This window comes from Streptomyces sp. TLI_053 (assembly GCF_900105395.1).
Taxonomy (GTDB): Bacteria; Actinomycetota; Actinomycetes; order Streptomycetales; family Streptomycetaceae; genus Kitasatospora.
The window spans coordinates 9,450,790-9,565,694 of sequence record NZ_LT629775.1 but is presented as its reverse complement, the minus strand read 5'-3'; the positions used below and the strand labels follow the sequence as shown (position 1 = coordinate 9,565,694).

Below are 114,905 nucleotides of genomic sequence, written 5' to 3'. Positions count from 1 at the left end.
CACCGAGGACGAGGACGCGTGGTGGGCCCCGTGCGCGCCACGGCTGCCCGGAGTGCCGCCTCCCTCGCCGCGGGATCCGGCCCGTTCGGATCCGTCACCAGGAAACCGTGCAGCTCGATGGCATCCACGTCCACGTCATCGGGATCCGGACGGCCTCCACGACGAAGCCGCAGAGCGCGCGCAGCGCGTCCTCTCCCATCGCCAAGGGGTGGAACGGGAGAGCGTAAGGCGTTTCCTCCTCGTCCGGCCACCGGATGGCGTCGGTCGGTTCGGCGGCGGCTGGAAGGTCAACGCCGAACTTCCCGGCCCGGCCGCCTTCGACGCCGCGCGCCGGTTCGTCCGTCCCGACGACGTCGCGCGGTCCATCCCCTGCGGCGACGACGTGGACGCTTTCGTCGAGGCGGTGCGCGCCTGTGCCGAGGCGGGGTTCACCGAGGTCGCCCTGGTCCAGATCGGCGGCGACGCGCAGCCGCCCTTCCTCGACTGGGCCGAATCGGCTCTGCTGCCCGCCCTGCGGAACCTCTGACGCCGAACCGCCGGCACCCGTGGGTGACACGGTCCGGGAGTTGCCCGCTGCGATCCGATCGGACATCCCGCTCGGTCCCGTCGAGGCATCCGAGTCGAGGCACCCGAGTCACGGGGCCCGAGTCGCGGTGCCCGGGTCGAGGTGCCGGGAACGGGAATCACCGGAACCCGGCGCGTGCCACGGCAAAAAAGCCCACATGATGTCCGGCCTTCCGGGCACACGCGAGCGCGAGAAGGCAGACGACCGAGCAGGAGGGCACCCATGGGCATGGACGAGACCAAGGCGGGCGTGAGGCATGCTGTCTCTGCCACGGCGCACGGCGCCGGCGCGGGAGTCGCGCGGGCGACCCGCGCGGCGGAGCACGCCGCCGCGCCCGCGCTGGCGGCGCTGACGTCCGGCGTCGAACACACCCGCACCGCAGGCCGGCAGGCAGCGCACGCGGTGTCCGGCGTGGCCGAGCGCTCCAGCGACGCGGTCGGCGAAGCGGCGCGCCGCGGTGGTCGGCTGGCTCGGCGCCGCCTCCACCCGACGCCACCCGCGTCCCGTCGCCGCGGCGGCCGGGCGGGCGCGGCCGTGGGACTGCTCGTGGCGGTGGGCGCGGTCGTGGGGCTCGGACGGTGGGCCGTGCGGCGCCGGCACGACGACCTTCCGCCATGGCTCCGGGCCGAGTCGCCCACCGTCACCGAAACGGAAGAGCAGCCCGGTGAACGAGTCCGGCCGTGAGCGTGCCCACCGCGAAGCCGAGGACCTGTCCCGTCCCGAGGGCGAGGTCGACGAGAAGAACGCAGGCCTCGTGGCACCCGACAACCGGGGCCCGCGGCCGCTGGTAGCGCGACCGGTCGGGCCCGGCGCGGGCGCCACAGCCGGTTCGGCCGGTCCGTAGCAGCCACGACCGTGAGAGGAACATGTTCGTGACAGTGACAGAGCGCCTTCCAGGACCTGTCGATCACGAGTGGGACTGGCAGTCGAGTGCGGCCTGCCGGGAGGAGGACGAGACCCTGTTCTTCCACCCGTCCGGCGAGCGCGGCCGGGCGCACGACGAACGGGAGGCGGCGGCCAAACGGATCTGTGCCGGGTGTCCGGTCCGCCAGCGGTGCCTCGACCACTCGCTCGCCGTGCGCGAGCGGTACGGCGTCTGGGGCGGCCTCGGCGAGGACGAACGGCTCGCCCTCCTCCGCCCCGTCGCCCACCACGGCAGGTAGCCGGCCGCGCGGCCCAGCACCCCGGCCCCGGGCCCCGCCTCAACAGCAAGCGGCAAGCGGCAACTGTCCGAGCTCACCACGGCCGCGCTGTACGAGCACGCCGGCGACCCCGACATCCCCCGCCGCTCCACCATGACCCGCGACCGACGCCAGAAAGCCCGCGAGACGACCGCCCGCAGTACCAGGGCCCGCGCCGCCCCATGAACCGGCGCGGGGAAAAAGACCCGGATGAGCAGCAGCGGACCGAACAAGAGCCGAGAAGCCCCGGCCACGGCGGCCGAACGCGTCCGGCGCCGCGAATCGGGCGACCGCTCGTTCGGGGACCGCGCCGCGCGGGCGCCCCGCAAACCGGGCCCCGGCACGGCGGACGACCAGGACGTCGTGGTCCGCGAGACCTACGACGCCACCACCGAAGCGTCCCGCACGAGTACACCGCCCCGGAAACCGCGGAACACCGACCAGCACGACGACGCACCCGGCCAGGAACGGCCGGACGCCGGAAGCACGCCCCGCCGTCGACGGTGATCGCCGCACCGGGCGGGTCCGGCCGGCCGGACCGTGAGGAGAGGCCGTAGGAGGCCCGTCGTGCGACCACGCCCGAAAGGGACTCGTCGTCACCGACCGCCGAGCACCACGGCACCAGGCGGCGCACCCGCAGTCGCGGGCACGGTCCAGGCCCGGCCGGGCACGCGGCAGACGTCCACCTCCACCTGGAAGGCACCGACAGCCATGGCCCTGGTCCAGTTGCTCGTCCCGCCCGCCGTCGCGGTGATCCTGACCACCACCGCTCCCTGCCTCCCGCAACGCCGTGGCCGCCCGCAGGCGGCCGTAGTGCGCAGCGACCGCACCCTCTACCGCCCCCGCCACGCCCGGCCGCGCCGCACAACCGCACCGGCGGACCCCGGCCGCCCCTCACGGAGAGTGGCGCGCACGGTTCGGCTCTTCCCGGGCTCGCCGGGACTCCAGCCGCCGACCGCGGCGACCGGGCGGCGCTTCGGCCCGCTCTGAGGGACGGCGGGAGTTTCTGACCGCCCGCCTGCGCGAGGACCGACGAGGGAAATCAGCGGGCGTCGGTTTCGTCGATCAGGTACTGGAGCTCGTCGAAGATCTGGAGGACGACGACGACCAGGACGTGGTCGGCGACCATGAACTCCACCACGACGCCGGGGGCGGCGTAGGCCTTGCGCAGGTGCTCGTCGGGGCCGATGGGTGCCGTCGCGGTCTTGTGGTACGGGTCGCGGGCGAGCACGCCCAGGGCGCGCTCCAGAAGGTCGCGACGCTCGGCGGGCAGGGCGTCAATGGTCGCCTTGGCCTCGACGGTGAACTGCACGCGGTACGTCATGCCCGCCACCATAGCCGGGGCCGGGAGCGGACCGGAATGCCCCTCGAGCTCGAGCACGGGCCCGGCCACGCCGACGACCACGCGGACGACGCGCACCGTCCCCGGTCGACCCTTCGGCCGAGGATCGTGGCAGCACGCGGGTCCGGCACCGCGAGGGCGGCCCGACCGGGAGAGGGCCTCGAGCCCGGGCGACGGTCCGTCACCCCGCCGGGTCGGGCTCCGAGGCGGCGATCACTCGGTGGAAGGCGCGGACGTGCGCCTCGACCAGGTCGCCGGCCCGCTCCGCGTCCCCGGCGGCGACGGCCTCGTAGATGGCGTGGTGCTCGGCACGCAGCTTCGCCGCCTCGGCCTCCCAGTCCGGCAGCCGGCGGGAGGCGGCGAGGATGGTGTGCCGCACGGCGTTGCGGACGGCCACGGTGAGGTCGGCGACCAGCCGGTTGCCCGCCGCTTCGGCGAGTGCGACGTGGAAGGCGGTGTCGTGCTCGTTGAACCGTTCGAGCTCGACACCCGGCTCGTCCATGCGGAGCAGCGGCTCGCGCAGGCGGGCGAGGTCGTCGGCACCGGCGCAGGCGGCCGCGAGGCGGGCGCTGGAGCGCTCCAGGCTCGCCCGGAGCTCGAAGACGTCGGCGAGCGGGAAGTTGGCCAGGGCGAGGTGCAGGCGCAGGAGCTGGCTGAGGCCCTCGCCCGGGACGGCGGCGATCACGGTGCCGGAGTCCGGCCCGGTGCCGACCCGGGAGCGGACGGCTCCCTGGGCCTCCAGCACGCGCAGGGCCTCACGGATGGCGGCCCGGCTGACCCCGAGGAGCTCGACCAGCTCCCGCTCCGGGGGCAGGCGGTCGCCCACGCGCAGCTTCCCGGCGAGGATCTGCTCCTCGATGCGGGCGAGCACCAGCTCGTACGTGCGTGTGCGCGGGACCGGTTCCCAGCCCGCCGTTTCCGCCATGTGCCCTCCTCCGAACGATCCGGGGTCATCGTAGCCCGATCCCCGACCTTGGTCTGACCATATGCCGGGCGGTTCTGTACATCGCCCTTCCCCACCATCTATGGTCAGACCAAAGCCCAGAACCGCCGCCCTTGGAGCCGCGATGCGTGTTGCCCTCTTCGTCACCTGCGTCAACGACGCGGTGTACCCGGAAACCGGGCGGGCGGTGGTGAGCCTGCTGGAGCGCCTCGGCGTCGAGGTCGACTTCCCCGCCGCCCAGACCTGCTGCGGCCAGCCGCAGTTCAACACCGGCTACCGACGCGAGACCGAGCCCCTGGTCCGGCGCACCGCCACCGCGTTCGCCGACCACGACTACGTGGTCACCCCGTCCGGCTCCTGTGCGGCGATGATCCGTGACAACTACCCGCGGATCGGCGCCGCCGCCCGCGCCGAGGGCCGCGGCGGCGGACTGGCCGACGCCGCCGCGACGCTCGCCCCGAAGGTGTACGAGCTGACCGAGTTCCTGGTCGACGTCCTGCGCGTCACCGACGTCGGCGCGTACTACCCGCACACCGTCACCTACCACCCGTCCTGCCACGGCCTGCGGATGCTCGGGCTCGACGACCGCCCGCAGGCCCTGCTGCGCGCCGTGAAGGGGCTGACCCTGGTGGAGCTGCCGGGCGCGGAGGAGTGCTGCGGCTTCGGCGGCACTTTCTCGGTCAAGAACCCGGCCGTCTCCGCCGCGATGGGCGCGGACAAGGTGCGCAACGCGCTCTCCACCGGGGCCGAGGTGCTCTGCGGCGCGGACAACTCCTGCCTGATGCACCTCGGCGGCACGCTCCGGCGGCAGGACGCCCCGCTGCGCACGGTCCACCTGGCCGAGATCCTGGCCAGCACCGAGAAGGAGACGGCGGCATGAGCGGCACCTACCTCGGCATGCCCGCCTTCCCGAAGGCCGCGGCCGTCAGCACCCGGGACACCCGCCTGCGCGCCAACCTCACCCGCGCCACCCGCACGATCCGCGACAAGCGCGCCAAGGCGGTCACCGAGCTCTCCGACTGGGCACAGCTGCGCCAGGCCGGCAAGGAGATCAAGGACCGGACGCTGCACCGGCTGGACCACTACCTGCTCCGGGCGGAGGCGGCCGTCACCGCGGCCGGCGGCACCGTCCACTGGGCGGCGGACGCCGCCGAGGCCAACCGGATCGTGGCCGGACTGGTGAAGGCCAAGGGCGAGCGCGAGGTCGTCAAGGTCAAGTCGATGGCCACCCAGGAGATCGGCCTCAACGAGGCCCTGGCCGCCGAGGGCATCACCGCGTACGAGACGGACCTGGCCGAACTCATCGTGCAGCTGGGCGACGACCTGCCCTCGCACATCCTGGTCCCGGCGATCCACCGCAACCGGGGCGAGATCCGCGACATCTTCCGGGAGGCGATGGGCCGTTGGGGGCGGCCCGCGCCCGACGGGCTGTCCGACTCCCCCGCCGAACTGGCCGAGGCCGCCCGCCTCCACCTGCGGGAGAAGTTCCTCCGGGCCAAGGTCGCCGTGTCCGGGGCCAACTTCCTCGTCGCGGAGACCGGAAGCCTGGTGGTCGTCGAGTCCGAGGGCAACGGCCGGATGTGTCTGACCCTGCCCGAGACGCTGATCTCGGTGGTCGGCATCGAGAAGGTGGTCCCGACCTGGCGCGACCTGGAGGTGTTCCTGCAACTGCTGCCGCGCTCCTCCACGGCCGAGCGGATGAACCCCTACACCTCGATCTGGACCGGCACCACCGAGGGCGACGGCCCGCGCGAGTTCCACCTCGTGCTGCTGGACAACGGCCGCACCGAGACCCTGGCCGACGAGGTCGGCCGGCAGGCGCTGCGGTGCATCCGCTGCTCGGCCTGCCTCAACGTCTGCCCGGTGTACGAGCGGGCGGGCGGACACGCCTACGGCTCGCCGTACCCGGGACCCATCGGCGCCATCCTCACCCCCCAGCTGCGGGGACTGCGGAGCGAGGTGGACGCCTCGCTGCCGTACGCCTCCTCGCTCTGCGGGGCCTGCTACGAGGTGTGCCCGGTCGCCATCGACATCCCCGAGGTCCTGGTCCACCTGCGCGAGCAGGTCGCGGAGAAGGCCGGCGGCCACCGCGCCGAACGCGCCGTGATCAAGGCCGCGACCTGGCTGCTGGACCACCCGGCGGCCTACGGGGCGGCCGCCCGGACCGCCGCGAGGACCCGCCGGCTGCACCCGCGCCGACTGCCGCTGCCCGGTCCGGCCAAGGCCTGGAGCGACACCCGGGATCTGCCCGAGCTGCCCGACCGGACCTTCCGCGACTGGTGGAAGGCCGACCGGGCGGGCGGGGACGGCACGGCCGCGAAGCGCACGGTCGAGAACCCCACAGAGAACGAGAACCGCACGGAGGGGAACGATCCCGAATGAGCGACTCCCGCGAGCAGGTGCTCGCCAGGATCCGTACCGCGCTCGCCGACCGACCGGCCGGGGCGGCGGACGCGGACCCCGACGACGAGGTACGGCGCGACTACCTCGTGTCCCACCTGGCGGAGGATCCGGCCACCCTGATCGCCGTGCTCGCCGAGAACCTCGCCGAGTACCGGGCGGTCGTCCACCGCTCCACCGACCGCGAACTGCCGGAGCTGATCGCCCGGCTGCTGGCGGAGCGGGGCGCCGGCTCGCTGGCCGTCCCGGCCGATCTGCCCGCGACGTGGCTGGCCGCCGTCGAGGACGTGCGACTGGTCACCGACGGCGCCGACCTCACGGCGGCGCAGCTGGACCGGGTCGACAGCGCGCTCACCGGCTGCGCCCTGGCCGTCGCTGAGACCGGCACCATCGTGCTGGACGCGGGGGCCGCCCAGGGCCGGCGCGTGCTCACTCTCGTACCGGACCACCACATCTGCGTGGTGCGCGCCGACCAGGTGGTGGCCTCGCTGCCGCGCGCGCTGCCCCGGCTCGACCCCGCCCGCCCGCAGACCTGGATCTCGGGGCCGTCCGCGACCAGCGACATCGAGCTCGACCGGGTGGAGGGCGTGCACGGCCCGCGGCGGCTGGACGTCGTCCTGGTGGAGGACCGGACCGGCTGACGGCGGAGCGGACCGCCCGGGTGCGGCGGACCCCGGTTGTGCGGCGGCCGGCGGTCAGCCGGCCGTCGCCGCCAGCCAGTCCCGGTAGCGGGTGGGGGCCAGCCGGGCACCGGCACCCGGTGTGAGCACGTCGCCGGGGACGGCGGCGAACAGGCCCGCCCGGTCGTCGACGAGCACGGGGCGGCGGTCGCCGCGGGCGGCCAGGGTGAGGCGGCCGATCTCGTCGAGCGTGAACCGGTCGGGGCCCGCGACGTCCAGGGTGCCGCCGAGCGGCGCCCCGGTGGCCACGTCGGCGAGCGCGGTGACGACGTCGGCGCTGGCGATCGGCTGGATCGGCGTCGCGGGCAGGCGCACGGCGTCCTCGTCCGAGGTCCAGGACATCGTCGGTTCGACGAACTCGAAGAACTGGGTGGCGCGCACGATCGACCAGGGCGTCGGGCCGCCGCGCAGCAGCTCCTCCTGGAGCGTCTTGGCGCGGTAGTAGGCGAGGTCCGGGACCAGGTCGACGCCGACGATGGAGAGCGCGACCTGGTGGCGCACGCCGGCCCGCTCGCCCGCGGCCAGCAGGTTGCCGACCGTGGTGCGGAAGAACGCGATCGACTGCTCGTCGAAGGTGGGCGAGTTGGTGACGTTGACGGCCACCTCCGCGCCGGCGAGCGCCCCGTCGAGACCGGATCCGGTCAGCAGGTCGACGCCGGAGGAGAGCGAGGCGGTCGTCACCTCGTGGCCCCGGGCGGCGAGTTCGGCGGCGAGCTGGGATCCGATCAGGCCGGTACCGATGACGGTGATCTTCATGGGAGTGCCTTCCTTCACCGGCCGGGCGCGACCGCCCGACCAAAACTCGGACAAGTTCTATCCGAGATACTACTCGGATATCCTTTGTCCGAGTCAAACGCGAGCCAGAGGGAGGCGGAATGAAGCTGTCGGGTGGCGTGGAGTGGGCGCTGCACTGCTGCGTGGTGCTGACCGCGGCCGCGGAGCCGGTGCCGGCCGCCCGGCTGGCCGCGCTGCACGACGTGTCGCCCAGCTACCTGGCCAAACAGCTCCAGGCCCTGTCCCGCGCGGGCCTGGTGCACTCGGTGCAGGGCAAGACCGGCGGCTACGTCCTCACCCGGGAACCCGCCGGGATATCCGTGCTGGACGTGGTGCAGGCCGTCGACGGGGCGGACCCCGCCTTCGTCTGCACCGAGATCCGCCAACGCGGCCCACTGGGCACCCCGCCCGAGCAGTGCACCGGGCCGTGCCCCATCGCCCGGGTGATGGGCGCCGCCGACGCGGCCTGGCGCGCCTCACTGGCCGCCGTCACGATCGCCGACCTCGCCGCGTCCGTCGCCGCCGGCAGCGGATCCGAGGCACTGCCCACCGTCGGCGCCTGGCTGGCCCGCGACCCCGACTGATCCGCGGGCGCGGCCCGGTCCAGGGCCGCCGGGGGCACCGCTGCGCCCTCGCACCGGCCGCGCGACGACGCCACGATCGTGCTGGTGGAGTGGCACCACCCGGACCGCACCGGCGGCTGACCCTACGGGCGTGCCCGGAGCGGGATCCCGGTCCGGGCACGGCTCGCAGCCGGGGCTACGGCTCCAACAACCGGTCGAGCACCCGCCCGAAGACCAACCGGGCGGCGGACGCGACGAACGGGTCGGTAAAGCCGGGCAGCCCGGTGATCCGCAGCTCCTCCGACCAGGAAACCGCACTGCCGCCGCCCGCAGCACGGACCCGCAGCACGGCCCCGCCGCGCACCGGGCGGCCGCGTTTGGCGAGCCGGCAGAGCCCGTCGCGGCCCGGTCCGGGCGGTACCAGCTCGACGATCTCCATCGGGTCGTCGAAGCCCAGCGGCCCGAGGGAGGTGCGCGCGAGGACGAGGTCACCGACCTCCCGGCCGGTACCGCGGGCGACACCGACCCGGGTGAACGGCACCCGCTCCCCGTGCCGGGGCCAGGCGGTCAGCCGCTCCCAGCAGTCGGCCGGAGGCAGCGGCGAGCGGCGGTTCAGCACGAAACGGGCCATGCGGACCACCGTAGCGCCGCCCGGCCCCGAAGGGCCGGGCCGCCGTACTCGTCGGGCGGCACCACCACCGCCTCCCGGCCGGGATGCCGGTTGGAACGGTCTCGTACACCGCGACGTCGAACCCAGGTCGGGGCGACCAGGACAGTCGGCGTGCCGTCCCCGAGCGGGCACGGCATCCCGAGAATCCTGCAGCCGGGCTGTCGTGCGCAAGCCCTGCCACGACGGGCCCCGGCGGCTCTCCGGCAACCCACTGCCGGATTGCCGCAGGCCCGACCGCTCGGTTTCCCGGGAGCCAGTGTCGCCGTCCGTGCTCGGGGCACCAAGGTACGGGTGAACTCGGCCGACGCCTCCAAGGTCTTCGACAGGAACGGCTGCCTCGTGCCGTGCGGGCATCAGCGCCCCGCCGATCCGGGACATCGACCCGTCCCGGTGCTCGTCAGGACCGCAGCGAGCTGACGAAACAACAAAATCTTCGGCCCACCCCCGGGGAGCGAGAGCTATTCTTCGGCTTATGGGCCGTAAGATCTCCTGCCCCCACCCCGAAACGCACCACCTCGCCAGGCCCGGGACAGCCGCCCCCGACGACGGCCGGTGGCGGGGCTCAACCGCCCTCGGGCAGTGGGCCGAGGGCCCGCGAGCACTCGAGGGAGACCAGGACGTCGGGTCAGCGGTCGGCCGGACGCGGGCGCGCGGCCCCGCTGGGCGATTGCACGGCGGCGCCGCCGGTGGCGGCCGGGGCGGCACCGGCACCCATGCCGGCCCCGCCGCCGGGAAGGGTCCGGTCCAGCCACCTCGGCAGCCACCAGTTGGCGCGGCCGAGGAGGGTCATGGTCGCCGGGACCAGCACCATGCGGACGAGCGTGGCGTCGACGAGGATCGCGGTGGCCAGGCCGAGCCCGAACATCTTGGTGGAGGGGTCGTCGGTGACGGCGAAGGACAGGAACACCGCCACCATGATGAGGGCGGCCGAGGTGATGGTGCGGGCGGTACCCGAGACGCCCTCGACGACCGCCTTGCCGTTGTCGCCGGTGCCCAGGTACTCCTCGCGCACCCGGGAGAGGAGGAACACCTCGTAGTCCATCGACAGGCCAAACAGGATGGCGAAGAGGAACATCGGGATGAACGAGACGATCGGAACCGTCGCTTCCAGCCCGATGAGCGCGCCTCCCCAACCCCACTGGAACACCGCGACCATGACGCCGTAGGCCGCGCCGATGCTCAGCAGGTTCAGCAGGACGGCCTTGAGCGGGACGAGGACCGAGCGGAAGACCAGCATCAGCAGCAGGAACGACATCGCCAGCACGGCGGCGACGAACACCGGCAGGCGTTCACTGGTGCGCCGGCCCACGTCGGACAGGCTCGCGGCGGCGCCGCCGACATGGGCCCTGGCCGGGCCGGGCCCGATCGCCGTGGGCAGCACCTCGGTGCGCAGCCGGGCGATGGTGTCGGCCGTGGCCCTCTCCTGCGGGCCGGTGGTCGGGAACACCACGAGGGTCGCGATGCCGGTGGCCGGGTCGACGTGCGTCGGCGCGACGGAGGCGATGCCCGGATCGGCCGCGAGCGTCGCGGTGAGGCGGTCCAGCACGGCCGGATCACCGGCGGGGTCCGCGGCGACGACGAGGGGTCCGTTGGTGCCCGGGCCGAAGCCCTCGGCCACGAGGTCGTACGCGCGGCGCTCGGTGCGGCTCGGGGGCAGGGACCCGTCGTCGGGCAGGCCGACGCGCAGGGCGAGCACGGGCAGCGTCGCCGTCAGCAGCAGGCCCGCCGCGCCGACCGCGTAGGGCACGGGGTACCGGGCGACGTGCGCGATCCAGCGCCGCCACCCGGCGGCGGGGGCGACGCCCGTCCCGGCGTACCGCCGTCGGCCGGAGGGGCCCGGTCGAATCGCCCCAAGCGCCCCGGCGATCCGGCCGGCCCGGCCCAGCCGCGGGCCGGCCGCGCCGAGGAAGGCCGGCAGCAGCGTCACCGACGCCAGCACCATGGTCAGCACGACGATCGAGACGGCCACGCCGCCCACGGTCATGAACGGCACGTTCGCGACCGCCATGCCGAGGATCGACACGACGACGGTGCCGCCGGCGAAGACCACGGGCCGCCCCGCCGTGGCCACCGCCCGTCCGGCCGCCTCGCGCGGGTCGAGCCCGCGCGCCAGGTACTCACGGTGCCTGGCGAGCACGAACAGCGCGTAGTCGATGCCCACCCCGAGCCCGACCATGCTGCCCAGGACCGGTGCGAAGGCGGGGACGTCCGTCACCCCCGCCAGGACCGTCATCGTGGCGACCCCGACGGTCAGCCCGAACACCGCCATGCCGATCGGCAGCGCGGCCGCGACGAGCGAACCGAACGCCAGGAACAGGATCGTGGCCGCGGCGAGAAGGCCGATCAGTTCGCTCGCACCGCCGTCGGGGGCGGAGAACGCGTAGAAGAGGTTGCCGCCCATCTCGACGCGCAGGGGCAGTTCGGCGCGCAGCCGGTCACCGAGGCCGACCAGGGCGTCGAGGTCCTCGGCGGACAGCCGGCTCTGGTCGGGGTACTGCACCCGGACGACCGCGGTCCGCCCGTCGGCCGAGACGAGGCCGCCGCGCACGGCGGTGTCCCCGCCCGCGTCGAGGGCTCCCACCGGGTCGCTCGCGCCGAGCACGTGCGGCAGCCGCGTCACCTCGGCCCGCAGCCGGGTCAGAGCGGAACGCGCGCCGACGTCGTCGAGGAACGTCGCACCGTCCGCGAGGGGGGTGACGACCACCTGGGCGGTCATGCCCTCCTGGCCGGTGCCGGCCCGCTCGATCAGTTCCGCGGCCCGCTGGGAGTCCAGCCCCGGCGCGGTCATCGAGTCCGCGGTCCGCCCGCCGAGGGCGACGGCGGCGAGCACGGCGAGCGCGGCGACGGCCAGCCATGCCGCGATCACCCGCCAGGGACGGCGGGCGGCGCTTGTGCCCAGGCGCAACAGGGCTTTCGAGAGCATCGGGTCCTCCAACCACGTCGTCGGCCGTCCTTGTGGGCCGACGATGCCGAGGTTCGTCGCCACGGCGCTCCGAGGCATCGGCCCGCGGGCCGCGGTTCCGTCGGCCCCGGGTCGGGGTGACGACCCGTCCTTTCGGCCGATGCGCCGCGCGCCGCGGTCCCTAGGCTGGGAACCGTGCTCCGAGACGACCTGCGAACCCTGTGGACCGAACCCCGGCCGCCCGACCCTCCCGCCCGGGTGCGGCGGGACTGGGCGCTGCTTGCCGCGAGCCTCGCCGCTGTGGCGCTCGAGGCCGTGCTGCGCGAGGACGTCGTGTGGCGGCCGGTGGCGGTGGCGGTCGCCGTCTGGCTGTGCCTGCTGTCCCTGTGGCGCCGGACCCACCCGCTGACGGTGGTGACGCTGGCGTTCGGCTCGGTGGCCCTGCTTCCGGTGGCCTCGCTCGTCGCCGCACGGGGCGAGCCCGTCGGCCTGAACACCGGCGCCGTCGTGCTGGTGCTGGTGTACGCGCTGCCCCGGTGGGGATCGGGACGCGAGATCGTGCTGGGCGGCGCGGTGACCCTCGCGGTCGGCTCGCTGTGTGTCCTCGCGGACCCGGCGCCGGTCGCCGAGAGGATCATGGGCTTCGTCTTCCTTCTGCTGCCCGGCGCGGTCGGGTCCGCCGTGCGGTTCCGGGTGACCGCGCGCGAGCGGCAGTCGGAGCAGGTGCGCTCCCGCGAGCGCGAGCGGCTCGCCCGGGAACTGCACGACACGGTGGCCCACCACGTGTCGGCCATGGTGATCATCGCCCAGGCGGGCCGGGTGCTCGCGGGCACCGACCCGTCCGCCGCGGTCGCGGCCCTGGAGGGGGTCGAGGAGGAAGGGGCGCGCACGCTCGAGGAGATGCGCGCCATGGTCGCCGCGCTGCGCGACCGCGGGGTCGGCGCCGAGCTGGCGCCCCCTGCCGGGGTCACCGACCTGGAACGCCTGGTGCGCACACCGGGTGGCCGCCTCAGGGTCGACCTCGGGCTCGACGGTGAACTCGACGCGCTGCCACCGGCCGTGGACGCGGCCGTCTACCGGATCGTGCAGGAGTCGGTGACCAACACGCTGCGCCACGCGGTCGACGCGACCGAGCTCGTCGTCCGGGTCGCCGCGCAAGGGCACACCGTACGGGTGAGCGTGCGCGACGACGGCAGGCGCACCGGCCGGGGCCGTGACGGGTACGGACTCACCGGACTGCGGGAGCGCGCGACCCTGCTCGGCGGCACGCTACGGGCCGGCCCGGGGACCGACCGGGGCTGGCACGTCGAGGCCGAACTGCCGAGCGCGAGGAGCGAGCGCGGTGCCCATTCGCGTCCTCGTCGCTGACGACCAGACGATCATCCGCACCGGGCTGCGGATCATACTCAACGCCCAGCCCGGCATCGAGGTGGTCGGCGAGGCGGCCGACGGACGCGAGGCGGTCCGGCTGGCCCGCGAACTGCGCCCCGACGTCTGCCTGTTCGACATCCGCATGCCCGCGCTCGACGGGCTCGAGGCCACCCGGCTGATCGCCGGTCCGGGTATCGTCAACCCGCTGGCCGTGGTCGTCATCACCACCTTCGACCTCGACGAGTACGTCTACGGCGCACTGCGGGCCGGTGCCCGCGGCTTCCTCCTCAAGGACACCGGACCGGACCTCCTCGCGCAGGCCGTACGGTCGGCGTCCGACGGTGAGGCGCTCATCGCGCCCAGCGTCACCGTCCGGCTGCTCCGGGCGTTCGCGGACCTGCCCGCCGGCCGGCCCGCGGCCCAGCCGGTCTCCCCCGTCACCGCCCGCGAGGAGCAGGTGCTGCTCGCCGTCGCCCGCGGGCTGACCAACACCGAGATCGCCGACGCGCTGCGCATCAGCCTCAGCACGGTGAAGACGCATCTGGCCAGCCTGATGGCCAAGCTCGGCGCCCGCAACCGGGTCGAGATCGCGATGTGGGCCTACGAGACGCGCCGTATCCTCCCCGGGGCCTGAGCCGGAACCGGACCCGGAACCGGAGCCGGGGCCCGAGCCCGAGCGGGCAGGTGCGCCGGCGTCAGGAAACCGCAGGTCACGGACAGGAAACGGGTGGGAGAACGTCAGTCCCGGCAGCTACCATGCTCACCTGCCGAACACACGTTCAGCACCAGATCCCTCCCGCGCCGCCACCGTCCCGTGGCGCGCTCCCCGACGAAGGAACCCGCATGGGCGCGTCCCAGCCTGCCGTCGGCAGGCCCTCCTCCGGCATGACCTCCTCCGGCATGAGCACCTCCGTCAGGGCCCTGACGGCAGTCGCCATGCTCGCCGGCTTCTACCTGCTCGCCCTCGGCATCGTCGCCGCACTGGTCGCCCTCGACGTCAGCCTCTACCTGGCCTCCGGCGAGCTGCGCCCGGCCCTGCTGAAGATCTGGGCCGTCAGCGCCGTCATCGCCTACCCGGTCGTCCGGGTCGTCTTCCTCACCCGCAACCGCCAGGACGACCGCGAGCTGCCCGGACTGCCGGTCACCCGCGAGGAACAGCCCCGGCTGTGGGCCGCGGTCGACCGGATCTCCGAGCGCACCGGCATCCGCGGTCCGGCCGAGATCCGACTCGTCCCTGAGGTCAACGCGGGCGTCCGGGAGGAGACCAGGTTCCTCGGCCTGGTGCCCGGCAAGCGCCACCTGGTGATCGGCGTCCCCCTGCTGCTCGGCCTCACCGAGGCGGAGCTGGAGGCCGTCCTGGCGCACGAGTTCGGGCACTACAGCAACCAGGACGTCCGCCTGGCCGGGCTGACCCTGGCCGGCCGCACAGCCCTCCTGCGCACCGTCGGCGGTCTGCACGAGCGTGCCGACGCCCACCAGGCCAAGGAGGCCGCCAAGCTCCAGGCCAAGGCCGACAAGCGGCTCGCCCAGGGCCGCAAGGTCTCCGCCGAGGAGGCCACCGGCGGCGTCGACCGGGTGCTCGCCAAGCTCTTCACCCAGTACGGCAAGCTCTACTTCCGGGTCTCCGAGGCGGTCGGCCGCCGCCAGGAGTACGCCGCCGACCTGGTCGCCGCCAGGCTCTCCGGACGCGACGCCACCGCCTCCGCGCTGCGCCGGATCCCCGCACTCGACGCGGCCCAGGACTTCTACCTCGGCCACTACGCCACCCTCGGCTGGGAGGCCGGTCTCCTGCCGCCCGCCGGGCAGTTCTACGGCGGCCTCGCCCACCTGCTCACCGACCCCGAGCGCCGCGCCGAACTCGACGCCATGGCCCTCGAACTGCCCGGGAGCGAGCCCGACCCCTACGACTCGCACCCGCCGATCGAACTCCGGGTCGCCGCCGTCGAGGCCCTGCCCGACGACGGCCGCGGTGCCAGCAGCACCGCCCCCGCCCTCGGCCTGCTGCACGACGCCGAGCAGGTCCTCGCCGCGCTGGAGGTCGTCAGCCTGGTCCCCGAGGCCGCCCGCAAGGAGCGCGTCGACTGGCCTGCGCTGGTGCACCGCTCGCTGCTCGCCGACTGCCGCGAGTCCACCCGCCCGCTGCGCGACGCGCTGGCCGCCCTCGGTCTGGCGCCCACCGTCGGCGCCGCGCTGGACGCCATCGACGCCGGACGCGCCCAGGAACTCGTCGAGCGGCTGCCGCTCGGTCCGGAGGCCCGTGCGGCGACCGGCCGGGCCGCCCGTGAACTGGCCCGCCCGGTCCTGCGCGGCGCCCTCTCCGGACTCACCGTGCTCGCCCTGGTCGACGCCGGGCTGACCGGCTGGGAGCTGTCCTGGTCCGGACCGGCCCGGCTGCGGCTGCCCGACGGCCTGGGCGAGCGGCTCACCACCGCCCTCGACGCGGCCTGCGCCGACACCCCGGACACCACCGCCCTCCGCGCCGTGCTCACCGAGGCCGGACTCCCCGCCGCCCCGGCGACCGTCACCGTCCCCTGATCGGGCGCCGCACCGGCCCCTGACCCGGCCTCCGACCCCGCCCCTTCCGAAATCCACGATCCACAAGGTTCACCATGCCAGTCCCCGTCGTCGTCATCCTCGTCAGCGTCGTCTCCGTCGGCGCACTCAAGCTCCTCACCTGGGCGCTCAACCGCTACACCGCCCGCAAACAGGCCGAAATCGACTCCTGGCACGAGCGCGTCGTCACCGAGTACGGCCTGCTGCCCGAGGAGCAGCAGAACACCGAGCGGGCCTGCGCCGCCCCCGAACTCGACGCCCTGCGCGCCGCCGCCGACCGCGGCGACTGGCGCGCCTGTGCCGAACAGCTCGCCGCGGCCGGGCCCGACGCGGACCGGCGCTACCGCTTCGTCGAGGAACTGGCCGACGCGGGCGCCGAGCAGGACGACTGGCTCCGGGCCTGGCGGGCCGAACGGCCCGGGGACCGGGACGCCGCCGTCGTCCACGCCGAGGCCCTGGTGAAGCTCGCCTGGCGCCTGCGCGGCGCGGCGTACGCCGAGGACACCAGCGACGAGCGGGCCGCAGGCTTCCACCGGCTGCTCACCGAGGCCCGGACCGCCGCCCGCGAGGCACAGGAGATCGCCCCGCAGGACCCGCTGCCGTGGACCACCGAGCTCTGGATCGCCCTCGGCCTCAACTACCCGCCGGCCGAGTTCGACCGGGTCTGGGCCGGGCTGACCGCCCGTGACCCGCACCTGTACCCGGCGCACTACGCCGCCGTGCAGTACTGGTCCGCCAAGTGGCACGGCTCCGAGGAGGAGGCCAACGCCTTCGCCGACCGCGCCGCCACCGACGCCCCCGAGGGCAGCCTGCTCGCGGGCATGCGCCTGGTCGCGCTCTTCGAGCACGAGCCCGACGACAACGAGGGCGCCTACTGGTCCACCCCGTACGCGCGGTCGGCCGTGGACGCGGCCCGCCGCGCCGTGGACGCCGCCCCGGCCGGGCACCCCCGGGCCGCAGAGATCCGCCACCTGCTCGGCTGGTGCTACACCATGACGGACCGGCCGGCCGAGGCCCTGGCCCAGTTCCGGCTCGTCGACGGTTACGTCGACGCACTGCCCTGGCGCTACGCCGAGGACCCGGCCGCCTACTACTGCCACATCCGGGCCGTCGCGGCCCGCTTCGCCGCGAAGGAGCCGCAGCCGGCCGCCTGACCCGACGTGCCGGCGGCCCCGGGCAGCGGGGTCGCCGGGACGCCAGGTCGCCGGCACGCCCGGCCACCGGTGCGCTGTCGTCACGGCGGCCGGGCTCCGAACGCGGTGGGCCGGACCGGACGGCGAAGAGGGGGTGTCCGCCCTCCGGACCGCTCGCCCACCGCACCCTCTTCTCACCCCGATCCGCCACCGCAAACCACCCTCTTTCGGCACCGGGCCCGGAGGGTCCGACGAGCCACCCCGGGCGCGGCCGAGGCGAGGGCGCAGTACGTCCACGAGCCGGGCGGCCCGCTCGCGAACCGGTCCACTGCGCTCGCCGTCGTCGCCGCCGCCTGCACCGGCCACGGCCACCGGGATCCCGCCTGCCCCCTCCGGGACGGTGGACGGCCGGGATCGCGAGCACGATGATCGTCGTACCGCGCAGGGCGCGGTCCCACGGCGAGGCCGCTCGGATCCCGCACGCAGGGCGGCCGGGGGCGCTGCACGGCCGAAGACCCTTCCGGGGCGTGTGCGGCCGGGTCCGGGCAGTGGGCGCAGGTCACACGGCGAGGCGCTGCTTGAGCTGGGCGAACAGCTCCGCGTCCGCGGCGTCCGCGGCCGGGGAGAGCGCGAACAGGCCGAGGAAGGTGTGGGTCAGGCCGTCGTAGACGCGGGCGAAGACCTCGACACCGGCCGCGCGCAGGGCCTCGGCGTAGGCCATCACCTCGTCGCGCAGCGGGTCGTACTGACCGACGCCGAGCACGGCGGGGGCCAGGCCCCGGTGGCTCGCGGCGCGCAGCGGGGAGAGGCGACTGTCGGAGCGTGCGGCGGGGTCGTCCCCGGCATAGAGGTGCTTGAAGTCGTCGAGCGCCTCCAGGGTCAGCAGGTAACCCTCGCCGTACTCGGCGCGGGAGGGATAGGAGCCCTCGAAGTCGGTGGCCGGGTAGGCGAGCAGCTGGGCGGCAAGGGGGCGGTGCTGGTCGCGGAAGGCCAGCGCGACGACCGCGGCCAGGTTGGCACCGGCACTGTCGCCGGCGACGGCGAGCCGGTCGCGGTCGCCGCCGTACGCGTCGATGTGGTCGGCGACATGGGTGGCGACGGTCAGGCAGTCGTCGTAGGCGGCCGGGAACGGGTCCTCCGGAGCACGGCGGTAGTGCACGGCGACCACCACGGCCTCGACGTCGCGGCAGAGCCGGCGGGTGACGAGGTCGTGGCTGTCCAGGTCGCCGATGGTCCAGCCGCCGCCGTGGAAGTAGGCGACCGTGGGGTGGAGGCCGGCACCGGCGGGCCGGTAGACCCGCACCGGGATGTCGCCGGCGGGTCCGGCCACGACGGTGTCCTGGACGGACCCGACCTCGATCGGCGCCGGCGCGGGCCCCAGCGTGCGCAGCCGGCGGTCGGCCTCGCGCAGGAACTCGGGATCGGCCTCGCGGACGGAAACGGCGGCCAGGGCGTTGATCTGTTCGAGCATGACGGCGATGGCGGGGTCGACGGGCATGGTGTTCGCTCCTGGTTCGTGCCGTCGTGGACGGCCGGTGGTGCGGAGGACAGGGCGGCCGTCCGCCCCGACGAGGGTGTCGGGGGGACGACCGCCCGGCGGTGAGGCCGACCCGTACGGGCCGTCGACGGGACGGCGGGCGTGGGAGGTCGAGCGGTCGTGGAGACCGGCGACGCGGTGGCGTCGGTGACCCTTCGGGAGGGGGCGGCACGGCTGTCGCTGCCCCGGGCCGGGTCGTGTCCTCGGGCCTCCTCACCGCTCGATGGACACTGCTTCCAGCCTCGCCCCGCGCCGACGGGCTCGCCATGGAGCGCGGCACAACACGTACGCGGCGGGATTTGTCGCCGTGGACAGGAACGCCGCCCGGGTGGCAGGCCGGTCCTGGGTGCTCGCAGCCTTCGTCTCGCGCAGGTGGCCGTGCACGGCGCCGCCGCGGTGTCGGAACGAACGCGTCCCGCGGCCAACGCAGCCGGGGTCGTGCCAGCGCGGTCCGTACGGCCGGGTGGCAGGTCCAGGACCCGGCGGACGGCGGGTCGGGCTGCGGGTGGTGGACAGTTCAGCCCGGCGATGTACGTCGACGGCTTCCCCGCGATCCCCAGCGACCGGGGGGTCGACCCCGGTTCTCACTCCTGACTCCTGTCCCCTGCTGCCCGACCAGGCCCGCCGGACACACCGCAGGGATCGTCGCCCGCGACTCCTCGCCGCGGCCATCGTGTTCGAGGACGCGGCCACGCCCCCCGGTGGCCGGCCGCAACCGTCAGCGTGTGCCCGGTCGCGCTACGCGATTCCCCGCGTACCGGCCGACAGGGACAGGCCCGGGGGTGACGTACCCGACGTCGCAGCCCCCGCGGGACTCAGGCCCCGCGCACGTCCTACGGGCGCGGTGCGGGGCAGTCGGTGTCCTGGGCGGGCATGACGCCGTCGAGGAGGTAGCGGTCGACGGCCGCGTCCATGCAGGCGTCCCGGGGGGCGAACATGCCCGCGTAGACGGTGTGGCGGAACGCCCCGCGCAGGGTCACCAGCCGGGAACCGGTCAGGGCGCGGTGGGCGGAGAGCTGGCCGGGGTAGGTGGCGGCCGGGTCTCCGTCGGCACCGACCAGCAGCACCGGAACGGCGTTGCGCACCCGGGTGGGCGCCTCGGCGGGTCCGGCGGGCCAGAAGGTGCAGGGGGTGAGGTTGCGGGTGAGCGGGCCGAACAGGGGCTCGTCGGCGCGGTGGGCCTCGATGTCGCGGTAGTAGCCGAGCGGGTCGCGCGGCACGGCGCGGTCCGCGCACATGATCGCGGTCTGCACGGCCGCGGAGCCCCCGGTGTCGGGCGACGCCAGGCCGGTCAGCACCGCCTCCAGCAACTCGGTCGGCCGGGCGGGCCGGCCCTCGGCGGCGTCGAGCAGGACGCGTGCCAGGGCGGAGAACTCCTCGTAGGCGTTGGCGTCGTCGCCGCCCGACACCGTCCACAGCACCTGCGGCAGCGCCCGCGCGTCGACGCGGTGGGCTCCCACCGCGAGCGGGGCGCGTTCGGCGGCCAGGCGCACCCGCTCGACCGAGGCCAGGACCTCGGCGGTGGTCGTCCCCAGGTGGTGGCGGTCGTCGTGGCCGGCCGCCCAGGCGGCCCAGGCGGTGAGCGCGGCCGCCATCGCCGGGCCCTGGGTGGCCGTCAGGTCGGGGCCGAAGCGGTCCGGGTCCATGGCGGCGTCGAACACCGCCCGCCCCAGCCGGTCGGGGAACAGCTGGAGGTAGACCTCACCGAGGTAACTCCCGTAGGACGAACCGAGGTAGGCGATCGTCGGCTCGCCGAGCACGGCGCGCACCAGGTCCAGGTCCCGGGCGGTGTTGCGGGTGGAGGCGTGCGGCAGCAGGGACCGGTACGGGGCGCAGCGGGCCGCGAGGTCCTTGGCGATCTCGGCGGAGCGGTCGAAGCCGAGGCGGTCGGGGCCGGCCGCGCCCGGGCCGGACGTCGGCCAGCCGCAGTCGAGGGGGCTGCTGGCGCCGACGAAGCGCGGGTCCATGGCGACGATGTCGTAGCGAGCGCCGAGGTCGGGCGCCGCCCGGCGCAGCGCGAGGGAGAGCGCGCGGGCGGGGACGCCGGGGCCGCCGGGGTTGTAGAACAGGGTGCCCAGCCGGTGGGCGGGGTCGGTGGCGGGCAGCCGGGAGACGGCGATGCTCAGCGTGCGTCCGCCGGGGTGGCGGTAGTCGAGGGGGACGGTGATCCCGGTGCAGCGGGCGCCGGCGGCGTCGAGGTCGGCGCCGTCGGCGTCGTCCGGGCCGCTCGCGCAGGGGTGCCAGGGCGGTTGTTGGCCGCGGAGGGTGGCGAGCGGATCGGCGGTCGCGGCGGCCGGCGGATCGGCGGTGGTCGCGGCGGCGGTCGGTGCAGCGGCGCCGAGGGCCGGTGCGGCCGACGCGGTGAGGAGGGTCATGGCAACCGCCGCCACAGCGGCGGCCGACCTGGCGGCGCGGATCACAATCTCTCCCCCGGGGTTCTCGGCGAGCCGTCGGGGCGAGCGTAGGCGCCCGCGACGGCCGGGCACGTCCACCGCCGGTACCGGCCACCCCCGCCGAAATACCGCTGCGGGCCTGCTACTTCGGGACCACCCGGTCCCGTGCCGCCGGGCACCGCTCCCGGGCCCCGGGGCGGCGACGATCAGCGGGAACCCGTTCGTGCATGATGACCGGATGAACAGCAGCGAGCAGCGCTTCCACGTCATCGTGCTGTCGAACTTCGCGAAGGGCTTCGACAAGTACGCATTCGCCTACGGCAAGGCGGGGATCCCGGAGAGCACCTTTCCCGACCGGTTCCATCTGCTGACCCGCGCGGAGCTGGGCATCGGCATCGGCAAGGCACGACGCCTGCTGGAACGTCTGGCCGTTCCGGGTGACCGGTTGCTGGTCCTGGAGACCACGGTGGACCCGGAACGGCTGGTACCCAACGTGTCGACCGGTCTCGGCACGGAACTGCACGAGGACCGCATCCGGCTGTCGGCCGTCCACGAGCTCGGCCGGGCGGACGACGAGTACGCGCTGCACCCGACGACCGTCGAGGACGCCATGGCGGCCTCCCTGCACCTGCAGGCATCGGCCCGGCGCGGCTACGCCGACCTGCGACCCCGCTCGGTCTCGGTCCTGCCGGTCGCCTCCGCCTGCCAGGCCCGCTGCTCGTTCTGCTTCTCCGCGGCCTCGATCTCCAGCGACCAGCCGCCGGCCCGGGTCCCGTGGGGCGCGGTCGGCCACTGGCTGGAGCGCGCCCGCGCGGCGGGCGCCGAACGGGCCGTGATCACGGGCGGCGGGGAGCCCACGCTCATACCGTTCGAACAGCAGCTGCGGCTGGTGTCCGCCTGCTCGGCGGCCTTCCCGAAGGTCGTCCTGATCACCAACGCGCACACCCTGGCGAAGGGCCGGCACGCCGACCGGGCCGACCGGCTGGCGGCCCTGGGCGACGCGGGCCTGAGCGTGCTGGCGGTCTCCAGGCACCATCAGGACGACGCCGTCAGCGAGCGGCTGATGGCACTCCGCACGCCCGTGGGCTCCGTGATCGACACCTGGCGCCTGGAGCGCGACCGCTGGCCGGGGCTGCGGACGAGGCTGATCTGCGTGCTCCAGCGCGGCGGCGTGGCCGACGCGAGCGGCGTCGCCGACTACCTCTCGTGGGCCGCCGCCCTCGGTGTCGAGGAGGTCTGCTTCAAGGAGCTCTACGTCTCCACCAGCACCGAATCGCTCTACTTCGAGCGCTCCGCCAACGTCTGGAGCCGGGAACACCAGGTCTCGCTGTCCGTCGTCACCCGGTTCGCCGCGCAGCACGGTTTCGAAGCGGCGAGCCGCCTGCCCTGGGGCGCGCCGGTCTTCCGCGGCACCTGGGACGGCCGACCGATGCGGATCGCCGCCTACACCGAGCCCAGTCTGCTCTGGGAACGCACCAACGGGATCGCGCGCAGCTGGAACGTCATGGCCGACGGACGCTGCTACGCCTCCCTCGAGGACCGGGCCAGCGAGATCGTGGCGGAGGGCGCAGCGGTATGAGGTTCGACGAGTTCCAGGCATTCCGGCAGCGGCAGCTCGGTGCTTCACCCTCGCTCGTGGACGCCGCCGAGACGAACGTGTACCGGGCGCTCGCCCCCGTGCGGCCGGAACCGCCGACCGGCACGGGCAGGGTGCACCGCTGCGATCTCGCCCGGGCCTGGCTGCGGAGGTTCGAACTGCCGCAGGAGTGGTCCCGCCGCGCCATGGTCTGCCGAGGGGTCCGCCACGGGCTCGGTGTGGTGTTCCAGCAGCTGCACGCCGTGCGGGCACGGCTGTGGTTGCCCGGCGACGTGTACCCGGTCTACTTCGAGCTGGCCCGCGCCGCCGGCCTGGTGCCCGGGTCCTACCCGACGCTGCCCGCGCCGGCCCTGCCGAGGTCCCCGGCGGGCGACCGGCCCGAGTACCTGCTGCTCACCAACCCCAGCAAGCCGCTCGGCCGGTACCTGTCCGATGCGGAGGTCACCGCCGTGATCGCCTGGCTGGAGGAGTCGCCGCACCGCCGACTGCTGATCGACACCGTCTACGACCTGGGTGCGCCGTTCGCTCCCGGTACGCAACGTCTGCTGGACACCGACCGCGCGGTCCTGCTGCACTCGGTCACCAAGGGATGGCTGTGGCCGCGCACGTTCGGCGTCGTCCTGCTGGGTCCCGCGGAGGCCGACCTGGCCGAGGCCTTCCGGGCGGACCCGCCGACGCCGGCGCAGCTGAGGCTCGCCGACCACCTGCTGACCGTGCACGGCGACACGCCCCGGCAGGTCGTCGACGAACTGGCGGCACGCGCCGAGCGGTTGTTCGCACGGTTGCCGGACGAGGTGCTGGCGGCGATCCCCATGCCGAGCCGGACGTGTCCCGGCAACTACTTCTTCCCGGTCGAGATGGCCGCAGAGACTCTCCGGCGCGAGTACGGCCTGCTCGCCCTGCCGGCCGGCGTGTTCGGGGACGGCGGCTGGTCCGGCTCCGTCCTGACCAGCCTGGCCGACGCCTTCGGCCCGACGCCGGTGGCGCCTCCGGTCCCGACTCCCCCCGCGCCCCGTCCGCACGACGAGCTCAGGGGGGGCGAGCCCGAACCCGACCGTTGACGGCCAGTGACGGCCGTTGACGGCCGTTGACGGCCGTTGACGGCCGTTGACGGCCGTTGACACTCCCTGCGGTCGCCACGGAGGACCCCCGGCCGGCGGACGGGGGCCGAGGCTCCCCTCGAGCCCTCTCTGCCGCCGGTCGCCCGACGGCGCGCGCATTGCGCGGTGGGCGCCCCTGCCGCGCCTCCACGCGCGGGCCTCCGCGGGACGTCGAGCCAAGACCGTCTGCGGCCGATGGGTAGGCGGGGGGCATGCGAGACCTTGCAGAGCCCTCCTTCCCCCGGATCGAGCCGTCCCCACCGTCACCTCCGTGCCCGTCGGCCCCGGCACGGCGCAATCCCCGGGCCGAATCCGTCCGCACGGAGCACCGACGCTGGACGTCCGCGCACGGGCTGACGCCCGCCGACGGCCTGGAGCGGGCCGCGTGGTGCCACCCCGATGTTCCGGCTGCCGAACTGGCGTTGCTCGCCGCCTGGTACACCTGGGCCGGCCAACCGGCGCACACCCCGGACGCCGTCCGGAACCATGCCCGGTGCAGCCTGTGGGCCAGGACCGTGGCCCGGAGTCCCGACGACTGGTCCCGGCGCTTCGCCGAACGCGTGGCCGAACTCCGGGATCCGGGAGCGGCACCCGTCGAGCTCGTGGAGGCCGACCTGATGGCCCACCTCCGGGCCCGGCGCCCGTTCCGCCACTGGGCGGCCCTGCTGGTGGAGCGAACGAGCCGTCAGTTCGCCTCCTCCCCGGTGACGAACGCGTTCGCGGACGTGTCCGCACTGTCGGAGGACCTGGCCCATCCGAGCGTTCGACCGGACGCGCTCGGCGCCCTCGCCCGCCTGCTCCGGTGCTCCAGGTCCCGGGCGGTCCCGGTCGGCCGGCGGCTGCGGGCGGCGCGCCTGGCGGAGTTCGAGCGCGGCCGGCCCGACCAGGGGCTGCGGGACTGGCTGGCCGGTGACGCCGAGATCCGGCGCCGGCACGTCGCGGGCCAGGGCCGTCACGGCGTCCTGCCGACCGGACCCACCGGGCCGGGCACCTCGGCCGTGCGGTTGGTGAGCCCACGCGCACCGCACCAGGATCCCCCCGAACGGCACAACCGCGCCGACCTCCCGGGCCCGACCACGCCCGGGTACCCTTTCCGCCTGCCGCCCTTCGGCCTGCCCTGGCCCGCCCGCACCAACCCGCACCTGGAGCAGGCGCGACGGGAGGCCAAGGACTGGGCCCGCTCGGTCGCACTGCTCGCGCCGGTACTGCTTCCGCCCGGACCGGCCGTCTGGACCGAGCAAAGCTTCGACAGCGACGACTGGCCGCTGTTCGCCGCCCTCACGCACCCGGACGCCCCCGCCGACCGGCTGACGACGATCGCCCGGTGGGACGTGTGCCTGCTCGCCCTGGACGACTACTTCGTCACGGCCTACAAACTGCCCCGCGACCCCGCCGGAGCGCGGGCGTTCGTCGAACGGCTGCCGTCGTTCATGCCCCTGCGCGGCGAACCGGTGCCGCCGCCGGCCAACCAGGTCGAGCACGCCCTCACGGACCTGTGGGCCCACACCGCTCCCACGATGACCGCCGGCCACCGCGAACGGTTCGCCGGGTACGTGTCCGACTTCGTGGCGGCCAACCTGGAGGAACTCGACGCGGCGATGCACGGCCGCGTCCCCGACCCGGTCCACTACCTGGAGTTCCGGCGGGCCAGCGCCGGCACGGACCTGTCCATCGGCCTCACCGGCACCCGCCCCGCCACGACCCCGGCTCTGCGACGCCTGGAGGCCGCCTTCGCCGACACCGTCGGCCTGCGCAACGACATCCACTCCTACCGCAAGGAGATCGACGAGGAGCGGGAGGTCTGCAACGCCGTCCACACGTTCCACCATCTGCTCGGCGGAAGCCTGCAACAGGCGGTGGACGTGACCTACCGGCTCTTCGAGGCGCGGGTCCAGGAGTTCACCCGGGTCGCCGGACGGGAGCTCGGCGGCGAGCACACCGCGTACCTCGCCGCGCTGCGGGACTGGATGGCCGGCGACAACCAGTGGTACCGCCGCACCGGCCGGTACCGGCAGGGCACGAGCCGGGACCTCGGTCTCCCCGACCCCCGCCGGAGAGAGCTCCTCGTTGCTCCTCCCGGACGCGCCGATCCGCCCCCCGCGTCACCGCAGCACCCGGCCGCCCTGCGGGAACCCGGCAGCTCCGTGTTCGTCCTGCCGCGCTGAAACCGTCCGGGGATCCCGCTCCGAAGAACCGGGCCGCCGGCTCACGGGAACGCCCGACGACGGAGGAGCGGGAGCGTCACGGCGCTCAGCCGCCGGGCAGTGCGGCGATCTGCCGCGCGAGTTCGGCGGCCTGCGCGTCGCGCTCGGCCTTGAGTGCAGCGAACGCCTGGGGCTGCTGGGCGATCGCGGCCTTCTGGTAGTCGGATTCGACGGCGAACCAGATCCCGATCAGGTCGGTGCGTGCCTTGCACTCCACATCGGTCTGCGCCATGCGGATCTCCGCGGCGTCCGGCTCCGGCTGCTTCACGGACGGCAGGTCCGCCCCGGCCTCGACCGGGTTCGCCGCGCTGAATCCGTCGGCGCGCAGGCACTCCGACCAGCGTCCGAAGACCTCCTTCACCCGCGGATCGGCCATCGAGCGGGAGAAGCTCTCGGACTTGGTCTGCGCCGCGAGTTGGGACGCGCCTCCGCCGGTGCCCTGTCCGCCGGGCTGCAGCGACCGGAGTTCGGTGTTCGCCCTGCCCTGGCAGCCTCCGGCGGGCACCGCCCGGCCGTTCGACCTGGTCACCGGCTTGCCCGTGGCGTCCCGGCCGAGCAACAGGGCGTTCTCCGCCGGGGAGAGCGTGGCCCTCGGAGTCGCGGTGTCACGTCTGGGCAGGTGGTAGCCCCAGGTGCCGACGCTCTCCGGATCGACCAGGCCGTAGCGACGGAACAGGAGGGAGTCGGAGGCCGAGACGACCGGACCGGGCGCGATCGGCAGGTCGAAGCCGTACTCCTTCATGCAGAGAGCGGCCTTTTTGGTGTTCAGCCACTTCAGCTCGGCCGACTGCTGGGGCGTCAGCATGTAGTCCGCGATCGGGAGCCGGAGTCCGGCGACCTGCGAGGGTTCGGGCACGGGAGTCGCCACCGCAGCGGGCGGAGGCACCGGGACGGACGGCGGCACCCGGGCGGACGTCGGCGCGACCTGCCCCGCGGAGCAGCCGGCCACCGCCAGAGCGAGCAGCGCCGGTGCCAGGAGCCGCCCTCGGCGGAGTCTCGCTGCGCCAGTCACGACCGTTCTCCTTCGGGTTCGCGGGACGGCCTGCCCGCCGGTGTTCGTACCGACGGGCAGGCCCTGGTTCACGGGCGGATCGTCAGACGGTGGGGCAGAACGCGCGCGTGGCGTCGTCCAGGGCCATCGACGCCTCGTTGTTCCTGAGCCACGGCGTGAGGTTGCCGCCCCGGTTGGGACTCAGCCAGTTCTCGTCGCCCATGTAGTTGGGGTACACCCAGATGCCGACGTCGCAGGCGCTCGCGTTCTCGGCGGAGGCGGCGTTGTTCCGGACGGGGTTGCCGTCGCTGAAGTTCCCGCTGATGGTGGGGGTGGCGACGACGTTGCTGCTCCAAACGCCGCCGCCGCGGTTGGGGCCGTACCAGAGGCAGTAGTAACCGCCCTTGGAAGCGCAGGTGTACGAGCCCCAGCTGTCGATGTTCTCGACGCTGGCGTTGGCCTGGCCGCCCAGGCCGCCGAACGCGAGCGTGACGGTCGCGCCGATGAGGGCGAGGCGGGATGCTGTCTTCTTCACGGACATGTCGAGTTCTCCTCCGTAGGGCAGATCGAGTGGTGCGGAATCCGGTCCCCGAACTCGAGAGGGCAGCTGGAAGCGGCCCCCTCGGCGGAGAACGGTAGATCCCCTTCCGCATCGCTGTATGCACGGTTTGCAGCCAATCCGTGGCCGATCCACCGCCCCCCGTTCCCGCCACACCCCTCGGCCCCGCAGTGCCGTCGTGGATTCACCGGACGTTCGCGCTGCTCACCGGAGCCGACGCCTCCCGGAGGCTCGCGCCGAAGCCGGCCCGCTCGCGGGGCACAACCGGGGACGGACACCCGGCACCGGGGCAGGAGACCGGGGCGGCCGGAGCGGTCGCCACGTACGGCCGCCGGCCGCACCGCGACACGACCCCGCGGCGCCGTCGAGCACCGGCGAGCGCGGCTGCCCCTCATCACCGGCCGGGCAGTTGACCTCGTCCCTCAGCAGTGGGGCGGGCCACCGCGGTCGGCCCCGCGGACGCGGCGAACAGCTGACCCCCCTCCTGGAGAACCCGCCCCAGGCCGAAGCTCATGACGTATTCGAGGTGCTGCCGCAACGGCAGCAGCCCGGTGCGGTTGGCGACCTTGGTGTTGCCGGCCACCGCGCCGACGGACGGGTCGGCGAAGGCGGCCGCCAGGCGTGCCGCGGCCCCCGGGTTCCCCGGATCCGTTCCCCGGGTCAGTTCCCCGGGTCAGTCCCCCGGGTCAGTCCCCCGGGTCGACGACCACCCCGGCCCCCGGTCACCCGGTGGGGCCCGAACGGCGCACACCCGGTGGGCCGGCCGCGGAGATCACCCCCACCGACCACCCCGCCCCCGGCGTGGCGGCCACTGCCGCGCGGCGGCCGGAACTCCACCCGTTCGGGTAGGTCCGCCCGTCCCGCCGTTTCGATGCCGACACCCTGGTCCATGATCCGCCTGTACAGCGCCCTCCGGGGCGTCCCTGCCTTACCAGCAAAGGACAGTTCGTATGACAACACATGACGGAGAGCCGATCCCGTCGGTCACCGACGCGACACTCGCCGACATCGCCGCCAACGGCATCTGGCGCGGCGCCGGTCTCGACATCAACCCGGCGGTGCTCGCCGTCGCGCAGGCGCTGCTCGCCGCCCTCCAGGGCACCGCCGCGGCCGCCGAGCTCCCTGAGGAGCTGCGGGAGCTCGTGGGCGGTGTCCGCGGCCGCGCCGCGACCGCCGTGCGGCGCGTTCGCGTCGCGGAGGGCACCGACCTGTCCGTGTTCGAGATCCGGCAGAACTCCGCCGAACCCCGGCCGGTGGTGATCGTTCCCGCCGGCTGGAACCCCTACGGCTGGCTGCCGTTCATGGTCGGCTACCTCTCACTGGCCGCGCGCGGCTACCACGTGCTGGCGTACACGCCGCGGGGCATGGGCCAGCCGGGCAAGTTCTACTCCTCCGACGGGTTCATCGGCGTCGCCGGGCCGGACGACTGGTCGGACGGGTCGAAGATGATCGACCACGCCCAGGAGCAGTTCGCCCCGGGAAAGATCGGGTTCATGGGCCTGTCCTACGGATCCGGGATCAGCCAGCTGGTCGCCGCGCACGACCCGGGGGACCGGGTCGCCACCGTCGCGGCGCTCAGCACCTGGGGCAACCTCGCCACCAGCCTCTACGACCACGGGACCCGGCACGAGAAGGCCGCAGAGCTGCTGATCGGCTTCACCGGGGCCGAGGAGGGCCAGGAGGCGGAGAAGTTCGACGAGGAGACCTGGCGCATCCTCCAGGACTTCCTCGCCGGGCGGAACATGGACGACGTGGTGGCCTGGGGCACGGTCCGCTCCCCGGAGACCTACCTCGACGCCACCAACGCCCGTGGCGTGCCGACCTTCTACTCCAACACGTGGCACGAGAGCCTCTTCCCCGCGCGCGAGGCCATCGACGTGTTCGAGAGGCTCACCGTTCCGAAGCACCTGAGCCTGTGGATCGGCGACCACGGCGCCCCGGAAGGCGCCGGCATCACCGGCGTGGTGACTGGCATTCCCTTCCCCGGCCTGCTGGCCCCGATGTTCGAGGCCTACGCCTGGCTCGACCACCACCTGCTCGGCGAGGCCCCCGAGGTCGCCGACTGGCCGGTGGTCAGCAGCCAGGTCATGTTCACCTACGAGACCGTCCCCACTCCCATCGGCCGGCGGATCACCGTGCCGGCCCGGCGCGAACCGCTCCCCTCCTGGGCATCGGCCACCACCGCCACCGAGGCCTGGTACCTGAGCGGCACCGACACCGACACCGACGGCACCCTGTCCGACAAGCCCGCCACGGAATGGAGCCGGCCCTTCACCGTCGGCCACGAGACCACCGCCACCGCCATGGACGACATCATGAAGACCGGCCAGAAGGAGTGGTCCGGCACCCCCAAGCCCTACGACCCGGCCGGTTTCGAGCGCGACCGGCTGCTGGTCTGGTCCACCCCCGAACTCTCCGGCGGCCGCCGCATCCGCGGCACCGCCACCCTCCGGCTCACCGTCCGCGTCGAGGCCGGCGACGCCGCGACCCTCGTCGCCTACCTCTTCGACGCCGCCCCGGACGGCACCGCCCGGATCGTCACCCACGAGCCCTTCACCGCCACCGACCTGACCCCCGGCACCGAGCGCACCGTCCACTGGGCACTCCAGCCCACCGCCTACGACCTCGCCGACGGCCACCGCCTCGTCCTGGTCGTCAACAGTCGCGACCAGCTCTACGCCTTCACCGGGCAGCAGGACAGCAGAATCACCGTCACCTCCACCAGCGGCGAGGAGGCCGTCCTCCAACTGCCCCTCGGCTGAGCGCATCGGGTCGCGTGAACGGACGAGTGCGGCGCACCGCATCTGCCCTCCCGGAACTCACGGTCCGGGACGCCCACGCTGTGCAGGCCGAGCTGCGGGCCCGGGAGACGGCCGACGGCGCGGCGCTCGTCGGCTTCAAGATCGGCGCCACCAGCGAGACGATCCAGCGAATGTTCGGAATCGACCAGCCCGACTTCGGGTACCTCACGGACCGGACGATGCTCACCGACGGCTCCTCCGTGGACGCGCGGCGGTTCATCTCCCCGACATCGACGCCGGGCCGCCGACCGGACCGAGCACACCGTCGGCGAGGGTTCCGGCACCGGCCGCCGGGGCGCCCGCCACGGCGGCCGGTGATCGCGGTGCGGTCCACCGGGCCACGCACTCGTCCCACCGGGCGGCCTTCCTCGGCTTCTCCCGCTCCCCGCCCGTCAACCCGTCCCGGCCTGCCACAAGATCAATTGTCAGCCACCCCTCGACGCCTCACCCGTCCTGGCTCCCGCCTCCTGCGCCACCCGCGAGCTTCCACGCTTCGGGATCGATCTGGACGTCGCCCTCCACCGCGACGGCCGTGGCGGGTGCGTTCGGGTCTGCCTGGGCCTCGGCTTCACGGACCTGCCTGCCGTACTCCTCCCGCTCCCGCTGCTCCTTCTCGGAGGACTGCCGGTCGATCCCGGCACGGAACTCGGCGTAGTCGTCCCGCTTGGACATGGCACTCGTCCCTTTCACCCAGCGTGCGGACATGCTCACAGAACCAGCGTGATCCGGTGCCCTCGGTGTCGCACCCCACCCGGTACCCGCCTCGTGGTTCGGTGCGCATCGGTGCGACTCCCCGCACCGGCGGGTGAACCCGACGCCGTCCGCCGGGCAGCGCGCGGAGCTGACCACCGCACCGGGGGAAAGTGCCGAACCTCCGCTCCTGCAGGGCCGGCGGTCCGCACACCGACAGTCCGACGAACCACGGTCCCGTCGGCGGGAGCGCGCTCAAGTCAGGTCCGTTCGCAACCGAAGAGTGTCCTGCAGGGATCGTCCCGTCCGACAGGAGCCCGTCTTGCACTCGTCCCTCCGCCGCTTCTGGATCGCACTGCTGCTGTTCGCCACGCTTCTCGGCGTTCCGGCCGACGCCGGGGCCGTGGTCGCCCGGCCGGGAACGTCGGGTCGGAGCGCCCCGGCTCCGCTGCACACGGTGTCCGCCGCCGTCCCCGGCCGGTACATCGTCACCTTGCAGGAGAACATCGACCCTGCGTCCGTGCTCAGGGCGGTGCCCGGGATCAGTGCCGGCCGTACGTTCACCACCGCGCTCAACGGCTTCTCCGCCGAGCTGAACCCCCTTCAACTGCGGTCCGTCCGCGCCCTGCCAGGGGTCGAGGCCGTCGAACAGGACGCCGTCATCAGGGTCGGCGGCTCCACGTTCGCCTCGGCCTCCGCTTCTGCCTCCGCCTCCGGCTCCGTTTCCGCCCCCGGCTCCGCCCGGCGGGACTTTCCCGGCTACCCCGCCCGGACCTGGGGCCAGGACCGCATCGACCAGCGACGCCTCCCCCTCGACGGCTACTTCAAGGTCTACGGCAGCGGCGCCTACGTCAACGTCTACGTCGCCGACACCGGCATCGACCTCAACCACCGCGAGTTCTTCCCCGGCCGCGCCGTCCCCGGCTTCGACGCCATCGGCGACGGACAGGGCGGCCAGGACTGCAACGGCCACGGCACCCACGTCGCCGGCACCGTCGCCGGCCAGACCTACGGCATCGCCCGCCTGGCCACCGTGGTGTCGGTACGCGTACTGGACTGCGGCGGCGACGGCACCACCTCGCAGGGCCTGGCAGGCCTGGACTGGGTGGCCCGCGAGGCGAAGCAACCGGCGGTCCTCAACCTCTCCTTCGGCGAGGACGCGTCCCCCGCACTCAACCGCGCCGTCGACCGGATCGCGCAACTGGGCACCCTCCCCGTCGTTGCGGCCGGCAACGACGCCCGCGACGCCTGCGGCATCTCGCCCGCGAGCGCCGCACGCGCCGTCACCGTCGGCGCCACCGACGCCTCCGACCACCAGGCCGACACCAGCAACACCGGCCCCTGCCTGACCCTCCAGGCCCCCGGCGTCGACATTCGCTCCGCCGGCCTCGGTGGCGGATCCGTTTCCATGAGCGGCACCTCGATGGCCAGCCCCCACGTCGCAGCCGTCGCTGCCCTCTACAAGGAGGCGCATCCCGGCGCGAATGCCGACGAGGTCAAGCGCTGGCTCATCGAGCAGTCCACCAAGAACGTCCTCACCGTGTCCTCCGGCTCCCCCGACCGCCTGCTGAACCTCGGCGGCCTCTGACGGCCGGTCCGGCACGGGGGGACGCGACCTACCCGGTCGGAACGCGAACGGGCCGCCAGGTCGGTCGCGGCCCTCGGGACTGGCAGGAGCGCGATCGTCGCACCCGGCGCAGACGTCGGGCGCGGGGCCGGACGGCGGACGGCGGCCCGCGCCGCGACGGCGGCCGCTCCTACGGGCCGCGGTGCGCGCGGCCTCGGTCCGCTCGACGTAGAGGACGGCGAGCGCGCCCGGGCGGTGGCTCCACGGTCCGGCCACCTCCCGGCCGGTTCCTCGGAGCGGCTCCGGGGCCTGCGCCGGACGGCCGTTGCCACCGCCCTGCTGACGCGCAGACGGGACCGCCGGCCGACACGGAGCCACGGCCGACACGGGACCGCGACGGACGCCGGGCCGCGCCGGACAAGCGTTCCCATACCGCGGCCGAACCGCTGTCGAACCCGCCCCGTCCAGCATCCCGGTGTGTCGGGGCGGCGGCCGTTCCGGCGCGTGCGAACGGCTCCGGGAAGCCCGTCGGACGGTTCACGGCCACGGACGGCGGCGCCCCGACCCGCCCATCCGCTGAGACCGGAGCCGGGTACCGGGAGGGAGCAGGCCCGGCGGCCCGGGCGGGCGAACGACCCTGTGGAGGAGGCCCCTTGTTCGACGCACTGTCCGACGCCCTCGCCGACGAGCAGTTCTACGCGCCGCTCGCCACGATGGCCGACCCCGGTCCGCGCTTCGCGCCCGTCCGGACCGCCGACGGCTGGCGCGCGAGCGAGCGGGACATCTGGACGGCGTGGAGCGGACCCGGGGTACGCCGTGCCGGGCAGGGCTGGAAGATCCACGTGTCCGCGCGCCCGGAACGGGCGCAGCACGTCCTCGACGTGGTGGCGGACACCTGCTTCGCCCAGGAGGCGGCGTTCAAGCACGTGTCGGCGCGCTTCTTCTTCCTCGCGCTGCACCACAAACACGGCGCGCGCTCGCAGGCGGGCAAGTTCTGCACCGTGTACCCACCGGACACGGCGGGCGCCGAACGGCTCCTCGTCCTCCTCGCCGAGGCCCTGGACGGCGAGGAGGGCGCCTACGTGCTCAGTGACCGCCGCTACCGGGACTCCCGGACGGTCCACTACCGCTACGGCGCGTTCGCCGGCCGCAGCCGGATGCTGCCCGACGGCACCGCGCAGCCGCTGGTGGCCGACGGCCACGGGCACGACGTGCCGGACCTTCGGCTGCCGTACTTCGTGCTGCCCGAGGGTGTCGGCGACCCCTTCGTGGACCGGGAGCCGGCCCCGCACCGGGGACCGATCCGCATCCGTGACTACGAGATCGTCAAGGTCCTGCAGCCGAGCAACGCCGGTGGCGCCTACCAGGCGCGCGAGACCCGCACCGGGCGGCTGGTGCTGATCAAGGAGGCGCGCCCGCACAACGGCTACACCTGGGACGGCGCGAGCGCGCGGGAGCGGTTGCGCCGGGAGTACGAGACCCTGACCGCCGTGCACGCGGCGGCCGCCGGCGTGTGCCCGGAACCGCTGGAGCGGTTCACGGAGTGGGAACACGACTTCCTCGTCATGGAGCACGTCGACGGACTCCCGCTGGTGCGGTGGATCAACCGCTCCTCGCCCGTCCTGCTGGCCGACCGGCCGGCCGCGGACTTCGACCGGTACCACGCCGAGTGCCGCCGCATCCTCGCATCGCTGGACGCGGCCCTGGACCGGCTGCACGCGCTGGGGCTGCGGTTCGGCGACGTCAGCCCCGGGAACGTCATCGTCACCCCCGACGGCGGGGCCAGGCTCGTCGACTTCGAGTCCGCGACCGCGCTGGACGCCCGGCCCGCCCGGATGGGCACACCGGGCTTCGCGCCGCCCCCGGGCGTGGCCGCCGAGCACCCCGACGACCCCGTGCTCGCCGACCGCTACGGCATGGCGGCCCTCGCGCTCACCCTGCTGGCACCCTTCCACAACGCGCCCCAGCTGACACCGGCGAACTTCGCCCTGCTGCGGCGCGATCTGGCGGCGCGGGCACCGGTGCCGGACGACCTGTGGCGCCGCGCCACCGCCTTCCGACGCCCCGGCGCGGCCCGGCCGTCGGCACTGCCCGACCCCGGGGAGGTGGACGCGGATCCGGTGGGATGCCTGACCCGGCTCGCCGAGCGGACGGCCTCGGGCCTGCTCGCCCTGGCCGACACCGACCGCCCCGACTGGGCCTTTCCCCCGTCGCCGCAGGCGTTCCGCACCAACACGGTGTGCCTGGCGTACGGAACGGCGGGCGTGGTGCACGCCCTGCTCCGGGCCGGCGTCCCGGTCCCGGAGGAGGTCCGCGAACGCCTGCGCCACGACGCGCTCACGACCGCGCACGCGCTGCCGCCCGGACTGGCGGTCGGCTCGGCCGGCGTCGGGCGGACGCTGGCCCGCACCGGGCACCTCGACGAGGCGGTCGACCTGCTGCGCGCGGCCGACCGCCATCCGCTGACGGCCGGCACGGCCACGCTGGCCGGCGGGCGGGCCGGGGTCGGCCTGGCGTGGCTGGCCCTGCACCGGCAGACCCGGGACCCTCGTCATCTGGAGCGGGCTGCCGCCGCCGGCGACGCGATCCTCGCGCTCGGCGCGGACCTGGGGCCGACGCTCGGCGCCCACGACGCCCGCGGACTGTTCCACGGCCGCTCCGGGCTCGCGCTCTTCCTCCACCACCTCACCGACGGGACAGGGCAACCGCGCTACCGGGCGGCCGGACGCCTACTGCTCCACGAGGAGCTGGACCGCGCGGTGGAACTGCCCGACGGGTCCCTCTCCTTCGCCGACAACGCGGTGAACCGGCGCGTCATGCCGTACCTGGCCACCGGGTCGGCCGGAATCGGGACCGTCCTGCTGCGCTACGCCGCCACCGCCGACGAGCGCTCCGCCACCGCCCTGCCCCGCGTCCTCGCCGACGTGCGCAAGGTCAGCGCGGTCCAGGCCGGCCTGCACGACGGCTACGGCGGACTGGTCCATCTGCTGGCCGCGCACGCCGACTTCACCCAGGACGACGCCGACCGCCGGGACGCGCTCCGGCTGGCCACCGGGCTCCTCAAGTACGCCGTGCCGCACGGCGAGGACGTCCGCTGGCTCGGCCCGGGCTCGCTCCGGTTCAGCGCCGACGTGGCCGGCGGCAGCGCCGGGATCCTGCTGGCACTGCACCGAGCCCTGCACGGCCCGGGTGACGACTGGTTCACCCTGGATCCCACCCACCCACAGGAAAGCGGAGGCAACCTTCCATGACCGAGATCCTCGCCCTTCAGCAGCTCGAAGCCCTTACCGAGGAGACGGAGGAGGCGTACCCCTTCCCCTGCTTCAGCATCTACGCCAGCTCGATCATCGACAACGACACGTACTGACCCGCCGCACGGTACGGCCACGGGTGTCGTCCCGCCTCCTGCGCGCGGGGAGGCGGGGAGTCGCCGAGAGACGCGTGACCTCCTCTGCACAGCAACGCGGTTGAGAGACCGTCGGCGCCGTGGCCGCCTGTCCCGGAACGACCGGGCGGGCGGCCACGAGGCCGAGCGGGAGTTCCGTCGCCGACGGGCGTTGCGAGGCTTTCAGGGCCGGTGCCGACGGGACGGGGCGGCGGAGAAAGGTGATTCCCCCGACACCGGTGTGATCGGCATACTTCCGCGCATGGGCATCGTGGACAACGACCCACGGCCGCACCACTACCGCTTCGCGCACAAGGTGCTCGCCGACCTCGCCCGGGACCTCGGGCCGAAGATGCTCGACAGCGAACCGGAACAGGGGTTCGGCCCCGCGCTGCTCTCCCTCTGGAACGGCTTCGGCGAGCGGCTCCCCGCAGCGGACCGGCTGCCGGGCGGCGGCCTGAGGGCGGACCTGATCACGCTGGGCCGGCACCGGCTGCTGGTGGTCGTCCTGCCACGGCCCGCCGCGCCCGCAGAGGCGTACTACACCGCCGTCGTCCAGCCGGGCGGCGCCGACCACTGCCGGTACCTCACCCTGGAACTGGCGCTGAACCCGTTCACCGGGAAGCCGTACACGGTGCTCGGGGAGTGGGCGGACGGCAGCCACCTCAACCTGGGCCCCGGCCCGGCGCCCGATCTGTCCGGCTTTCTGACCGCCGTGGTGGACCTCCTGGCCGAGCCGGCCCCCGGCCCCGCCGTGGCCGCTCGCCCGGGCCCGTCCGCCCCGCAGGGCAAGCCCGAACGCCGCGGCCTGCGACGGCTTTTCGGCCGGTGAGAACCGCCCGGTCATGGCACTGATCGGCAACGACGGGCGGAACGGCCGGGGCTGACGGACCGCCCGGCGCCCTCGCGGTCGGCCGGGCCCGCGCCGAGGATTTCGTCGCCCCCTCGCAGAGCCGCGCCCGCGGCAGGCATTTCGGAAATCCTCGGCGATTCCCGGAAATCGAGAGAATGCCGGGTCGGGCGGTTCCGGTTCCGCTTCCGGTATTCGCCGACAATTCCGGGGCGGAATCGGGCCGTCCTCGACCCGGTTCCGGACATCGCGCGAACGCCGACCGGTGATTGCGGGGTCCGACTGTTGTCATGGTCTGGCACGTCGGTTTTCCAGGAGTACGAGCCGCACGAAGGAGTCCAGGATGTTCGGTAGGAATTACGCGCGCACGGCGGCCCTCGCCGTCGCGGCCGGTTCGGTGCTGTTCGCGGTCTCCGCGACCGCCGATGCGGCCGTCACCGCCTACACCCCGCAGACCGCCTGCGGGGCGAGCTACGTCACGAAGGACTCGTTCAACCTGCCGGGCGGCACCTCGACGGTCTACCTGACCTACAGCAGCGCGACCGGCAAGAACTGCGTCGCCACCATCAAGAACTCCAAGATCGGCACTCCATCACTGACCGGCGCCTACCTGACCTACGGCGACGGCAGCGGGAGGCAGGAAGAGTACCGAAGCCTCAGCTACTACGCCACGGCCTACCTCTACGCACCCGGGCAGTGCATCTACTACGGCGGCCGGGACTACAACTCCGGCGACTGGTGGGGCAAGGGCCCGGGCTGGTGCGGCAAGTGACGTCCACGCCGTAGCCCGTCCGCCCACCGAGGGGCGGCCGGCCCCGCCGTGACGGCGGGGCCGGCACTCGTAGGCCATTTCGGCGGGCCGCGGTCGAAGTGCCCGGTCGTACGATCCGTTCCGAATTCGCCGGAAGGAATACCCCGGGCGTGATTCGACGGAATTGACACCGGCCGTCGGCACCCTCGCACTGTCCTGCGCCCGGGCGGTCCGGCGAATTGTTCCGGCCCGCCTCCGTGTGCGACCAGCACCGGTACGAGTGATCACGTGCGGCACATTGCCGGCGGTGATTCCCTCGAAAATCTGGCTAAGGGCTTGCAGATCATTAACACGTTGATTTCGTGTTCGAAGGAGGGATCGACGCTCGCCACCAAGCGGCATCGGCCCCCTTCCTGGGGCGGAATCCCTGTCAGCCGATGCAGGGAATATCGCTCACCAATCCGCCGATCGGGATGAGGGAGAGGAGGAGCCCCTCCAGCGGGTTGTTCGGGCAGGGAGGCGTGGCGGCGCGAGGGGTGGCGGCGCGAGGGGTGGTGGCGGCGTGGGCGCTGGTGGTCGCGCTCGCCAGCGGGACGAAGCCCACAACCAGCACGAGACAGGTGGTGGCGACGCGCCGACGCATCGTGGACACGGACATCGCTGCTCCTTGGTGTCGAGGGCGAACCAGGGTGGTTCGTATTCATCCAATCGGCCTGGCGTGGCGGCGCCCGTCGAGCGCCCGCGGCGGTACTCCGAATGGCGCACAGGTTCATCTCTCGACGGCGTGGGCGCCGGTGGCGGTCGGGAGTGGCTCCAGGGGGCGTCATCGTCGGTGGTGGACAGCGGAGTGTCCGCACCGGGGCGGACCGATCGCCCAACAACGGAAAGTCGCAGGTGTGTGGCAGGAGCCGCCCCTGCGCCGTGCTCGCCCCTGCCGCCAGGAGCACCGCCAGGTTGTTCCCGGTCCCCCGGACCCGGTCTGACCGTTCGCTTCGAACTCATCGAGGCGGCTTCATCCTCGCGTCGGACCGGAGCAAGCCCGATGTTGAGGAACAGGCTCAGGCACGCAGGAACTCCAGCACCGCCAGCACGCGGCGGTGCGTTTCCGCGGCCGGGGGCAGGTCCAGCTTCATCAGGATGTTGCCGATGTGCTTGCCCACGGCGGCGTCGGACACCACCAGCTCCCGGCAGATCGCCGCGTTCGAGCGGCCCTCGGCCATCAGTGCCAGCACCTCCCGCTCGCGCGGGGTCAGCCGCTCCAGCGGGTCCCGGCGGCGGCGCAGCAGTTGGCGGACCACCTCCGGGTCGACCACCGTCCCGCCGGCCGCGACCTGGGCGACCGCCGCCGCGAACTCCTCGACCTGACCGATCCGGTCCTTCAGCAGGTAGCCCACGCCGGAGCCGTCCCCGGAGTCCAGCAGCTCGGCCGCGTAGGAGCACTGCACGTACTGGCTGAGCACCAGGACCGGCAGGCCGGGGTGCCGCTCGCGCAGGGCGACGGCCGCGCGCAGGCCCTCGTCGCTCTGGCCGGGCGGCATCCGGACGTCGGTGAGCACGAGGTCCGGCCGGTGCTCCTCGACCGCCGCGTGCAGCGCCGGGGCGTCGCCGACGGCCGCCACCACCCGGTGCCCGAACCGGGCGAGCAGGCCGATCAGCCCCTCGCGCAGCAGGACTCCGTCCTCGGCGAGCACGATGCTCAGGCTCATCGTCGCGCCCCCGTCCCGGTCGGGGTGCAGGGGATCTCCACCCTCACGGTGGTCGGTCCGCCCGGCGGACTGCTCACGGTCAGTGTGCCGTGCACGACCGCCATCCGGTCGGCCAGACCGGTCAGTCCGGTGCCGCGCCCGGGGTCGGCGCCGCCGCGGCCGTCGTCGGTCACCTCGATGGTCAACCGGCCCCGCGCCCACCGGCCGTCGACGGTCGTGGTGCTCGCCCCGCTGTGTTTGGCGACGTTGGCGAGTGCCTCGGTGACGGCGAAATACCCGGCCGACTCGACGGGCGCCGGGAGGCGGGCCGGCAGCGCGAAGCGGGTGGTCGCCGGGACGGGTGACCGGTCGGCGGCGTCCGCGCACGCCTCCGGCAGGCCTCGGTCGGTGAGCACCTGCGGATGGATGCCGTTGATCAGTTCGCGCAGTTCGGCGAGCACGTCACCCGCCTCGCGGTGCGCCTCGGCGAGCCGGGCCGCCAGCGGGCCGTCCGGCGGCGCGTCCAGCCGGGCCAGGCCGAGCGTCATCCGCAGGGCGACCAGGCGCTGTTGGGCGCCGTCGTGCAGATCGCGTTCGATCCGGCGCCGCTCGGCCTCGAAGGCGTCCACCAACCGGGCGCGGGAGCGGACGAGTTCACCGATCCGGTGTTCCCGGCCGTCCGGCCCCAGCAGCGCCCGGACGAGCGCCGCCCGGGCGGCGGCCAGCAGCGCCACCGGGTACGCGAGCAGTGGTGCGAGGGCGAGCCCGGCCAGCCCGAACAGGCCCGCCGCCCAAGGGGAGTGGACCTGCCAGACCTTGAGGACGTTGACCTGTTCGCCGTCCAGGAGCAGCAGCGGGAGGGCCGCCAGCAGGTACCCGGGGAGGGCGAGGGCGCACAAGGCCACGGCCAGGTCGAGCGGCCAGAGCACGAACGCGGCGAGCGCGGTGAAGCCGAGCTCGCGCCAGGTGGCCCGCTCCCGGTAACGCAGCCGCAGCCAGGCCGCGAGGCCCGGACGGTCGGGGACGCGGTGCGGGTCCGGTACCGGTGCGCCGTGCAGGAACCGGGCGAGGCGCCGTTCCCAGGCCGCGACGGGCAGCCCGACCAGGGCGAGGGCGGCCAGCAGCGGCAGCCCGACCAGCAGGGCCGCCAGCACGCCGCCGGCCGCCACCGACACCAGCAGCCCGGCGCAGAGCAGCAGCCCGGTCAGTCCGGTCGCCAGGAGGTACCCGGCCGCCCGCCAGGGCGCCGCCGAACGCAGGAACCCCGGCCGCGTCACCGCGCCCCACCGACCTCTGTCGTCCGTCACGTCTCTCCTCCCCCACGCGCCGTCCCGGCGTCCGCCCACCCTAGAGGGCGCGGCGCGGCCCGTCGGTAGGGCCTGCCCCACCCTGCGAAGTGGCCCCAGGCCCGCTGCGCCATCCCGGGGGGCGGCGCTTGGCTGGGCGCCATGAGAATGCTGCGGATCGCGCTGAAATCCCTGAAGGCCCGCCCGGTCTCCCTGCTCGGCGCCTTTCTCGCCCTGGCCCTCGGGGTGGCGACGACCGCCGCCGTGCTACTCGGCCTCGCCGCCGCGTCGGCCGGCGCCCCCGGTGGGGAGGACCTCGTCTCCCTGGTCGCCGTGCTCGGCACCGCGGGCGGGGTGAGCGCGTTCGTGTCGGCGTTCGTCGTCGCCTCCACCTACTCCTACGCCGTCGCCCAGCGCCGTCGCGAGCTCGGACTGCTCCGCCTGGCCGGCGCGACCCGCGGCCAGGTGCGGCGCACGGTGCTCGCCGAGGCGCTGGTGCTCGGCGCCGTCGCCTGCGCGAGCGGCTGCGCGCTCGGGCGCCTCGCCGCTCCCGCACTCCTGCGGTGGCTGTCCGGGGCCGGCCTGGCGCCGCCCGGTCTCGCCCTCGTCCCCGCCGTGTGGCCGCTTCCCGCCGCCTTCGCCACCGGCCTGCTGGTCGCCGTCGCCGGGGTCGCCGTCGCGGCCCGTCGGGCCGGGCGGACCGGCCCGCTGGACGCCCTGCGCACGGCCGACCTCGACACCGGTGTGCTGACCGCCGGCCGTCTCCTGACCGGCCTCGGGCTGCTGCTCGCCTTCCTCGCCCTGACGGTCGCCGCGCTCGCCACCGACCCCGTCGACCTGCTGCACCGCAAGACGTTCACCACCCGGCCGATGTGGCTGATCTGCGCGTGCGGCCTGCTCTCGCCGCTCCTCGCCCCGCCATTGCTCCGCCTGGCCGCCCGCGCACTGCCGCGCCGGGGCGGCGGATCCGCCCGGCCGGTCAGCCGCCTGGTGCCCGCCGCTGCCGCCGCGGCGCTGCGCCGGACGGGCGCGGTGGCCGCGCCGGTGGTGGTCGCCGTGGCGCTGACCGGGTCTCTGGCGGGCGCGCCGGCGGCGGTCGGCGCCGCCCGGTCCGCCGAGGCGGGGGCCCGGACCGGCGCCGACCTGGTCGTCGTCCCGGCCGACGGCTCCGCGGGCCCGCTGCTCGCCGCGCTGCGGGCCGTTCCCGGCGTGGGCGCCCTCTGCGCCACGGCGCCGACCACCCTCGCGCTCGTCGAACCGGACGGCGTGACGGTCCGGTCCGAGGCCCGCGCGGTCACCGGTCCGGCCGGGCTCGCGTCCCTGGCCCGGCTGCCCGTGCTGGCCGGCTCGACGGCCGCACTCGACGACGAGTCCCTCGTCCTTCCGGCCGAGTGGGGCCACCACCGGGTCGGGGAACCGGTGCCGGTGGTCCGCGCCGACGGCAGCCGCACGACCCTGCGGGTGGCCGCCGTGCTGCGGGACGGGCTCGGCGACAACGGTCTGTACGTGACCGCCGCCAACGCCCCGGGCTCCCGGGTCGACCGCGTCGACGTCGTGCTCGGCCCGGACGGCGGCAGCGACCGGGTGGCCGCCGTCCGCTCCGCCGCCCTGCCGTACGGCGCCGCCGTTCACACCCGCGAGCAGTGGCTCGCCGCCGGACCGTCGCCGCGGACCACCTGGCTGCGCACCGTCCTCGTGCTGGGCCTGGCGGTCCTGTACACCGGCATCGCGCTCGCCAACACCCTGTTCATGGCCACCGCCGACCGGCGCCGCGAACTCGCCCTGCTCCGCCTCGCCGGCGCCACCCGCGCCCAGGTCGTGCGCCTGGTGACCGCCGAGTCGGTCCTGGTGACGGCGGTCGGCGCCGTCCTCGGCTGCGCCGCGGCCGCCGTCCAGCTCGCCTCCCTGTACGACGCCCTGGCGGTGCTGCGGGTGCCCGCCCCGCTCGTCCTGCCCTGGCACGAGGTGGGCGTGGTGACGGCCGGCGCGCTGCTGCTCGCCGCACTCTGCGCCGCCCCCGCCGCGGCCTGGGCGCTGCGCGTCCGCCCGGTCGTGGCCGCCCGCTGAAAATGGGCAAGGCCGGGCCGACGACGGAGCGGGGGCAGCGCGCCGGACCCGGCCGGACACGGCCGGGCGTACCGGTCAGGACGCTGTGGAGCGGGCCCGGGCGAGGGTGGGTACGGCTCGCTCGCCCGGGTCAGCTGTGTGCCTGGTACGCCAGGTGTGCCGGGTGTGCCTGGTACGCCCGGTGCGCCGGGCGTGCCGGGCGTGCTGGATGTGCCTGGTGCGCCGGGAGCGCTCAGCGTGCCTCCCGCACCCCCGCCCCGGCCTTCGCCCGGACGTGCGCGGGCAGACCGTTGGCGAGGTCCTCGACCAGCAGCCGCCAGGCGATCGTCTCCGCCGCAGTCCGCAGCTGCGGACTGCGAGGCCGTCCGGCGTCGGACTCCAGGCGGGCGTTGAGCCAGTCGGACCAGGCGCGGGCGAGCGCGCGCACCTCGTGCGTGCCGGTGGTGGTGAGGGCCAGCCGGTCGCCGTCACGGGTGAGGTGACCCTCGTCGGCCATCCGGTCGAACACCGGCTCCAGGACCTCGGGCGGGACCCGCTTGCGGGCGGCGACCAGCTCCAGTGACGCCCGGCCGACCGCCTTGGTGTGGCCGGCGACCTCCATCAGCGCCCAGGCACCGGCGAGGTCGACCCTTGTGTCCGCGTCGGCCACGATCGAACGGACCGTGTCGAGGTCGGCTCCGCGCACGATCCGGCCCACCGCCGACTCCAGGAGCTGGTCCGAGTCGCCGCCGGTCGGCTGGGCGAATCCCTCGCCGAGGTCCGTGGAGCCCGCCCGGGCGGTGTCCCGCAGCTGCACCTGCTTGAGGAACAGCGAGACGACGAACCCGAGCAGCGCCACCGGCACCGTCCACAGGAACACGGTGTGCAGGGCGTCCGCGTAGCCCTGCACGATCGGTGCCGCCTGCTCGGCGGGCAGGCCGTGCAGGCCCTGCGGACTCCCGGCCGCCCGGGCGAGCGCCGCCGGGTCGGCGCCCGTCGAGGCGGCGGACTCGGCCACTCCCCCGGCCAGCTCGGTCCGGAGACTGTTGGCATAGATCGTCCCGAACACGGCGGTGCCGAAGGAGCTGCCGATGGTGCGGAAGAAGGTCACCCCGGAGGTCGCGGTGCCGAGGTCCGCGTAGTCGACCGTGTTCTGCACCGCGATGGTCAGCACCTGCATGCTCAGCCCGATGCCGACACCCAGCACGAACATGTAGCAGGAGGCGAGCACGGTGCCGGTGCCGGGTTCCAGGCGCGACAGCAGGTAGAGGCCCAGCGCCATCACCAGGGTCCCGGCGATCGGGAAGAGCCGGTACTTCCCGGTCTTGCTGACGATGTTGCCGCTCGCGACCGAGGCCAGCAGCAGGCCGATCACCATCGGCAGCATCCGGACGCCGGAGACGGTCGCGGAGTCCCCGTCGACGTACTGCAGGAAGGTCGGCAGGAACGTCAGCGCGCCGAGCATCGCGAAGCCGACGATGAAGCTGAGCACGGAGCAGACCGCGAACACCGGGTTGCGGAACAGCCGCATCGGCAGCATCGGCTGGACGGCCCGGGTCTCCACCCAGCAGAACAGGCCGAGGGCCACCGCCCCGCCGAGGAAGAGGCCGACGATCACGCCCGAGCCCCAGGCGTACTCGTTGCCGCCCCAGCTGGTCGCCAGGATCAGCGCGCTGGCGCCGATCGCGACGAGGGCGATGCCGAGGTAGTCGACGACCGGCCGGACCGCCGCCCGCACCGCGGGGATGGTCCGGGCCGCGGCGATCACCACCGCGACGGCGATCGGCACATTGACGTAGAAGGCCCAGCGCCAGGACAGGTGGTCGGTGAACAGCCCGCCGAGCAGCGGTCCGATCACCGTCGCCACGCCGAACACCGCGCCGATGGCGCCCTGGTACTTGCCCCGTTCGCGCAGCGGGATCACGTCGGCGATCAGGGCCATCGCGGTCACCATCAGACCGCCCGCGCCGATGCCCTGCAGGGCGCGCCAGGCGATCAGCAGCGTCATGTTGGTCGCCAGGCCGCAGAAGAACGAGCCGGTGATGAACACGATCGCGGAGACCTGGAACAGCAGCTTGCGCCCGTAGAGGTCGCCGAACTTCCCGGCCAGTACGGTGGCCACCGTCTCGGCGAGCAGGTAGGACGTGACCACCCAGGACATGTGCGCGGCCCCGCCGAGGTCCGCCACGATGGTGGGCAGCGCGGTGCCGACGATGGTCTGGTCCAGTGCGGCCAGCAGCATGCCGAGCACGATGGTGGCGAAGACGACGTTCCGCTGCCGGGCGTCCAGCACCGGCGGGGCGGACGGCGGGGTCTCGGTGTCGACGGTCATGCCGACAGCCTCGCCGCAGGCCCGGGGGGACCGCGATCGGGCTCCGCCGTCCGGGTGAGCGGGGCGGCTCCGCGGGGCCTGGTCACCGGGGTGCCCACGGTCCTCTCCTGCCGGGCGGGGACGGGCCGTCAGAGCCCGGCCGGTGCTCCCGGGGGCGTTGTCGGTGGGGCGTGGCAGAGTGCCGGGCATGACGAGCGAGACCACCGACCCCCTGGCCGGCCTGGACGCGATCGACTGGGCGGGCCTGGAGCACGCCTACGGCGACGCGGACGACGTTCCGGCACTGCTGCGCGCCCTCGGCGGACCGGAGGAGACGGAGCGCCGCCGGGCGCTGCACGCCCTGTACGGCAACATCTTCCACCAGGGCAGCCGCTACCCCGCCTCGGCGGCGGCCGTGCCGTTCCTGGCCCGGCTCGCCACGGATCCCGGTCGGGACGGGCGGAGCGGGCGGAGCATACGGAACGGGCGGGCCGACGTGGTCCGGCTGCTGGCGTCGCTGGCCATCGGCTACGACGAGGCGCACCTGCCGGACGGCATCGACATCGCCCGGATGCGCCACGAGCGGGCCGAGTTCGCGGCGCAGGACCCGGCGGCGGTACTGGCCGAGATGGACGCCTGGGTCGCGGCGGCACCGGACGAGGGCGAGCGGCGGGTCCGGGAGTTCCGGCGCTCGCTCTTCGACGTCGAGGACCACCTGGGGTCGATGGACTCCGAGCTGGCCGCCTACGACGCCGTCCGGGCCGAGCTCCCCGCCCTGTCGGTGCTGCTGGAGGACGAGGACGCCGAGGTCCGGGCCACCACCGCGTACCTGCTGGCCTGGTTCCCCGAGGAGGCCGCCCGCACGCTGCCGCGGTTGCTGGCCCTGCTGGACGACGCCGTCGACCGGGCCGGCGGGGTGGCGGGCCTCGGCGACGAGCAGCCGGCGGCCGCCGTGACGGCCTCGGCGCTGGTGGCGGCCGGGCTGCTCGGCGGCCCCGGACTGGTCCCCCGGCTGCGGCCGTTCCTGGGGGCCGCCGGACGCCTGCCCCGCTGGGCGGCGGCCGTCGCGCTGGCGCGGCTGGGCACCCTGGACGGCGCGTCGGGCGACGGCCCGGCCGGCGACGGCCCGACGGACGACGGCGTGCCGACCGCGGCGGTGCTGGCCGAGCTGGCGGCGGCCGAGGCCGCTCCCCCGGAGCCCGGGCCCCCGCTCCTGGACTTCCACGACGGCGACCTGCGCGGCTACGCCGCCCTCTCCCTCACCCAGCTCTCCTCCACGCACCCGGGGGAGACCCTGGACGCCGTGACCGACGGGCTCGCCAGGTCCTCGGGTATCTCGGCCTTCGCCGTCACTGCGGCGGCGCTGTCCCTGGCGTTCCCGACCCGCCCGACACCCCTGCCCGCCTTCACCGCGCTCGACGAGCGGCAGCAACGGCTGATCCGGGTGCTGGCCGACCTCGACGCGTCCACCTGGCAATGGGGCAACTTCCTGGAGATCCTGAGGTCGTGGGCCCTTCCTCGGGACCCTCCGGCGATGCGGGCCTACGCGGGGCTGCCGGACGCCTGACGCTGTGGGGGGCGGCCGGTGCGGAAAGAGCGTGACCACCGCGCTTCAAGCAGCTGCCGCCAGCTCACGCGCGAAGACCTTCAAGGGGGCACCGGAAGCGCGGTGCGCGCCGATCAGGAAGTCGTTCAGAATCTCCTGCGGCCCATCGACGAACACCAACGGCACCCCGAAGGGAATTCCGTCCCGCCCGGCCGAGACGAAGGACAGCCGCAGCTGCGCCGCCTGATCGTCGTGCCACAGATAGACGACACCGGGCCGCCCCGTCCCATCGGTCGCGGCATCCCGGAGCCAGGCTTCCATCGTTCCCGTCAGCGCCGCGGCCAGCGCCTCCCGGTCGTCGTCGCCCTGCTCCCCGGGCGGGGCGGAGAAGTACTCGATGTTCTCCAGCGCCTCCTCGTCGATGTTCCCGCTTCCCCGCCAGACACCGAATCCGGCCACTTCCCTGATGACGTCCACAAGCTCCGGGCGACCCACTCCGGGATTCCTTTCGACGATCGGCAGCAGGAGGTGGTGGCGACGGCATCACCGTCGCCACCACCTCAGCTGCTACGGGGTGCGGGATCTGCTACCGACTCTTCACGAGCCTACCGACCCTGACCTGACCATCTTCGTCGCACAGAGTCGCAGCTACTACCGCCGGAGATGGGCTTCGGCTGGGTCTTCCGCGCCGCCTTTCAGTGGAAGCGGCCCAGGCCGGACGGTGTGAGTTCCCACCCGTCGAAAAAATCGTCGTGGACCCGCACCGCGAGCAGGACCGCTCCTGTCGATTCCGGATCTCCCGCACCCGGGTCCGAATCGACCCGCGCCGAACCGAGGTGAAAAGCGACGACAGGAGCCATGGCATCGTCGGTGGCATAACTGAGGGTCTTGGCGCGATGCGGGTCAGGTGGACCGAACGTGACCGACGGCGGACCGAATTCGGCCAGGATGTCGCCCAGAGAGCGGTCGGACTCCGACCAAGCCACAGCCCTGTCGACCACCACGGCATGCTCGGCGGGCGTCAGACTGCGATCGAGCCGGAGCCAGCCTCGGCGGTGTGCGTCCTCACCGTACTGCGAGGCGATCACACAGACATCGGAGTCGGGGAAAGCGCCCCTCAGCATCGCCGATGGGGCCAGCCGGGCATTCTTATCGGGAATCCAGACCGAACCCGTGGTCCGCCGCTCGCTTGCCGCGAGCCGGTCGAGAAGACGCGCCACCACCGACAGACCGCCGAATTCATCAGGCCGACGCACTGCCTGGTTGAACTCCTCCAGCAGCAGCCCTTCACCGTCCCTGCCGACCCGCTCCGGCAGGGACACCGCAGGTACTGGGCGTTGTGCTCGGGCCTGCGGCGAAACGTCAAGATCCATACTGGCAGTGTCCCAGTGCCTCCAAAGGACTGGCAACGATCAACCACACGTGAGCTGCTGCGGATCTCACCGCGCTGCCCGGCCGCGCCCACGACCTGACCGCAGCCCGCACCCACCGTATCCTGCGGACCTGGGAACGCCGGGGCGTCTCCGTGCTCGCCGACCGCGCCTGCTCGGAGCCGGCCCCTGGGTGACCGCTCCCGTCAGACGGCCTCCCGGCCAGGACCTCACCGCAACCCAGCAGACAATCAACCGAGACCTGTCAGCGGCACGAGCACCGGTCGAACGAAGCATCGCACGCCTGAAGGCCTGGCAGATCTTCCGCCGAGCCAGCTGCAGTCCCGACCGGACGACCGTCCTCGTCGCAGCCGTCCTCGGGTTGGACACCGTCTCACGACCAGGCAAGTCGACCTTCGGTGAACCGACAGACCGGGGAGCTTCCATCGGCGATCCTCGTCAGCGTCTCCGCCACGGAGTCGAAATAGTGCGCCATCGATGCGTACTCGCCCGTGACCGTGGGGCCGCTCACGAACCAGCGGCCGACGCGTCCGTCCCGCACATCGACGAACTTTCCCGTCCAGCCGTCCTGGTCCGACAGGAACGGGATCCACTCGTTGCGCCAGAACGGATCGTCCGGCTGGTCCGGAGGGTCGAATCCGCAGGACGTGGAACGGCTCGCGTAGAGCCTCTCCATGGCCCGAATGCCCAGGAAGAAGCTTCCCTCGTCGGGGAACCCGTCGAAGCCGCAGCACATCGCGTCGTCGTCGACGTCCTCCTCCGGCAGATCCGGATTGTTCTGCAACAGCCAGGTCCGCAGGTCCCCGTGCAGGGAGATCCCCATCCGTTCCTCGGCCGCCGCGAGCATCTGCTCCGTAGCGGGCCCTGGCAGTTCCGCGTGATCGGCCGGCGCGTGCTCCCGAAGGAGACTCATCACACGCGACCAACTCTCGGCCACACCCATCGCTCTCTGCTCTCTGCCAACTGCCCACTGACTTCTGACTTCTGACTTCTGACTTCTGACTTCTGACTTCTCTACAGGGATGTTTCCGTCCGCCCACGCCACTGCGGAGGTCGGGAAGTACCGCGCAGGGCCGGCCCCTCGGCGAAGTGACCGCCCGCGACGTTCCACAGACAACCCACAACCGGGAACGGTGCTTCTCACTGCCGTTCGAAGGCCGAATCCCGCGCCCGCAGCTGCTCGCGCGGCCCCGCCGCCCGCAGGACCACGTCCAGGACCCGCGCCGGGTCCGCCGCGTAGGCGTGCGAGAACCACGCCATGTTGGCCTCCACCACGGCCCAGCGGTGGCCCGGGCGGTACGGGTCGAGCAGTTGCCCGACGTCCACGACGACGGCGCTCGGCAGCGTGTGCCCGGCCGCGGCGCCGAGCCGGTCGACGAACTCGGCCAGCTCCGCGGCGACGGCCCGGTCCGCCCGGTCCGCACCGAGCGGGCGGGGGTCGAGCCGGCCGAACACCGCGTACCGGCTCGCGGCGGCGATCCGCCCGTCCAGCAGGAACAGCCGGTACTCGGCCGCGAAGGTCACCACGTCGGACAGCAGTACCGGTGTCGCCGGGTCCAGTCCGGCCGGCAGGTGGGAGCCGTCGGTGTAGACGTCGGCCGGAAAGGACTTGTCACGGGGCGGCTTGACGAACGTCGGCCGGTCGATCGCCCAGGCGTCCGCGACGGTCCCCGACCGGACCTCACGGCCGGTGAACTCCTCCGGCAGCTCGGCGAGCCACCCGTCCGTCGGCTCCAGCAGCGCGAACCCGAGCCGGCCCGCCAACCGCGCGCCCGCCACCGGCCCGCCGTACCAGTACGCGGGGCCCGCCAGGCCCGACTCCTCCGCCCACCCGACCGACATCCCCCGGGCGGCCGCCTCGACGGCCAGCAGCTCCATCGTCGACGTCCGCCTCCCCGGCATGACCAGCACCACGCACCCCTCCCGCAATCGCAAAGCCGCCACGCTAGCCCGACCGTGCCCACCACCGCACCCGAGAATCCCCCACCACGGGCCCACGGACCGGCCGGGCACGGCAGGACACAGCTCAGGGGCACATGACGGGAACCCGGCGGCCGTCAGGCTCACTTGCCAAACGGTCAAGATCAGTTGGCAGAGGACACCGCTCGACCCACCTGGAGATGGTTTGACCAGGTGTCCCGTCTCGGATGATCTGGTCCGATCCGCTCGTCGTCTCCCTGGAACCGGTCCGACTACGGGTGCCCACGGCAGGCCATACTGCACGTCGTGGATCGCGAAGACCTGATTGCTGCCCTCGAACGACATGGGACCACTGGCGCCGGCCACGCTTCCCTCGCCTTGCGAGCCGGAGCTTCCTTCCGGGTCTGGGCCGAACCGACAGCGCCCGCCAACCAACTCCTCAGCATCTGGACATGGCGAGCCCAATGCATGGCCGAGGACGGCACCGTCACCTGCAAAGACTTCGAACAGGGGCTGCCGGGCCTTCGGCGTGCGGGACGTACCCCCGTCGTCCTGGGCCGAGTGGATGTCACTGAAGACACGCACCTGATCTTCCTGACCGCCGATCTGAGCTCATGCATTGCCGTGCTGTAGCTCGGCGTGGACAGCGCCGGGGCCAACTGCCCGGCCGCGCGGCACGCCTCCGCCGGCTGCTCTCGCCCCGCCCGCGCTCGCGGCCGGCAGGCCGCGCGTCAGAGGTCCGGCAGCGCCTCTCCGACGCGCGGCTCCCGCCCCTCGGTCAGCCAGAACAGGTAGCCGCGCAGATAGGCCTCCAGCCCGTCGTCGAGGTAGGCGGCGTACCGCCGCAGCGCTTCCGGCTCGTTGCGGTCGTCGTCCAGCTCCGCCGTGATCCACGCACGGATCTCGGCCCGGCCTGCCCACCAGGTCCGTACCGCCTGCGGGGTCCAGTGCTGGTCCCCGTCCCACGCGTAGCCACCCGCCGGCTCACCATCGGCGATCTCCACCAGGCCCGCCACCTCGCGCGGGTCGGCGGGCTGACGGTGGACGAACTCGTAGTGCTCGTCGCTGGAGAGCACGTGCTCGGGAAGGTAGTACGGGCCGTTCAGGCCGGTGTCGGTCGCGCCGGCGTAGAACGGTCCCGGAACGTTCAGCCAACTGCGCTCCTCCCAGCGGCCGTCACCCACCGAGTCGGTCATCTCCCGGGCGGTAGGCAGTGGATCCCAGTACGCCAGGTCCTGCCACTCTCCGTCCACCGGGTAGCGGAGAAGGCGCTCACGCATCCGCGCGGCGGCCTCTCGCAGCGCCCGTTCGTGCGAGAAGGGATCGGCTGGTCGGCGAACCCCTGCCCAGTGCCTGAGCCGCGACCACCACCCGCCCGGCCCGCTCACCTGTGCCTCTTCCATGCCGTCAACCCTGGTCGGGCGCGGCGCAGCAGCAGCTCTGGCACAGGCCGCCGGGACCGGGGCCCGCCCGCTCGTCGTCATCGGCCGGCCGCCGCCAACGGGCAGCCGGTGCCGACGCGTTCGGCGAGGTCGTTGCGCAGGGCGGCGAGTTCGGCCATGCGGGCGTCCACGACGCGGATCTTCTCCTCGAACAGGGCGGACAGCGCTTCGGCGGTGTCCGGTGCTCCGCGCAGTTCCTCGCCGGTGCGTGCGATCTCCGCCAGGGAGAACCCGAGCGTCTGCGCGGTGCGCACGTAGTGCAGCCACTCCACCGCTCCGGGCGGGAAGTCGCGGTAGCCGTTGGCCGAACGCCGGGACTCGACCAGGCCGACCTTCTCGTAGAACCGGACGGTGTCCCTGCTCAGCCCCGTCCGCGCGGCCAGCTCTCCGATGCGCATGTGCCAGACCCCCTCCGGACAGTGGACTTGACCCTGGACCGTACTCCACTGTTTAGCGTGAGGCTCCACCGACCCCGACCGACCGGAGCCCCGTCATGAGCCGCCCCCTCACCCCCGCGCGCCCCGCGTATCTCCGCGTCGTGCGCGCGAGCGCCTGGTACGACCTCGCCGTCACCGCCGGATTCGCGACGCCGTGGACCTACACGCTGGTGCACCACGCGCTCTCCTCCCTGGGCGAGCACCTCGGACTGGGCCCGCTGCCCGCGCCCGACACGTGGCAGACCCTGTTCGCCAACCTGATGGGCTCCGTCGTCACCGTCTGGGCGGCCCTGCGCATCCTGCGGGCGCTGCCGTTGCACGGACTGCTGGACGGGATCGCGCGCGTCCTGTTCTCGTCGTGGATGGCCTATGCGCTGGCCCACGGCGCCCCGCGGATCCTGTGGCCGTTCCTCACCCTCGAGATCGCCTGGGGCGTCGTCCAGCTCCTGCCGTGGTGGTCCACCGGGCACGCCGGCCCGGTCGGTGCGGCAGGTCGATGACCGCCGGGCCGTGGGGCGCGAGCGGTCCGCACACCGGTGGCCCGACGACGGGAACGCCCCCGCCGCACGCGCGGACGTTCGTACGGAACGACCTCTTGCACGTGGGGAGTTGGTGAGGGAATCATGACAGCCCTCACACAACCGGGGAGTTGAGCCTCATGGGCGCCGTGGTCGTCGGCACCGGCACGGCAGGGCGGGCCGCCTCGGCGAGTCGCCGTCAGCTCGCGGTCCTGCTGACCGCCAAGACGATCTCGGACATCGGCTACGCGCTCGACTTCATCTGCCTGTCCGTCTTCGTCTGGGAACACAGCCGATCGGCCCTGCACACCGGGCTGGTCAGCGTGGCGCTGTACGCCGGCGCGATCGCGGGCGGTCGGCTGGGGCACCGCTTCGGGGACCGCTGGGACCGCCGCCGGATGATGATCGGCGCCGACCTCGTCCGGGCGCTCACGCTGGCCCTGCTGGCCGCCCTGCCGACGGGCGCGCAGAACTGGTGGCTGTACCCGGCGGTGATGGTGGTCGGCACCGGGCGGTCGGTCTTCGAGGCCACGCTCTCCGCCGCCACCCCCGTCATGGCCGGACCGCGCACCGCGTCGGTGAACAGCGCGCTGGCCGGACTCAGGGGGGTGGCGTTCATGGTCGGCATGGGCCTCGCCACGGTCCTGGTCCCCGTGGCCGGGTACCGCTGGGTGTTCGCCCTGGACGCGGGCAGCTACGCGCTCTCGGCGGCGGTCCTGCTGGCGCTGCGCCTGCGGATGCGGGACCCGGGCGGCCGGGCCGCCGGGGACCGGGACCGCTCCGGCGCCTGGCCGCTGCTGGTGACCTCCGGCCTGGCCGGGCTGGTCGTGCTGCGCGGACTGGACGCCTTCGGCAGTTCCTCCCAGCACGTCGGACTGCCGCTGCTGGGCACCGAGCTGCACCCGAGCCAGCCGGCCGTGGTCTCCGGTGCGGTGTGGGGCAGTTGGGCGGCCGGGCTGCTGGTGGCCGGCTTCGTGCTGCGGCCCCTGGCCAAGCGCCTCGTCGAACGCGCACCGGCCCCGGTGTACTGCCTGGCCACGATCGTGATGTCGCTGGGCTTCATCGGCGTCTTCTGGCTGGACGGCTGGTGGCCGCGGCTGCTGGCGGCGGCCGGGGCCGGACTGGGCGACGCGCTGAGCGAGATCACCTACAAGCAGTCGCTGCAGCGGCTGCCCGACGGGCGCAGGGGCGGGGTGTTCGGGCTGTCCCAGATCACGGTCAACGCGGGCTTCATGTCCGGACTGCTCGTCACGAGCCTGGTGCTGCGGCCGGACCGGGTGGCGCCGTGGGTGCTGCTGCTGCACGGCGTGCCGCTGCTGGTGGCCGGCTGGATGGCGGTCACCGCCACCCGGGCGCTGCGCTCCGCCGGGGCGGTCTCGTGAGCGGGCCGCACCGAGCGGACAGGCCCCACCGAGCGGACAGGCCGCACCGAGCGGACGGGCCGGGCCGACCGGACGGCTCCCCCACCGGTGGCGCGTACCTCGACTACGCCGGGTTCGGCCGGCTCCGGCCCGCCGCCGTCGCCGCGATGCGCACCGCCGTCGACGAGGTGCTTCCGTACGGCAGCGCCGCCCTCGGGCCGCTCTTCGGCGCCCGCGCCGCCGCCCGGCGGTCGCTCGCCCGGCTGCTCGGCTGCACGCCCGCGGAGGTCGCCCTCGTCCCCAACACCTCGACCGGCATCCATCTGGTGGCCGACGGCCTGGACTGGCGCCCGGGCGACCGGATCGTGCTGTTCGACCGGGACTTCCCGGCCAACGTCCGGCCGTGGCTGCGGCTGCGCCGTCACGGCGTCGAGCCGGTCTGGGTGCCGATGCGCGACGGCGGCCACCGGATCGAGGACGTGGCGGCGGCCATCGGACCGGCCACCCGTCTCGTGGCGGTGAGCCACGTCAACTTCGCCACCGGCTTCCGCAACGACCTCGACCGGATCTGCGCGCTGGCCGCCGAGGCCGGGGCGCTGGTGTGCGTGGACGCGGTGCAGAGCCTCGGCGCGCTGCCGTTGTCGGTGGCCGACACCCCGGTGGACTTCCTGGCGGCGGGCGCCCACAAGTGGCTCTGCGGACCACCGGGCACCGGGGTGTTCTACTGCCGCGCCGACCGGCTGGAACTGCTGCGCAGCACCCCCACCGGCTGGTTCGGCCACGTGGGCGCCGCCGAGGTGACGAAGGGGCCGGGCCACCTGCGCTACGACCTGCCCGAACGCGCCGAGGCCGCCCGGGTCGAGGGCGGGATGTACGACCTGGTCGGCACGGCGGGACTCGCCGCCGCGCTGGCCGAGCTGGAGGAGACCGGCATCGCCGCGGTCGCCGAGCGGGTACGCGGCCTGGCCGACCGGCTGCGCACCGGGATCGCCGAGCTCGGCTACGACCTGGCGCTCCCCCCGGACGGCGCCGGGCACCCGAACGACGACGGGCACCCGGGCGGTGACGGGAGCTCGGGCGGTGCCGGGAACTCGGGCCTGGTGTGCTTCACCAGCCGCCGGACGGAAGGCGCCGAGATCGTCCGGAGACTGTCGTCGGCCGGAATACACGTTTCCGTTCCGGACGGCCTGGTCCGGGTCTCCCCGCATTTCTGGACCACCGACGAGGAAGTGGCGGAGATCCTCTCGGAGCTTGCCGTGCACAAGCCTTGACGGTGCTGTTCCGGTTCCCGAAGAATATCGATCGACCGCTTCGCCGGCCCGGATATCAGGACCGGCCCGGAAAAGAGAGGGGTTGTGAAATGGCGTACGAGACCTGGGAGTCCCTGGAGGACGAGGTCGAGATCAGCACTGGTGCGGCGGACTGCTGGACCTGCCTGATCGACGACGGCGGCGTCTGACACCGGTAATCCACGCATGCCCCGCGATGTCAATTCCGGAACACCCGGATTGCACCGCGGGGCATGTCGCCGATCGCCCGGAAGCATCGTCCGCAGAGCAGAGGAATGTGCCGCGTGAACCGCTGGGAATTCAGTCACGGAATCGTCGGTGTCAACGCGCCGAGTTGGCTCACCTTCGAGGTGCACCGCCCGTACTTCGACGGCGCCGAGTCGCCGGCCACCGCCGTCCAGGCACGGTCCGCGATCCTGGCCGCCCGACGTTTCGAGAACCCCTCCCCGGGCGCGCTGCGGTTCGGCATGACGATGCCCGCGAGCTACCGCCGGCTGCTGGTGCAGGAGTCCCGGCTGACCGCCTACCGGGCGGCGCTGCCGACCGATCTGCCCGACGAGCTGGCCTCGCCCGCCTGGCGGCGGATGAGCGCGGCCTTCCGGCGGCACCCGGAGCTGGACGGGGTGGACCGGGCCGGGCTCGCGCACTGGTTGGTCGCGGTCTGCCTCCCCGCCGCGGTGCTGCGGGTCGTCCCGGAGGACCTCGACCCGGACGCCTGCCGGGACCAGGTGGCGGCCGGGCTCCAGTCCGCCCGCGCGGCCACCCTGTTCGGCTCCGAGGGCCTGTCCGGGCGGACCACCGCGGCCTACCGGGTCCTGGCCGACCACCCCGCACCCACCGTCGCGCACGTCCAGGCGGTGGCCGCCTGGGGCTATCTGCTCGCGCGGCACGCCGGGGACGACTCCGCCGCGCCGTTCTTCCTCGGCCGCGCCCGGGAGCTGCTCAAGGAGATCGCGGGCGAGCTCGCCCCCTTCACCCACGGCGTCCTGAGCGCCCGGCTGGCGCTGCGCGAGGTGATGTACGCCGAGCGGCAGCGGGACTTCGGCGGCGCCCGGGCGCTGCTGGCCGACGTCCGGGCGGGCATCGCCGAACTGACCGCACCCGACCGTGACGACGAACTGGTCCTGCTGGAGACCCGCCGACGGCTGCTGGACCGGCACCTGGAGATCGTGGTGCGGGCGGGCGACGCCGAGGCCGAACGCGCCGCCGTCGAGGAGGGCCTGGCCCTCGATCCGTGGGACGTGAAGATCCGGATGCAGGCGGCACAGGCCCACGAGCGCGCCGGGGAGCACGAGCAGGCCCTGGCCGGCTATCTGCACGCCGCCCGGCTCGGCCCGTTCGGCACCGCCTTCGCGCTGCTGCGCGCCGCCGAACGCGCCCGCCACCTCGGACACGGCGAGTTCGCCCGGGTGCTGAACGAACGGGCCTTCCGCGCCGCACCGCGGGCCGGCGCCACCCGGGACGCGCTGCTGGCCGCCTGCCGTGACGACGGCGACCTGCCCCTGGCCGAACTGACCGAGCGCGCCGCCGTCCGGGACCCGGAGCGGCCCTACGCCAACAACTGGCACTACCGGATGTACGCCGCGTACTTCAACCTGGGCGAGTCCGAGTCCCCCGGACTGTACGCCCGACTTCCCAGTCTCGCCTACGAGTTCGCCGAACGCGGTGACGGGCGTGGGGACGGGCGTGGGGACGGGCGCGGTGACGGGCACGGGGAGGAACACAGGGACGGACACGGAGCCGCGCGGGAGGACGTCAACTGGCAGCGCCTCATGCCGCCCGCCTTCCGGGGAAACCTGATCCGCGAGTCCGGGCTGACCGAGTTCGCCGTCGACCACCCCGCCGACCTGCCCGAGCCGCTGCGCACCCCGCGTTGGAACCGACTCTGCGCATGGCTGGACGACTTCGACGACTGCGACACCGAACGCCAACAGCAGATCGCCATGGTGCTGTACCGCCTCGGCTTCATCAAGCTGGTCCTGGAACTCGTCCCGGCCGTCCCGGCCGAGGGGCTCCGCACCCCCGCCGAACTGCGGCTGCACCACTGGCGCGACCTGGTGCGGTACGTCTCCTCGGTCGGCGGCACGGTGGCCGCACCGGAGACCTCCTTCGCCATCGCGGACAATCCCGCCTGCCCGACCCACCTGCGGTTCGTCATCGCCGTGGTGGCGGTGGTGTTCCACGCCCGCGAGACGCGTTCGCTCGAGGAGGCGACGCGCTGGCGGGAGATCGGCGCGCGGGCGCTGGAGGAGCTGTTGGCGGACCCGGACCGCCCGGCGTTCGAGAAAGCGATGCTGGAGAGCCGGTTCTACCGCAGCGTCAGCTTCGTCCCGTTCATGGCCAGGGACCGGGAGTGGCTGGCGCGCGACATGGACCGCGCCGAGGAGCTGGCCCGGGCGGTACCCGCCGACGGGGCCTACCAGGAGTTCCTCAAGCGGGAGAACCTGCGGGCCTGCGTGGAGAGCCGGTCCAAGGAGTGCTACGCGTTCGGCGAGGACGAACGCGGCGACCTCCTGGTCGCGGAGGCGCTCGCCCTGGACCCGTACGAGCCGAAGACGCACATCGAGGCGGCGGAGGGCCTGCTGCGGCGCGAGCGTCCCCGGGAGGCGGCCGACAGCTTCCTGCGGACCGCCCGGCTCGGGCCGGTCTCCACCGCGTTCGGGTACGCGTCCGCGGCCGAGTGCTTCCGGCGGGCCGGACAACCGGTCCTGGCCGAGGACTGCTACGTCCAGGCCCTCCGGCTGGACCCGTACGCGATCTCCGCGGCGCGCGGCTGGGCTGCGGTCGCCGAAGGCGGGGGCACGGTCGGCGCGGCGGCCGACGACACCGACACCGCCGGTGGCATGGCCGAGCTGGCCCGCGGGTACCTCGCCGACCTGGAGTCCTGGGGAGCGGCCCGGCGTGCCGCCCGGAAGGCGCGGGGGTGAGCGTCACCTGGTCGCTGCGCCCGGAGCCCGGCCCCGGGACCGAGGCGGTCGTACGGCCGGTGTGGGCCGGTGAGCCGCCCCCCGGACTGTCCACCGCCTTCCTCGCCGGTACCGGATTCGGCGGCGAGGTGGGCCAGGTGCTGCAGTTGCCCGGCACCCCCGTGACCGTGCTGCTGGGTGTCGGACCGCGGGCCGCCCGGACGGACGGGGACGCGACCCGGGACGCGATCCGGGCCGCCGCGGCCGAACTGGCCCGGGCCGTCCGCGCCTACCGGCGACTGGCCGTCCACCCGCCGGGCCCGGACCTGCGGCCACTGGTCGAGGGCTACCTGCTCGGCGGATACCGCTTCACCCGGTACCTCAGCGACGCGAGCCCCTCCCCCGACCAGCTCGTCGAACTCCTCGTCGCCGAGACACCGGACACCGCCCGCGGTCTGTCCGAGGGCCGTCGGCTGGGCGAGGCCGTGCTGCTGGCACGGGACCTGGTCAACGAACCGGGCGAGGCCCTCACGCCGTCGGCGTTCGCCGACCGCTCGGTCGCGGTCGCCGCGGCGACCGGGCTGGAGTGCGAGGTCTGGGACGGTCGGCGGATCGCCGACGAGCGGCTCGGCGGACTGCTCGGGGTCAGCCGGGGCTCCCTGGTGCCGCCCCGGCTGGTCAAGCTCTCCTACCGGCCCGAGCACCGGAGCGACGAGACCGAACGGATCGCGCTGGTCGGCAAGGGCGTCACCTTCGACGCCGGCGGACTGTCCCTGAAGCCCAACGCCCACCTGACCGGGATGAAGGCCGACATGGCCGGAGCGGCCGCCGTCCTCGGCGCGATGTCCGTCCTCGGCGCACTGGACTGCCGGGTCGCGGTGGACGCCTGGCTGCCGCTCACCGAGAACATGCCCAACGCCGACCCGATCCGGATCGGCGACGTCCTGGTGATGCGCAACGGCACCACCGTGGAGATCTGCCACGCCGACGCCGAGGGACGGCTGATCATGGCCGACGCGCTCGTCCTGGCCGGCGAGACCGGACCGCACGCGATCATCGACATCGCCACCCTCACCGACGCCGCCGCGGTCGCGCTGGGCCGCCGGGTCGCCGCGCTCATGGGCACCGACGACGCCCTGCTGGACCGCCTGCGCGCCGCCGGGACCCGGGCCGGAGAGCCGCTCTGGCCACTGCCACTCCCCGACGCCTACCGGCCCCAGCTCCGTTCCCGGGTAGCGGACATGGTCAACTACACCCTCGGCACCCGGCACGGCACCGCACTGCTCGCCGGCCACTTCCTCCGCGAGTTCGTCCCGCCCGGCATCCCCTGGGCCCACCTGGACATCCAGGGCACCGCCCTCTCCGACGGGACGGACGCCGAACGGGTCCCCGGCGCCACCGGTTTCGGCGTCCGCGCACTCGCCGAGTTCCTCACCGGCCCGCGCCGTCCGCCCGCCTGAGACCACCCAGCCGGCACACCCTTTCTCCTGCACCCGGACACCTAAGTCGACCCACCCGACTTCCCACGCGCCCCGCCCCCGGGCCGGCACCGCACACCAGCAGCACCTCCCCACCGCGCGGGAAGTCGACCACGTCGACTTCCCGCGCACCCGCGCGCCAGCCTTTGGCGCTTCGAGCAGCAGCGTTCCTGCAACACCGTGCCCCGGGCCTATCCCGCGCAGGGAGTCGACCCGTCCGACTTCCTGCGCCGCACCCTCGCCCCGCACCGGCCGGAAGCGCCCCAACCCCTCAACGGCCCCGCCTCCGCACAGGAAGTCGGCCCCGTCGACTTCCTCCTCCCACCCTCACCCCCTCGCCGGGCCGGCCTCTCCCCCACCCCAGCGACGACCCACCACCAGGCGCAGGAAGTCGACACCTCCGACTTCCCACGCAACATGCCGCGAAGCAGAAACCTTTCTCCTCCGCCCGGAAACCAAAAGTCGAGCCACCCGACTTCTCACGCACCCCACGCGCCATACGCGTGACCCTCGGCACTTCGAGCAGAAGCGTTCCTGCAGCCCCGGAGCACCTGCGCCGGCGATCGCCATACCCCAAGCCGATCCCGCACAGGAAGTCGACCCGTCCGACTTCCTACGCCGCACCCTCGCCCCACCCCGCCAAGACAGCCCCACCCCCACACCCGACGAACGGCCCCGCCTCCGCACAGAAAGTCCACCCGCTCGACTTCCCGCACATCCCGCCCGACCCCCTACTCACCCACGGCCGACAGCCCGCACCCGCACACCACAACCACCCCCACCGCGCGGGAAGTCGGCCCCGTCGACTTCCCGCGCAACGCGCACGCCGCCTCCGGCACGCCGAGCAGAACCGTTCCTACACTCCCGAAGCCCGCGGGTGCGCGGCGATCGCCGGGTTCAACGCCGCCCGCACCGCTGAACCGCGGGCCGAGCGGGAGCAGGAAGTCGGCAGCGCCGACTCTCCGTGCAGACGCTGCCACTCCGACCACAGCCGCTCCGGCGTCGTCCTCGCACAGACACTGATCGGGCTGAGCCAGGGCCTCGCCACCGCCGCCACCACCACCGCACTGATCCGGCAGCTGCACGCGGGACCGACGGTGACCGATGGGGACTCGGCCTGTTCCTCAGCCTCTGAAGCTGTTCACGTGGGCGATGTCGAGTCCCGAATCGTTCGCGAGGCGGGCCGCAGGAAACGGATCAGTGCCCGACGGGGGACTTGGCCCTCTTGGCCCGGATGTCCGCCAGGATGAACGGCAGACCGGGCAGCAGCAGGAGCGGCGCGACCCACAGCGGCAGGGTGAGCAGCGGCTGGTCGCCGACGAAGTGGCGGGTGAGGAGGAGGGCTGGCAGTCCGGCGAGCAGCGCGACACCCCAGCTGCGGCGCAGACCGAGACGGCCCCGGCGCAGTTGCCAGAACACGGTGACCGCCGCGAGGACGGCCCAGTACACGATCCGGTCCGCGGTGACGTCCAGCTCGGTGCTGCGCCCGATCAGGTGGGCGAACAGCAGGAGGACGCCGAGAACGTAGGACACCGAGCCCGCCATCCGCAGCGCCCGGCGGGAGAGCGGGGCGCGTGCCCTGGCCCAGGCGGCGGCGAAGGTCCTGACGTCCTTGCCCACGACGTCCTGGGCGCTCCGCCCGGCGGCTGCGGCGTCCTGCAGGTGCGCTTCGAGCTCGTCGAGCATCTCCCGTACGGATACCTCGTCGATTCCGCGGTATTCCCAGTTGCTGCGGCAGGCCGCGAGCACCCGCTCGGTCGTCATGTGTCGTCCCCCTTGGAGTCGGTGTCGTCGAGGATCCGGCCGACGTGGCCGGCGAAGGCGCGCCAGTCCGACCGGCCGGCGGAGAGTTCCGCGTGGCCGGCCTCGGTCAGCCGGTAGTACTTGCGGGGGGCTCCCCCGCTCGGGGACGGAGCGCGGAACGCGGCGATGAGGCCCGCGCGCTCCATCCGAGCCAGGAGCGGATAGATGCTGCCGTCGCTCACCAGCTCCAGCCCGCCCTCGGCCAGGCCCTGCGCGAACTCGAAGCCGTAGCGCGGTCTTTCCGCGATCAGCGCGAGCAGGCACAGATCCAGCACGCCGCGCAGGAGCTGGCTGCGCCGCTGGTCGTGGGCGGACGCCTCCTTTGTCATGCGGTACAAGATAGTCAGGAACTGTCTTGCTCCGCAAGAAAGTGCAGGGCGCCCAACACGGCGGCATCGCGCGGAGCCCACACGGCCGGGGCGACACAGCGGTCCCCGTCCCCGTCCCCGTCGAGCCTTGCGGCGGAGGGCGGGCATGACGGAGGATCGGGCCGGCTCACCATGATCGACATCTGCTCGGTCGCGGGGAGCGATCCGATCTCTTCCCACCGGGGGTACCGATGACCACGTACGCAGCAGACGGCACGCACGACGACGGTGCCGACCAGAGCGCCCGCCGGCCCGGCCGCCGGGCGCTGCTCGCCGGCATGACCGGGGCGGGGGCGCTCGCGGGCAGCATCGCCCTCGGCGGCCGGGCCGCCTCGGCGGCGCCCGCGGCGGTCACCGCCGGCCCGGCGGACTACGTGGTCGACGTCGTCGCCAAGGGCGCCGACGCGACCGGCCGCACGCCGAGCGACGACGCGTTCCGCAGGGCCGCCCTGGAACTGCTCGGCGGCGCGCCCAAGACCGGCTACACCCCCAAGAAGGTGCTGCTCGTCCCGCCGGGCACGTACCTGCTGACCCAGCCCGACTCGCTGCTGCCCATCACCCACGGCACCGACAACCCGGGCGTGATCGACGGCATCTCCATCAGCGGGTACGGCAAGCGGATCTCGCGCATCGTCTACGCGCCGACCGCCCCGGACACGGTCCTGTGGACCAACGACGGCCGCTACAAGAACATCCGGCTCAGCGGCCTGACCTTCGAGAGCCGCGACGCCACCGCCACCTTCAACCTCGCGATCTCCGGTGTGGGCAAGGGCGTCCAGGACACCTGGTACACCGATGTCGAGTGGCACGGCACCTGGAAGAACGGCATCGTCCTGGACGGGCCGGCCGGGACGTCCAACCTCAACAGCGAGATGGGCTGGGACCACTGTCAGATCAGCGGTTCCTACGCCGACGCCTTCCTGGTGATGGGCGGCAAGCCGACCGAGAACCAGCAGGACCAGTTCCTCAACTACTGGTTCCGTGACTGCAAGGTCGAGTTCCAGTCCGGCGTCTTCGTGCGCAACGAGCGCGGCGGGTCGATGAACTTCATCGGCGGCTCGTACATCCTCGTGGACGAGAGCTCGACCGGCACCTTCTTCAAGCTCAACGCCAACAGCCCGCGCAACGACTCGGTGATGCGGCTGTACGCGCAGGGCATCCGCTTCGAGGTCCGCGGCAAGGACCACAAGGTGATCGACTCGGCCTGGTACAAGGGCACCATCACCTTCGTCTCCTGCGACGACACCGCGAACTCCTTCAAGGCCTTCGCCACCGACGCCGTCCCGCACGTCTACCGCTTCAACGCCGTCAACCCCTCGCGCGGGCCGATGATCCGCTACCAGGACTGCGCGCTGCTCGGCTCCCACCAGGTGACGACGGCCACCGCGACCACCGCCGGCAAGGTGCTCTACGACGGCTGCCGGTTCGCCGACGCCGGTACCGCCGCCCTCGCCCTGCGCTGGAGCGGCCCGGCCCCGTGGTACGAGTTCCGCGACTGCCTCGGCGAGGGCGTCCGCATCCCCGACACCAAGGCTCCGTGACAGTACCCTCCGGACCCCACCGTCACGGCGCCGTCCGCCGTGACGGTGGGGCCCGCCGTGACCGTGGGGTGCGCTCGGCCGACGGGGCCCGGTAGCGGCGGCGGCACCGGGGCGGGCCGTCGGCTCCTCAGGCGCTCACCTTGAGGGTGTCGTCGAGCCAGTCGTAGATCCGGGCCTGGGTCAGGCGCATGGCGCCGGGGTGGCAGTGGGCGCCGGCGCCCTCCTCGGTGGTGAAGACCATGAGGGTCCTGGGGCAGGTGAGGTGGTCGTAGAGCTGCTCGGGCTGCCCCTTGAAGAACATGTCCTCCTCGGCGTCGCAGACCAGTGTCGGGCACTGGATCCGCTCGGCGATGCCGCCGGCGAGGGTGTAGTCGAGGTACGAGGCGTTGAACGCCCGCGGGGTGTCGACGCCCATGACGTACATGCCGTGGTTGATCGCCCAGCGGGCGATCGGATCCTTGCCCATGATCTGTTCGAAGGCGGCGTCGAGCTCGGCGGCGGACTGCGCGCGCAGGAGCCGCTCGGCCTCCTCGCGGGTGCCGGGGATGTTGCGCACCGAGGTCTGGCCGAGGTCGTAGAGGCCGTCGACGGCGACCAGCGCGGCCAGCCGGTGCTCGAACGCGGCGGCCCTGGGGGCGAGGATGCCGCCCATGCTGATCCCGACCAACGCGATCCGGCTGTTGTCGACGTCCGGGAGGGTCTCGGCGAAGTCCACCACCGGGGTGATGACGTTCTCCCAGTCGGGGCGGAAGACCATGCCCTGGTGGTGGCGCGGCCCGGGCATGCCGGGGCCGTCGAAGACCAGCACGGTGTAGCCGCGTTCGACTCCGGCCATCGCCCCGAAGAAGTGCAGTTCCTCCGCGGTGCCGTCGAAGCCGTTGTGCATGATCAGCGTCGGGCGCGGCGTCCCGGAGTCGTCGACGCGGTACAGGTAGCCGGGGAGGGTGGTGCCCTCGTAGGGGATCTCGACCGGCTCGATGATCGGGGTGAACAGCGCGGCCGCCGCCCGGAAGCACTCCACACTGCGGTCGTAGGCGTGGTCGTGGCGCGGGTCGCAGGGGTGGCCGTGCAGGAAGAACTCGGCCGACCGGTAGTAGTTCGAGGCCCGCAGGAACCCGTCCCGGGCACTCACCCGGTGACCGGCGGCCAGTGCCTTCTCGGCCTGGCCGGACACCCGGTCGGCGGTGGCCGTCCACTCGGTGTACCAGCTGGCGTAGTCGCCCTCGACGATGCGCTCGCCGGTCGAGACGACCTCCCCGAAGTCGGCGCCGCCGTAGGCGATGTGGCTCATCGAGCGCAGGGTCTCGTACCAGAACTGGATGTTGTTCGGGAACAGCAGCTGCTTCATCGTTCGCTCCTCGATGCCGTTAAGCACTGATCTGTGCTTACGACGAGAACAGTAGCCCCTCCGAGTGCTTGAAGCAAACATCTGTGCTTACGATGTGGGGGTGACTACGAAACAACCGACCGCACGCCTCCGCCGGAGCCCCGAACAGGTCCGCGCCGCCGTCCACCAGGCGGTCGTCGACCTGCTCTGCGACCCGGAGGGCGAAGACCTCAACATCCCCGCGATCGCACAACGCGCCGGCGTCAACCACACCAGCGTCTACCGGCGCTGGGGCAGCCTGGACACCCTCCTGGCGGACGTGGTCACCACCCGCCTCGAACGCGACTCGCCCCTCGGCGACACCGGCAGCCTGCGCGGCGACCTCCTCGCCTGGGCCGAGACCAGCGCCGCGAGCATCCGCACGCCCGAAGGTCGCGCCCTCGTGCGCGCCGTCATCCTGTCCATGCCGAGCCACCCCCAGGACCAGGACGAGCGGGCGCAGCACTTCCGACGACGGATGGACTCCATCGAACAGATCCGCCGGCGGGCCACGGCCCGGGGCGAGAACCCGCCACCCCTGGAACAGATCCTCGACCAGCTCGTCGCGCCGTTCTACCTGCGGGCGATCTTCGGCATCGACCCGCCGGCCAGCGGCTACCCCGAACTGCTCGTCAACAGACTGCTCAGCAGTGCGGGCAACGACCCCGCCGCCGACTGACACGGCGCCGGCGCGGACACCGGCCCGCCCGCTCGCCCGTCCGGATGGACGGGCGAGCGGGCGGGCAGGCAGGCGGACGGCGGAGCAGCCGCGACGGCAGTGCCGACCCGCACCGCGCCCGGGTCACTTGTACATGGCCTTGACGGCGGCGATGTCTCCTGCGGACAGCTCCGTGGCCTCGCCCAGGACGACCCCGGCGGGGAGCTTCTGCTTCGGGGTGATGGTGTCCTTGCCGTTCTTGGAGTACGACTTCGGCCCGTAGTGCATGATCGAGGCGTAGTCGTAGGCCGTGCCGAAGGTGCTCTCGCCCTTCTGGATCTGGAAGTTGTGCTTGTCGGCCGGCTCGATGTTCTCGAACGAGACCTTGACGTACGTGTCCCGGTCGGGGCGCTCCTGCTCGTGGTAGAGGCCGACCGCGTGTCCGATCTCGTGGACGAGCTCGACGGCGTCGCACGAGGCGTCGTCGACGATGTTGACGGTCTGTCGTCCGCCGACGCGGCCGACCTCGGAATTGCAGCCGCCGTCCTTGCTGGGCTGGAACTCCACGTAGTCCGGGTAGCTCCTGGCGTTCGCGGCGGTCCGGACGACGAACTTGACGGGGGTGTTCTGCTGCCAGTGGTCGATGGCGGCCTTGACGTCGGCCTTCTGGTCCTTGCCGAGCTTGGAGTTGACGACATACGGGACGGTCGCCTTCTTCCAGCGGAACTTCTTGTCCTTCCGGCCCAGGGAGCGCGGGCGCTCGGACGGGTCGACGTCGAACGCGTCCTCGACGACCGGCAGATCGTCCCCGGTCAGGGCGATGACGACCTGTCCGGCGAGGGGCTCCTCGAAGTCCGCGCCGCCCTCGACGGCGGGGACGTCGACCGTGACGGTGTAGGTGGTGTCGTCGCAGGTGATGTCCTCGATCTCCGCGCTTCCGGCGGCCTCCTCCTCGAAGTCCAGCTCCTGCTCGAAGCCGACGAACAGCGAGTGCGCGGTGTCGGGTTCGCAGCTGTAGGAGATCTCGGCGGTGACGAGGTCGGGCGCCTGGTAGGTCAGGCTCTCCAGTACGACCGTGCCTTCGGGGGCGTTCGGATCGCTGTCGTCGGCGCGGGCCGCGGGGCCGAGCGGCCCGGCGGCGGCCGCGAGCAGCAGGACGGAGACGGCGAGGCGGGCGGAGGAGCGGCGGATGGCCATGGATGTTCGGTGTCCCTCGTTCGCGGTCGGCGGGTACCCGGGCGGTGCGGGGCCGGGCGCCCTCGCCCGGGGCCGCACCGAAGGCCGGTCGTGTACATAGTGAGCGCACGGGCGAAGCGCCCCGCACCGCGACACGGGGCACTTGGGCGAGGACGGGTGCGGGTGGGCGCGGGTGGGCGACGCGCCGGATTGGTTCGTTCACGTCTTGCGCACTATGTCGCTGTACGCTCAAGCCAGTCACGTACGGTAGTCGCCGTGCGACGTCCCCTCGCTCCAGGAGGTCACCCATGGGCACCGAACCCGCCCCCGCTCCGATCGGCCAACTCCCCGACAGCGTCGACGGTGCGATCCAGCGGATGAAGCAACTGGACGCGGAACTGGACGCCCGGGACGGCGTCGCCGCCTTCAACCGCATGTACCTCAGAGTCACCGAACTGGTGGGCGCCAAGCTCACCGACGGATTCTTCCAGGATTCCGCGTTCATCGAGCGGATGGACGTGATCTTCGCGGGCCTGTTCCTCCGCAACGTCGACGCGGCCAAGGCCGGGCGTCCGGTGAACCCCGCCTGGCAGCCCCTCGTCGACGCGCGGCACCGGGGCGACGCGATCTGGCCCATCCAGTTCGCCTTCGCCGGCATGACCGCACACATCGGCCACGACCTGGCCCTCGCCGTGATCCTCACCTGCGAGGAACGGCACACCAAGCCCAACACCCCGCCCGTGCACGCCGACTACCAGAAGGTCAACCAGCTGCTCTCACAGGTGGAGGCGGAGGTTCGGGCCTCCTTCGAGCCCGAGCTGCCCAAGCTCGCCACCGCGGACGCCGAGGCACTGAAGCACCTGCTCGCGAGCTTCAGCATGGAGGCCGCGCGGGACGCGGCCTGGATCGCCGTGCAGGGACTCTGGGCGCAGAAGAAGGACCCGATCGCGATCCCCGGTTTCGGACCCTCGTGCCAGGCCCTGGCCGCCTCCGTGGGACTCACCGCACTGGCGCTGCTGGCCCCCGTGGTGCCGCCGGTCGACTGATCGAGCGCACGGGACCGACCGAGGCCGCCCGGCGCCTCCGAGTGGCGACCGGCGGCGTCGCGTGCGCCCGGGGAGGGCCCGTCCGGCGGTGCGGACGGGCCCTCCCCCCGGGACAGGTTGGCGTGGTGTCAGACGAGGTGCTCGAAGGTGAACACGGTCATCCGGTCGGAGAACTGGGCCACGGCCGTGCCGGCGCTGCTGCTCGGCTCGCCGAGGGCCGCGAAGAAACGGCTGTGGCCGATCTGGAGGACCACCTGGTTGCTGTTGGCGGGGTTGGGGTAGAGGAAGTGGAAGATCTGGTTGCCGTAGATCCATCCCTCGCAGTCGAACACGTTGAAGTTGGCGCCCTCGCCCCCGGTGGCGCCGTCCTGCGGGTTCTGCTTCCAGATGCCCAGGCACTCGCCTTCGTGGCGGCGGCTGCGAATGATGAAGGACTGGTTGTCGGAGTTGTAGTGGCACACCTTCCACTGCTGGTGGTAGCCGCCGGAGTCGGGGTTCTGGATCGCCTGCCCCCAGAGGCTGGACATGTTGCGCTCCACGAGCTGGTTGAACGGCGTCCTGATCCGGTAGTAGCCGTCGTCGCAGACGTAGCCGTGCCAGTCGCTGGAGGCCAGGCCCTGGGGCGTGGCCGAGGCGGGGGCGGCGAGCAGGGTGAGGCCCGCCAGGGAGGCGAGGGCGGCGGCGCCGAGGGCGCGCAGTGCGGTGCCCCGGCGGGTGGTGCGGCGCGGGCGGTTCGTCACGGTGTCCTCCGTCGTCGTCGGGTGGGTGGGCGCGGTCAGCAGCTGCTGATCAGGAGCTGGGCGGCCCGGCGCACGGTGCCGGCCGGCTGGGCGGGTGCGCAGCCCACGGAGCCGACCTCCGGAGCCTCGTAGGTGGTGAAGGTGCCGGGGCTCGGCGAGGTGGTGACCCAGAGGCCGGTGGTGGCGCCGGTCTGGGCGCAGACGCGGTTGACGTACTGGCCGGTGACGACCCGGGTACCGCGGTAGAGGCCGTAGCGACCGGGAGCGTTGAGGTTCCAGGTGTCGCTGACGGTGGTGCTGGTGGTGCTGGAGGTGACCTTCTGGACCGAGAAACCGACCTTGACCTCGACCTTGGCGAACAGGGCGCTGGCGGTGGCGGTGATCTCGGTCCTGTTGTCGACGGTGGTGGTCACCGAGCTGATCCGGTTCAGGGTGTCGGTGTGCTGCCCGGTGGTCCCGGCGGCGACGTTGTAGATCAGGAAGTCGGTGACGAGAGGGGTGATCTGCACGTTGAAGGGCTCGGTGGTGGCGCGGTCCACGGTGGGGTTGCAGAAGGTCGGGAGAGTGTCGGCATGGGCCGCGGGGGCGGCGCCGAAGCTCAGCAGGCCCACCGCGACGGCGGTGGTGGCCGAGGCGGCGAGGGCGCGTCGGCGCGTCCTGCGGGTGGTGGTCATCTGAGCTCCTCCAGCGTCACGGAAGCTTGGGAAGAGGCATGCGCTGCGCGCGCACGCCTCGCGCACAGGCGTGTACGGACTGCAAGTGCGTACGCATCCTTGTCGATGCGCCGGGACCGCCGGTATCCGAGTTTTCTCGGGGGGTGTCCCGCGCCCGGCACCTGGAGCGGCGGCCGGGCAGCAGATCGCCCGATCGGCCCGGAGCGGCTCGAAGGCGGTCCGGACGCGGCCCGGAGGACCGTCCCGGACGGTGGCCGAACCCGGCACCCTGGCGGACAACGCCGCGGCTTCCGTAGGATTTCGTCCGTGGCCAATCGACGCGACATCGAGCGGGAAGTCCTGGGAGCCATAGCGGAGTTGTCGGCCTGCCGACCGTCCACCGGCGAGCTGTTCCGCGGTCTCCACACCCTGCTGGCAGGCCCGCTCGGGTTCGACGGCGGCTGCTGGCACGGCACCGACCCGCTCACCGGCTTCCCCACCTCCACGGTCGCCGACGGGCTCGACCCCGGCCGGTTCGAACAGGCCGTGCACCTGGAGATGTTCGGCGACGACAGCACCAACTTCGCCGCCATCCGCGCCGCCGGGCACCGCGTGCAGACCCTCGACCGCGCCACCGACGGCCGCCCCGAGAGCAGCATCCGCTACCGGGAACTGCTCCGGCCGTGCGGCTACGGGGACGAACTGCGCATCAACTTCGACGTCGGTGGCGGCCGCTGGGCCAGTGCCGCCTTCATGCGCGAACACCGGCGCGGCCGCTTCGGTCCGGCCGAGGTGCGGCTGGCCGAACGCATCATCACGCCCGTCGGCGCCGCCCTGCGCGACGCCCACCTGAGGACGCTGCGCCGGGCACGTTCCGAGCCGTCCGGGCAGAGCACCGACCCGTCCGGGCAGAGCGGGCCGCCGACCGTCGCGATCCTGGACGCGCGGGGGCGGCTTCGCTCCGCCGACGCGGGAACCCGCGAGCTGATCCGGCGGCTGGCCGAACCCATCGCCCACGTCTGCGCCGTTCCCACCTGCTTCCTCACCGTCGCCTGCCGGGCCGCACACGACACCGGCACCTCGGAGGTGCGGATGTGCACCCCGGACGGCCAGTGGTTCGCGCTGCACGCGTCCCCGCTGGACGGCGGGCGCGGCGACGTCGCCGTCGTCATCTCGCCGGCCTCGCCCCTGCACCGCCTGCCGGTCGCGATCCTCGCGCACGGCCTGTCCCCGCGCGAACGCCAGGTCGCCCTGCACGCGCTGCGCGGCAGCAGCACCAAGGACATCGCCGCGCTGCTCCATCTGACGGTGCCCACGGTCCAGCAGCACGTCACGGCGATCCTCCACAAGACGGGCGTGCGCAACCGCCGGGAGCTCGTCGCCGTCCTGACCGCCGACCACCTGCCGACGCTCGCCCTGCCCCCAGGGGCGTAGCGGGGATCCGGGCGGGGCGGGGATCCGGGCGGGGCGTGTCGGTGCGGGAGAGTCGGTGCGGGGGTGTCAGCGCGGCCCTGCGGTCAGCGTGCGGACCAGACCGGACAGTCTGCCGCGTGGCGGGTCAGCACGAACACGGTCCCGCCGTCCGTGACCTGCCGCTCGCGCGAGACCGTGCAGCACACCGGCGCCGCCGCAGGCACCGCCCGGACGAGGACCGGAGGGGCCTCGTCCCGGTCCGGCAGCGCGGTGCGCGGCCACTCCGGCTCGACCACCGGCCGCCCGCGGCGGGGACGAGCCGGCCGACGGACGGCCTGCTCGATGGACACCCCGAGGGATCGGGCTCGTGCGTGAAGACGACGACGGTCGCGGCGTTCGGACATGGTGACACCCTGCCTCCTCCCACCCCTTCCACGCCAATGGCCCGCCGCCACGGCACCCGGACCGGCGCGCCCGTCGGTCCGGTCCCGGGCTGCCCCCACTCCCCCGGACCGGTCGGCCGGGCGCCTCGGCACCGGGTGTCCGGCGGCGGGCGGATGCCGGCCGACCGGGGGGGAGCGGCGGCCCGGGCCGCGCGGGGCGGTCCGGGACCGGGGCCCCGGACCGCCCCGGCGCATCCCGCCCGGACGCCTCGGACTGCTACTTGCCCCCCGCCCTGCGGGCCCTGCCGCGGAGGGTCAGCAGGGTGCCGAACCCCAGGGGGAACAGGAGGCCCCCGCGAGGGCGGCGGCGGGGGTGGTGTCGGCGCCCGTGGCAGCGAGGGTGGCGGGCAGGCCGTCGGCGCTCACGCGACCGTTCGTGTGCTCGGCCGGCTGGACGGAGGCCTGGTCGCCGCCGTCACCGGGCGTCCACGCGGCGTCGCCGTACCCGGGGTGTCCGGGGTGGTGTCCGTGGCCGCCGCCCGGGTGGTCGTCGTCGCAGTCGTCGTGACCGTGGCCGTGGTCGTGGTCCTCGCAGGGCCGGCACGAGGGGACGGTCACGGTGTTGCTGGTGGCGGTCACGGGGGTGCCACCGGGGCCGCTGCCGGTGACGGTCGCCCGGTCGGTGATCCGGCCCGCCCTGAGGTCGTCGGTCGTGGTGGTGTACTCGGCGGTGCAGGTGGTGGAGGCGCCCGCAGCGAGGACCGCTACGGGACACGTCACCTGCGGTGTGCCGGGGCCGATGTCGTCGACGTGCAGGTTCGTGACGGGCGCGGCGCCGGTGTTGGTGACCGTGAAGGTGTAGTGGATCGTCTGTCCGGCGGCGGAGAACGCGGTTTCCTGCGCCCGCTTCTCGACCTTCAGACCGGCGTAGGGCACGGTGACCGGGTTGCTCGGGCCGGTCACCGTGCCACCACCCGGCGCGGTGCCGGTGGCGGTCGCGGTGTTGACGACCTTCCGGTCGGCCACGTCGGCGTCGGTGGTGGTGTAGGTGGCGGTGCAGGTGGTCGAGGCGCCCGCGGCGAGGACCGTGACGGGACAGGTCACGGTCGGTGTGCCGGGCCCCTGGTCGGTGACGGCGACGTTCGTCAGCGGCTGGGAGCCGGTGTTCGTCACCACGTAGCTGTAGTGCAGGACCTGCCCGGGCCCGGTGAAGGCCGGCTCGCCGGCGGACTTCACGACGGTGACGCCGCGGGTCGGGGCGTTGACCGGGACGGTGGTGGTGCAGCCGCCCGCGGTGGCGCAGGTGCCGCCCTGGCCGGTGGGGGTCGCGCTGTTCGTCAGCGCCCGGTCGCCGGTGTCCGGGGTGTTCACCGTGACCCGGTAGGTGACGGTCGCGGTGCCGCCGGGGCTGAGGACGCCGGTGTAGGTGAGGGTGCTGCCGGTCACGGAGGCGCTGCCGGTGGTCGCGGTGACGGAGCCGGGCACCAGGGTGGCGTCGTCCAGGACGGCGCCCAGGTCGTCGGTGAAGTCGGCGTTCGCGGGGACGGTGCCGGTGTTGGTGACGTTCACCGTGTACGTGATCGTGCCGCCCTCGTCGACCGGGCCCGAGGGGGAGGCACCCTTGGCGACGGTGTACGTGGGTGTGGCGCAGGTACCGGAGTCCTGGGGGGCGGTGGCTCCGTAGAAGCCGGCACCGGTGGCGACGACGGCCGTCACCGGCAGCGGGTCCGTCGAGGCGGCGGTCGGGACGCTGTTGAGCCGGTTGATCGTCCCGTCGGAGGCGAACGCGTAGACGCTGCCGCCCGACTGCGCGGCGCCGAAGGTCTGCGGGGCGGTGCCGATCTGGGTGACGGTGTTGTCCGGGTGGATCCGGAACACCGGCGAGGGGTCACCGAACACGGCGCCGGCCGGGTTGCCGAAGGCGAGGATGTCGCCGTCGGCGAGGGTGAGGAAGTCGCCCGCCGAGACGACCCCTGCGGGGAACGCGTAGGGGGCCAGGGTGCTGACACCGGTGGCCGGGTCGAGCAGGAAGATCTGGCCGGTGGTGAACGCCCCGACGATCAGCATGCCGTTCGCCGCGGCGGTCAGCCCGTTGACGGCCGTCACGGTCGCGAGCGGGCCGGTCACCGCCACGGTCGCGGTCTCGGCACCGGTCGCCGGGTCGATCGTGTAGAGCGACGGTTCGTCGGGGAAGCTGGCGCCGTAGAGCTTGGAGCCGTCGGGGCTGAACGCGATGTCGCCGTAGTCGCGGGCGAGCGGCGCGGTGAAGAGGACGGCGCCGGTGGAGTCGTACTCGATGAGGGTCCTGGTCGCTCCCCCGGTGTTCGCCCACAACGGCACGGGCGGGCAGTCCGCCCGCACCGCCCGGGGCTCCGCGGCCGACACCGGGTGAGCCGGGCCGGGGACACCCTGGGCGAGGACGGGCGTCGGACCGCTGACCGCCAGCACGAGGCCGACGGTGGCGACGACGAGCGGGCGCCGCGGGGACGGACGGCTGTTCTGGACCATGGGAACGGATCACTTTCTCTCGGGCGGGGACGGGGTCCGTGCCGGCGGGGCGGGGCCGGGGGCCTCCTCGAGGTGGCGGGGCTGCGGCTCGTCCCTGTCGTCGAGGTGCGGGCGCGGCCGACCGGAACGGGTCCGCAGGCGCGCTGACCTGGGGCCGCGTCAGGAGGAGCATCCTCGCTCCTTTCGAACCGAGCACGGACGCGATCACATCATGTGACCGAAGGTGATCGGATCAAAACACGGAGTGACGGTTCGAGCCAGCGGGTTGCCGCGGATCGCCGCTCCCCCGGGACCACGCATCCGGTCGGGCACCACCGCGGTCGAGCGGAAGCACGGACGGGCGGCACCACGGAGGGGCGGAACCGCGGTCGGACCGAGACACGGACGGGCGGAACCACACACGGCCACCGCTCCGGCCGCACCCCGTCCCGCGCCCGACCGGCACCCGGAATCCCACGGGCCCGATTCCCCGCCCTCTTCGGGGAATGGAAAACGGAATAGTATTCCGCCCCTCCCGGGCCGCCGTTTCCGAAGCCCGTGCCTACAGTGAAATCAGCGGCCGGGAGAGCACGGAAACGGAACCCCGGAAATTCCGGCGGAGCCCCGCATTCCCGTCGGAATTCCAGTCGATGGAACCCCGCCATGTTTCCTGGCCGAATCATCGCGAAATCGAAAGGCGGTACCCCATGAGCAGCGGGACCAAGACCGTGGACGAGTCGGCCGAAAGGAGCGGAGCCGGCGACCGTGACGTCCGGGAAGGCGGCGGCACGACGCTCGACGCCTCGATCGCCGGAATCCCGTGGGAGGCGGACTACCTGATGGGCCGCGGCGACGGTATCGACGCCGTCACCGGAAAGACCAAGAACACCGCCGTCGAGCCCTACACCGTGGACAAGCCCACGAGCCGGAGCAGCAATTCGTCGTTCCGGCTCGTCACGGACGACAGCACCCTCGAGAAGCAGGTCGACACGTCCGCGCGCGGCAAGTACAACATCCAGGGCGTCACCGTCACCGGCTCCACGGAATACCTGGCGACCGTCAAGTACTCCGCGAAGTCCACGACCCTGGTCGCGGAGTACGAGATGCAGCTCGACGACTACGACGCCGCGCCCGCCGGGGGCTACCGGCTCACCGAGGACGCCGAGCAGCGGATCCACGACCGGGACCGCTTCCGCGAGCAGTACGGCGACTACTTCGTCGCCGGCGGACGCCGTGGCGCACGCTTCGTGGCGACCTACGTCTGCGAGGCCGAGTCCGAGGAGGACATGACGGCCTTCAAGAATGCCATCGGTGCGTCCATGGACAAGGTGTTCGAGAGCAGCGGGGCGATCACGTTCTCGAAGGCCGCCGCCGACCATCACGTCACCACCACCTGCGCGGTCTTCGCCGAGGGGTACACACCGGGCTGGGCGCCGCCGAGCGGTGCGCTGGACCCGAGCCAGATCGTGGCGGCCCTGGACGGGTTCAAGAACAACACCAGCGACGAGCACTACATCGAGGCGCTGCTGCGGCACTACAGCTACATCGACCCCGACTACCCGCTGACGGTCGACGTGCCCCCGGACGTGTTCGACGAACTCCGGCAGCTGTACGCGCTGTACTGGGACGTCAGTTCCCGCTACCTGTCGGCTCCGGCGCCGCTCCTCAAGGACCGGTACCACCGGCTGGAGTCGGGCATCACCTCCCACCAGGGCGAGCTGGCCACCGACGAGACCGAGCGACGCCAGTACCTCACGGACGCCAAGGTCCTGGACTTCTTCCTGGACGTCCGGGAGGCGGCCGCCACCGAGCCCGGCAAGGACCGTCACCAGAACGCCGGCAACGGCCTCGGCACGTGGAACTACGGCTACCAGAGCGCCCCGGCGGACCTCGGCCTGACCGTGCACACCTGGGACGACAGCTACCACCAGGGCTCCGGGGTCGGTCACCGGAGCCACACCTTCACCTTCGACTCCCGCGGCGCGTACGTGGTGATCGGGTGGGAGGTCGTCGCCCACTGGACCGACGGCTCCGACGGGTTCTGGGCCAAGGAGGTCGACACCGTCCTGCTCGACACCGTGGCCGCCGTGTACGTCGAAGGCAAGTACGACCGCGGTACCAACTGGAGTGTCCACGTCGCCTACGTGGACGCCTCGACGGTCCGGGGCGCGTAACCGGACCGCCCGGGCACGACGCGACCCGTGCGACGGACAGGCCCGGCCCGGCGCCGCCGACAACGGCCCGCGGCCGGCCTGTCCGGCCCCTCCCTCCCGACTCCGATCCGACCCCCACCGGCCCCCCCAGCACCGGCTTCCGCCGACCCCCACCCCGACGAAACGGAGACACCACCATGGCGATGACAGTCATGACCCACGACGCCGCACCGAACGCCGACGAGAGGGCCGCGGCCCTGGCCGTCGCGCCCGACATCCCCGACACGGCCGAGCGACGCTTCGTCGTCCTGCGGCGGCCGAGCGGCGGGAGCGGGGGCGCCACCTCGGACATCGTCGTCTACAAGAACATCGCCGCCCACGACATCGGCCCCGCGGGCCCCGACGGCATCCCGGTGCTCGCGTCGAAATGGGCGCGGGACCCGGACGCCGAGCAGTTGGGCACCCTCGACGTCTACACTCCGGAACGGCAGAGCGCCCAGAGCGTCATCGACGGAATCCAGAGAAAGACCCGCCAGGCGGCCGGCGTGTGCGTCAACTCGCGCCACCTGGACGACCGTTCCTTCGCGGCGCTGCAGGCCGCCTGCGCGGCGCAGCCCTGGGCGCAGCAGTTCGTCGTCCTCGTCCGCGACGGCGCCACGACCGGCCCCGTCTACGGCGCCAGGCCCCCGTACTGGCGCCGGTAGGTCCCGGCACCGACCGGGCACCGGGCACCGGGTGCCGGGTGCCGGGCGGGCCGACCGGTCGCTTCCGCGGTCAGGAAGCGCCGGTCCGCCCGCCGGTCCGCCCGCCGGTCCGAGCCTCCGTCCCGCGCCCGGACGCGCCGGACGCACCGCCCACGCCGTCCTTGCCGCGCCGGTGCCGGGGCAGCACCAGATCGGACGGTGCCCCGTCGACGCTGACCGCCTCGATCCACTGCCGTGCCCAGTGCGCCTGCTGATGCTCCACCGGCATGGCGGCGTAACCCTGTTCGATCTCGTGCCGCGCCCGGGCCGGGCGGCCCTGGGCGAGCATCGCGACGCCCCGCTGGAGGGCCAGCCATCCCGGGGTGTACCAGTAGGCGCCCTCCGGCACGTCGGCGTGGTCGACGCCCTCGGCCAGCCGGTCGGCCTCCAGCAGCAGCCGGTCGGCCGCCCTGGCCTCCCCCGCGTGGGCGAGTGCCCGCGCGTGCTGTCCGGTGTCGTAGGCCCGCAGCACCGGGTGGGTGCGGGTGTCGTGACGGGACGCGGCGAACATGCAGGCCGCGGCGGCAGGGTTCCCCCACACCAGCTCCAGGACGCCCCGGTAGCTCATGGTGCGCTCCAGGCGCTCGGGATCCTGCGACTCGTAGGCGCAGGCCACCGCCCGGTCGAGCAACTGCGCCGCCGCTTCGTAGCGCCCGGCCAGGACGTGGCACCAGCCGAGGTAGGTGACGCCCATGGCGGCCACCCCGATCGCCGCGGCCCGCAGGGCGTACGGCGCGTCGTCGGCCGTCCGGAGGGACATCTCGGCCCGCGCGGCGACCATGGGCATGACGCCCGCCGAGGAGGTCGCGTCCTCCAGCACCCGCAGCCGCAGGAGGCCCGACTCCATGTCGAGGACCGTCTGCCGGTCCACCAGCCCCGGCCTGCGGGCCTGGAACTCCGCCCGGTCCTCGTCGGCCGGGAGCAGACCCGCCAGTGCGCCACCGGCGCCGACCGCCTCGTCGAGCAGGCGGGCCAGTGCCGGATCCGGCGTCCGGGCACCCGACTCGAAGCGGCTGATCGTCGGCTGGGACACGAACACCGTCGCCGCCAGGGCCGGCTGGGAGATGCCCGCGCGGCGGCGCAGCAGCCGCAGGGTCCGCCCGAAAGAGGTCATGCCCAACCCCTCGATGGTTCGTACGCGTGTCGAGCGAGGGGAGTCTACTCCCGTCCGCCCCCCTTACGACTGTCCGTCAGGGTCGCGCCGCGCCCCGGGACCTCGACGGTGCCCACGGTCCGCTCGTGGGCGCCGGTGACGCGGCGTGGTCACGGGCGGGCCGCGGTGGCGAGTCGGGCGAGGTCGACCTCGACGCGGGTGTCGTGCTTGTCGGCCAGCCAGCGGTCGATGTCCAGAAGCCACCACCGGCGCACGTGCACCACGTAGAAGCGGCGCGGCCCGTCACCGGTGAACTCCGGCTCCGGGAGGAGCCAGGCCGCGCGGACCTCCGGGTCGGGATGGTTCAGCTCGTAGTACACCTGTCGGTGCCACGGGACCTCGGCGGCCGGCACCGCCTCGCAGCGGCCGGTGAACTGGGCGCCGTCCAGTCCGAATCCGGGGGTGCCGAGCAGGTGGACCGAGCCGGCGATGTCGGGCCGCGCGTCGATGTTGCGGGAGTGGCGGGACCGGTGGAGGGAGTAGTAGAGGAGACGGAGCGGGTCGCGGAGGGCGACGAAGTTCACGGTGGAGGCCCAGGGACCGTCCTCGCCGACGGTGGCGAGGGTGGTGAAGCGTCCGTGGTCCAGCAGGTGCGTGCTGCGGGCGACGTGGTCGGCGTACTCGGAACCGGTGGTCACGGTGCTCACGGCGGTCACCGACTCGGCGGGGTGGGGCCGCTGCCCATCGCCACCGGCGGGTCGTTGAGCAGGGCGGCCTCGGCGAGCCGCCACCAGTGGCTCTGCTCGGTGCGGCGCTGCTCCCAGGCGCGGTCGCGGCCGCGGGCGGAGACCTGTCGGCGGTAGGTGCCCCAGGCGGCCTCGTCGGCGAAGGTGACGAGGTGTTCGAGGGCGTGCACATGGGTGCCGACGGTCCGCACGTACCAGCGGGTGGCCAGCACGGTGTCGAGTCCTTCGTAGAACCACTTCTCGCGTTCGGCGGCCCAGGCCCAGAACCCGGCCGGGTCCGCCTCGGCGGCCTCCGTCAGCTCGAGCCGGTAGTGGAGGTGGAGCATGGTCGTTTCCTTCCCTCGATCGGGATCCTCGGGTCGGGATTGTCGGGTCGGGATTCCCGGTTCAGGGTTCCCGGTTCAGGGTTCCCGGTTCAGGGCAGCGGTGAGTCCCAGCAGGCCCACTCCGGCCCCATGGCCAGGGGGTGGGTCCGGGCCAGCTCCCGCCAGCGACCGGCGGCGGCGATGTTGTGCTCGCGCTGACGGGCGGGAGTGCAGACGGCACCGTGCACCGGGAGGACCACGGCGGCGAGCGGGGTGAGGCGGGCACCGCGGCGCACCTTGACGTCCCACGCGGAGATCGCCGTCCGGTAGCGCCGGAAGCCGCACTCCGCGGCGTAGTCGAGCGGTGCGTGGTAGGTCAGCAGGAAGTACTCGTTCGTGGGCGCGGTCCGCGCGTAGTCGTAGCCGAAGTAGCGGGCGTACAGCCGGTCCCCGTGCTCGTAGCAAACGGTGGCGGCCACCAGCTCGGTCCCGCGCAGGCCCAGGAACGCCACGGCGTCGTCGAGCAGACCGGTGGCGCGCTGGGCGTTCAGGGCGTCGAGCACCACCTGCGGCCCTCCGGAACCGCCGTGCCGGGCACGGTTCTGGGCAATCAGGTACGCGATGCGGGCGACGATGTCCTCGGTCGGCCGGACGGTCTTGATGACCGTTCCGGTGCGCTGGAAGGCGCGCATCTCGCTCCTGCGCCGGGTGCGGCTGTGCTGGTCGGCGCGGGCCGTCAGCTCGCCGGCGCCGCCGGGCGGTACGGGCAGGTACGTGTCGGCCGAGTGCAGCAGGGCGCGGGCGCGCGGGTGGGCGGCCGCCAGCTCCAGGGCGTCGGCGCCGGCGAGGTAGGGCATCACGACTCCGTCGGCGCCCCGGTCGGCGGCGAGGTCCAGCGCGCGGTTGAGGAGTGCCCTCAGGACAGGGCGCCGCTGCGGTCCGCGGACGCACACCAGTTCGTTGCAGACCGCGCGCCGGGTGCCGAGCCAGAGGTGCTCGCCGCGGCCGGCGACCGTACCCGGCAGACTGCCGGGCAGGATGCCGGACAGGGAGAACATCGCGTCCTCGCCGCCCTCGCCGGGCCAGGTCGGCAGCACGCCGAGCAGGTCGCCGGAGACGGAGGCCGTGACGACCGGATCCGCGCCGGAGGCCAGGTGGGTGGAACGCACCCAACGGTGGCTGCCGTAGAAGTTGTCGGCCCCGACCAGGCGCTCCCAGGCGGCGGCGTCGATGCCGTGGGCATCGGGGAGGACCCGGGTGGCGATCGCCCCCGCGGTCGACGTGCGGAGCGCGTTCACGGGGTGGACGGGCGAGGAACGGACGTGTCGCGGGCGGCCGTACCGGGGGTGGACGGGCCCTTGACGCACGTGATCAGCGAAGCGTGCGGCGAGCGCAGGTACGGCTCCCAGAAGCTCGCGCCGTGCTCGCGCATCCCCTGGTCCGAGACCCGGAACGGGGGCCAGCCGATGTCGGTGAAGCCCACCTCGGTCAGCGCGCGCTCGAGCGCCCGCCGGCTCCAGTACCGGGCCGTGATCGTCTCCTGGTAGGGACCGAACTCCAGCTCCAGGGTCACCTTCGAGGCGTCGAACCGCGGCTCGGCGTCGAACAGTCGAAGCCCGTAACGCCGGTAGTACTCGCGCCCGCCGTCGTAGTCGGGGTTGACCGGCAGGGTGACGAACCGGCCGCCGGGCTTCAGCGCCCGCGCCGCCAGGCCGCACAACTCCACCAGTTCCGCGTACTGTTCGGCGTAGGGCAGGACGTAGACGCCGAGCGCGGCGTCGAAGGTCCCCTCGAGGGCGGACGGCAGGGTGCGGACGTACTCGATACCCCGCCGGTCCGCGGGTTCCTGTGCTCTCGCGTAGGAGAGCATGCCTTCCGAGACGTCCTGACCCATCACCAGGTCCGCCCCCTGCGCCTTCAGCAGGCGCGAATAGAGGCCGGTACCGCACCCGATGTCCAGAACGCGTTCACCTCGGACGCGGCCCAGGGCCGCCAGTACGCTGTGGGATTCCAGGTCCTTCCGCCACGGCAGGGCGAACATGTCCTCGTACATCTGCGCCAGGCCGTCGAATTGACTGCTCATGTCGCCTCATTTGATTCTTGGTCCGTGCTGTCGGTCGGGCATGCCGCGGCAGGGCCGAGGGGCAGGGTCTCCCTGACCTGGTCCGTTCCGCGCGCATGGGGGCCGCCACGAAGTGACGGGCATGGGAACGATCTGCGGAGGAGAGTCCGTGGGCGGGGCTCGATCCGTCACCGCCGGACGACTGCGACTCTCGCGCTAGAGGTTATTCCCGGGCAGCCGGATATGGCCAGACCCGCGACCCGGATATTTCCAATTCATACAATAGGCTTGTAATTTCCCACGAGGTCGATCCCGGCACGCCCGCCACACCGGCACTGCCGTGTCCCCGCCGTCCCCGCCGTCCCCCTACTGCGGGCTGATCCGGGTTCCGCCGTCCAGTACGCCCCCCACCTGGACGCTGCCCCGGGCCGGGCGTTCCACGGCCAGGGTGTGGTCCGGTACCGGCCGGTCGACCGACCAGTCCGGGCCCTTGGCGGTGAGCCGGGCGACCCGCCGGCTGCCCGCCGCCAACAGGAACTCGGTGCCCTGCGGGGAACGCCACCAGGTCCAGCCCATGGTGTCCTGCTCGAACCGGCTGCACGACCGGCCCGGACCGCCGCCGGTACGCTGCGGCCCCGGGGCGGCGGGCAGCAGGACGGCGGTGGCGGCGCTGCCCTCGCCCGTCCAGCGGTCGGCGCGCAGGCAGACCCAGGACGCCGAGCCCGCGTTCTGCGGCAGCGGCTGCACCGCGAACGCCCACAGGTTGAGCTGCTTGACACCGGGCGTGCCGTCCGGGGCCGCGCAGCCCGCCCGGGCCCAGGCCTGCAGCGCGTCCGGGCCGGTCGCCTCGCGCGGCGCGCGCGCCGGCTGGCTCCGGTCCGGGGGCGGCGTGTAGGTGAGGTGGGCCGGGACGAGCCCACCGAGGTCGGCCAGCAGGAAGGCGTGCTTCTCCGCGATGAGGGAGGAGGAGCGGAGCTGGAGCACGGTGGCTCCCCGGCAGTCCGTCGGCGCGCCGCCCGGTGCCGCCGGGGTGAGGCCCCCGGGATGCTCGAGGGGGCGGGCGGCGGTGTCGGGCCGGTCGATCCGGCGGGTCTCGGCGGTCTCCACCCAGGGGGCCAGCAGGTAGCGCACGGAGTCGCCCTGACGGTGCAGCACCACCGCTCCGGCCGTCGTCACGTCCGAGTCGTCGGCGCGCGCGAGGTCGAGGCCGCCGCCGGGCCCGTCGGTGTAGCGGGCCAGCCGCTGCCCGTCGTACAGCAGGACCACGGCGGCGCCGTCCACCGTGCCGGCGTAGAGCAGCCGGGGCGCGGCGAGCGGCGGCGCGGTGTCGGTGCCCGGTTCGGCGCGGGTCCGCGGGCCGGGGCGCTCCCAGGCGGTCAGCGCGCGGCCGAGCAGCGCGGCGTCGTCGGTGCGGTCGCCGCGGGCCGGCCAGGCGGTGAAGTCGACCCGCGCCGTGTGCTGCCAGAGGTCCGCGGGCGCCCGGACCAGTCCCGCCGGAACGGCCCCGGCGTCGACGGGTGGTGGAGGCGCCGGCCTGGTGGTGGTGGAGGAGGAGGTCGTCGCGGTCGGGCCGGTGCCGACGAGCGCGACGGCCGCGGCGGTCAGGCCCAGCGCACCGGCCAACAACCCGGCGGTCAGCGCCCGGCGGCGACGCAGCAGGTCGGCGGGCTGGACCCGGACGGCGCACGGGTCGAAGGCGGACAGGTCGACGGCGGACAGGTCGAAGACCGACAGGTCCGGCGCCGTCCCCGCACCGGCACCGGCCGCCGCGTCGAGCGCCCGTTGGACCTGCCCGACCCCGGCGTGCCGCAGGACCTCGGCGGCCTCCGCGACGGAGAGGTCCTCCAGGGCGCGGAGCGCGAACGCGGCCCGGGCCGGCGCGTCGAGCGCCGCGAGCGCCTGCTCCAGCGCGGTGTCCTGCTCACCACCGTGCGGGGTGAACAGCCGCAGGCCCCAGACCCGGGGCGCCAGCGGCCGGCGGGCGGGGCGGGGGCGCAGCACGTCGCGCAGCACCCGCAGGCGCAGTGCGGCGTACACGGGGTCCTCGTCGGCCGGAGCCGGGTCGGCCCGGCGCGTCCAGCGGGAGGGCAGGGCACGCTGGGCGGCCGCGTGGGCGGCGATGACGCGGCTGTGCCGGTCCCGGTCGGCGGGCAGCACGAGGTACGCGAGCCGGACCAGCCTGCGGTAGTGGCGCACCAGGGCCGCCTCGGCCTGGAGCAGCGGGCGGGCGGCGGCCCCCCGGGCGGGCGCCGCCAGGTCCATCGTCCGTCCTGCCAACGGGCCCTCCCCGGATTCGTCGGTGCTGTCGTGGCGGACGGTCCAACGAGTCGATCATGTGATGGTTGCGCCGTCCGGGGGGGGTCGGCACCGGTCCGGGCCGGCGCCTGCCCGGGGCGCCCGCCCGACCGCTCCCCGAATTCGGGGGAGGCAGCGCTTTCAGGGGAGGTAGCGCTCCAGGGCCCGCGCGCCCTCCTTCTCGATCAGCAGCCGCGCCCGCTCCAGGCGCTCGGGAGTCGGCTCACGGCCACTGGCCATCACCAGGTCCTCCGCGTCGAACGGCCGCTCCGACCCCGTGAACAGCTGGACCGACCGCTGGGTCCCCTGCTCCGGACCGGATCCCGGGTCTCCATCCATCGCACACCTCCTGGACAACTCGCTCGAACCTCCATCCTGGTCCTCCCCCGCCCGTACCGCACCCCGACGGGCGCCTTCGACCGGGACGGCGGCGCGTTCCGGGGGAGGTCGGAGGAGGAGATCGGGAACGGCGCTGCCGCTTCGTGCTCCCCGTGCCTTGCCGGACCTGCGGACCCGGGGCCGCCCTCCCGGAGGACTTCGGGGGCGCACCGGGGCGGCCTGACGGGACGACAACTCGCCCTGCCCGGAGCCGATCCTGGCCGTAAGCACGGAGCCACGGGCGGGCGCGACGTCCGGCAGTCGTCAATGCGCCGTTGTGCCTGAAGACGAGCGCGAAGTGCTCCGGTTCGGCGGGGGCGGCGGCGTGGTCGATCTCTGTTGACTGTCCCCACGCCGCGAGTTGCACACGGACGATCGCGGCCCGGAAACCGTAGTCACCAGGGGGAACCGGCAAGTATGCGCACGATCACGAAACGGTCGCGGGGGTAGCGGCTGTCATGACCGGAACAATGAAGGACGGCCGCGCGGCCGGGCCCGACCTCGTCGGCATCGGCATCGGGCCCGCCAATCTGGGGCTGTCCGCCCTCCTCGATCCCCAACCCGCCCTCACCGCAAGGTTCTTCGAACGAAGGAGCCGCTTCGCCTGGCACGACGGGGCGATGCTCCCGGCGGCGGCCCTCCAGGTGCCGCCGCTGAAGGACCTGGTCACCCTCGTCGATCCGACCTCCCGCTTCTCCTTCCTCAACTTCCTCGCCGAACAGGGCCGCCTCTACCGGCACTTGATCGCCTCGCGGAGCGGAACACCGCGCGAGGAGTTCGAGCAGTACTACCGCTGGGCCGCCGACCTGATGCCCCAGCTCACCTTCGGCACCGAGATCACCGAAGTCCGCGCCGAGGAGAACGGGTTCAGCGTCCACGACGCCACCGGCACCGTCACGAGGACCCGCAACCTCGTCCTCGGCAGCGGCCGCCGACCGCACGTGCCGCGCTGCGTCACCGCCCGCGGGGCACGCGTCCTGCACGCCGCCGAGATCATGCACCGGCGCCCCGAGACCCTCGGCAAGCGTGTGGCCGTCATCGGCGGAGGCCAGTCCGGCGCCGAGATCGTGCACTGGCTCCTCGGCGACAAGGACGTGCTGCCCTCCTTCCTCGTGTGGTCGACCCGGCGCGACGGCTTCCTGCCGCTGGACGACTCCGCCTTCAGCAACGAGTGGTACTTCCCCGGCTACGTACGGCACTTCACGCGCCTTTCCGCGAAACGCCGCGCCGACCTGCTGCGCACGCAGCGCCTGACGAGCGACGGCGTGTCGGCGGACCTCCTCGACGCGATCCACGCGCAGCTCTACCGCCTCGACGCCCTGCGGCCCGGACAGTGCGCCTACCGCCTGAGCCCGGGGCAGGAGCTGCTCGCCGTCGACGGCGGGGCCGACGACGCACCGATCGACGTCGTCACCCGGGACATCGACACCGACAGCGTCCACCGCGAACACGTGGACGTCGTCGTCCTGGCGACCGGGTACCGCAACCACACCCCCGCCTACCTGGAGCCCCTGCGCGAGCTGATCCCGCTCGACGAGGACGGCGCCTTCCGCGTCCGGGCGGACTACTCCGTCCAGCTCGACGGCCCGCCCGGCTGCCGGATCTTCGTCCAGGGCGCCGCCGGCCACACCCACGGCGTGGCCGACGCCAACCTCAGCCTGATGGCCTGGCGCAACGCCGTGATCGCGAACGCCGTCGCCGGGCGCGCCCTCTACCGCACGGACCGGGACAGCAGCACCGTCACCTGGTCCCCCGCGCCGGCCCCGCACACCACCAGCCCCCAGGAGAGGACCGCCCGTGTCTGACGTACCCGCCCACCCCGGCGGCCCCGTGGGCTGCCTCGCGCCGGTCCCCGGGCCGGACGGTATCGTGCTGCGCGAGCACGATCTGACCGGCATCCCGGCCCCGTTCTCCTCCTCGGTGTTCGTCCTGCCGCCCGGCGCCGTGACCGACCCCGACGTCCACGACGTGCTGGAGACCTGGTTCGTCGCGGCCGGCCAGGGACACGTGGAGTACGGCGGAGCCACCCGTCCGGTGGCCACCGGCGACTGCTTCCACTTCGCCGGACGGCGCCCGCACCGCGTGCGCAACACCGGAACCACCGCGCTGACCGTCTTCTCCGTGTGGTGGTCGGCGTGAACACCGTCCTGGTCCTGGGCGGGGCCGCACCCGCCGACGCCGGGCACGGCCGCGACCTGAGCCTGCGCGCGCTGACGCAGTTCAAGGCCCGCGGCAGCCGCGTCGTCGTCACCGACACCGCCGCCGCCCTCGCCGCCGCCCCCGAGTACGCCGCGCTCGCGGACGAGACCCACGTCCTCGACCACACCGACCCCATGGCCTGCGTGCGGTGGGCGCTGGCCCGACGGGCGCACCACCCGGTGGACGCGGTGACGGGCTTCCGCGAGTACTCCGTCGTCGCGGTCGCGGAGGTGGCCGCCGCACTCCGGCTGTCCGGCAACCGGCCCGAACTCGTCCGCACCGTACGCACCAAGGACCTGTGCCGGCGCGCGCTGCGCGATCTCGGCTTCCGCCAGCCCGCCACCGCCCTGTGCTCGACCCCGCAGGACGTCGCGGACTTCCTCACCCGCCACGGCGGCCCCGTGGTGGTCAAGCCGCGCGACGCGGCGGGCAGCGAGGGCGTCGTACGGGTGGACGCGCCGGACGGGGCGGCCCGGGCCTTCGAGCGGGCGCGGGCCGGCGCGGGCCCCGGCCCGGTGCTCGTCGAGGAGTTCGTGACCGGCCCCGAGTACAGCGTGGAGGGCCTCTTCACCGGTGGCATCCCCCACGCGCTGGCCGTCACCCGCAAGATCCTCGCCCCCGGCACCTTCGTCGAGGCCGGACACGTCACACCCGTCGAACTCCCCGACGGACGCCACCGGGACATCGCCCTCGAGGCCACCCAGGCCCTGGAGGCCCTCGGGCTGAGGTACGGGATCTTCCACGTCGAATGCTGGCTCACCGCCGAGGGCCCGGTCCTCGGCGAGGTGCACGTGCGGCCGGGCGGGGACTGGCTCCACGCGATGGTCGAGTGGTCCCACCCCGGGTTCGAGCTCCTCGGCGGCCTCCACGACGACCTGCTCGGACTCCCGGTCACGCTGCCCACCCGCCCGGCACGCGGCGCGGCCGTCCGCTTCGTCCTGCCCGAGCCGGGTCTCGTCACCGCCGTGGAGGGCTGGGACGCGCTCTCGGCCGACCAGCGGCTCATCCACGCCGAGCTGGCGGTGACGCCCGGGAACGTCGTCGCTCCCCCGCGGTCCTCCGCCGACCGGGCCGGAACCGTCTGCCTGGGCGCCGACAGCGCCCGGGCCGCGGCGGACGGCGTCGAGGCGCTGCTCGCGGGCCTGAAAGTGCACACCGCCCCCCGGCGGGCGGACGGGGACGAAGCGGCCCGGTACGACGCCGCCCCGCACGACACCGCCCCGCACGACGCCGTCCGCACCGCGGACGCCCCCGACCACAAGGACCCCCGATGACCAGCACACCGCCCGCCGCCACCGTGGCGCGGATCGCCGAGGAATGGGACTCGTACCAGGAGGTCCCCGCCATCGACGAGGCCTACGCCGAAACCCTCGGCGACCAGTTCGCGGGCCAGTTCAGCGGCGCCACCCCGCGCTACCTGGAAGACCTGGCCGCCCGCCTCGGCTGGAACCCGCACACACGGGTCCTGGACGCCGGCTGCGGTACCGGCGGCCTCACCGCCGCGCTCTCCGCCCGCACCGGCTGCACGGCGGTGGGCCTGGACGCCAGCCCGGCCGCGGTACGCGTCGCACGCACCCGCCTGGCGGGCCGCCCGGAGGCCGCCCGCGTCAGCTACGCCGTCGGCGACATGGGAGACCCGGCCCTTCCGCCCGGCTCCTTCGACGCCGTGCTCGCGATCGGCTCCGGGTACTGGTCCGACCCCGCCACCACCGTCGGGAACTGGCGGACCCTGCTGCGCGGCGAGCGGCCCGCGGTGGTCGTCGTGATCAGCCGCATCCTGCGCCCCCAGACCCCGTACGACGTCGAACTGACCTTGCAGGAAGGGCTGTTCGCACCGCACCCGAACTGGGAGACGGCACTGCTCGCAGCCGGCTTCGAGATCGAGGTGCGGGACCTCACCGAACCGGACGCCCAGTGCGTGGAGCGCCTGTACGCGGCGCTCGCCCGCCGACTGCCCGCGCTGCGCGCTCAGCTGGGCGACGCACCCGGCGAACGGTACCTGGCCGAGGTGCAGGTGCTGCGGGACGAGCACCGGGCGGGCCGGATGCGGCGTACGGAGATCGTGGCGAGGCTCGGCGGACAGCCATGACACCCCCCGGGCCCGCAGCACCCGCCCGCGCGAGCGGCGAGGCGGCGGACCTGGCGGTCGTCGGCGCGGGGATCGTCGGCGCGGCCATCGCCTTCGGCGCACTCACCGACCGCCCCGGCAGCCGCATCCTCGTGCTCGACCAGGGGGCGAGGAACACCGCCACCGAGCGCTCGCTTGGCGTGCTCGCCCCCTGGGCCGCCACACCGGGCCAGCGGGCCCTGCTGGAGCGCGGCACGGCCAGGTTCCACGACCCGCGCCTGCACGCGCTCGTCCGCCCGCACCTGCGCCGCGTGCCCGTCCTCGTGGTCGCCGGCGCCCCCACCCTGGAACGGCTCGCCCGATGCACGGTGGGGGCCACCATGGGACCCGCCTCCCCCGGGACGGTGCGGGCCGCCCGGGACGCCTGCGGCGAACTGCTCCTGCGACCCGGCGACGGCCTCGCGACCGTCCACGGCGGCATCGCGGTCGTCGACACCGCCGCCGCGGCCGCCGCCCTGATCGGCGCGGTCGTCGACGCGGGCGGCCACCTGCGCACCGGCGCCGGCGCCCGCGTGACACGGATCGACACCGCGCGTCCCGGCCCGCAACGGCTGCTGCTGTCCGACGGATCGAGCGTCACCGCGCGCAGGTCCGCACTGGCGACCGGCCCGTGGCCCAGTCCGACGATCGGGTCCGGGACGCGGACCGACCGGGGCGAGCAGACCCCGTGGCGCACCAAGCGGATGGCGGCGCTGCGCATCGACCGGGAGCTGCCCGCCGGCGCGCCGATGGTCTGCTTCCCCGACGACGACCTGTTCCTCCTGCCCGCCCCCGGCGGTAGCGGCGGGGCTTCCGGGCGCGCCCCCGCAGCGGGTGGAGCGTGGGTGAGCTTCCGCAGCGAGCAGTGGGACGTCACGGCCGACGGCGGCCCCGACACCTTCGGCCCGCACACCCTCGACGAGGGGCTCGCCGTCCTGGGCCGCCGGCTGCCGGGGCTGCTGGCGGCGGCGCATGCGGGACGGGCGGGCGTCGACGGCTACACCCCCGACCGCACGCCGCTCACCGACCTCCCGGCCCCGGGCGTCGCACGGGCCTCGGCCGCGTCCGGCGCCGGTGCCCGCCTGTGCTGGGGCATCGCGGACCGGGTGCTCGAACTCCTCGCCCCGTGAACGACGCCGTGAACGACACCGTGAACGACGCGGAGCCCCGCCCCCGCCTCCTCCCCCTCCGCCCGCACCTCCGTCCCTTCCGCCCGACCGACGTACGGACCGCGCATGACCGATCACCTGATTCTGGCCGCCCTGCCCACCCCCAACGGTGAACTCCACCTCGGACACCTCGGCGGCCCCTTCCTGGCCGCCGACGCGCTCGCCCGCCACCTGCGTGCGGAGGGCCACCGCGTCACCACCGTCTCGGCCACCGACGGCCGGGAGTCCTACGTCCTGGACGCCGCCCGCCGGGAGGGCCGCACCCCCGAGGCCACCGCCCGCGACTACCACGCCCGCATCGAGGCGGCACTGACCGCGACCCACTGCCGGCCCGACGTCCTCCTCGACGTCCACGACGAAACGGCGGAGGCGGACCACCGCGGCTGGCACCACACCCTCGCCGAACGCCTCGCCGAACGCGGCCGGATCGAGGTCCACCGCGAACGCCTGCTGTCCGACGCCGGCACGGGTGAGGAACTCGTCGCCTGCTGGCTCGCCGGACGCTGTCCCGCATGCGGGGAGGAGGTGGCCGGATACACCTGCGAGGCGTGCGGCATGTGGTTCCAGCCCACCGACGTGCGCGAACCCCGCCCCCGCCACCCGCGCGAGCGCGTCACCGCGACCGACACCGCCTCGGCGTTCCTGCGCCTGGACCCAGCGGCCCTCCTCGCCATGGCACGCGAACGGCGCGTCCCCGGCGACTACCTGGACCTCGTTCGCGGCTACCTCGAACTCAACGGACCCCGCTGGCGGCTGTCGCACCCGCTCGGCTGGGGCGTCCCCTGGACCACCCCCGCTCCCCTGGCCCCCCGGCAGGTCCACTCGACCTACGCCCTCGGCACCACCGCGATGTTCCTGCTGGCCGGCCGGGAGCACGCCCGGGCGCACGGTCTGCCCGACAACCCCCTGCTCGCGGGCGGGCCGCACCGGCCGCGCTTCACCCTGTGCTTCGGCATGGACGGAGCGCTCCCCCTGCTGATGCAACTCGCCGTCCAGGAAGCCACCGGGCTGCCGTGCGCCCCGGACGAGTACCGCTTCAACCGGTTCATGACCCTCGACGGGCAGAAGTTCTCCACCAGCCGCAACCACGTCGTCCGGGTGCTGGACTACGTGGCGGCCGGGCTGGACACCGACGCGCTCCGCTTCCACCTCGCCCGGCTCAGCCCCGGGGAGAAGCCCACCGACTTCTCCCCGGAGGTCTTCGCCGACGACATCACGCAGACCCTGGCCGGACGGCTCTCACGACTGCTCGACGCGTGCGAGGCCGGCACCCCGGCCCCGCACACCCGCGCCGCGAGCGCCCCGGCCTCCGTCCATCGCCTCTTCGAGGACACCGCGGCCCGGCACCGCGAGGCGCTGCGCACCGGTGACCTCGCCCAGGCCGCCGCCGCGGTGGACGACTGGCTGGCCCTGGCCCCCGACGCCGTCGAGGCGACGGGCGCCACCCGCGTCCTCGCCGTCCTGGCGGCCCTCGCCGCCCCCCTCATGCCCCGCTGGGCCGGCCTGGTCCAGGAGCGACTGCGGCTGCCCGACACACCGTCACTCGCGGCGGCCGGCCGGCTGCTGTCCTCGGACACGCTCCACCTCCCCGACCCCGCCCCCGGTTCGCTGCCCCGCTTCGCTCCCGTCGACGCGGCCGAGGTCCGGGCGCTGACCCGCCGCACCGCCTGACCGCTCCCTGTCCCGCCCGCGCCCCGTCCACCCACGTGCCGTGCCGCCCACGCCCACGCCCACCAGACCCGCCCGGAGTACGCATGCCGTCCGTCCTGTTCGTCAACACCCGCAGGTCCCCCCTGGAGGTCAACGCCACCGCCCTGGCCGCCCACCGACTCGGGTTCGAGGTCCTCGTCCTGGCGGACCGTCAGCCGCCGTTCGCCGGTGAACTCGTCGCCGAGACCCGCATCGTGGACACCTTCGACACCGCCGCCGCACGCGAGGCCGCGCTCGAGCTGGTGCGGCGCCACGACGTCCGGGGCGTCCTCACCTGGGGCGACCGCGACGTCGAATTCGTCGCCGGACTCACCACTGAACTCGGCCTGCCCGGCCTTCCGCCCGCGGCCGCCCGCACCGTACGGAACAAGTTCCTCACCCGCGAGGCCCTCGCCGCCGCCGGCCGCCCGGACCTCATGCCCCGCTACGCGCTCGTCCACGACGAGGAGTCCCTGGGCCGCGCCGCGGCCCACGTCGGCTACCCCGCCGTCCTCAAGCCCACCGGCGCCTCCGGCAGCCGCGGCATCCACCGCGTCCACGGACCGGACGACCTGGCCACCGAGTACGGGCTGCTGCGGAGCTTCACCCGTCCGGAGCGCGACCCGATCTTCCGGGCCAGGCCCGGCGAGCTCATCTACGAGGAGTTGCTCGGCGGGACGGAGCACAGCGTCGAGGGGCTCGTCGTCGGCGACGAGATCCGCATCGTCGGCATCACCGACAAGTGGGTCGCGGCCCCCTACTCCGTCGAATACCTGCAGATCCATCCGACAGCCCTCGACCGGGGACAGCAGGACGCCGTCGAGGAACTGGCCGCGCGGACCGTACGCGCCGCCGGGATGCGCGACTGCGCCTTCCACCTGGAATGCCGGCTGCTGCCCGACGGAACCGCCCGGCTCCTGGAGATCGCGGGCCGGATCGGCGGCGGGTACATCACCTCCCACCTGATCCCCCTCGCCACCGGGATCGACTTCTACGCCGCCGCGATCGCCGTCGCCACGGGCAACGCGCCCGACCTCGAGCGGCGCGGCGCGCTCCACGCGGGCTCCCGCCAGCTCATCAGCCCCCGCGCCGGCACCTTCACCGGGTTCACCGGGCTCAACACCGTCCTCGAGCTTCCCGGAGTCGAGCACGTGGCCCTCGACCAGGCCGTCGGCACCCGCGTGGCGCTGCCGCCCGAGGACTACATGAGCTGCGTCCTCGGCTCCGTCATCGCCCGCCGCGCGAGCCACTCCGCCGTGCACGAGGTCCTCCGGCAGGCGGCGCAGGCCGCCGCGCCCGCCTTCGCCGAACCGGGCCAGGAGCCGGAGCACGGCGAGAGCCACGGCCCGAGCCAGAGCGCGCCCGCCGCCCATGCCCGCTGACGCCGCAGGCGCCACGGCAGGTGGCACAGCGGCCGCCGCCGACCCCGCCGCCCCGCCCGGGGCCGGGAGCGCGGCGGCCGGGGCGGGGAGGGCGGCGCCCGGGGCCGGGAGCGCGGCGGCCGGGGCCGCCCTGCTCGCCCAGTGGACACTGGCCTGCTGCGCCGTCTGGGCCCTGCTCACCGTGCTGCCGCTGCACCTCACCCAGCGGCACCACGGCGCCGGCACGGTGGCGGCCCTGGTCACCGAGGCGGTCGTCAGCCTGCGCCTGATGCGGATCCTGGCGGGGCCCGCCCTGGGCAGGCTCCGCCCGCGCACCGCGATCACCGCCGCGCTGGGCCTCGGCGCGCTCGCGTTCGGCGCTCTCGCCGCGACCGGCGGCAGCGCCGTCGTCCTGGCGGCCGTCCTCCCGGTGCTCGGACTGGGGTTCGGCATGAACGCCATGGCCCTGAAGCTGATCGCCGCCGCCGCCCCGGACCGGCGTCGGGCAAGGGGCTTCGCCTCCCAGGCCGTCGCCGTCAACCTCGGCATGGCGCTGGGCCCGCTGGGCGGCGTCGCCCTCCAGCAGCGCTTCGGCACCGCCGCCTTCTGCGCAGCCGCGGCCTGCGTCCACGTGGTGGCGCTCGGCCTCGTCATGCTGGCGGGCCCGCCCGGGGAAGCTGCGGGGGCAGCCGTCGGTGCCGGGCGGACGCGGTGGAAGGCCCTGCTGCGGGAACCGGGGCCGAGAATGCCGCTCGCGCTCACCGCCCTCGGTTTCGTCCTGTACACCCAGCTCTTCGCGACACTTCCGCTGTATGCGAAGGAGGTGCTCGGCGCAGGGGGATCCCTGGGCACCGTGTTCCTCGTCAACGGCGTCCTGATCATCGCCCTGCAACTGCCGGTGACCCTGCTCGCCGGCCGCCTGGGCGTGCGGCCGACGACCCTGTGCGCCGTCGGTTTCGGGTGCTTCGCCGCGGCCTTCGCCTGCCTCGGCGCGGGACGGACCGTGGCATGGCTGTTCGCCGGGGTCGTCCTGGTCACCTTCGCCGAGATGCTGCTGATGCCCGCGCTCGATGTCCTCGTCGGCTCGGCCGGCTCCGCACGCCACCGTGCCGCCCACTTCTCCCTCGCCGCCCTCGCGACCGGGCTCGGCGAGGCGGTCGGCAGCTTCAGCGGCGTGCGGGTGGCCACCGCGGACGGGCTGGGCACCGCACGGCTGTACACCGCGCTCGCCGTACTCACCGCGGCCCTGCTCCTGGGGACCACGGCCGTCCGCCTCCTGCGGACCGCCCGGACCGCTGCGGCTGCGGCTGCCGCTGCGGGCCACGATCCCGGCGTTCCCGGTGACGGGTGAGGGGGCGGTCTGCACCATCCGTTGACGCCCGTACCGGAAAGCGCTTACCGTCACTCCCGCCCGGTGCGTGCGGCGCCGCCCGGGTGCTGCCGCGCCGACCCCCACGGCGCTCCGGCGGCCGTGCGCCGCAACGTCGCACCCGGCATGCCGCACGGTTGCGCCGTCCCACGGTCGCACCGGCGCAACGTCGCACCGTCGCACCCGGCAAGGAGCCCTCTTGATCCCCGAGCCGCACTCCGCCACCCGCCTCCCGCTCTCCCCCACCCGTCCCGCGCACGTCCCCGCCCTTCCCACGCACGTCCCCACCCGCACCCGCCTCCCGCTCTCCCGTCGACGGCTGCTCCAGGCATCCGCCGTCGCCCTGGCCGCCGCAGGCACCTGGTCCGCCCTCGGTGTGCCGACGGCCCGGGCCGCCGACCCGTACGACGAGCTGCGCCTGCGCTGGCGGGCGCTGCTGACCGGCACCGGCTTCGATCCGGCCGCCCAGCCGTTCAGCTCCGCCCTCACCGCCCTCGGCGACCGCGCCCGCACCCAGCAGGCGGCGATGGCACCGACAGGCGGCTCCCTCTGGCCGGACCTGCCGCTCGGCACCGTCTCCGGCAACATCACCGCCAGCTACCTGCGGCTGCGCACCATGGCGCTGGCCTGGGCCCAGCCGGGCACCGGCTCGACCGCGGACCCGGCGCTCGCCACCGCCGTCACCACCGGCCTCGACCACCTGCACGCGATCGCCTACACCCCCACCACGAGCAACTACAACAACTGGTGGGACTGGCAGATCGGCAGCCCGCAGGCCCTGCTCGACATCTGCGTCCTGGTCCACCCGCTGCTCGGCCCCACCCGGATCGCCGACTACTGCGCGGCCGTGGACCACTCGGTCCCCGACTCGAAGGTGGCCGCCTACACCGGCACCTCCACCGGCGCGAACCGGGTCGACCTCTGCCGCGTGCTCGCGCTGCGCGGGGTGATCGGCCGGAACTCCCCCAAGCTGGCCCTGGCCTCCTCCGCGCTCTCCCCCGTCTTCCCGTACGTGCTCACCGGCGACGGCCTCTACCCGGACGGCTCGTTCGTGCAGCACACCTGGGTGCCGTACACCGGCTCGTACGGCGAGGTGCTGCTCGGCGGGCTGAGCAAGCTGTTCGGGCTGCTCGCCGGCTCCACCTGGGCCGTGACCGACCCGCAGCGGCAGACCGTGTTCGACGCGGTGGACTCCGCGTTCGCACCGTTCCTCTACAACGGCCTGGTGATGGACTCGGTGAGCGGCCGGGCGCCCAGCCGGGGACTGCAGAGCGGCGACCCGCTGCACCTGCAGCAGGACGACCACGGTCGCGGACACACGATCATCGGGCACATCCTGCGGCTCGCCGACTCCGGTGCGGCGCCGGCCGCGCAGTCGGCGGCGTGGCGGGCGGCGGTCAAGGGCTGGATCACCCGCGACACCTACCGCCCGTACCTCACCAACGCCGCCGTGGACGTCCCCGAACTCGCCCGCGCCCAGGCGCTGGTGAACGACTCCGGCACCGGACCGGCCGCCGAGCCGGTCGGCGCACGGCTCTTCGCGATGGACCGGGCGGTCGTCCGCCGGCCCGGCTGGGCGGCCTCGCTGGCCATGTGCTCGGCCCGCACCACCTTCTACGAGACCGGCAACGGCGAGAACCTGCGCGGCTGGCACACCAACAACGGCCTGCTCGCGTGGTGGGGTTCGACCTTCGGCAACGGCCAGTACTCGGACGCCTTCTGGCCGACCGTGAACCCGTACCGGCTGCCGGGGACCACCGTCTCCACCAAGCCCCTGGCGGACGCGGCGGGCGGCACCTGGGGAGCGGCCCGCCCGGACAACACCTGGGCGGGCGGCGCCTGCGACGGCACCTACGCGGCCGCCGGGCAGGCCGTGCGCGGCCTCTCCTCGACGCTGAGCGGCGTCAAGTCCTGGTTCGTACTCGACGATTCGATCGTCTGCCTGGGCGCGGGGATCACCTGCGCGGACGGCGTGCCGGTGGAGACCGTGGTCGACAACCGCAACCTCGGCCAGACCGGCCAGCACGCCCTCACCGTGGACGGCACGGCGCAGCCGACCACCCTCGGCTGGTCCCGGCGCTTCACCGGGGCCCGCTGGGCGGCGATCGCCGGATTCGGCGCCTACCTCTTCCCCGGCGGCGCGACGGTCGACGCGCTGCGCGAGGCCCGCACCGGCAGCTGGCACGACATCAACACCGGCGGCACCGGCGAGACGCTGACCCGCCGCTACCTGACGCTCTGGTTCGACCACGGCACCGACCCGGCCGCCGCCGGCTACTCCTACCTGCTGATGCCGGGCGCGGACGCCACGGCGGCGGCGGCCCGCTCGACCGCGCCGACCGTCACCGTCCTGGCCAACTCCGCCTCCGTGCAGGCGATCACCGACAGCGCCTCCGGCGTCACCGCCGCCAACTTCTTCGCCGCCGGCACCACCGGTCCGGTCACCGTGTCGGCACCCGCCTCCGTCCTGGTCCGCGAGTCGAGCGACACCATGACCGTCACCGTGGCGGACCCGGGGCGCACCGCCTCCACCGTCCAGGTCACCGTCGCCCGGCCGGGCTACCGGACGGCCGATCCCGCCCCGGGCGTCACCGTCCTCACCACCGGCGACTCGGTGACCCTGCTGGTCGAGCTGGGCGGCACCCAGGGCGCGAGCCGTACCGTGACCCTGCGCACCACCGGCACCGCGCCCGCACCGGCCACCGCGACCCGGCTGGCGCCGACCCAGGACGCCTACGTCCGGGACGGCTCGTACGGCGACACCAACTACGGGACGGCGACCACGCTCACCGTGAAGAACACCGACTCCAGCGGCAGCGGCTTCAGCCGGCGGGCGCTGCTGGGCTTCGACACCTCGAGCGTGGGCGGGACGGTCCGCCGGGCGGTGCTCTGGGTGCGCGGGGCGGTGGCCGACTCCGGCGGCACCGAGACCTCGCTCCAGGCCTTCGCCACCACCGGGGGCGGCTGGACGGAGACCGCGGTGACCTGGAACCGGTCCCCCGCCCCCACCACGGCGCTCGGCACCGGCCGGATCTCCACCGCCGCGGACTGGGTCGGCCTGGACGTCACCGCCGCCGTCGCCACCGGCGGCACGGTGACCCTCGCGGTCTGGCAGCCGCTCGGCGCGGTCGGGCTGGCGGTCAACCTGAACAGCAGGGAGAACGCCGCCTTCCGGCCCCACCTGGAGCTGATCACCTCCTGATCGCCTCCTGAGCACCCTGCGGGCGCCCGCGGGTCTGCGGGCGCCTCGGCGCCTCGAGTCTGCGGGTGGCGCGCCGGCGCGCCGGTGTCCCGGCCGGACAGCGTGTGCGGGTACACCTGTTCGGCCGGGACACCGGCTGTCCGCCGATGGCCTGTCGGCAATCAACTCCCGCCCCTACACTGCGAGTCCGACCGGCCGCCGACCAGAACGGCGGACCGGCGGGGACGACCGGGAGTTGGGGCGGATGAGCGACATTGGACTGAGAGTTCCGCACGAGTACCGGGTGGCGTCGAACCGGGTCGGGGGGCTCGCGTTCACCATCCTGCTGCTGTCCTTCGGGGCGCTGCTGCCGATCTGGAAGGACAAGGAGTTCGCCCCGTCCACCAAGGCGATCGGTTCCCTGCTGGTGATCGGCTTCTGCCTGCTGGTGATCGTCGGCGCCGCCCGCGCCGGCACGCTGCTCACCGCCGAAGGGATCACCGTCCGCGGGATCGTGCGCCGCCGGAAGCTGCGCTGGGCCGAGATCGCCCGCTTCGCCAAGGCCGCCAACCCGAACGCGCACGCCAAGGGCGCACCCAAGTTCCTCACCTACGCGTTCCGCGCCGACGGCCGCAAGATCCACCTCCCCTACATCGACGACAAGCACGTCCTGGTGGACCGTGAGGTGGAACGGCTGAACGCGCTGCTGGCCGAGCGCCGCGGCGACACCGACTGACCTCCGAGCAGGCCCGGCGTCGTTCGCTCAGCGCGCCGGTGCCTCCCGGTCGGGGGCGGACGGCAGGGTCCTGAGGCGGCGGACCGGCGAGAGCACGAGGCCGATGACGACGGCGGCGGAACCGGCCGCGGCAACGGTCAGGGCTCCTCGGGCCCCGAGTTGGCCGGTGAGCAGGCCGGCGGACAGGCCTCCCAGGGAGCCGCCGCCGAACAGCAGGGTCCGGAACGCGGCGGTCATCCTGCCCATCATCGACTGCGGCGTCATCGCCTGGCGCAGGCCGACGATGACGACACCGGCCACGCCGAGGCCCAGGTAGGTGGCGAAGAAGGACAGGACGAACATCCCGATCATCACCGGTCGCGGCCCGGTGGCGGTGGGGACGAGCGAGGGTCCGAGCAGCAGTACGGACTGGGCAACCAGGTAGACCTTGCCGAGCGGGAACCGGTCGATCACCTTCCGCGAGATCAGCGCGCCGATCAGGCCGCCGACGGAGGCGGTCGCGAAGACCGCGCCGATCGTCTCCGAGCCGAGGTGGAGGTCGTGGTTGCCGTAGAGCAGGAACATCGTCCACACCGTGACCATGGAGAAGTTGCAGCAGAATCCGATCAGCGCGAGCGACCGGAGCACGCCGTCGCGCATCACCCAGCCCATGCCGTCCCTGAGTTCGCGCCACAGGTGCCGCTCGGCGACCGGTTCCGGGCGCGGCTCGGTGGTACGGATCAGCAGCAGCGAGACGACGGACACCGCGTAGGAGCAGGCGTTGGCGAGCAGGGCCACCGGCGCGCCCACCGCCGACACCAGGACGCCCCCGAGCCCGGGCCCGGCGATGTCGGCGGCGGAGGAACTGGTGCTCAGCCGGGCACTGGCCTCGACGTAGTACTCAGGGCTCTTGACCAGTACCGGCACGTACGACATCCAGCTGACGTCGAACACCACCGACGCGATGCCGACCGTGCAGGCGATCGCCATCAGCAGGGGCAGGTCGAGCGCGTCGCACCAGTACAGCACCGGTATCAGGGCGAGCAGGACCAGTCTGACCAGGTTCGCGCCGAGCATGACCGGCCGCCTCCGGTACCGGTCCGCCCAGACGCCGATCACCAGTGCGAGCCCGAGGTAGGGGGCCAGTTGCAGGAAGCGCAGCAGCCCGACCTGTTCGTCGGTCGCGCCGAACGCGCCGATGGCGGTCAGCGGCAGCGCGAGGCCGGTCACCTGGGTGCCGAGCAGGGAGAGTGTCTCTCCCACCCAGAACCGCGAGAAGTCGGCGTTGTGCCAGAGGCTCCGGCGCGGTGCGGCCGCGGTGTCCGTGGCGTCCGCGGTGTCTGTGGTGGCCGTGGCGTCCGTGGCGTCCGTGCTGTCCGTGGCGACCGGCACGGTCGAGGTCCGGATCATCGGACGCTCCCGGCGAGCTCTGCGACCGCGCCCGCCACCGTGTCGACCTCGTCCTCGGTGTTGTAGTAGTGCGGCGACAACCGCAGGCACCACGACACCTCCTTGTCGGCGAAGTCGAACTGTGCGAACTCCCGGTAGCTGAGCGCGGAGTTGATACCGCGGGCGTCCAGTGCTTCCTTGAACGGCTCGGCCTCCCACCCCTCGATCGCGAACGTCACCAGCGCGGCCGGGTCCGGCCCGCCGTCCAGGGTGCGGAGGCCGGGCACCGCCGCGAGCTGCTCGCGCAACCGTCCGGCCAGGGCCGGGGTGCGCCGGGCGATCGGTTCGAGGCCGACCCGCAGCGCGTAGCGGACGGCGGCGGCGCAGCCGAGCACGGTGGCGTAGGGGAACTCCCACTCCTCGAACCGGGCCGCGGTGGCGACCGGACGGTAGTGGCCGGGGGCGACCCAGCGTGCGCCGTGCATGTCGATGTGCAGCGGCTCGTACCCGGCGGCGAGGGCCCGGTCGGAGACGTAGAGGAAGCCCGAACCGCGGGGCCCGCGCAGGAACTTCCGGCAGGTGGCGGTGAGCAGGTCGCAGCCGATCCGGTCGACGTCGACGGGATACTGCCCGACCGACTGGCAGGCGTCGACCAGGTACAGCAGGTCGAGTTCGCGGCAGTGCCGGCCGACCTCGGCGACCGGCTGCACCAGGCCGGAGTTGGTGGGCACGTGCGTGACGGCGACCAGGCGCGGGCGGTGGGCGCGCATCAGCACGGCCATGGCGTCGACGTCGACGCCGCCGCCGTCCGGGAGGTCGGGGGCGTGCACGATGCGGACACCGTGGCGCCTGCGCAGGGAGAGGAAGGCGATCTGGTTGGAGACGAAGTCGTTGCGGGTGGTGAGGATGACGTCCCCGGGGCGGAAGTCGATCGCGGAGAGGGCCTTGGTGTAGGCGTGGGTGGCGCTCGCGGCGAAGGCGATGTTGCCCGGGCGGGTGCCCAGGAGCTCGGCGAGCGAGGCGTGGAAGTCCTCGACCTCTGCGGCCCGGGCGGCGGACGCCTCGTACCCGCCGATGGTCGCCTCCAGTCGGAGGTGGTCGAGCATCGCCCCGAGCACCGGACGCGGCATCAGCCCGGCACCGGCGTTGTTGAAGTGGATCACGGCCTCACAACCGGGGGTGTCGGCCCGGATGGCGGTGAGGTCCAGGAGCGGTTCCGCACCGTGGTTGAAAGCGCTATTCTCATTCCTCATGAATAACGGTAGCAGTACCGAGGCCCTCGTGGCGATCCTCCGGAACGAGATCACCCGGCTCGCCCCGGGCGACCGCCTGCCCAGCAGCCGCGATCTGATCGCACGTCACGGGGTCGGACCGGTCACCGTCTCCCGGGCCATCGCGCTCCTGTCGGCCGAGGGAGCGGTCGTCACCCGGCCGGGGAGCGGGACCTACGTCGCCGCCCGCCGTCCGCGGACCGCCGGCGGCGAACCGGACACCTCCTGGCAGGCGGTCGCCCTGGCCGGCCGCCAGCCCCTTCCGGACCCCTCCGACGAGCGGTCCGCCGCGCCGGCGGCCGGCACCGTCGCCCTGTCCGGCGGCTACCTGCACGAGGACCTCCAGCCCACCCGGCTGCTCGGCGGCGCCCTCGCCCGGGCCGCCCGCCGCCCGGACGCCTGGCACCGCGCCCCGGCGGCCGGTCTGTCGACCCTGCGCACGGTCTTCGCCCGTCAGGCGGGCGGCGACGTCGGCCCCGAGGACGTTCTGGTGACCGGGGGCGGGCAGGGAGCGCTGTCCATGCTGTTCCGCGCCCTCGCGGCCCCCGGGGCCCCGGTCCTGGTCGAGTCACCGACGTACCCCGGCGCACTCGCCGCCGCCCGCGCCGCCGGACTGCGGCCGGTGCCCGTGCCGATGGACGACCAGGGCCTGCGCCCCGATCTGCTCGCCGACGCCTTCGCCATGACCGGCGCCCGGCTGCTCTACTGCCAGCCCACCTTCCACAACCCCACCGGCACCGTCCTCTCCCCCGAGCGGCGCCCTCGGATCGTCGACGTGGCACGCGCCGCCGGAGCCTTCCTGATCGAGGACGACTTCGCCCGGAACCTGGGCCACGGCCGTCCGGCGCCGCGCCCGCTGGTCGCCGACGACCGCGACGGCACCGTCGTCCACCTCACCTCGCTGACCAAGCCGGCCTCGCCCAGCCTGCGGATCGGCGCCGTCGTCGCCCGGGGCCCGGTCGTGCGGCGCCTGCTCGGGATGCGACGGGTCGACGACTTCTTCATCGCCCGCCCCCTCCAGGAGGCCGCGGTCGAACTGCTCAGCACCCCCGCCTGGGACCGCCACCTGCGCGGCCTGGCCGCAGCACTGCGGCACCGCTGCGCCGTCCTCGCCGATGCCCTCGCCCGCGAAGTGCCCGACTGGACGCTCTCGCAGCTGCCGGAAGGCGGCCTGCACCTGTGGCTCCGGCTTCCCCCCGGCCTCACGGAGGCGGCCGTCGCGGACGCCGCGGCGGCGCACCGGGTGACCGTCGACCCGGGCGGGCGCCACTTCCCGGCCGAACCACCCGCCGCCCATCTGCGTCTCGGCTTCGCCGCCGCGGCCGAACCCGCCGACCTCGTCGAAGCCGCCGCCCGCCTCGCCACCGCGGCCCGCCAGTGCACGCCGACACCCGGCTGACGCCGTGACCGCCCCGGCGCACTGCTCGCGCTGCTCGCCCCTTCCTGTCGGCCGACCTGCCGAACTCACCGGAGCAGGGCCGGAGGAGTCGCAGGGACGGACCGCGCCGAGGCGGCCCCGCATACCGAGGATCTGACATCCTGCGGATCATGAGTTACTGGGATCCGATACCTGCTGTCCGCCTCCTCATAGGCACACCCCACCCGCTGTGGCAGCACGGCATCGTGCGGCACGACTGGTCCGAGCCCGCGCCCGACGGCTGGGAGAACCGGGACTGGCGGAACGTCCCGGGCCCCTTCTACACGGCCGGCACCGACAACTGCCTCACCGGCAGGCAGTGCGCGCCGGAGCACGTCGCGTACGAGGACGAGTACTGCACCGAGTTCGTCTACCGTCAGCCGGTCGAGGCCGCCGGCGTGCACGAGTTGACCTGCGCCGGGGAGTGCGACCCTTTCGGCGCCTACGGAGGGGACGGCGACCGTCACTGGACCCCGGAACTGGTCCGGGACTGGTGGAGAGAGCGCGGAAGAGCACGGGAGTGGGCCCTGCGAGTGGGACGGGGCGAGTGGGCGACGTCCGAGAACCGAGCGTTCCGGGACGCCGCTACTGGGGCACGGGCGTACCTCGCCCACATCGAACACGGTCTTGGGGACTACCTTCGCGACTACATGTTCTGGCTCTCCGAAGGCCGTCCGGCCGCACCCGGTGAGCGCCTGCCGGAGCTCGACTCGTAGGTGCCGGAACGGAGGCCGCACCGAGTTGCGAAGCCGGCCCGACAGCTTGCTCCGCGTGCGTCTATCGTGTACTGCCGTGGGCTACGACCTGTACATCACGCGGCGTGAGAACCTGTGGGACGAAGAGGGCGAGGACATCGGCGCGGCGGAGTGGGAAGCGGCAGTCGCCGCAGACTCCGGAATTGTGGCGGTCCCGCTGCCGGAAGGCTGCCCGGAGAGGGTCGCCGAGCTTGTACCACTGCGGAACGGGGAGTCGTCCGGCGAGCCCTTGTGGTGGAGAGCGGGGCAGATCAAAGCCAAGAACCCGACGGATGCCATGGTCTCAACCATGTGCCGCTTGGCGAAGGCGCTGAATGCCCGGGTCCAGGGCGAGGACGGTGAGCACTACGACATGTGACGTGTGTTCACCGCAACACGTCATGTTCCGTACCGTCATCGGGGCCTTCCTGCCCCACCGTCCACCGCTGCACCTGCGGATCAGCGACTTCCAGATCGTGCACAGGGGCACGTCGACGGCCGACGGACCGCGGACGTCACCACGGGCACCCGATTCGGGGGTTGCCCGCTTCGTGCCCACCGGCCCCCATCCGGACCCACCCGTTCCGGCTCCGTCCTCGCTGTCGGACGGGGCTCCTAGAGTGGTCGGCACACCGAACAACCGGAGGATCCGTGTCCAGCCATCCCGGCGTGCGCGCGCTGTTGGGCGTGCTCGCGCCATGCAGACGAAGCAGCGAAGGAGCCCCTCTTGACGTGGCCGGAGCGGCGGAAGCCGAACGGCGGCTCGGGATACGGCTGCCCTCGGACTACATCGCCTTCATGGAGACCTACGGAGCCGGCTCGATCGGCGGGGACTCGCTGCTGATTGCCGCACCGTACAGCGCATCAGGAGGCAACAATGTGGTCGGCATGACCGAACTCTTCTGGGAACAGGCCCCCGAGCACTTCTCCCACTTGCTGCCCGCCGGCGTAAGTGCCGACATGCTGATCCGGTGGGGTTTCACCGAGGACTGTGCCCACTTGTTCTGGCTGATGACAGGCGAGGACAGTGACGCCTGGCCCATCGCCGAACTCCAGGAGGACGGCGGCCCGTTCACCGTCCACGGAGGCGGGTTCGCCGACTACCTGCGAGCTTGGTGCACCACTGCCGCGGAAACGTTGGACTTCATGCACTGGCGCGAACACGACCACCTCGTCGAACAGGGCCTCAACCCCTCCACAGGCCTCCCCTGGGGTGTCTGAACGGGACTTCTGCGTCGGGGTGAAGCCCGTTCGGCCATCCGTCCGAAGGAGGCCGGCCGGGCTGGCGGACAACCCGGCCGGCCTCGTTGCTCCGTCAGTCCGTCGCGTGGAGTCGGGACTCGGCGAGGGCGAGGCCCGCGATGGCCGCGAGCATCAGCAGTGTGCCGACGACCGTCGCTGCGGTGAGCCGCTCGCCGAGGAGCAGGACGGCGAGTGCCGCCGCGCTGACCGGCTCGATCAGCATCACCACCGATGCCGTGGCCGCCCGGACGGCGCCCGCTCCGGCGAAGTACAGCGGGTAGGCGAGAGCCGTCGTGACGACGGCGACGTAGAGCATCAGCAGGACGACCTGGCCGGGGCGGGCGGCGTGCGGCAGGAGGCCCTCGCCCCGGGCGAACGGCAGCATCACGGCGGTGCCGACGGCGAACGCCCCCACCGTGAGGGCGTACGGGTCCTCTCCCCCGCCGTGCCGTCCGGTCCAGCGTCCCAGGACGGTGGAGACGGCGTATCCGGCGGCGGACAGCAGCGCCGCCCCCACCCCGACGGGGTGGACGACACCCGCCCGGTTGCCCAGGACCAGGATCGCCAGACCGGCCAGGGCTCCACCGACGGCCAGCAGGCCGCCGCGTCCCACCCGCTCGCCCAGGAACAGGCGACCGCCGCCGGCGGTGAACAGGGGGGCCGCCCCCAGGGCGACGATGGTGCCCACGGCCAGCCCGGTGTCCCGCACCGCGGCGAAGTAGGCGGTCTGGAAGACCGCCAGACCGATGCCGGTGCCCGTGAACAGCAGCATGCGCCGGCCCATCGGCCTCGGTGCCCGCGGTGCCCGCGGCGCCCTGCGGGGCCGGCGAAGGGCGCGCGCCGCGAGCAGCAGTGCGACGCCGGTCAGGAAGCGCCAGAACGAGACGGCCATGGGCCCGAAGTCGCTGGACCGGTAGACGATGTCCACGGCGGCCCCGGTGGTGCCCCAGGTCACGCCCGCGAACGCGAGGCAGGCCAGACCGCGGCGCACGGAGCTCGGCGCCGTCACGGGGGCAGGGGTTGTTGAGACAGCAGTTCTCGACACGGAAGGAATCTCCAGACGGAGCAGGTGGTCGTGGTCGCGTCCGCGGGCACAACCGGTCGGCGCGTCACGGCGGCCTGTGGACTGTGGCCTGCCGCCCGGCTACGCGCTGGTGTCGATCGCGACCCGCCTCAGCGGACGGGAGGCGCGAGAACTGCTGCACACATGGGCTCGATCCTACGCCGCAGGCAGGGCCCGTCCTCCCGGGGTGGACCCGGTGGCGCACGGGCCGGTGGGACGCGGTCGCGGGTCGGCGGCCGTCACCCTCGCCCGGGTGGCCGACGGCGGATCGGTACTGTGGCCGGACACCGCGTTGAGAGGTTCCCTCCCCCATGGCCAAGAACGCCGCCGAACCACGCCCCGCAGCCCGCAGGCCCCTGCTGCAGCTCACCGGCGTCAGCCGCTCCTACGGCGAGCGGGAGGTGCTGCACCCCGTGAGCCTGTCGCTGGCCGCCGGAGAGTGCGTGGCGCTGCTCGGACACAACGGATCGGGCAAGTCGACCCTGCTCAGGGTCGCGGCCGGACGGGACGCTCCCAGCAAGGGCACCGTGGTCTTCGACGGCATCCCGATGGACGAGAACGACCCCCGGGTCCGGGCCAGGGTCGCGGTGGTCGGCGACACCGTCGCCTGCTACCCCGACCTGACCGTCCGCGAGCACCTGCTGCTGGTCGCGGTCGCGCACGGGGTCGCGGACGCGCCCGACTGGGTCGCCCACGTGCTGGAGGACCGGATGCTCACGGAGCGGGCCGACGCGCTGCCCTCCGCGCTCTCCTCCGGGCAGATGCAGGCGCTGCTGCTGGCCTGCGCGCTGGTGCGCCCGCGCGATCTGCTGCTGCTGGACGAGCCCGAGCAGCGGCTCGACCCGGACGCCCGCCGCGCCCTCGCCGACCTGCTGAAGGCCGAGCTGGCCGACGGCGTCGCGGTGCTGCTGGTCACCCACCACACCGACCTGGCCCTGGACGTGGCCGACCGGGTGGTGGTGCTGGAGGACGGCAGGATCCTCAGGCAGGGCGCCACCCGCAAGGTGCTGGCGGCGGATCTCGCGGCCCGCACCGCCGCCGGATCGGCGGGTACCCGGTGACCGCCGTTCCTGCCCCGGAAGCAGCAGCCGGGACCGACGACGAGCGGACCGGAGAGGACCGGACGGAGGAGGACGGGACGGACAGCGGCTCGACGGTCGGTGACGAGACCGACACCGATTCCGACGACGACCCGATCGACGACGACTCGATCGACGACTGGACCGACGAAACTCTCGCCCTGCTCCGCGCCCTGCGCGCCCCCCACCGGCGCAACCGCGCCAAGTCGGTCGGCTTCGCCGTCTACTGCGTGATCCTCGTCCTGATCATCTGGGGCGGCGTGCCCAGCCTCGGCCTGTTCCTGCAGGCGTCCATGGGCGCCGACTACACCGGCCACGGCGCCGATCTGCTCGCCGCGATGCCCTCCGGTATCACCGCGATCGGACTGGTCACCTTCCTGCTGCTGGTCCGGGACGGCCTGTGGCGCGGCCCGGTGGTGCCACCCCGGGCGGCGGCCGACTGGCTGCTGATCCACCCCGTCCGGCCCCGCCCGGTGCTCCGGCCGTGGTTCTGGCTGTCCTGCGCCGTGGCCGCGTTCCCCGGTCTGGTGGCGGCGGTCGGCGGCATGGTCGCGCTCGGGCTCACGGTCCGGACCGGACTGCCGGCCGCGCTCGGCTGGTGCCTGCTCGGGGGCCTCTGCGTGCCGCTCCTGGCCACCTGCGCAGCGCTGGTGGTGGAGCGCAGCGACCGCGCCGCCCGCTGGGTGCGCCGGCTCACTCCGGGTCTGACGCTGCTGATCATGGCGCTGGCGGGGCAGAGCGCGCTGGCCGTCGCCGGTCACCCGGTGCGCTGGCTGGAACTGGTCGAACTGTGGTCGGGGCCCTGGGGCTGGGCCGCGATCGCCGCGCTGGCGCCGACCCCGGCCGCCGTGGCGGGCGGCTGGGTGGCCGCCGCACTGCTGCTGGTGTCGACCGGTGCCGCCCTGGTGCTCGCCGACCGGGCCGCCGCGACGGTGCCGCTGGCCCGGCTGCGGGAGCGGGCCAGGACCGCCGCCGGGGTGCTGGCCGCGCTCCGGACGGTCGAGCTGCGCAGCGCGCGGCTGGCGGTGAACAGCGCCAACGGCAGCGCCCGGCAACGCCGGCTCCGGCTGCCCGCGCCCCGGCGGGCCTGGCTGGTGGTGCCGTGGCGGGACACCCTCGCCCTGCTCCGCTCCCCCGCCCGGCTGGGCCGCGCGGCGGTGCTGACCGTGCCCGCGCTGCTCTGCGCCGTCCTCGCGCACGGCGCGACGGGCGGTCTGTCCTGGCTGGCCACCGCCGTCGCGCTGATCTTCGGCTACCTGGCCGTCGCGCAGCTGCTGGAGCCGGCCCGGATCGAGACGGACGACGTCCGGCGGGCCTCCTGGTCGCCGTATCCGTTCGCCTCCCTGATGCTGCGCCATGCCGTCGTTCCGACGCTGGCCGGGGTCCTGCTGGGGCTGGCCTGCACGGGGGCGCTGCTGGCGGCGGGCACGGGCCCGGCGGCCTGGCTCGCACCGGCCGCAGCCCCGGCCCTGGTCGCGGCGGGACTGGTGAACGCCTGCCGCGGGGTGCTGCGCAAGGACCTGCTGTTCTCCCCGACCCAGGGCACCGGCGGCGGTCCCGGCCCGGCGCTGTTCGCCGCCTGGTACGCGGCCGGGCCCGCCGTGGGCGTGGCGGCGCTGACGCCGATGTTCTCCTCGGCGCTGCGCGGCGGGGCGGTCGTGCAGGTCGGCAAGGCCGCCCTGATGGCGGTGGTGGTCGCGGTGCTGCTGCTGCGCTGGGCGCAGGCCAGGGCGGCGAAGATGAGCAGGGCCCGCCCCGGGGAGAGCGCTTCCTAGACCCGTACCGCGACGCTCGACGCTCCGGACGCTCCGGGGCGCGGGGCGTGGGGCGCACCACCGCCCGGGCCCGGTCCGCACTCCTGCGGGCCGGGCCCGTGGTCGTTCGGGAGGGGGCGGCCCGGGCCGTTCAGGTCACCGGCGTCGCCCCGGTCCGGCGCGTGTCCGTCCGCGGTCCGGGTCACGGCGGCGGCGTGGGCCGGCAGCAGTCGGCGGTCCGGTGCCGACGGAGCGCCGCGGCGAGCGGGCCGGGGGCGATCGCGGGGGTGCGTCCGAAGTCCGGGTCTCGGCTGGTGGGAAGCGCCGCCAGGGCGTCCCGGACACCGGCGCACAGTCCGTGGCTGGGCCGGACCCCCTCGAAGGCGGCCAGGGCCGCCGAGCGGACGTCCTGCCGCCCGGCCAGTCGGCGGGCCTGGTCCTGCCAGTGCCCGGCCTCCCGCCGGTCGCCCCGGCCGGCGGCGAGGCAGGCGAGGGCGTGGGCGGCCTGGAAGCAGCCCGCTCCGGCGGCGAGCTGCCACCAGGTGCGCGGCCCGTCCGCCAGTGCCCGGCGCGTGGTCGCGCCGTCCTCGCCGTCGCCTTCGTGGACCGCCAGGTGGCACAGGGCGCCGAGGACGAGCGCCCCGCGCGGGTCGATCGCCGGTGTGTCCGCCAGTGCCGCGATCCACTCCGCCGCCCGGGCGTCCTCGACCACGAGGTGGCACAGGGCCAGCAGCTCGAACCGGCCGCAGTCCAGACGGACCGCCGCCGACGGTGAGGGGCGCTCCGCCGTACGGCCCGCCAGGCGGGCGGCGATCCTGGCCGGCGCCCCGTCGAGCCAGACGGAGGCCCGGCTCCTGGTCACGGGCTCCGGCAGCCGCACCTCCGCCAGCGGCGACCAGGCCGGAGCGCCCGGCTCCGTGGCCCCGGGGGCGGCCTCGGACCGCGCCACGACGGCACGGTGGATGTCGATCACTGCTCTTCCGCGTTCTCGGCGCCCTGTTCGTCCAGGCCCAGCGCCGAGGCGAGCCGGCGGCGGGCGTCGCGGCGCAGGCTGTACACCCCGCTCCTGGTGATCCCCATGACCCGTGCGGCGGTCACGACCGGGTGGCCGAGCACATAGGTCAGCACGACCACGTCGTGCTGCCGCTCCGGCAGTCCGCCGATCGCCGCGAACAGGCCGATCCCGCTCTCCAGTGCCTGGAACGCCTCCCTGGCGTCGGCCATCGCGAAGGCGAACGCGGCGGAGGTGAAGGCCGACGGCCGGGCACGCAGCACCAGCGTGTCGTCGATCGTCGCCCGCAGCACACCCCAGCAGAACTCCTCCACGTTCTCCTGCCGCAGGACGACGTCCCAGTGGGCCGCGAGGTCCGCGAAGACGTCGTCGACCAGGGCGTCGGCGGCGTCGGCGTCACCGAGGTGCAGGCGCGCGTACTCCCAGTACGCCTCGCCGTACATCACCAGCAGGGCCACCAGGTCGTCGGGGAGGGAGGTGTCCGCCGCGAGGCCGCCGACCTCGGCCCCGGCGGTCGGCTCGGGAGGTCCCTGGCGGGCCTCGGGGACCGGGGCGTCGTCGTGCGCATCCGCGCGGCCACTGCCGTCGATGCCGACCATGGGGCTTCCGTCCTCCCGCCTCCGGGGCCGGACCGACCGTCGGTCCGGACCTCGGGGCCTGCTCGGGACCAGACAATCGACCCGGCGCCTCGCATCTGCGGACCGGGCCGGGGTTGAACGGAGTTGTCCGAAGAACACGCGTGCTCGACCGTCGGTCCGCGTCCGGCGTGATCGTTCGGTCAGCGTCCGGTCAAGGACGGTCGGCGGTCGGGGGTCGACGGTCGACGGCTTCCCCGGCGGCGGCGACCGGGGCCGGGCGACGGGCGACCGGCGACCGGCGACCGGCGACGGGCGACGACCGTCGACGACCGGCGCCGGACGATCGGCCACGACCGGGGCCGGCCGGCCGGTACACAGCTGATACACGACTGCGCGACAGCGGAAGCCGCGCCACGACCGGGCCGAAGTGCCGGTCGCGGAGCCTGTAGGCACACCCGGAGGCGACCGCCCCGGGACCTTGTCCCTCGGAGTCCGGGAGGCCGCCACCGTGTCAGTCACCATCCAGTCCGAAGACCGAGACCAGGACCGAAACCCGGGCCGGGACGGCGACGGAGGCCTTTACCGCGAGCAGGACCACGACCGCGAGCAGGACCGGGACCGGCGTACCGGGCCCGGTCGGCTCCCCCCGCTCCGCCGCAGGACGCTGGGGATCCTGGCCCTCGTCGTGCTCGCCGGAGCCGGCGGTGCCACCCTGGCCACCCGGCACGACGGGGACACGGTCGCCGCCGCCGCCACTCGCGTCAACGCGGCGCCGGTGCTGCCGGCGCCCGAGGCGATCGCCGCCCTCGGTCTCCCGTGGCCGGAGGAAGGACAGTCGGCGGTCGCGGCGGCCAAGGTCGGCGTGCTCGGCGTCCAGGGACCGCAGCAGCCGGTGCCGATCGCGAGCGTCACCAAGGTGATGACGGCGTACGTCGTGCTCAGGGACCACCCGCTCAAGGACGGCGAGGACGGACCGACGATCACGGTCGACGCGCAGGCCGCCGCGGAGGCGGGTTCGGTGGACGAGTCCACCGCCCCCGTCACCGCCGGGCAGCGCCTGAGCCAGCGCAAGCTGCTGGAGGTGATGCTGCTGCCCTCCGCCAACAACGTGGCCCGGCTGCTGGCCCGGTGGGACGCGGGCAGCGAGGAGGCGTTCGTGTCCCGGATGAACGCGGAGGCCGCCCGGCTGGGGATGAGCGGCACCACCTACACCGGGGCCAGCGGCCTCGAGGCCAGCACCGTGTCCACCGCCGCCGACCAGCTCAAACTGGCCCGCGAGGCGATGAAGGAGCCCGCGCTGCGGGCCACCGTGGCCCTGCGCGACACCGAGCTCCCGGGCCGCGCCGCACCGCTGCGCAACACCAACAAACTGCTCGACCTGCCCGGGGTGGTGGGCCTGAAGACCGGTTCGACCACCTCGGCCGGCGGGAACCTGATGTGGGCGCTGGAGGTCGCCGACGGCAGGAGCGGCTCGGGGCGCCGGCTCGTCTACGGCGTGGTGCTCGGCCAGCGCGCCGGCACCACCCCCTCCGACGGCCTGCGGGCCGCCCTGGAGCGCAGCGGTCGACTCGTCGACGCCCTGCGGCAGAAGCTGCCCGCCGTCCTGCCGGCGCTCGACGGCGGTCAGCAGGAGTGGTCATGAGCACGAGCACGCACACCGGCGCCGCGCCCACGACGCCCCCGGCTGCGGACACCGCCGCGCCGATCCCCGGACCCGGCGAGGACGGCCGGCACCGGCCCCGCCACCGGACGGTCGTCCACCGCCGTCTCCACCGCCGTCTCCACAGCTACCTCCACCGTTGCCTCCACCGCGTCGTCAGCCGTCCGACCCGCCGTGCCGCAGGGCAGCGCGGGCGGCTGATCGCGGGCGCCGCCGTCGCCCTCGCCGCCCTGCTGGTCGTGAGCCCCTGGCTGCCGAACGACCCGTTCAACCTCGGCAGCCTCTGGCAGACCGTGCTGCCCTGGTCGGGCCTGGGCATCGCGCTGCTGCTGCTCCTCGCGGCACTGCGGCGCTCCGCCCTGGCAGCCGTGGCCGTCCTGCTGCCCGCCCTGGTCTGGAGCGTGCTGTTCGCACCCTCCCTGGTCGACAAGCGCGCGGGCGGCGGGGACCTCGTCGTCGTCAGCCACAACGTGAACGAGGACAACCCCGACCCGCGCCGGACGGCACTCGCCCTGGCCGCCTCGGGAGCCGACGTCGTGGCGGTGGAGGAACTGGCGAGCCGGGCGCAGGAGACCTACCGGCGCGAGCTGGCCGCCACCTACCCCTACTCCGAGGTGCACGGCGGCATCGGACTCTGGAGCAAGTACCCGCTCCAGGGGGTGGAGACGGTGGAGATCATGCCGTGGACCCGGGCCCTGCGCGCCACCGTGCTCACGCCCAAGGGCCCCGTCGCCCTCTACACGGCGCACCTCGCCTCGGTCCGGGTGCGCCTGGACGTGGGGTTCACCACCTTCGCCCGCAACGAAGCGGCGGCCAAGCTCGCCGCGGCCGTGCGGAGCGAACCGCTGCCGAGGGTCGTCGTCCTGGGCGACCTCAACGGCTCCTTCGACGACTCCGCGCTGCGCACGCTCACCGGGCCGCTGCGCTCGGCCCAGCAGGAGGCCGGTGACGGCTTCGGCTTCACCTGGCCCGCTCCGTTCCCGGTGGTGCGCATCGACCAGATCCTGGTCAAGGGCGTCACCCCGCGCTCCGCGTGGACCCTGCCGGACACCGGCAGCGACCACCTCCCGGTCGCGGCGTCCCTGCGGCTGTGACCGGCTTGCCCGCCCGCCCCGCCCCGGTGGCCGGCGCCCCGCAGCAGCCCCCCGACACCGAGGACCGGCCCCGGACGTGCTCAAATGATGACCCGACCCCCAGGCCATGACATCGGAGAGCTCTTGTCCGCCACCCGAGTACCCGACGCGGTCAGCGTGCTCCTCGTCGAGGACGACGCGGTCATCCGCCGCTCGGTCCAGCTCGCCCTGGAGCGCTACGGCTACCGGGTCGACGTCACCGGCGACGGGCTCGACGGCCTGGACGCCGTCCGGGCCGGCTCCCACGACGTCCTGATCCTCGACGTGATGCTGCCCGGCCTCGACGGCATCAGCCTGTGCCGGCGGGTCCGCGACGAGACCCTCACCCCCATCCTGATGATGTCCGCCCGCGGCGACGCCCTCGACGTCGTGTCCGGCCTGGAGGCGGGTGCCGACGACTACGTGGTCAAGCCCGTCGACATCCCCGTCCTCGTCGCCCGCATCCGCTCCCTGCTGCGCCGCGCCACCTTCCGCGACCACCCGGCCGCGGGCCCCGGGCGGGCGGACGCCGGACGGGCGGAGGCCGGGCGAGCCGCTCCCGCGCAGGAGGCGCCCGTACGGGAGGAGCCGGTGCGGGACGAGCCGGTGCGGGACGAGCGGATCGCGGCGGGCGAGCCGGGCGGCCGCGACCGGCCCTCCCCCACCGGGAACGTGCCGGACCTGCTCACCTTCGGCGGCCTGACCATCGACCCGCGCGGCCTGGACGTCAGTCTGGACGGCCGTGCCGTCGCCCTCACGCCCACCGAACTGCGCCTGCTGCTGGTCTTCGCGGAGAACCCCGGCACGGTCCTGGACCGCCGCCACCTGCTGCGCGAGGTGTGGGACTACGGCTGGGAGGGCGACACCCGGGTGGTCGACCTGTGCGTGGTCCGGCTGCGCAAGAAGATCGGCGCCGACCGCATCGAGACCGTCCGCGGCTTCGGCTACAAGCTCCTGCGGGGCTGACGCGATGACCGCACGACGCGTCGGCCCCCGCCTCCTGGACCCGCGCTCCCTGCGCTGGAAGATCACCGCCCTGGTCGCAGTCGCCTGCGGTGCGGTCGCCCTGGTGATCGGCCTGCTCGTCCACCGGGCGACCGCGGAGCGCGGCGAGCGGACCGGCCGCGATCAGGCGATCCTTCAGCTGACCACCGCCAAGCAGGAGTTCTCTCGCACCGGCCGCCGCCCCGACTACGCCTCCTTCGAGTCCCCGGCCGGTCTTCCCCAGCCACTGGCCCGGGCCGTCGAGGACACGAAGGTTCCGGGCGAGTACGCCCTCTGGTACGACGTCAAAGCACCGAACTGGTACTGGATGTGGGCGGCTGTCCAGGTCGACGACGGCCGGGTGCTCACCGTCCGGACCGACATGAGCGCCACCGTGCGCAGTCTCCAACTGCTGGACCGCAGCATCGTCAAGGCCGCCCTCGCCGCCCTGGCCGTGGTCGTCCCCGTCACCGTGCTGGCGACGGAGCGGATGAACCGGCGCCTGCGCCACGGGTCCCGGACCGCACGCCGGATCGCGGACGGCGACCTCGACGCCCGGATCGGCCGCCGGGGCCGCGCCCGGGACGAGATCACCGAGATGTCCACCGCCGTGGACGAGATGGCCACCACGCTGCAGGGCCGGCTCGCCACGGAGAAGCGCTTCACCGCCGACGTCGCCCACGAACTCCGCACCCCGCTGATGGGCCTGGTCACGGCCGCCGGGCTGCTGCCCGAGGGCGACGAGGCCACCGAGTTGGTCCGCACCCAGGTCCGCACCCTGCGCGGCCTGGTGGAGGACCTGCTGGAGGTCTCCCGCCTCGACGCCGGCGCCGAGAGCGCCCGACTCGACGAAGTCCCGCTGGGGGATCTCGTCGACGAGGTGAGCAGGAGGGGCGACGGCGAGGTCCGGCTCCGGCTGACGACGCCCGCCACCGTCCGCACCGACCCGCGCCGCGTGGAGCGGATCCTCACCAACCTCGTCGCCAACGCCCACCGGCACGGCTCCGGCCCCGTCGAGGTCACCGTCACCGGCAGCCGGATCACCGTGCGGGACCACGGACCGGGTTTCCCGGACGCCCTCCTCGCCGACGGACCGCAGCGCTTCCGCACCGGCGCCGCCGAACGCGGCCAGGGCCACGGCCTCGGCCTCACCATCGCCACCGGGCAGGCGGCGGTCCTCAACGCCCGCCTGACCTTCACGAACGCCCCCGACGGCGGAGCCCTCGCCACCCTCGACCTCCCGGACAGCTGAGAGCGCCCGGCCCGGCAACGCCGCCGGTCCGCCTCGAAGCCACCGCGACCTGGATCCTCGCCACCGACGAAGGCGACGCCGCCATTCTCGTCCAGCGCCTCTTCACCCACGAGGCCAGCGGACTACGAGCCCGCTGCAGCGGACTCCTGTCCATGGGGATACGGACACCCCCGTCTTCCTGTTCCGCGCCCACGGGTGCCACGTCGTGTTCGGCTCGATGGACCCCTGCACGACGAAGAGCTTCCCCGTCAACGGAGGCCCGCTCTTCGTCGAATTCCTCTGACCGGTCCGGCTGGGGGAGCCGCGTCGCCGGTCCGACCGAGGCTCGGACCGGCGACGGGCTGGCGCAGGTCCCTGCGGTCAGTTCAGCATCAGCGCGGACGCCTGGTTGTTGAAGCGGGCGTTATGGGAGAGCTGCCGGGCCCGGCAGCGGAGGCACGGGACATTAATGCAAACGATCACTCGAATGGGGTGGTGCTGCCGCGATGCCTGGGCCACACCGTCCCTTCCACCCCTCCCGAACGACAGCCGAATGCAGGACGACCCGCGAAGCGGGCGCCCACCTCCGGACCGACGCTCCGGTGGTCACCTGCTCCCGGCACAAAGCAGCTTCGTGATCCGCACGGAGCCGATGAACCCTTGGCTCCGCCCATCGGCGTCAGACGGTTGCCAGGAGTGCGCGGAAGCGCGTGTTCTCGTCGTCGGCGTACCGACCGAACCGGGCTGTGGCATCGCTGGTCACCACACGCACGAACACGGAGCGGGCCAACGGAGAGGCTTGAGACCACGCGGAGAACGCAGTGAGCCAGCCGAGAGCATCCCTCGGCTGCCAGCCGAACCCCATCAGCCGGACAGCGGTCTGCGCGGCATCCACCCAGGCGGGGCCGACCGCCGGCATCGCCCAGTCCACGAGGTGACCACCACTCGCGGTGACCACGATGTTGTGCGGGTTGGTGTCCGTGTGCAACAGCGCCGAGCCGCAGAGCAGTTCGGCGTCCCCCGGGCCGAGCACCGCGCGGTAGCGCTCGACCAACGGCGGGATCCGCGCGCCGACAGGTGCCGTGCACAGCCGAGCACGCTCCAGGACATCGGCAACGACACCGGCGTCCGCCGTTCCGGGCGCGAAATCGGCGTGCCGACCGTCCAGGTGGTCGAACACGACCAGGTGCCAACCGCCCGCAGCAGCCTCCCAGCACACCGCCGGCCCCACCGCCCGCACCGCCCCGTTCACCCGCACCTCGGTGCGCTGCGCCGTCACGCCCTCCCGATCGGAGACGGGCACCCCCTTGAGGAACAGGGTCCGCGTCTCGGTCGAGAGCACCAGCGCCGTCCGGCAGGTGATCCCCTCCGGCACCGTCCGCGTGGACAGCACCGCACCGAACTGCTCCTCCACCGCCCGCCGCACCTGTTGCGGCAGTTCTTCCCAGCCGGCGTGCGGATCCGGCACGCGAGACCCCTCTCCGTGAGGGGAGGGGACCCAACGGGACCCCTCCCCGAATTACATGATCAGCCCTGTGTCTGACCGCACTTGACGCAACGCATCTTGCCACTCCACATCTGGTACGAGTGCTCCCCGCCCCCGGGGCAGTTCTCCGAGGTGTGTCCCGCGATCTTGGTTCGCATGGCGTGTGCGTCCTCTCTCATCGGTGACGAACGGCCCGCCGGGACAACGGCGGCCGGAACCCGCGCCGACCGGGTGCCGTCACACGGCGACGCCCGGTCGGACGGGCGCTGGGGATGGTGCGACCGACCGGGCCGGGCAGACCGACGGACTACGCCGCATTGACCGGCTCGTCTCGGTAGAGCAGCGGAAACCGGTGTCCGAGGGTCGCAGCCGCGACGGCCGCCGGACACGACGTTCGATGTACGGCTCGGTGAAGCGGGAGAGCAGGTCAGCAGTACGGACGTGCCGCTCTGGTCCAGGACGAGAACTTGGACGCCGAGCCGGCAGGCCCGCTCCATTGACGACTCCTCGGGTGAGGTGGGGGTGCCCCATTCCTACGCGGGCATCGCACGGAACGAGGCCGAGGAGGGCTAGAAG

Annotated in this window: 97 protein-coding genes and 2 pseudogenes (1 of these 99 running past the window's edge); 55 read left to right on the top strand and 44 right to left on the bottom strand. The window is 73.8% G+C overall.

Annotation, left to right across the window (positions count from 1 at the left end):
• Positions 1–94: 94 nt before the first annotated feature.
• A complete protein-coding gene (locus BLU95_RS45910; RefSeq protein WP_400747884.1) occupies positions 95–205 on the bottom strand; it encodes a hypothetical protein in 111 nt (36 codons plus the stop codon).
• Positions 206–268: 63 nt separating this feature from the next.
• Here BLU95_RS45910 and BLU95_RS39720 point away from each other — a divergent pair.
• From BLU95_RS39720 to BLU95_RS39700, 4 genes and pseudogenes are all read left to right on the top strand, one after another.
• Positions 269–526: pseudogene (locus BLU95_RS39720) on the top strand (LLM class F420-dependent oxidoreductase); the annotation flags it as partial.
• Between the two features lie 261 nt (positions 527–787).
• Positions 788–1,249: a hypothetical protein gene (locus BLU95_RS39715; RefSeq protein ID WP_093864308.1), complete on the top strand. Its 462-nt coding sequence runs from the start codon at positions 788–790 to the stop codon at positions 1,247–1,249.
• 188 nt (positions 1,250–1,437) lie between these two features.
• Positions 1,438–1,728 (top strand): WhiB family transcriptional regulator, encoded by a 291-nt coding sequence (locus BLU95_RS39705; protein WP_231978129.1) that lies wholly within the window; start codon positions 1,438–1,440, stop codon positions 1,726–1,728.
• Between the two features lie 228 nt (positions 1,729–1,956).
• On the top strand, positions 1,957–2,253 hold the full coding sequence (locus BLU95_RS39700) for a hypothetical protein (protein WP_093864305.1): 297 nt from the start codon (positions 1,957–1,959) through the stop codon (positions 2,251–2,253).
• An 89-nt stretch (positions 2,254–2,342) separates the two neighbouring features.
• On the opposite strand, the gene BLU95_RS42775 is transcribed toward BLU95_RS39700, so the two are convergent.
• From BLU95_RS42775 to BLU95_RS39690, 3 genes are all read right to left on the bottom strand, one after another.
• A complete protein-coding gene (locus tag BLU95_RS42775) occupies positions 2,343–2,510 on the bottom strand; it encodes a hypothetical protein (RefSeq protein WP_159425226.1) in 168 nt (55 codons plus the stop codon).
• 278 nt (positions 2,511–2,788) lie between these two features.
• Positions 2,789–3,070 carry a hypothetical protein gene (locus BLU95_RS39695; RefSeq protein ID WP_093865461.1) on the bottom strand — a complete coding sequence of 94 codons (282 nt, stop codon included), beginning with the start codon at positions 3,068–3,070 and terminating at the stop codon, positions 2,789–2,791.
• 199 nt (positions 3,071–3,269) lie between these two features.
• Complete coding sequence (locus tag BLU95_RS39690; RefSeq protein ID WP_093864304.1) at positions 3,270–4,013, bottom strand: FadR/GntR family transcriptional regulator; 744 nt, start codon at positions 4,011–4,013, stop codon at positions 3,270–3,272.
• 142 nt (positions 4,014–4,155) lie between these two features.
• Between BLU95_RS39690 and BLU95_RS39685 the strand changes: the two genes are divergently transcribed.
• From BLU95_RS39685 to BLU95_RS39675, 3 genes are read left to right on the top strand one after another with little or no spacing between them, the layout of a single operon-like run.
• Positions 4,156–4,911, top strand: coding sequence for a (Fe-S)-binding protein (locus tag BLU95_RS39685; protein ID WP_093864303.1), 756 nt, complete (start codon positions 4,156–4,158; stop codon positions 4,909–4,911).
• On the top strand, positions 4,908–6,413 hold the full coding sequence (locus BLU95_RS39680; protein WP_093864302.1) for a LutB/LldF family L-lactate oxidation iron-sulfur protein: 1,506 nt from the start codon (positions 4,908–4,910) through the stop codon (positions 6,411–6,413). The genes BLU95_RS39685 and BLU95_RS39680 overlap by 4 nt, the downstream gene beginning before the upstream one ends.
• A complete protein-coding gene (locus BLU95_RS39675; RefSeq protein ID WP_093864301.1) occupies positions 6,410–7,072 on the top strand; it encodes a LutC/YkgG family protein in 663 nt (220 codons plus the stop codon). Before BLU95_RS39680 ends, BLU95_RS39675 begins: the two co-directional genes overlap by 4 nt.
• Positions 7,073–7,126: 54 nt before the next feature.
• On the opposite strand, the gene BLU95_RS39670 is transcribed toward BLU95_RS39675, so the two are convergent.
• Positions 7,127–7,867: an SDR family oxidoreductase gene (locus tag BLU95_RS39670; protein WP_093864300.1), complete on the bottom strand. Its 741-nt coding sequence runs from the start codon at positions 7,865–7,867 to the stop codon at positions 7,127–7,129.
• 119 nt (positions 7,868–7,986) lie between these two features.
• On the opposite strand from BLU95_RS39670, the gene BLU95_RS39665 reads away from it, so the two are divergent.
• Entirely contained in the window at positions 7,987–8,469 is a 483-nt protein-coding gene (locus BLU95_RS39665) for an RrF2 family transcriptional regulator (protein WP_093864299.1), read from the top strand.
• 175 nt (positions 8,470–8,644) lie between these two features.
• Here BLU95_RS39665 and BLU95_RS39660 read toward each other — a convergent pair whose 3' ends face one another.
• Both BLU95_RS39660 and BLU95_RS39655 read right to left on the bottom strand, forming a co-directional pair.
• Positions 8,645–9,079, bottom strand: a complete 435-nt coding sequence (locus BLU95_RS39660; protein WP_093864298.1) for an SRPBCC family protein — start codon at positions 9,077–9,079, stop codon at positions 8,645–8,647.
• 664 nt (positions 9,080–9,743) lie between these two features.
• Positions 9,744–12,041 (bottom strand): MMPL family transporter, encoded by a 2,298-nt coding sequence (locus BLU95_RS39655; RefSeq protein ID WP_093865460.1) that lies wholly within the window; start codon positions 12,039–12,041, stop codon positions 9,744–9,746.
• Between the two features lie 174 nt (positions 12,042–12,215).
• Here BLU95_RS39655 and BLU95_RS39650 point away from each other — a divergent pair, with 174 nt between their 5' ends.
• The 4 genes from BLU95_RS39650 to BLU95_RS39635 all read left to right on the top strand — a co-directional run bounded on the left by BLU95_RS39650 (position 12,216) and on the right by BLU95_RS39635 (position 17,098).
• Positions 12,216–13,388: a sensor histidine kinase gene (locus tag BLU95_RS39650; RefSeq protein ID WP_093864297.1), complete on the top strand. Its 1,173-nt coding sequence runs from the start codon at positions 12,216–12,218 to the stop codon at positions 13,386–13,388.
• Entirely contained in the window at positions 13,363–14,025 is a 663-nt protein-coding gene (locus BLU95_RS39645) for a response regulator (RefSeq protein ID WP_093864296.1), read from the top strand. Before BLU95_RS39650 ends, BLU95_RS39645 begins: the two co-directional genes overlap by 26 nt.
• A gap of 209 nt (positions 14,026–14,234) precedes the next feature.
• Positions 14,235–15,926 (top strand): M48 family metalloprotease, encoded by a 1,692-nt coding sequence (locus tag BLU95_RS39640; protein WP_159425225.1) that lies wholly within the window; start codon positions 14,235–14,237, stop codon positions 15,924–15,926.
• 74 nt (positions 15,927–16,000) lie between these two features.
• Entirely contained in the window at positions 16,001–17,098 is a 1,098-nt protein-coding gene (locus tag BLU95_RS39635; RefSeq protein ID WP_093864294.1) for a hypothetical protein, read from the top strand.
• A 538-nt stretch (positions 17,099–17,636) separates the two neighbouring features.
• On the opposite strand, the gene BLU95_RS39630 is transcribed toward BLU95_RS39635, so the two are convergent.
• Together BLU95_RS39630 and BLU95_RS39625 are read right to left on the bottom strand one after the other, a co-directional pair.
• Complete coding sequence (locus BLU95_RS39630) at positions 17,637–18,575, bottom strand: alpha/beta hydrolase (RefSeq protein ID WP_093864293.1); 939 nt, start codon at positions 18,573–18,575, stop codon at positions 17,637–17,639.
• Positions 18,576–19,447: 872 nt separating this feature from the next.
• Positions 19,448–20,989, bottom strand: coding sequence for an alpha/beta hydrolase (locus BLU95_RS39625; protein ID WP_093864292.1), 1,542 nt, complete (start codon positions 20,987–20,989; stop codon positions 19,448–19,450).
• 256 nt (positions 20,990–21,245) lie between these two features.
• Here BLU95_RS39625 and BLU95_RS39620 point away from each other — a divergent pair, with 256 nt between their 5' ends.
• The 3 genes from BLU95_RS39620 (at position 21,246) to BLU95_RS39610 (ending at position 25,869) form a co-directional block, all read left to right on the top strand.
• Positions 21,246–22,586 (top strand): radical SAM family protein, encoded by a 1,341-nt coding sequence (locus BLU95_RS39620; RefSeq protein WP_093864291.1) that lies wholly within the window; start codon positions 21,246–21,248, stop codon positions 22,584–22,586.
• Positions 22,583–23,665, top strand: coding sequence for an aminotransferase class I/II-fold pyridoxal phosphate-dependent enzyme (locus BLU95_RS39615; protein ID WP_231978128.1), 1,083 nt, complete (start codon positions 22,583–22,585; stop codon positions 23,663–23,665). The genes BLU95_RS39620 and BLU95_RS39615 overlap by 4 nt, the downstream gene beginning before the upstream one ends.
• Before the next feature lie 251 nt (positions 23,666–23,916).
• Positions 23,917–25,869: a terpene synthase family protein gene (locus tag BLU95_RS39610; RefSeq protein WP_159425224.1), complete on the top strand. Its 1,953-nt coding sequence runs from the start codon at positions 23,917–23,919 to the stop codon at positions 25,867–25,869.
• Positions 25,870–25,954: 85 nt separating this feature from the next.
• On the opposite strand, the gene BLU95_RS39605 is transcribed toward BLU95_RS39610, so the two are convergent.
• From BLU95_RS39605 to BLU95_RS39595, 3 genes are all read right to left on the bottom strand, one after another.
• Complete coding sequence (locus BLU95_RS39605; RefSeq protein WP_159425223.1) at positions 25,955–26,920, bottom strand: hypothetical protein; 966 nt, start codon at positions 26,918–26,920, stop codon at positions 25,955–25,957.
• Between the two features lie 82 nt (positions 26,921–27,002).
• Positions 27,003–27,440: a peptidase inhibitor family I36 protein gene (locus tag BLU95_RS39600; RefSeq protein WP_093864288.1), complete on the bottom strand. Its 438-nt coding sequence runs from the start codon at positions 27,438–27,440 to the stop codon at positions 27,003–27,005.
• 412 nt (positions 27,441–27,852) lie between these two features.
• On the bottom strand, positions 27,853–28,041 hold the full coding sequence (locus BLU95_RS39595; RefSeq protein WP_093864287.1) for a hypothetical protein: 189 nt from the start codon (positions 28,039–28,041) through the stop codon (positions 27,853–27,855).
• Between the two features lie 367 nt (positions 28,042–28,408).
• Here BLU95_RS39595 and BLU95_RS39590 point away from each other — a divergent pair, with 367 nt between their 5' ends.
• Positions 28,409–30,220 (top strand): CocE/NonD family hydrolase, encoded by a 1,812-nt coding sequence (locus BLU95_RS39590; RefSeq protein WP_093864286.1) that lies wholly within the window; start codon positions 28,409–28,411, stop codon positions 30,218–30,220.
• A gap of 483 nt (positions 30,221–30,703) precedes the next feature.
• Here the strand turns inward: BLU95_RS39590 and BLU95_RS39585 are convergent, their stop codons facing one another.
• The gene (locus BLU95_RS39585) at positions 30,704–30,931 is read right to left on the bottom strand and encodes a hypothetical protein (RefSeq protein ID WP_093864285.1); all 228 of its coding nucleotides are present in this window, start codon (positions 30,929–30,931) and stop codon (positions 30,704–30,706) included.
• A gap of 340 nt (positions 30,932–31,271) precedes the next feature.
• Between BLU95_RS39585 and BLU95_RS39580 the strand changes: the two genes are divergently transcribed.
• The 4 genes from BLU95_RS39580 to BLU95_RS39565 all read left to right on the top strand — a co-directional run bounded on the left by BLU95_RS39580 (position 31,272) and on the right by BLU95_RS39565 (position 37,523).
• Positions 31,272–32,537, top strand: a complete 1,266-nt coding sequence (locus tag BLU95_RS39580; RefSeq protein WP_093864284.1) for a S8 family peptidase — start codon at positions 31,272–31,274, stop codon at positions 32,535–32,537.
• Between the two features lie 632 nt (positions 32,538–33,169).
• On the top strand, positions 33,170–35,767 hold the full coding sequence (lanKC, locus tag BLU95_RS39575) for a class III lanthionine synthetase LanKC (RefSeq protein WP_093864283.1): 2,598 nt from the start codon (positions 33,170–33,172) through the stop codon (positions 35,765–35,767).
• Between the two features lie 396 nt (positions 35,768–36,163).
• Positions 36,164–36,733 (top strand): hypothetical protein, encoded by a 570-nt coding sequence (locus BLU95_RS39570; RefSeq protein ID WP_093864282.1) that lies wholly within the window; start codon positions 36,164–36,166, stop codon positions 36,731–36,733.
• A 361-nt stretch (positions 36,734–37,094) separates the two neighbouring features.
• Entirely contained in the window at positions 37,095–37,523 is a 429-nt protein-coding gene (locus BLU95_RS39565; protein ID WP_093864281.1) for a hypothetical protein, read from the top strand.
• A 409-nt stretch (positions 37,524–37,932) separates the two neighbouring features.
• Here the strand turns inward: BLU95_RS39565 and BLU95_RS39560 are convergent, their stop codons facing one another.
• The 3 genes from BLU95_RS39560 to BLU95_RS39550 all read right to left on the bottom strand — a co-directional run bounded on the left by BLU95_RS39560 (position 37,933) and on the right by BLU95_RS39550 (position 40,494).
• A complete protein-coding gene (locus BLU95_RS39560; RefSeq protein ID WP_093864280.1) occupies positions 37,933–38,160 on the bottom strand; it encodes a hypothetical protein in 228 nt (75 codons plus the stop codon).
• A 400-nt stretch (positions 38,161–38,560) separates the two neighbouring features.
• Positions 38,561–39,193: a response regulator gene (locus BLU95_RS39555; RefSeq protein WP_093865459.1), complete on the bottom strand. Its 633-nt coding sequence runs from the start codon at positions 39,191–39,193 to the stop codon at positions 38,561–38,563.
• An 11-nt stretch (positions 39,194–39,204) separates the two neighbouring features.
• Positions 39,205–40,494 carry a sensor histidine kinase gene (locus BLU95_RS39550; protein ID WP_231978127.1) on the bottom strand — a complete coding sequence of 430 codons (1,290 nt, stop codon included), beginning with the start codon at positions 40,492–40,494 and terminating at the stop codon, positions 39,205–39,207.
• A gap of 141 nt (positions 40,495–40,635) precedes the next feature.
• Here BLU95_RS39550 and BLU95_RS39545 point away from each other — a divergent pair, with 141 nt between their 5' ends.
• Positions 40,636–42,540: an FtsX-like permease family protein gene (locus tag BLU95_RS39545; RefSeq protein ID WP_093864278.1), complete on the top strand. Its 1,905-nt coding sequence runs from the start codon at positions 40,636–40,638 to the stop codon at positions 42,538–42,540.
• Between the two features lie 232 nt (positions 42,541–42,772).
• On the opposite strand, the gene BLU95_RS39540 is transcribed toward BLU95_RS39545, so the two are convergent.
• Positions 42,773–44,851, bottom strand: coding sequence for an MDR family MFS transporter (locus BLU95_RS39540; RefSeq protein ID WP_093864277.1), 2,079 nt, complete (start codon positions 44,849–44,851; stop codon positions 42,773–42,775).
• A 187-nt stretch (positions 44,852–45,038) separates the two neighbouring features.
• On the opposite strand from BLU95_RS39540, the gene BLU95_RS39535 reads away from it, so the two are divergent.
• Complete coding sequence (locus tag BLU95_RS39535) at positions 45,039–46,397, top strand: HEAT repeat domain-containing protein (protein ID WP_093864276.1); 1,359 nt, start codon at positions 45,039–45,041, stop codon at positions 46,395–46,397.
• A gap of 45 nt (positions 46,398–46,442) precedes the next feature.
• Here BLU95_RS39535 and BLU95_RS39530 read toward each other — a convergent pair whose 3' ends face one another.
• The gene (locus tag BLU95_RS39530) at positions 46,443–46,871 is read right to left on the bottom strand and encodes a hypothetical protein (protein ID WP_093864275.1); all 429 of its coding nucleotides are present in this window, start codon (positions 46,869–46,871) and stop codon (positions 46,443–46,445) included.
• A gap of 200 nt (positions 46,872–47,071) precedes the next feature.
• Positions 47,072–47,749 carry a hypothetical protein gene (locus tag BLU95_RS39525; RefSeq protein ID WP_159425222.1) on the bottom strand — a complete coding sequence of 226 codons (678 nt, stop codon included), beginning with the start codon at positions 47,747–47,749 and terminating at the stop codon, positions 47,072–47,074.
• A 45-nt stretch (positions 47,750–47,794) separates the two neighbouring features.
• Between BLU95_RS39525 and BLU95_RS39520 the strand changes: the two are divergent.
• A pseudogene (locus BLU95_RS39520) lies at positions 47,795–48,134 on the top strand (transposase family protein); the annotation flags it as partial.
• Positions 48,135–48,140: 6 nt separating this feature from the next.
• On the opposite strand, the gene BLU95_RS39515 reads toward BLU95_RS39520, so the two are convergent.
• Positions 48,141–48,710 (bottom strand): SMI1/KNR4 family protein, encoded by a 570-nt coding sequence (locus BLU95_RS39515; protein WP_093864273.1) that lies wholly within the window; start codon positions 48,708–48,710, stop codon positions 48,141–48,143.
• Between the two features lie 197 nt (positions 48,711–48,907).
• Positions 48,908–49,645, bottom strand: coding sequence for an ATP-grasp domain-containing protein (locus tag BLU95_RS39510; protein ID WP_093864272.1), 738 nt, complete (start codon positions 49,643–49,645; stop codon positions 48,908–48,910).
• A 348-nt stretch (positions 49,646–49,993) separates the two neighbouring features.
• Here BLU95_RS39510 and BLU95_RS42770 point away from each other — a divergent pair, with 348 nt between their 5' ends.
• Positions 49,994–50,320, top strand: a complete 327-nt coding sequence (locus BLU95_RS42770) for a hypothetical protein (RefSeq protein ID WP_159425221.1) — start codon at positions 49,994–49,996, stop codon at positions 50,318–50,320.
• A gap of 98 nt (positions 50,321–50,418) precedes the next feature.
• On the opposite strand, the gene BLU95_RS44805 is transcribed toward BLU95_RS42770, so the two are convergent.
• A complete protein-coding gene (locus BLU95_RS44805; RefSeq protein ID WP_231978126.1) occupies positions 50,419–50,967 on the bottom strand; it encodes a ferredoxin in 549 nt (182 codons plus the stop codon).
• Positions 50,968–51,167: 200 nt separating this feature from the next.
• Positions 51,168–51,527 carry a MerR family transcriptional regulator gene (locus BLU95_RS39500; protein ID WP_093864271.1) on the bottom strand — a complete coding sequence of 120 codons (360 nt, stop codon included), beginning with the start codon at positions 51,525–51,527 and terminating at the stop codon, positions 51,168–51,170.
• A gap of 95 nt (positions 51,528–51,622) precedes the next feature.
• Here BLU95_RS39500 and BLU95_RS39495 point away from each other — a divergent pair, with 95 nt between their 5' ends.
• From BLU95_RS39495 to BLU95_RS42760, 5 genes are all read left to right on the top strand, one after another.
• Entirely contained in the window at positions 51,623–52,066 is a 444-nt protein-coding gene (locus tag BLU95_RS39495) for a hypothetical protein (protein WP_093864270.1), read from the top strand.
• Positions 52,067–52,224: 158 nt separating this feature from the next.
• Positions 52,225–53,466 carry an MFS transporter gene (locus BLU95_RS39490; protein WP_093864269.1) on the top strand — a complete coding sequence of 414 codons (1,242 nt, stop codon included), beginning with the start codon at positions 52,225–52,227 and terminating at the stop codon, positions 53,464–53,466.
• A 146-nt stretch (positions 53,467–53,612) separates the two neighbouring features.
• Positions 53,613–54,716: an aminotransferase class V-fold PLP-dependent enzyme gene (locus tag BLU95_RS39485; protein ID WP_159425219.1), complete on the top strand. Its 1,104-nt coding sequence runs from the start codon at positions 53,613–53,615 to the stop codon at positions 54,714–54,716.
• A 302-nt stretch (positions 54,717–55,018) separates the two neighbouring features.
• Positions 55,019–57,661, top strand: a complete 2,643-nt coding sequence (locus BLU95_RS42765; protein WP_159425218.1) for a hypothetical protein — start codon at positions 55,019–55,021, stop codon at positions 57,659–57,661.
• Positions 57,658–59,100, top strand: a complete 1,443-nt coding sequence (locus BLU95_RS42760; RefSeq protein WP_159425217.1) for a leucyl aminopeptidase — start codon at positions 57,658–57,660, stop codon at positions 59,098–59,100. Before BLU95_RS42765 ends, BLU95_RS42760 begins: the two co-directional genes overlap by 4 nt.
• Before the next feature lie 1,215 nt (positions 59,101–60,315).
• Here the strand turns inward: BLU95_RS42760 and BLU95_RS39475 are convergent.
• Together BLU95_RS39475 and BLU95_RS39470 are read right to left on the bottom strand one after the other, a co-directional pair.
• Entirely contained in the window at positions 60,316–60,882 is a 567-nt protein-coding gene (locus BLU95_RS39475) for a hypothetical protein (RefSeq protein ID WP_093864266.1), read from the bottom strand.
• Positions 60,879–61,250, bottom strand: coding sequence for a PadR family transcriptional regulator (locus BLU95_RS39470; protein WP_093864265.1), 372 nt, complete (start codon positions 61,248–61,250; stop codon positions 60,879–60,881). Before BLU95_RS39470 ends, BLU95_RS39475 begins: the two co-directional genes overlap by 4 nt.
• A gap of 230 nt (positions 61,251–61,480) precedes the next feature.
• Between BLU95_RS39470 and BLU95_RS39465 the strand changes: the two genes are divergently transcribed.
• Entirely contained in the window at positions 61,481–62,830 is a 1,350-nt protein-coding gene (locus BLU95_RS39465; protein WP_107452653.1) for a hypothetical protein, read from the top strand.
• Between the two features lie 127 nt (positions 62,831–62,957).
• Here the strand turns inward: BLU95_RS39465 and BLU95_RS39460 are convergent, their stop codons facing one another.
• Positions 62,958–64,178 carry an alpha/beta hydrolase family protein gene (locus BLU95_RS39460; RefSeq protein ID WP_093864264.1) on the bottom strand — a complete coding sequence of 407 codons (1,221 nt, stop codon included), beginning with the start codon at positions 64,176–64,178 and terminating at the stop codon, positions 62,958–62,960.
• A 100-nt stretch (positions 64,179–64,278) separates the two neighbouring features.
• On the opposite strand from BLU95_RS39460, the gene BLU95_RS39455 reads away from it, so the two are divergent.
• On the top strand, positions 64,279–64,875 hold the full coding sequence (locus BLU95_RS39455) for a TetR/AcrR family transcriptional regulator (protein WP_093864263.1): 597 nt from the start codon (positions 64,279–64,281) through the stop codon (positions 64,873–64,875).
• A 123-nt stretch (positions 64,876–64,998) separates the two neighbouring features.
• Here the strand turns inward: BLU95_RS39455 and BLU95_RS39450 are convergent, their stop codons facing one another.
• Positions 64,999–66,051 carry a M12 family metallopeptidase gene (locus tag BLU95_RS39450; RefSeq protein WP_093864262.1) on the bottom strand — a complete coding sequence of 351 codons (1,053 nt, stop codon included), beginning with the start codon at positions 66,049–66,051 and terminating at the stop codon, positions 64,999–65,001.
• Between the two features lie 287 nt (positions 66,052–66,338).
• On the opposite strand from BLU95_RS39450, the gene BLU95_RS39445 reads away from it, so the two are divergent.
• On the top strand, positions 66,339–67,076 hold the full coding sequence (locus BLU95_RS39445; protein ID WP_093864261.1) for a DUF5995 family protein: 738 nt from the start codon (positions 66,339–66,341) through the stop codon (positions 67,074–67,076).
• Between the two features lie 128 nt (positions 67,077–67,204).
• On the opposite strand, the gene BLU95_RS39440 is transcribed toward BLU95_RS39445, so the two are convergent.
• Together BLU95_RS39440 and BLU95_RS39435 are read right to left on the bottom strand one after the other, a co-directional pair.
• Positions 67,205–67,816, bottom strand: coding sequence for an RICIN domain-containing protein (locus tag BLU95_RS39440; RefSeq protein WP_093864260.1), 612 nt, complete (start codon positions 67,814–67,816; stop codon positions 67,205–67,207).
• A 35-nt stretch (positions 67,817–67,851) separates the two neighbouring features.
• A complete protein-coding gene (locus BLU95_RS39435; protein ID WP_093864259.1) occupies positions 67,852–68,490 on the bottom strand; it encodes a hypothetical protein in 639 nt (212 codons plus the stop codon).
• Between the two features lie 306 nt (positions 68,491–68,796).
• Between BLU95_RS39435 and BLU95_RS39430 the strand changes: the two genes are divergently transcribed.
• Positions 68,797–69,903 carry a helix-turn-helix transcriptional regulator gene (locus BLU95_RS39430; protein ID WP_093864258.1) on the top strand — a complete coding sequence of 369 codons (1,107 nt, stop codon included), beginning with the start codon at positions 68,797–68,799 and terminating at the stop codon, positions 69,901–69,903.
• A 677-nt stretch (positions 69,904–70,580) separates the two neighbouring features.
• Here BLU95_RS39430 and BLU95_RS45395 read toward each other — a convergent pair.
• Positions 70,581–72,773: a CLIPPER-2 domain-containing protein gene (locus tag BLU95_RS45395; protein WP_093864256.1), complete on the bottom strand. Its 2,193-nt coding sequence runs from the start codon at positions 72,771–72,773 to the stop codon at positions 70,581–70,583.
• Between the two features lie 686 nt (positions 72,774–73,459).
• Between BLU95_RS45395 and BLU95_RS39415 the strand changes: the two genes are divergently transcribed.
• Both BLU95_RS39415 and BLU95_RS39410 read left to right on the top strand, forming a co-directional pair.
• On the top strand, positions 73,460–74,926 hold the full coding sequence (locus BLU95_RS39415; RefSeq protein ID WP_093864255.1) for a hypothetical protein: 1,467 nt from the start codon (positions 73,460–73,462) through the stop codon (positions 74,924–74,926).
• A gap of 176 nt (positions 74,927–75,102) precedes the next feature.
• Entirely contained in the window at positions 75,103–75,609 is a 507-nt protein-coding gene (locus tag BLU95_RS39410; RefSeq protein WP_159425216.1) for a hypothetical protein, read from the top strand.
• A gap of 70 nt (positions 75,610–75,679) precedes the next feature.
• On the opposite strand, the gene BLU95_RS39405 is transcribed toward BLU95_RS39410, so the two are convergent.
• The 7 genes from BLU95_RS39405 to BLU95_RS39375 all read right to left on the bottom strand — a co-directional run bounded on the left by BLU95_RS39405 (position 75,680) and on the right by BLU95_RS39375 (position 82,488).
• On the bottom strand, positions 75,680–76,762 hold the full coding sequence (locus tag BLU95_RS39405) for a helix-turn-helix domain-containing protein (RefSeq protein ID WP_093864253.1): 1,083 nt from the start codon (positions 76,760–76,762) through the stop codon (positions 75,680–75,682).
• Positions 76,763–76,911: 149 nt separating this feature from the next.
• Positions 76,912–77,448 carry a pyridoxamine 5'-phosphate oxidase family protein gene (locus BLU95_RS39400; protein WP_197698678.1) on the bottom strand — a complete coding sequence of 179 codons (537 nt, stop codon included), beginning with the start codon at positions 77,446–77,448 and terminating at the stop codon, positions 76,912–76,914.
• Between the two features lie 5 nt (positions 77,449–77,453).
• Positions 77,454–77,813 (bottom strand): hypothetical protein, encoded by a 360-nt coding sequence (locus BLU95_RS39395; RefSeq protein ID WP_093864252.1) that lies wholly within the window; start codon positions 77,811–77,813, stop codon positions 77,454–77,456.
• An 89-nt stretch (positions 77,814–77,902) separates the two neighbouring features.
• Complete coding sequence (locus BLU95_RS39390; protein ID WP_093864251.1) at positions 77,903–79,090, bottom strand: GNAT family N-acetyltransferase; 1,188 nt, start codon at positions 79,088–79,090, stop codon at positions 77,903–77,905.
• On the bottom strand, positions 79,087–79,875 hold the full coding sequence (locus tag BLU95_RS39385) for a class I SAM-dependent methyltransferase (protein WP_093864250.1): 789 nt from the start codon (positions 79,873–79,875) through the stop codon (positions 79,087–79,089). Before BLU95_RS39385 ends, BLU95_RS39390 begins: the two co-directional genes overlap by 4 nt.
• 345 nt (positions 79,876–80,220) lie before the next feature.
• Complete coding sequence (locus tag BLU95_RS39380; RefSeq protein WP_231978125.1) at positions 80,221–82,131, bottom strand: sigma factor-like helix-turn-helix DNA-binding protein; 1,911 nt, start codon at positions 82,129–82,131, stop codon at positions 80,221–80,223.
• Positions 82,132–82,290: 159 nt separating this feature from the next.
• Entirely contained in the window at positions 82,291–82,488 is a 198-nt protein-coding gene (locus BLU95_RS39375; RefSeq protein WP_093864248.1) for a hypothetical protein, read from the bottom strand.
• A 497-nt stretch (positions 82,489–82,985) separates the two neighbouring features.
• Here BLU95_RS39375 and BLU95_RS39370 point away from each other — a divergent pair, with 497 nt between their 5' ends.
• From BLU95_RS39370 to BLU95_RS39325, 10 genes are all read left to right on the top strand, one after another.
• Entirely contained in the window at positions 82,986–84,332 is a 1,347-nt protein-coding gene (locus BLU95_RS39370; protein ID WP_093864247.1) for a lysine N(6)-hydroxylase/L-ornithine N(5)-oxygenase family protein, read from the top strand.
• Positions 84,325–84,666, top strand: coding sequence for a cupin domain-containing protein (locus BLU95_RS39365; protein WP_093864246.1), 342 nt, complete (start codon positions 84,325–84,327; stop codon positions 84,664–84,666). The genes BLU95_RS39370 and BLU95_RS39365 overlap by 8 nt, the downstream gene beginning before the upstream one ends.
• Positions 84,663–86,000 carry an ATP-grasp domain-containing protein gene (locus tag BLU95_RS39360; RefSeq protein WP_159425215.1) on the top strand — a complete coding sequence of 446 codons (1,338 nt, stop codon included), beginning with the start codon at positions 84,663–84,665 and terminating at the stop codon, positions 85,998–86,000. Before BLU95_RS39365 ends, BLU95_RS39360 begins: the two co-directional genes overlap by 4 nt.
• Positions 85,997–86,815 carry a class I SAM-dependent methyltransferase gene (locus BLU95_RS39355; RefSeq protein WP_093864244.1) on the top strand — a complete coding sequence of 273 codons (819 nt, stop codon included), beginning with the start codon at positions 85,997–85,999 and terminating at the stop codon, positions 86,813–86,815. Before BLU95_RS39360 ends, BLU95_RS39355 begins: the two co-directional genes overlap by 4 nt.
• The gene (locus BLU95_RS39350) at positions 86,812–87,963 is read left to right on the top strand and encodes an FAD-dependent oxidoreductase (RefSeq protein WP_093864243.1); all 1,152 of its coding nucleotides are present in this window, start codon (positions 86,812–86,814) and stop codon (positions 87,961–87,963) included. The genes BLU95_RS39355 and BLU95_RS39350 overlap by 4 nt, the downstream gene beginning before the upstream one ends.
• Positions 87,964–88,068: 105 nt before the next feature.
• On the top strand, positions 88,069–89,673 hold the full coding sequence (locus BLU95_RS39345; RefSeq protein WP_093864242.1) for a class I tRNA ligase family protein: 1,605 nt from the start codon (positions 88,069–88,071) through the stop codon (positions 89,671–89,673).
• 83 nt (positions 89,674–89,756) lie between these two features.
• A complete protein-coding gene (locus tag BLU95_RS39340; protein ID WP_093864241.1) occupies positions 89,757–91,073 on the top strand; it encodes an ATP-grasp domain-containing protein in 1,317 nt (438 codons plus the stop codon).
• A complete protein-coding gene (locus BLU95_RS39335) occupies positions 91,063–92,403 on the top strand; it encodes an MFS transporter (protein WP_093864240.1) in 1,341 nt (446 codons plus the stop codon). Before BLU95_RS39340 ends, BLU95_RS39335 begins: the two co-directional genes overlap by 11 nt.
• A 217-nt stretch (positions 92,404–92,620) precedes the next feature.
• On the top strand, positions 92,621–95,623 hold the full coding sequence (locus BLU95_RS39330; protein ID WP_197698677.1) for a polysaccharide lyase family 8 super-sandwich domain-containing protein: 3,003 nt from the start codon (positions 92,621–92,623) through the stop codon (positions 95,621–95,623).
• A gap of 244 nt (positions 95,624–95,867) precedes the next feature.
• On the top strand, positions 95,868–96,338 hold the full coding sequence (locus BLU95_RS39325) for a PH domain-containing protein (RefSeq protein WP_107452652.1): 471 nt from the start codon (positions 95,868–95,870) through the stop codon (positions 96,336–96,338).
• Between the two features lie 27 nt (positions 96,339–96,365).
• Here BLU95_RS39325 and BLU95_RS39320 read toward each other — a convergent pair whose 3' ends face one another.
• Positions 96,366–97,727, bottom strand: coding sequence for an MFS transporter (locus BLU95_RS39320; protein WP_093864238.1), 1,362 nt, complete (start codon positions 97,725–97,727; stop codon positions 96,366–96,368).
• A complete protein-coding gene (locus tag BLU95_RS39315; protein WP_093864237.1) occupies positions 97,724–98,959 on the bottom strand; it encodes an aminotransferase class V-fold PLP-dependent enzyme in 1,236 nt (411 codons plus the stop codon). The genes BLU95_RS39320 and BLU95_RS39315 overlap by 4 nt, the downstream gene beginning before the upstream one ends.
• On the opposite strand from BLU95_RS39315, the gene BLU95_RS39310 reads away from it, so the two are divergent.
• The 4 genes from BLU95_RS39310 (at position 98,958) to BLU95_RS39295 (ending at position 102,349) form a co-directional block, all read left to right on the top strand.
• The gene (locus BLU95_RS39310; RefSeq protein ID WP_093864236.1) at positions 98,958–100,376 is read left to right on the top strand and encodes an aminotransferase-like domain-containing protein; all 1,419 of its coding nucleotides are present in this window, start codon (positions 98,958–98,960) and stop codon (positions 100,374–100,376) included. The two genes, BLU95_RS39315 and BLU95_RS39310, sit on opposite strands and share 2 nt — an antisense overlap.
• A 149-nt stretch (positions 100,377–100,525) precedes the next feature.
• Positions 100,526–101,110, top strand: a complete 585-nt coding sequence (locus BLU95_RS39305; protein ID WP_093864235.1) for a hypothetical protein — start codon at positions 100,526–100,528, stop codon at positions 101,108–101,110.
• A 76-nt stretch (positions 101,111–101,186) separates the two neighbouring features.
• Positions 101,187–101,507, top strand: a complete 321-nt coding sequence (locus tag BLU95_RS39300; protein ID WP_093864234.1) for a hypothetical protein — start codon at positions 101,187–101,189, stop codon at positions 101,505–101,507.
• 272 nt (positions 101,508–101,779) lie between these two features.
• On the top strand, positions 101,780–102,349 hold the full coding sequence (locus tag BLU95_RS39295; protein ID WP_159425214.1) for an SMI1/KNR4 family protein: 570 nt from the start codon (positions 101,780–101,782) through the stop codon (positions 102,347–102,349).
• 94 nt (positions 102,350–102,443) lie between these two features.
• On the opposite strand, the gene BLU95_RS39290 is transcribed toward BLU95_RS39295, so the two are convergent.
• Entirely contained in the window at positions 102,444–103,379 is a 936-nt protein-coding gene (locus BLU95_RS39290) for a DMT family transporter (protein ID WP_231978124.1), read from the bottom strand.
• 365 nt (positions 103,380–103,744) lie between these two features.
• On the opposite strand from BLU95_RS39290, the gene BLU95_RS39285 reads away from it, so the two are divergent.
• Entirely contained in the window at positions 103,745–104,494 is a 750-nt protein-coding gene (locus BLU95_RS39285; RefSeq protein ID WP_093864232.1) for an ABC transporter ATP-binding protein, read from the top strand.
• Positions 104,491–106,287: a DUF6297 family protein gene (locus tag BLU95_RS39280; RefSeq protein WP_231978123.1), complete on the top strand. Its 1,797-nt coding sequence runs from the start codon at positions 104,491–104,493 to the stop codon at positions 106,285–106,287. The genes BLU95_RS39285 and BLU95_RS39280 overlap by 4 nt, the downstream gene beginning before the upstream one ends.
• Before the next feature lie 181 nt (positions 106,288–106,468).
• On the opposite strand, the gene BLU95_RS39275 is transcribed toward BLU95_RS39280, so the two are convergent.
• Both BLU95_RS39275 and BLU95_RS39270 read right to left on the bottom strand, forming a co-directional pair.
• Positions 106,469–107,239: a hypothetical protein gene (locus BLU95_RS39275; protein ID WP_093864231.1), complete on the bottom strand. Its 771-nt coding sequence runs from the start codon at positions 107,237–107,239 to the stop codon at positions 106,469–106,471.
• Positions 107,236–107,877 (bottom strand): sigma factor-like helix-turn-helix DNA-binding protein, encoded by a 642-nt coding sequence (locus BLU95_RS39270; RefSeq protein WP_093864230.1) that lies wholly within the window; start codon positions 107,875–107,877, stop codon positions 107,236–107,238. Before BLU95_RS39270 ends, BLU95_RS39275 begins: the two co-directional genes overlap by 4 nt.
• A gap of 487 nt (positions 107,878–108,364) precedes the next feature.
• Between BLU95_RS39270 and BLU95_RS39265 the strand changes: the two genes are divergently transcribed.
• The 4 genes from BLU95_RS39265 (at position 108,365) to BLU95_RS39250 (ending at position 112,864) form a co-directional block, all read left to right on the top strand.
• Entirely contained in the window at positions 108,365–109,498 is a 1,134-nt protein-coding gene (locus BLU95_RS39265; RefSeq protein WP_231978122.1) for a D-alanyl-D-alanine carboxypeptidase family protein, read from the top strand.
• Positions 109,495–110,610, top strand: coding sequence for an endonuclease/exonuclease/phosphatase family protein (locus BLU95_RS39260; protein WP_093864229.1), 1,116 nt, complete (start codon positions 109,495–109,497; stop codon positions 110,608–110,610). Before BLU95_RS39265 ends, BLU95_RS39260 begins: the two co-directional genes overlap by 4 nt.
• 87 nt (positions 110,611–110,697) lie before the next feature.
• Complete coding sequence (locus tag BLU95_RS39255; protein ID WP_093865453.1) at positions 110,698–111,594, top strand: response regulator transcription factor; 897 nt, start codon at positions 110,698–110,700, stop codon at positions 111,592–111,594.
• Positions 111,595–111,598: 4 nt separating this feature from the next.
• Entirely contained in the window at positions 111,599–112,864 is a 1,266-nt protein-coding gene (locus BLU95_RS39250; protein ID WP_093864228.1) for a sensor histidine kinase, read from the top strand.
• A 658-nt stretch (positions 112,865–113,522) separates the two neighbouring features.
• Here the strand turns inward: BLU95_RS39250 and BLU95_RS39245 are convergent.
• Both BLU95_RS39245 and BLU95_RS45390 read right to left on the bottom strand, forming a co-directional pair.
• Positions 113,523–114,311: a phosphotransferase family protein gene (locus BLU95_RS39245; protein WP_093864227.1), complete on the bottom strand. Its 789-nt coding sequence runs from the start codon at positions 114,309–114,311 to the stop codon at positions 113,523–113,525.
• Positions 114,312–114,898: 587 nt separating this feature from the next.
• On the bottom strand, positions 114,899–114,905 hold the end of the coding sequence (locus BLU95_RS45390) for a hypothetical protein (RefSeq protein ID WP_286158608.1). It continues 119 nt past the right edge of the window; 7 of the gene's 126 nt are visible here — the last part of the coding sequence; the start codon falls outside the window, past its right edge; its stop codon occupies positions 114,899–114,901.

What these genes read in the sequence shown, in the direction of transcription:
- BLU95_RS39260 (WP_093864229.1), top strand. Translation starts at nt 109,495, where the DNA reads ATGAGCACGAGCACGCACACCGGCGCCGCGCCCACGACGCCCCCGGCT.
- BLU95_RS39250 (WP_093864228.1), top strand. Translation starts at nt 111,599, where the DNA reads ATGACCGCACGACGCGTCGGCCCCCGCCTCCTGGACCCGCGCTCCCTG.
- BLU95_RS39510 (WP_093864272.1), bottom strand. Translation starts at nt 49,645, where the DNA reads ATGGAGCTGCTGGCCGTCGAGGCGGCCGCCCGGGGGATGTCGGTCGGG.
- BLU95_RS39450 (WP_093864262.1), bottom strand. Translation starts at nt 66,051, where the DNA reads ATGGCCATCCGCCGCTCCTCCGCCCGCCTCGCCGTCTCCGTCCTGCTG.
- BLU95_RS39660 (WP_093864298.1), bottom strand. Translation starts at nt 9,079, where the DNA reads ATGGCCCGTTTCGTGCTGAACCGCCGCTCGCCGCTGCCTCCGGCCGAC.
- BLU95_RS39525 (WP_159425222.1), bottom strand. Translation starts at nt 47,749, where the DNA reads ATGGATCTTGACGTTTCGCCGCAGGCCCGAGCACAACGCCCAGTACCT.
- BLU95_RS39375 (WP_093864248.1), bottom strand. Translation starts at nt 82,488, where the DNA reads ATGGATGGAGACCCGGGATCCGGTCCGGAGCAGGGGACCCAGCGGTCG.
- BLU95_RS39405 (WP_093864253.1), bottom strand. Translation starts at nt 76,762, where the DNA reads ATGACCTCTTTCGGGCGGACCCTGCGGCTGCTGCGCCGCCGCGCGGGC.
- BLU95_RS39680 (WP_093864302.1), top strand. Translation starts at nt 4,908, where the DNA reads ATGAGCGGCACCTACCTCGGCATGCCCGCCTTCCCGAAGGCCGCGGCC.
- BLU95_RS39475 (WP_093864266.1), bottom strand. Translation starts at nt 60,882, where the DNA reads ATGACGACCGAGCGGGTGCTCGCGGCCTGCCGCAGCAACTGGGAATAC.
- BLU95_RS39670 (WP_093864300.1), bottom strand. Translation starts at nt 7,867, where the DNA reads ATGAAGATCACCGTCATCGGTACCGGCCTGATCGGATCCCAGCTCGCC.
- BLU95_RS39415 (WP_093864255.1), top strand. Translation starts at nt 73,460, where the DNA reads ATGAGCAGCGGGACCAAGACCGTGGACGAGTCGGCCGAAAGGAGCGGA.
- BLU95_RS39715 (WP_093864308.1), top strand. Translation starts at nt 788, where the DNA reads ATGGGCATGGACGAGACCAAGGCGGGCGTGAGGCATGCTGTCTCTGCC.
- BLU95_RS39495 (WP_093864270.1), top strand. Translation starts at nt 51,623, where the DNA reads ATGAGCCGCCCCCTCACCCCCGCGCGCCCCGCGTATCTCCGCGTCGTG.
- BLU95_RS39565 (WP_093864281.1), top strand. Translation starts at nt 37,095, where the DNA reads ATGTTCGGTAGGAATTACGCGCGCACGGCGGCCCTCGCCGTCGCGGCC.
- BLU95_RS39585 (WP_093864285.1), bottom strand. Translation starts at nt 30,931, where the DNA reads ATGTCCAAGCGGGACGACTACGCCGAGTTCCGTGCCGGGATCGACCGG.
- BLU95_RS39325 (WP_107452652.1), top strand. Translation starts at nt 95,868, where the DNA reads ATGAGCGACATTGGACTGAGAGTTCCGCACGAGTACCGGGTGGCGTCG.
- BLU95_RS39615 (WP_231978128.1), top strand. Translation starts at nt 22,583, where the DNA reads ATGAGGTTCGACGAGTTCCAGGCATTCCGGCAGCGGCAGCTCGGTGCT.
- BLU95_RS39625 (WP_093864292.1), bottom strand. Translation starts at nt 20,989, where the DNA reads ATGACCCTCCTCACCGCGTCGGCCGCACCGGCCCTCGGCGCCGCTGCA.
- BLU95_RS39340 (WP_093864241.1), top strand. Translation starts at nt 89,757, where the DNA reads ATGCCGTCCGTCCTGTTCGTCAACACCCGCAGGTCCCCCCTGGAGGTC.
- BLU95_RS39535 (WP_093864276.1), top strand. Translation starts at nt 45,039, where the DNA reads ATGACGAGCGAGACCACCGACCCCCTGGCCGGCCTGGACGCGATCGAC.
- BLU95_RS39370 (WP_093864247.1), top strand. Translation starts at nt 82,986, where the DNA reads ATGACCGGAACAATGAAGGACGGCCGCGCGGCCGGGCCCGACCTCGTC.
- BLU95_RS39540 (WP_093864277.1), bottom strand. Translation starts at nt 44,851, where the DNA reads ATGACCGTCGACACCGAGACCCCGCCGTCCGCCCCGCCGGTGCTGGAC.
- BLU95_RS39695 (WP_093865461.1), bottom strand. Translation starts at nt 3,070, where the DNA reads ATGACGTACCGCGTGCAGTTCACCGTCGAGGCCAAGGCGACCATTGAC.
- BLU95_RS39445 (WP_093864261.1), top strand. Translation starts at nt 66,339, where the DNA reads ATGGGCACCGAACCCGCCCCCGCTCCGATCGGCCAACTCCCCGACAGC.
- BLU95_RS39685 (WP_093864303.1), top strand. Translation starts at nt 4,156, where the DNA reads ATGCGTGTTGCCCTCTTCGTCACCTGCGTCAACGACGCGGTGTACCCG.
- BLU95_RS39690 (WP_093864304.1), bottom strand. Translation starts at nt 4,013, where the DNA reads ATGGCGGAAACGGCGGGCTGGGAACCGGTCCCGCGCACACGCACGTAC.
- BLU95_RS39490 (WP_093864269.1), top strand. Translation starts at nt 52,225, where the DNA reads ATGGGCGCCGTGGTCGTCGGCACCGGCACGGCAGGGCGGGCCGCCTCG.
- BLU95_RS39590 (WP_093864286.1), top strand. Translation starts at nt 28,409, where the DNA reads ATGACAACACATGACGGAGAGCCGATCCCGTCGGTCACCGACGCGACA.
- BLU95_RS39315 (WP_093864237.1), bottom strand. Translation starts at nt 98,959, where the DNA reads ATGAGGAATGAGAATAGCGCTTTCAACCACGGTGCGGAACCGCTCCTG.
- BLU95_RS39620 (WP_093864291.1), top strand. Translation starts at nt 21,246, where the DNA reads ATGAACAGCAGCGAGCAGCGCTTCCACGTCATCGTGCTGTCGAACTTC.
- BLU95_RS39640 (WP_159425225.1), top strand. Translation starts at nt 14,235, where the DNA reads ATGGGCGCGTCCCAGCCTGCCGTCGGCAGGCCCTCCTCCGGCATGACC.
- BLU95_RS45395 (WP_093864256.1), bottom strand. Translation starts at nt 72,773, where the DNA reads ATGGTCCAGAACAGCCGTCCGTCCCCGCGGCGCCCGCTCGTCGTCGCC.
- BLU95_RS39610 (WP_159425224.1), top strand. Translation starts at nt 23,917, where the DNA reads ATGCGAGACCTTGCAGAGCCCTCCTTCCCCCGGATCGAGCCGTCCCCA.
- BLU95_RS39345 (WP_093864242.1), top strand. Translation starts at nt 88,069, where the DNA reads ATGACCGATCACCTGATTCTGGCCGCCCTGCCCACCCCCAACGGTGAA.
- BLU95_RS39270 (WP_093864230.1), bottom strand. Translation starts at nt 107,877, where the DNA reads ATGGTCGGCATCGACGGCAGTGGCCGCGCGGATGCGCACGACGACGCC.
- BLU95_RS39470 (WP_093864265.1), bottom strand. Translation starts at nt 61,250, where the DNA reads ATGACAAAGGAGGCGTCCGCCCACGACCAGCGGCGCAGCCAGCTCCTG.
- BLU95_RS39515 (WP_093864273.1), bottom strand. Translation starts at nt 48,710, where the DNA reads ATGGGTGTGGCCGAGAGTTGGTCGCGTGTGATGAGTCTCCTTCGGGAG.
- BLU95_RS39350 (WP_093864243.1), top strand. Translation starts at nt 86,812, where the DNA reads ATGACACCCCCCGGGCCCGCAGCACCCGCCCGCGCGAGCGGCGAGGCG.
- BLU95_RS39665 (WP_093864299.1), top strand. Translation starts at nt 7,987, where the DNA reads ATGAAGCTGTCGGGTGGCGTGGAGTGGGCGCTGCACTGCTGCGTGGTG.
- BLU95_RS39310 (WP_093864236.1), top strand. Translation starts at nt 98,958, where the DNA reads ATGAATAACGGTAGCAGTACCGAGGCCCTCGTGGCGATCCTCCGGAAC.
- BLU95_RS44805 (WP_231978126.1), bottom strand. Translation starts at nt 50,967, where the DNA reads ATGCGTGAGCGCCTTCTCCGCTACCCGGTGGACGGAGAGTGGCAGGAC.
- BLU95_RS39285 (WP_093864232.1), top strand. Translation starts at nt 103,745, where the DNA reads ATGGCCAAGAACGCCGCCGAACCACGCCCCGCAGCCCGCAGGCCCCTG.
- BLU95_RS39570 (WP_093864282.1), top strand. Translation starts at nt 36,164, where the DNA reads ATGGGCATCGTGGACAACGACCCACGGCCGCACCACTACCGCTTCGCG.
- BLU95_RS39335 (WP_093864240.1), top strand. Translation starts at nt 91,063, where the DNA reads ATGCCCGCTGACGCCGCAGGCGCCACGGCAGGTGGCACAGCGGCCGCC.
- BLU95_RS39700 (WP_093864305.1), top strand. Translation starts at nt 1,957, where the DNA reads ATGAGCAGCAGCGGACCGAACAAGAGCCGAGAAGCCCCGGCCACGGCG.
- BLU95_RS39485 (WP_159425219.1), top strand. Translation starts at nt 53,613, where the DNA reads ATGCGCACCGCCGTCGACGAGGTGCTTCCGTACGGCAGCGCCGCCCTC.
- BLU95_RS39305 (WP_093864235.1), top strand. Translation starts at nt 100,526, where the DNA reads ATGAGTTACTGGGATCCGATACCTGCTGTCCGCCTCCTCATAGGCACA.
- BLU95_RS39560 (WP_093864280.1), bottom strand. Translation starts at nt 38,160, where the DNA reads ATGTCCGTGTCCACGATGCGTCGGCGCGTCGCCACCACCTGTCTCGTG.
- BLU95_RS39655 (WP_093865460.1), bottom strand. Translation starts at nt 12,041, where the DNA reads ATGCTCTCGAAAGCCCTGTTGCGCCTGGGCACAAGCGCCGCCCGCCGT.
- BLU95_RS39545 (WP_093864278.1), top strand. Translation starts at nt 40,636, where the DNA reads ATGAGAATGCTGCGGATCGCGCTGAAATCCCTGAAGGCCCGCCCGGTC.
- BLU95_RS39435 (WP_093864259.1), bottom strand. Translation starts at nt 68,490, where the DNA reads ATGACCACCACCCGCAGGACGCGCCGACGCGCCCTCGCCGCCTCGGCC.
- BLU95_RS39255 (WP_093865453.1), top strand. Translation starts at nt 110,698, where the DNA reads ATGACCCGACCCCCAGGCCATGACATCGGAGAGCTCTTGTCCGCCACC.
- BLU95_RS39320 (WP_093864238.1), bottom strand. Translation starts at nt 97,727, where the DNA reads ATGATCCGGACCTCGACCGTGCCGGTCGCCACGGACAGCACGGACGCC.
- BLU95_RS39465 (WP_107452653.1), top strand. Translation starts at nt 61,481, where the DNA reads ATGACCACGTACGCAGCAGACGGCACGCACGACGACGGTGCCGACCAG.
- BLU95_RS39500 (WP_093864271.1), bottom strand. Translation starts at nt 51,527, where the DNA reads ATGCGCATCGGAGAGCTGGCCGCGCGGACGGGGCTGAGCAGGGACACC.
- BLU95_RS39395 (WP_093864252.1), bottom strand. Translation starts at nt 77,813, where the DNA reads ATGCTCCACCTCCACTACCGGCTCGAGCTGACGGAGGCCGCCGAGGCG.
- BLU95_RS39635 (WP_093864294.1), top strand. Translation starts at nt 16,001, where the DNA reads ATGCCAGTCCCCGTCGTCGTCATCCTCGTCAGCGTCGTCTCCGTCGGC.
- BLU95_RS39385 (WP_093864250.1), bottom strand. Translation starts at nt 79,875, where the DNA reads ATGAGCAGTCAATTCGACGGCCTGGCGCAGATGTACGAGGACATGTTC.
- BLU95_RS39460 (WP_093864264.1), bottom strand. Translation starts at nt 64,178, where the DNA reads ATGAAGCAGCTGCTGTTCCCGAACAACATCCAGTTCTGGTACGAGACC.
- BLU95_RS39630 (WP_093864293.1), bottom strand. Translation starts at nt 18,575, where the DNA reads ATGCCCGTCGACCCCGCCATCGCCGTCATGCTCGAACAGATCAACGCC.
- BLU95_RS39410 (WP_159425216.1), top strand. Translation starts at nt 75,103, where the DNA reads ATGGCGATGACAGTCATGACCCACGACGCCGCACCGAACGCCGACGAG.
- BLU95_RS39675 (WP_093864301.1), top strand. Translation starts at nt 6,410, where the DNA reads ATGAGCGACTCCCGCGAGCAGGTGCTCGCCAGGATCCGTACCGCGCTC.
- BLU95_RS39600 (WP_093864288.1), bottom strand. Translation starts at nt 27,440, where the DNA reads ATGTCCGTGAAGAAGACAGCATCCCGCCTCGCCCTCATCGGCGCGACC.
- BLU95_RS39355 (WP_093864244.1), top strand. Translation starts at nt 85,997, where the DNA reads ATGACCAGCACACCGCCCGCCGCCACCGTGGCGCGGATCGCCGAGGAA.